Source organism: Parabacteroides sp. AF17-28, from assembly GCF_003479205.1.
GTDB lineage: Bacteria > Bacteroidota > Bacteroidia > Bacteroidales > Tannerellaceae > Parabacteroides > Parabacteroides acidifaciens.
Window position 1 is genome coordinate 1 of the sequence record NZ_QUGV01000004.1, and the last position, 115343, is coordinate 115343.

81 protein-coding genes, 2 tRNA genes and 1 riboswitch (1 of these 84 running past the window's edge) are annotated in these 115343 nt (G+C 46.8%); of the genes, 36 read left to right on the top strand and 47 right to left on the bottom strand.

Annotation, left to right across the window (positions count from 1 at the left end):
• Positions 1-128 precede the first annotated feature (128 nt).
• The 5 genes from DWW90_RS03585 to DWW90_RS03605 form a co-directional block, all read right to left on the bottom strand.
• A tRNA-Arg gene (locus tag DWW90_RS03585) sits at positions 129-202 on the bottom strand.
• A gap of 33 nt (positions 203-235) precedes the next feature.
• Positions 236-312, bottom strand: a tRNA-Arg gene (locus DWW90_RS03590).
• Between the two features lie 75 nt (positions 313-387).
• Positions 388-2703: a patatin-like phospholipase family protein gene (locus DWW90_RS03595; protein ID WP_122344030.1), complete on the bottom strand. Its 2316-nt coding sequence runs from the start codon at positions 2701-2703 to the stop codon at positions 388-390.
• Positions 2704-2826: 123 nt separating this feature from the next.
• Positions 2827-3585 (bottom strand): LytTR family DNA-binding domain-containing protein, encoded by a 759-nt coding sequence (locus DWW90_RS03600; RefSeq protein WP_233547642.1) that lies wholly within the window; start codon positions 3583-3585, stop codon positions 2827-2829.
• Complete coding sequence (locus DWW90_RS03605) at positions 3582-5282, bottom strand: histidine kinase (RefSeq protein WP_122344031.1); 1701 nt, start codon at positions 5280-5282, stop codon at positions 3582-3584. Before DWW90_RS03605 ends, DWW90_RS03600 begins: the two co-directional genes overlap by 4 nt.
• Before the next feature lie 148 nt (positions 5283-5430).
• Between DWW90_RS03605 and DWW90_RS03610 the strand changes: the two genes are divergently transcribed.
• A complete protein-coding gene (locus DWW90_RS03610; RefSeq protein WP_122344032.1) occupies positions 5431-6564 on the top strand; it encodes a VWA domain-containing protein in 1134 nt (377 codons plus the stop codon).
• A gap of 65 nt (positions 6565-6629) precedes the next feature.
• On the opposite strand, the gene htpG is transcribed toward DWW90_RS03610, so the two are convergent.
• Positions 6630-8681, bottom strand: a complete 2052-nt coding sequence (gene htpG / locus DWW90_RS03615) for a molecular chaperone HtpG (protein WP_122344033.1) — start codon at positions 8679-8681, stop codon at positions 6630-6632.
• 405 nt (positions 8682-9086) lie between these two features.
• Positions 9087-11702 carry an ATP-dependent Clp protease ATP-binding subunit gene (locus tag DWW90_RS03620; RefSeq protein WP_122344034.1) on the bottom strand — a complete coding sequence of 872 codons (2616 nt, stop codon included), beginning with the start codon at positions 11700-11702 and terminating at the stop codon, positions 9087-9089.
• A gap of 204 nt (positions 11703-11906) precedes the next feature.
• Here DWW90_RS03620 and gyrA point away from each other — a divergent pair, with 204 nt between their 5' ends.
• The 3 genes from gyrA to aldA all read left to right on the top strand — a co-directional run bounded on the left by gyrA (position 11907) and on the right by aldA (position 17724).
• Positions 11907-14513, top strand: a complete 2607-nt coding sequence (gyrA, locus tag DWW90_RS03625; protein WP_115497657.1) for a DNA gyrase subunit A — start codon at positions 11907-11909, stop codon at positions 14511-14513.
• 41 nt (positions 14514-14554) lie between these two features.
• Positions 14555-15778, top strand: coding sequence for a lipopolysaccharide assembly protein LapB (locus DWW90_RS03630; RefSeq protein WP_122333404.1), 1224 nt, complete (start codon positions 14555-14557; stop codon positions 15776-15778).
• 509 nt (positions 15779-16287) lie between these two features.
• Positions 16288-17724 carry an aldehyde dehydrogenase gene (aldA, locus tag DWW90_RS03635; protein ID WP_122344035.1) on the top strand — a complete coding sequence of 479 codons (1437 nt, stop codon included), beginning with the start codon at positions 16288-16290 and terminating at the stop codon, positions 17722-17724.
• A 108-nt stretch (positions 17725-17832) separates the two neighbouring features.
• Here the strand turns inward: aldA and DWW90_RS03640 are convergent, their stop codons facing one another.
• The 18 genes from DWW90_RS03640 to hypF all read right to left on the bottom strand — a co-directional run bounded on the left by DWW90_RS03640 (position 17833) and on the right by hypF (position 39929).
• Positions 17833-18324 carry an NAD(P)H-dependent oxidoreductase subunit E gene (locus tag DWW90_RS03640; RefSeq protein ID WP_115497660.1) on the bottom strand — a complete coding sequence of 164 codons (492 nt, stop codon included), beginning with the start codon at positions 18322-18324 and terminating at the stop codon, positions 17833-17835.
• A 3-nt stretch (positions 18325-18327) separates the two neighbouring features.
• The gene (locus DWW90_RS03645) at positions 18328-20118 is read right to left on the bottom strand and encodes an NADH-dependent [FeFe] hydrogenase, group A6 (protein WP_122344036.1); all 1791 of its coding nucleotides are present in this window, start codon (positions 20116-20118) and stop codon (positions 18328-18330) included.
• A 21-nt stretch (positions 20119-20139) separates the two neighbouring features.
• On the bottom strand, positions 20140-21933 hold the full coding sequence (locus DWW90_RS03650; RefSeq protein ID WP_122344037.1) for an NADH-ubiquinone oxidoreductase-F iron-sulfur binding region domain-containing protein: 1794 nt from the start codon (positions 21931-21933) through the stop codon (positions 20140-20142).
• A gap of 31 nt (positions 21934-21964) precedes the next feature.
• Positions 21965-22363, bottom strand: a complete 399-nt coding sequence (locus tag DWW90_RS03655) for a ferredoxin (RefSeq protein WP_115497663.1) — start codon at positions 22361-22363, stop codon at positions 21965-21967.
• A gap of 84 nt (positions 22364-22447) precedes the next feature.
• Positions 22448-23335, bottom strand: coding sequence for a serine O-acetyltransferase (locus tag DWW90_RS03660; RefSeq protein ID WP_122344038.1), 888 nt, complete (start codon positions 23333-23335; stop codon positions 22448-22450).
• Positions 23336-23342: 7 nt separating this feature from the next.
• Positions 23343-25541 carry a kelch repeat-containing protein gene (locus tag DWW90_RS03665; protein WP_122344039.1) on the bottom strand — a complete coding sequence of 733 codons (2199 nt, stop codon included), beginning with the start codon at positions 25539-25541 and terminating at the stop codon, positions 23343-23345.
• Positions 25542-25552: 11 nt separating this feature from the next.
• Positions 25553-26500 carry a hypothetical protein gene (locus tag DWW90_RS03670; RefSeq protein ID WP_122344175.1) on the bottom strand — a complete coding sequence of 316 codons (948 nt, stop codon included), beginning with the start codon at positions 26498-26500 and terminating at the stop codon, positions 25553-25555.
• Positions 26501-26507: 7 nt separating this feature from the next.
• The gene (locus DWW90_RS03675; RefSeq protein WP_122344040.1) at positions 26508-28325 is read right to left on the bottom strand and encodes a serine/threonine-protein kinase; all 1818 of its coding nucleotides are present in this window, start codon (positions 28323-28325) and stop codon (positions 26508-26510) included.
• Between the two features lie 43 nt (positions 28326-28368).
• Positions 28369-29172 (bottom strand): PP2C family serine/threonine-protein phosphatase, encoded by an 804-nt coding sequence (locus DWW90_RS03680; protein WP_122344041.1) that lies wholly within the window; start codon positions 29170-29172, stop codon positions 28369-28371.
• Between the two features lie 14 nt (positions 29173-29186).
• The gene (locus tag DWW90_RS03685) at positions 29187-29702 is read right to left on the bottom strand and encodes an FHA domain-containing protein (protein WP_115497669.1); all 516 of its coding nucleotides are present in this window, start codon (positions 29700-29702) and stop codon (positions 29187-29189) included.
• Positions 29699-29938, bottom strand: coding sequence for a hypothetical protein (locus DWW90_RS03690; RefSeq protein WP_115497670.1), 240 nt, complete (start codon positions 29936-29938; stop codon positions 29699-29701). Before DWW90_RS03690 ends, DWW90_RS03685 begins: the two co-directional genes overlap by 4 nt.
• Positions 29939-30070: 132 nt before the next feature.
• A complete protein-coding gene (locus tag DWW90_RS03695; RefSeq protein WP_122344042.1) occupies positions 30071-30727 on the bottom strand; it encodes an FHA domain-containing protein in 657 nt (218 codons plus the stop codon).
• Entirely contained in the window at positions 30724-31116 is a 393-nt protein-coding gene (locus DWW90_RS03700) for a LytTR family DNA-binding domain-containing protein (protein ID WP_115497672.1), read from the bottom strand. Before DWW90_RS03700 ends, DWW90_RS03695 begins: the two co-directional genes overlap by 4 nt.
• Before the next feature lie 249 nt (positions 31117-31365).
• Positions 31366-34086, bottom strand: coding sequence for a pyruvate, phosphate dikinase (gene ppdK, locus DWW90_RS03705; RefSeq protein ID WP_115497673.1), 2721 nt, complete (start codon positions 34084-34086; stop codon positions 31366-31368).
• Positions 34087-34351: 265 nt separating this feature from the next.
• Entirely contained in the window at positions 34352-36412 is a 2061-nt protein-coding gene (locus DWW90_RS03710; protein ID WP_122344043.1) for an acetate--CoA ligase family protein, read from the bottom strand.
• A gap of 79 nt (positions 36413-36491) precedes the next feature.
• Entirely contained in the window at positions 36492-37259 is a 768-nt protein-coding gene (hypB, locus tag DWW90_RS03715; protein ID WP_122344044.1) for a hydrogenase nickel incorporation protein HypB, read from the bottom strand.
• Between the two features lie 11 nt (positions 37260-37270).
• Entirely contained in the window at positions 37271-37612 is a 342-nt protein-coding gene (gene hypA / locus DWW90_RS03720; RefSeq protein ID WP_115497802.1) for a hydrogenase maturation nickel metallochaperone HypA, read from the bottom strand.
• A gap of 34 nt (positions 37613-37646) precedes the next feature.
• Entirely contained in the window at positions 37647-39929 is a 2283-nt protein-coding gene (gene hypF, locus DWW90_RS03725; protein WP_122344045.1) for a carbamoyltransferase HypF, read from the bottom strand.
• A 192-nt stretch (positions 39930-40121) separates the two neighbouring features.
• Here hypF and DWW90_RS03730 point away from each other — a divergent pair, with 192 nt between their 5' ends.
• Genes DWW90_RS03730 through DWW90_RS03760 form a run of 7 tightly spaced genes read left to right on the top strand, consistent with a single transcriptional unit; the run spans position 40122 to position 46597 of the window.
• Positions 40122-40349, top strand: coding sequence for a HypC/HybG/HupF family hydrogenase formation chaperone (locus DWW90_RS03730; RefSeq protein WP_122344046.1), 228 nt, complete (start codon positions 40122-40124; stop codon positions 40347-40349).
• Positions 40346-41449: a hydrogenase formation protein HypD gene (gene hypD / locus DWW90_RS03735; protein WP_122344047.1), complete on the top strand. Its 1104-nt coding sequence runs from the start codon at positions 40346-40348 to the stop codon at positions 41447-41449. The genes DWW90_RS03730 and hypD overlap by 4 nt, the downstream gene beginning before the upstream one ends.
• Before the next feature lie 11 nt (positions 41450-41460).
• A complete protein-coding gene (gene hypE / locus DWW90_RS03740) occupies positions 41461-42501 on the top strand; it encodes a hydrogenase expression/formation protein HypE (protein ID WP_122344048.1) in 1041 nt (346 codons plus the stop codon).
• A 35-nt stretch (positions 42502-42536) separates the two neighbouring features.
• On the top strand, positions 42537-43634 hold the full coding sequence (locus tag DWW90_RS03745) for a hydrogenase small subunit (protein WP_122344049.1): 1098 nt from the start codon (positions 42537-42539) through the stop codon (positions 43632-43634).
• Between the two features lie 40 nt (positions 43635-43674).
• Positions 43675-45396 (top strand): nickel-dependent hydrogenase large subunit, encoded by a 1722-nt coding sequence (locus DWW90_RS03750; RefSeq protein ID WP_122344050.1) that lies wholly within the window; start codon positions 43675-43677, stop codon positions 45394-45396.
• 12 nt (positions 45397-45408) lie between these two features.
• Positions 45409-46149: a Ni/Fe-hydrogenase, b-type cytochrome subunit gene (cybH, locus tag DWW90_RS03755; protein ID WP_122344051.1), complete on the top strand. Its 741-nt coding sequence runs from the start codon at positions 45409-45411 to the stop codon at positions 46147-46149.
• Positions 46142-46597 (top strand): HyaD/HybD family hydrogenase maturation endopeptidase, encoded by a 456-nt coding sequence (locus DWW90_RS03760; protein ID WP_122344052.1) that lies wholly within the window; start codon positions 46142-46144, stop codon positions 46595-46597. Before cybH ends, DWW90_RS03760 begins: the two co-directional genes overlap by 8 nt.
• Here DWW90_RS03760 and DWW90_RS03765 read toward each other — a convergent pair.
• From DWW90_RS03765 to DWW90_RS03775, 3 genes are all read right to left on the bottom strand, one after another.
• Positions 46569-47807: a serpin family protein gene (locus DWW90_RS03765; RefSeq protein ID WP_122344053.1), complete on the bottom strand. Its 1239-nt coding sequence runs from the start codon at positions 47805-47807 to the stop codon at positions 46569-46571. The two genes, DWW90_RS03760 and DWW90_RS03765, sit on opposite strands and share 29 nt — an antisense overlap.
• 227 nt (positions 47808-48034) lie before the next feature.
• Positions 48035-49285 (bottom strand): efflux RND transporter periplasmic adaptor subunit, encoded by a 1251-nt coding sequence (locus tag DWW90_RS03770; protein WP_122333544.1) that lies wholly within the window; start codon positions 49283-49285, stop codon positions 48035-48037.
• Positions 49286-49325: 40 nt separating this feature from the next.
• Positions 49326-50663: a TolC family protein gene (locus tag DWW90_RS03775; RefSeq protein WP_115497685.1), complete on the bottom strand. Its 1338-nt coding sequence runs from the start codon at positions 50661-50663 to the stop codon at positions 49326-49328.
• A gap of 954 nt (positions 50664-51617) precedes the next feature.
• Here DWW90_RS03775 and DWW90_RS03780 point away from each other — a divergent pair.
• From DWW90_RS03780 to DWW90_RS03815, 7 genes are all read left to right on the top strand, one after another.
• A complete protein-coding gene (locus tag DWW90_RS03780; protein ID WP_122344054.1) occupies positions 51618-52208 on the top strand; it encodes a nitroreductase family protein in 591 nt (196 codons plus the stop codon).
• Between the two features lie 39 nt (positions 52209-52247).
• Positions 52248-53603, top strand: a complete 1356-nt coding sequence (locus tag DWW90_RS03785; protein ID WP_115497689.1) for a sigma-54 dependent transcriptional regulator — start codon at positions 52248-52250, stop codon at positions 53601-53603.
• A complete protein-coding gene (locus DWW90_RS03790) occupies positions 53603-54919 on the top strand; it encodes a PAS domain-containing sensor histidine kinase (protein WP_122344055.1) in 1317 nt (438 codons plus the stop codon). Before DWW90_RS03785 ends, DWW90_RS03790 begins: the two co-directional genes overlap by 1 nt.
• An 80-nt stretch (positions 54920-54999) precedes the next feature.
• On the top strand, positions 55000-56253 hold the full coding sequence (locus DWW90_RS03795; protein ID WP_122344056.1) for an Nramp family divalent metal transporter: 1254 nt from the start codon (positions 55000-55002) through the stop codon (positions 56251-56253).
• 718 nt (positions 56254-56971) lie between these two features.
• Complete coding sequence (locus DWW90_RS03805; protein WP_122344058.1) at positions 56972-58714, top strand: glutamine--tRNA ligase/YqeY domain fusion protein; 1743 nt, start codon at positions 56972-56974, stop codon at positions 58712-58714.
• Between the two features lie 31 nt (positions 58715-58745).
• Complete coding sequence (locus tag DWW90_RS03810) at positions 58746-60191, top strand: tetratricopeptide repeat protein (RefSeq protein ID WP_122344059.1); 1446 nt, start codon at positions 58746-58748, stop codon at positions 60189-60191.
• Positions 60192-60193: 2 nt separating this feature from the next.
• Positions 60194-61102, top strand: coding sequence for a DUF368 domain-containing protein (locus DWW90_RS03815; protein ID WP_122344060.1), 909 nt, complete (start codon positions 60194-60196; stop codon positions 61100-61102).
• A 23-nt stretch (positions 61103-61125) separates the two neighbouring features.
• Here the strand turns inward: DWW90_RS03815 and pgl are convergent, their stop codons facing one another.
• The 6 genes from pgl to DWW90_RS03845 all read right to left on the bottom strand — a co-directional run bounded on the left by pgl (position 61126) and on the right by DWW90_RS03845 (position 68217).
• Entirely contained in the window at positions 61126-61830 is a 705-nt protein-coding gene (gene pgl, locus DWW90_RS03820; protein WP_122344061.1) for a 6-phosphogluconolactonase, read from the bottom strand.
• 109 nt (positions 61831-61939) lie between these two features.
• Positions 61940-63409 carry a glucose-6-phosphate dehydrogenase gene (zwf, locus tag DWW90_RS03825; protein ID WP_122344176.1) on the bottom strand — a complete coding sequence of 490 codons (1470 nt, stop codon included), beginning with the start codon at positions 63407-63409 and terminating at the stop codon, positions 61940-61942.
• A gap of 85 nt (positions 63410-63494) precedes the next feature.
• Positions 63495-64985 carry a decarboxylating NADP(+)-dependent phosphogluconate dehydrogenase gene (gene gnd / locus DWW90_RS03830; RefSeq protein ID WP_122344062.1) on the bottom strand — a complete coding sequence of 497 codons (1491 nt, stop codon included), beginning with the start codon at positions 64983-64985 and terminating at the stop codon, positions 63495-63497.
• Between the two features lie 12 nt (positions 64986-64997).
• The gene (locus DWW90_RS03835) at positions 64998-66374 is read right to left on the bottom strand and encodes an FAD-dependent oxidoreductase (protein ID WP_122344063.1); all 1377 of its coding nucleotides are present in this window, start codon (positions 66372-66374) and stop codon (positions 64998-65000) included.
• 168 nt (positions 66375-66542) lie between these two features.
• Positions 66543-67388 carry an AraC family transcriptional regulator gene (locus tag DWW90_RS03840; protein WP_122344064.1) on the bottom strand — a complete coding sequence of 282 codons (846 nt, stop codon included), beginning with the start codon at positions 67386-67388 and terminating at the stop codon, positions 66543-66545.
• Between the two features lie 22 nt (positions 67389-67410).
• Positions 67411-68217, bottom strand: a complete 807-nt coding sequence (locus DWW90_RS03845) for a helix-turn-helix domain-containing protein (RefSeq protein WP_115497704.1) — start codon at positions 68215-68217, stop codon at positions 67411-67413.
• Between the two features lie 213 nt (positions 68218-68430).
• Here DWW90_RS03845 and DWW90_RS03850 point away from each other — a divergent pair, with 213 nt between their 5' ends.
• Positions 68431-69339: a DUF2156 domain-containing protein gene (locus DWW90_RS03850; RefSeq protein ID WP_122344065.1), complete on the top strand. Its 909-nt coding sequence runs from the start codon at positions 68431-68433 to the stop codon at positions 69337-69339.
• Positions 69340-69347: 8 nt separating this feature from the next.
• Positions 69348-70292 (top strand): GNAT family N-acetyltransferase, encoded by a 945-nt coding sequence (locus DWW90_RS03855; RefSeq protein ID WP_122344066.1) that lies wholly within the window; start codon positions 69348-69350, stop codon positions 70290-70292.
• Positions 70293-70309: 17 nt separating this feature from the next.
• On the opposite strand, the gene DWW90_RS03860 is transcribed toward DWW90_RS03855, so the two are convergent.
• The 4 genes from DWW90_RS03860 to DWW90_RS03875 form a co-directional block, all read right to left on the bottom strand.
• The gene (locus tag DWW90_RS03860; protein WP_122344067.1) at positions 70310-70657 is read right to left on the bottom strand and encodes an MGMT family protein; all 348 of its coding nucleotides are present in this window, start codon (positions 70655-70657) and stop codon (positions 70310-70312) included.
• A gap of 8 nt (positions 70658-70665) precedes the next feature.
• Positions 70666-72783 carry a M3 family metallopeptidase gene (locus tag DWW90_RS03865; RefSeq protein ID WP_122344068.1) on the bottom strand — a complete coding sequence of 706 codons (2118 nt, stop codon included), beginning with the start codon at positions 72781-72783 and terminating at the stop codon, positions 70666-70668.
• 120 nt (positions 72784-72903) lie between these two features.
• Positions 72904-75024 (bottom strand): M3 family metallopeptidase, encoded by a 2121-nt coding sequence (locus tag DWW90_RS03870; protein WP_122344069.1) that lies wholly within the window; start codon positions 75022-75024, stop codon positions 72904-72906.
• Positions 75025-75069: 45 nt separating this feature from the next.
• On the bottom strand, positions 75070-76584 hold the full coding sequence (locus DWW90_RS03875; protein ID WP_115497709.1) for an arylsulfatase: 1515 nt from the start codon (positions 76582-76584) through the stop codon (positions 75070-75072).
• 143 nt (positions 76585-76727) lie between these two features.
• On the opposite strand from DWW90_RS03875, the gene DWW90_RS03880 reads away from it, so the two are divergent.
• From DWW90_RS03880 to DWW90_RS03890, 3 genes are all read left to right on the top strand, one after another.
• On the top strand, positions 76728-77666 hold the full coding sequence (locus DWW90_RS03880; protein WP_122344177.1) for a nitronate monooxygenase family protein: 939 nt from the start codon (positions 76728-76730) through the stop codon (positions 77664-77666).
• A gap of 64 nt (positions 77667-77730) precedes the next feature.
• Complete coding sequence (locus DWW90_RS03885; protein WP_222940330.1) at positions 77731-79302, top strand: ATP-binding protein; 1572 nt, start codon at positions 77731-77733, stop codon at positions 79300-79302.
• Between the two features lie 51 nt (positions 79303-79353).
• Positions 79354-80601 (top strand): BamA/TamA family outer membrane protein, encoded by a 1248-nt coding sequence (locus DWW90_RS03890; RefSeq protein WP_122344070.1) that lies wholly within the window; start codon positions 79354-79356, stop codon positions 80599-80601.
• Here the strand turns inward: DWW90_RS03890 and DWW90_RS03895 are convergent, their stop codons facing one another.
• Positions 80602-83157 (bottom strand): DUF5686 and carboxypeptidase-like regulatory domain-containing protein, encoded by a 2556-nt coding sequence (locus tag DWW90_RS03895; RefSeq protein WP_122344071.1) that lies wholly within the window; start codon positions 83155-83157, stop codon positions 80602-80604.
• 130 nt (positions 83158-83287) lie between these two features.
• Positions 83288-83385: riboswitch (TPP riboswitch) on the top strand.
• Between the two features lie 21 nt (positions 83386-83406).
• Between DWW90_RS03895 and thiD the strand changes: the two genes are divergently transcribed.
• From thiD to DWW90_RS03940, 8 genes are all read left to right on the top strand, one after another.
• Positions 83407-84246, top strand: coding sequence for a bifunctional hydroxymethylpyrimidine kinase/phosphomethylpyrimidine kinase (gene thiD / locus DWW90_RS03900; protein ID WP_122344072.1), 840 nt, complete (start codon positions 83407-83409; stop codon positions 84244-84246).
• A complete protein-coding gene (locus DWW90_RS03905) occupies positions 84243-84842 on the top strand; it encodes a thiamine phosphate synthase (protein WP_122344073.1) in 600 nt (199 codons plus the stop codon). Before thiD ends, DWW90_RS03905 begins: the two co-directional genes overlap by 4 nt.
• Positions 84833-85570, top strand: coding sequence for a thiamine phosphate synthase (locus tag DWW90_RS03910; RefSeq protein WP_122333363.1), 738 nt, complete (start codon positions 84833-84835; stop codon positions 85568-85570). Before DWW90_RS03905 ends, DWW90_RS03910 begins: the two co-directional genes overlap by 10 nt.
• A gap of 15 nt (positions 85571-85585) precedes the next feature.
• Positions 85586-87292 (top strand): phosphomethylpyrimidine synthase ThiC, encoded by a 1707-nt coding sequence (gene thiC, locus DWW90_RS03915; RefSeq protein WP_122333362.1) that lies wholly within the window; start codon positions 85586-85588, stop codon positions 87290-87292.
• Positions 87293-88814: 1522 nt separating this feature from the next.
• Positions 88815-89876, top strand: coding sequence for a Gfo/Idh/MocA family oxidoreductase (locus tag DWW90_RS03925; protein WP_122344075.1), 1062 nt, complete (start codon positions 88815-88817; stop codon positions 89874-89876).
• 92 nt (positions 89877-89968) lie between these two features.
• Positions 89969-90223 (top strand): hypothetical protein, encoded by a 255-nt coding sequence (locus tag DWW90_RS03930; RefSeq protein ID WP_122344076.1) that lies wholly within the window; start codon positions 89969-89971, stop codon positions 90221-90223.
• A 229-nt stretch (positions 90224-90452) separates the two neighbouring features.
• The gene (gene glyA, locus DWW90_RS03935; RefSeq protein ID WP_115497719.1) at positions 90453-91733 is read left to right on the top strand and encodes a serine hydroxymethyltransferase; all 1281 of its coding nucleotides are present in this window, start codon (positions 90453-90455) and stop codon (positions 91731-91733) included.
• A gap of 182 nt (positions 91734-91915) precedes the next feature.
• On the top strand, positions 91916-94264 hold the full coding sequence (locus DWW90_RS03940; RefSeq protein WP_122344077.1) for a family 20 glycosylhydrolase: 2349 nt from the start codon (positions 91916-91918) through the stop codon (positions 94262-94264).
• Positions 94265-94454: 190 nt separating this feature from the next.
• Here the strand turns inward: DWW90_RS03940 and DWW90_RS03950 are convergent, their stop codons facing one another.
• The gene (locus tag DWW90_RS03950) at positions 94455-96905 is read right to left on the bottom strand and encodes an alpha-L-arabinofuranosidase C-terminal domain-containing protein (protein WP_122344079.1); all 2451 of its coding nucleotides are present in this window, start codon (positions 96903-96905) and stop codon (positions 94455-94457) included.
• A gap of 116 nt (positions 96906-97021) precedes the next feature.
• Between DWW90_RS03950 and DWW90_RS03955 the strand changes: the two genes are divergently transcribed.
• Together DWW90_RS03955 and DWW90_RS03960 are read left to right on the top strand one after the other, a co-directional pair.
• The gene (locus DWW90_RS03955) at positions 97022-97384 is read left to right on the top strand and encodes a PleD family two-component system response regulator (protein ID WP_115497722.1); all 363 of its coding nucleotides are present in this window, start codon (positions 97022-97024) and stop codon (positions 97382-97384) included.
• Between the two features lie 95 nt (positions 97385-97479).
• A complete protein-coding gene (locus tag DWW90_RS03960; RefSeq protein ID WP_115497723.1) occupies positions 97480-98598 on the top strand; it encodes a hybrid sensor histidine kinase/response regulator in 1119 nt (372 codons plus the stop codon).
• A 74-nt stretch (positions 98599-98672) separates the two neighbouring features.
• Here the strand turns inward: DWW90_RS03960 and DWW90_RS03965 are convergent, their stop codons facing one another.
• On the bottom strand, positions 98673-99431 hold the full coding sequence (locus DWW90_RS03965) for a polyprenol monophosphomannose synthase (RefSeq protein ID WP_115497724.1): 759 nt from the start codon (positions 99429-99431) through the stop codon (positions 98673-98675).
• A 107-nt stretch (positions 99432-99538) separates the two neighbouring features.
• On the opposite strand from DWW90_RS03965, the gene mfd reads away from it, so the two are divergent.
• Genes mfd through DWW90_RS03980 form a run of 3 tightly spaced genes read left to right on the top strand, consistent with a single transcriptional unit; the run spans position 99539 to position 107520 of the window.
• Positions 99539-102895 (top strand): transcription-repair coupling factor, encoded by a 3357-nt coding sequence (mfd, locus tag DWW90_RS03970; protein ID WP_122344080.1) that lies wholly within the window; start codon positions 99539-99541, stop codon positions 102893-102895.
• Between the two features lie 29 nt (positions 102896-102924).
• Positions 102925-104829: a long-chain fatty acid--CoA ligase gene (locus DWW90_RS03975; protein ID WP_122333520.1), complete on the top strand. Its 1905-nt coding sequence runs from the start codon at positions 102925-102927 to the stop codon at positions 104827-104829.
• 57 nt (positions 104830-104886) lie between these two features.
• Positions 104887-107520: a glycoside hydrolase family 2 protein gene (locus tag DWW90_RS03980; protein WP_122344081.1), complete on the top strand. Its 2634-nt coding sequence runs from the start codon at positions 104887-104889 to the stop codon at positions 107518-107520.
• Here DWW90_RS03980 and DWW90_RS03985 read toward each other — a convergent pair.
• The 6 genes from DWW90_RS03985 to DWW90_RS04010 all read right to left on the bottom strand — a co-directional run.
• Positions 107483-109873, bottom strand: coding sequence for a response regulator (locus DWW90_RS03985; RefSeq protein ID WP_122344082.1), 2391 nt, complete (start codon positions 109871-109873; stop codon positions 107483-107485). The two genes, DWW90_RS03980 and DWW90_RS03985, sit on opposite strands and share 38 nt — an antisense overlap.
• A gap of 23 nt (positions 109874-109896) precedes the next feature.
• A complete protein-coding gene (locus DWW90_RS03990) occupies positions 109897-110253 on the bottom strand; it encodes an Hpt domain-containing protein (protein WP_122333521.1) in 357 nt (118 codons plus the stop codon).
• Positions 110254-110460: 207 nt separating this feature from the next.
• Positions 110461-110970: an energy transducer TonB gene (locus DWW90_RS03995; protein WP_122344083.1), complete on the bottom strand. Its 510-nt coding sequence runs from the start codon at positions 110968-110970 to the stop codon at positions 110461-110463.
• A gap of 35 nt (positions 110971-111005) precedes the next feature.
• Positions 111006-112556 (bottom strand): MBOAT family protein, encoded by a 1551-nt coding sequence (locus DWW90_RS04000; protein ID WP_122344178.1) that lies wholly within the window; start codon positions 112554-112556, stop codon positions 111006-111008.
• Entirely contained in the window at positions 112546-113928 is a 1383-nt protein-coding gene (locus DWW90_RS04005; protein ID WP_233547643.1) for a GDSL-type esterase/lipase family protein, read from the bottom strand. The genes DWW90_RS04000 and DWW90_RS04005 overlap by 11 nt, the downstream gene beginning before the upstream one ends.
• On the bottom strand, positions 113900-115343 hold the 3' portion of the coding sequence (locus DWW90_RS04010) for a hypothetical protein (protein ID WP_122344085.1). The gene runs 5 nt beyond the window's last position; 1444 of the gene's 1449 nt are visible here — the last part of the coding sequence; its start codon lies off the right edge, out of view; it ends in the stop codon at positions 113900-113902. Before DWW90_RS04010 ends, DWW90_RS04005 begins: the two co-directional genes overlap by 29 nt.

Consider the following 115343-nt stretch of genomic DNA (forward strand, 5'->3'; position numbering starts at 1 on the left):
TATTTAGACTCAAAAATATATATGCATAGCTCCACAATTTTTCGGGGTGATCCCTTTTGCCAAATAATGAACTCCTAATTTTCCACAAAAAAAAGAGAATACTAATTAGATAGTATTCTCTTTTTTTGTGACCGCGACAGGATTCAAACCTGTAACCGGCTGATCCGTAGTCAGCTACTCTATTCAGTTGAGCTACGCGGCCAATATTCATTTTTGTTTAAACTTCATCTTGAAATGGTGACCGCGACAGGATTCAAACCTGTAACCGGCTGATCCGTAGTCAGCTACTCTATTCAGTTGAGCTACGCGGCCATTATTTCTTGATTGCGAGTGCAAAGGTAGTATTTTCTTTTTTATATGCAAACCTTTCCGTTGTCTTTTTTTTAACTAATCCAGCATCTTCGGGTTAAATATCAGATAACCAATATTCAAACCGAAATTGAAATTTTTCGATGGATAGCTATAGCCATTCGCATACAGGCTGATGTTGGCAAATGGCAGTTGCAAAACAAGGGCTGCCTCTCCCATATATTTGAACGAATGGAGAAATTTACCATAATAAGGGATAGCGGAATAAGTATTGTCATTCCATATCTCTTCCTTCTTAATTTCATACAACGGGGCAAAACCATACATATCCAGACGAAAATGGAGCAATTTGCTAAACTTCCAGATAGGAGAGAGCCCGAACGCCACATACTGGTTGGCCCGGAAAGCCTCGTTAAAGACTATCTGGCTATGAGGAGTCGGTGTAAACGCCGGTGCCTGCAAAACAGAAGCCGTATAGTTGTTCATCAAATTCTTGCTGGAAATGACAAGCTCACTTGTAAAACCAAGATTAAAGTGTGAACTAAGTGTCTTATATTGTTCCCATTCGCCTTTCATCTGTAACCAGCTGTGTATTTTCCTGTCAAAAGCTCCCATATCGGTGAGAGGAGAAGGGCGGTAATTTTCCTTGCCTGTCACATATTGCGCAACAAGAAACTGCTTCCGGCCGGAAATAGGATATTGTTTGTAATCCAACGAGTTTCGTTCGATGCTAAGGGAACCGGCAAACAAATCATACCAACTGTGATCAGATGTTGCATTCGGGAAGGTCATATTGGATGTCTGGAAATAGTAATCATTGAGCCGCCCGTAGGCAAAACCGATCTCCGCCTTGGCACGGTTCAGGAATGGGAATCCAAGTTTGACTTTCGTATATAACTCTTTCTGGCGGATAAAAGCCGGCAGAACATCTTCGTAGAACAATGACTGGCTTTCCGAATATTTTTTCTCCGAGAATACACCTTGCCAGTTCAGATAGGTCGGTATCCTTGTCTGTAAATAAATACGCCCGCTCAGCATCACTCCGCTAAAGGAGTTACCCACTTGGAAATTGGAGTTAACATCAGCGGCAAACCGTCCCAAGTATTGGTATCCCAACCCTAAGAATAACTGGTTAGCCTGATAGGAAGATACGTTTCCTCCGAACCCGACTGTGATCTCTTCCTTCATCTTGACATCCAGATAAAGGTCAAACTTTTTCTCCTTCCGGTTATAAACGGCATGCGGCAATATTTCCTTAATTTTGGAGTAAGTCAGCATCTTGAAGTATGCACGTTTAAATTCTTCCATCGAAAACTCGTGGTTGATGTCGCGATGCAGTTGGGCTTCGATATATTTCCGTTGCGATTCGCTCACGCCTGTAACATATATATTCTGGAAGATTAAAGGAGGCAGACTTTGCTTGTAGGCCTCACGGCGTTTGTTGACTTCGTCCAGGTCAACCCGCCGGGAGACACGTGCCTTGATCGAATCCATCATCGCCATCGTCCGTTTATAGCCGATATCCATCAATTCCCGTGATTTCTGGAAATCAAGAAGAGACACGGTCGGGAAGCTGAATTTGATCATCATGCCTTCTTCCTCGGGTACGTCGTATTCCGTTTTCTGCATAATCATCGTCTCGAGCTGGTTATAAGGATTGGAAGAAGGCTTGTTATTGCTGCCTACCACTGTCGAGCCAAAGATAAATTCCGGATGAAAAGCCTCTTTCATCGGGCCAACCGGGAAGTTATCGTATATACCGCCGTCGAAAATAGGCACACTGTCTTTCCATATCGGCTGGAAAAAGAACGGGAAAGTCATGGAAGCCCGGACAGCATCGCCCAAGTCCCCGTTTTTGAAGATAATAGCTTTTTTGCTGTAGATATCCGATGCTACGCAGCGGAAAGGCACAAAAAGGTTGTCAAAATTCCATCCGGCTTTAGCGGTCGCCTGCGAAAACAAAGCCATAAAAGCCTGGTTCATCTGGATCGGATTGATCAGGCTTTGAGGGAAAAAGTTGGCTTTAACTTGTAATGAATCAGTCATGTCGATCGAGAAATGACCGAATTCAGGTGTCGGGTCCGGACGTTTGAAATAGTATTTATATTCGTTTTCCACTGTCCCGGTCTGCCAGTAACTGAACTCTTCGGACAACATTAGATTAACCATCTCTTCCGGCGTATATCCCATTGCATAAAGGCTGCCGACAATTGCGCCGGCGGATGTTCCCGTTATATAATCGATCGGTATTCCATTTTCTTCCAGTGCCTTGATGACTCCGATGTGGGCAGCTCCTTTCGCACCGCCACCACTCAGAACCAATCCCACCTTTTGGGCGTATCCCATCTGTAAGGCCATAAATAACAAGGCTGTCAGTACAGCTATCTTTTTCATACTTGTAACTTCTCTGCTTAATGATTTCAAAAGTAGTCGTTATTTCCCAGACTGCAAGAATTTGAGATGCATAAAATACAACATAAAATTGGTCTGTTTTGTTAATTGGTTACGCAAATAAGATCATTTGAACAGCTGTAGAAAGTTCTCCTTATAGCTGGGAGAGACTTCTATTTCCGTTTCATCTTCCAGTACGACATATCCTCCCGAACCTTTATGGTAAGACTTGATACAATTAAAATTTATAATATGCGACTTATGTATGCGAACAAAAGGGAACGGCAATATTTCACTGAAATGTTTCAGGAAACGGCAGACCATCTTTTTACTTTTGTCCGTGAGATAGATATCTGTAAAATTGCCATTTCCCTGCAAACGAACGATCTGCTCCATCTTGACAACCTCGAAACCTTCCAAAGTCGGCAGAATGACTTGCTGCTTTTCCGGTTTGGATTCCCGTAAGTTTTCTACCAGAATTTTATTGCGGTTGAAGACTTCGCGATTGGAGATGTGTTGCTGGACTTTGTTGACCGCCAATATAAGTTCCTCTATACTGACCGGTTTAAGCAGATAATAAGCCGCACTTTGATTCAACGCACGCAGTGAATATTCGGAATAAGCCGTAACGAAGATCGTCTCAAAATATATATCCCGGCATCCTTCCAGTACATCGAATGCATTTCCAAAAGGCATTTCGACATCCAGGAAAACCAATTGCGGCTCCAGTTGATGTAGCAGAGGAATGGCCGACTTACAGTCAATGGCTTCTCCGACTACTTCCACGGAAGGACAATATTTAGCCAAATAATTTTTCAAAGCCTCGCGTGCGGCTTGTTCGTCTTCTACGATCACGCTCTTTATCTTAGATAATGTCTCCATCATTTTTTATGTTGTATGGGAAAGTGAAAGGTGACGATTACTCCGCTTTCATTCCCGGTTTTTTCTGTTATGTCTATTGTTATGTGGCAATTATACAAACTGTTCAGTAAATGGATGCGTTCGTATGTATTGGTTAGGCCACGCGAATGGTGCTCCCGCTGATGTTTGGTTTTCAACTCCCGGCTTTTGGTCAGCCCGATGCCGTTATCTTCTATGACAACGGATAGGGAAGAAGCCTTCTTTCGGATTGTTAAAGTGAGCAGTCCGGAATTTTCCTTGTAACGGAGTCCGTGCCAGATCGCATTTTCCAATTGTGGCTGGATAAGCATATTGGGAATAAGGATTGCCTCCATGTCGAGCGATTCGTCAATCCGAATCTGATAGGTGAATTTATCCTGGAAACGCATATGTTCCAGTTCTAAATACTCCTTTAGTTGCTCAAGCTCGGTTGCAAGCGGAGTAAAGTCCTTGTTGGAGTTTTCCAATGTGTTGCGCATCAGGCGGGAATAGGAAGAGAGGTATTTATTGGCTGCCAGTTCGTCATTCCGGGCAATAAACTGATTCACGCTGTTCAGACTGTTAAATATGAAATGCGGATTCATCTCACGCCGTAACGACTGTAATGCGATCTTTTTATTCTTGCGCCTGATAGAATACCAGGCCCGAAGAATAAAAGCCATGAATATCAGGATCAAAACGATCGAGCCCAAAAGGAAGCTATTGAATTTATTCTGTTTCCGGATCAGTTCATCCTTCAATACGCGCTCTTTTTCCAACTGGGCAATGCGTTTCTCGTGCACTTCAAAAAAACGGGAATCGATCAAAGTACTGTCTGCCTTAACCATCGGTTCAAGTTGACTCATAAAGTCTTTATATAGATCCAGGGCTTTCTGGGGCTTGTTCATTTTCTGGTATTGTGCGGCAAGCTGTTCCAGGCTTTTCTTCGCTTCAATCGTGTGTCCTTCCTTCAATGCCAATTCGTATGACTGGAGAAGCGACGCGGCAGCAGCTTCCATTTTCTTGTCGGCGGCATAAGCAGTGGCGATTTCCCGTTTGACTTTAATCGTTTCGACCGGCTTGTCTTTTACATCTTCCAATGCGGATTCCAAATTGGAAATGGCGGCTTGCTGATTATTCATCTTCATATTCACTTCCGCCATCTGCTGATAGGCGACAGCCCGTTCCTCCTTGTCTTCGTCAGCATTCAGGATATCGATATTCCGTTGTATATAAGTTGCCTGTACGACAAGGTTCGATTTATTCTTCAGACGTTTAACGTCATTTATATTCAGTTCTTGCACTTGTTTGTTCTGTGACAGCTTTACTGCTTCACTATAATTCGAGATAGCGTCACGCAGTTTGTTTTGTGCTTCCTGCACTTTGGCAAGTTCCCGGTTTACGTAGGCCAATTGTTCTTTGTCGTTCAGCTTCTGATAGAGTTTAGAGGCATTGTTCAGATACAGTTCAGCTTTTACATATTCGCCTTGTTTCATTAACTCCTTCGCCAAGACAAGGTAATCGAGTGCTATTTTCCTGTCGGAACTGTCTTTCTCTAAAGAGGTCGACAGTTTCATGGCTGCGTTCCGGGTATTGCTGGAATACTTTATAGTCGGAATCGTATCTTCCTGCGACCAGGCAATTGTCGCCGGCAGTAACATGAATATAAGAAGGGACAAGTATTTCATCGCTTTTTTCGTCATCTGTTTTTTACATGTGTAAAGTAAATGCTTCTAATACATTTATCTGTTATGTTTCACCAAGTCAAATTCCCCGTTCACCCATTCTGGCAAAAACTTTAATATTTAACATTCTATATTTGAACCATAAACCTATAAAAAATATCCGAATATGAAAAGAATTATCCTATTTAGCTTTCTGTTTGCAGCCATCTTTGCTACTGCAATGGGCAACATGGTGTCTGAAACGGCAAAGAAAGAGAACCAGACGAAAATACAAGTCGCCATCCTTCTCGATACATCGGGCAGCATGCAGGGATTGATCGAACAGGCAAAATCCCGGCTTTGGAATATAGTCAATACGCTGACAACGCTCAAATATAACGGAAAAACGCCGAAAATAGAGATTTCTCTCTATGAATACGGCAGTTATTATCGTTATAAGGGAGATTATATCCGGCAGATTACTCCTCTGACCACCGACCTGGACCGAATCTCGCAGGAACTTTTCGCCCTGACAACCGGAGGCAGCGAAGAGTATTGCGGAACCGTTATCCACAAAGCAGCCGACGAGCTGGAATGGGGAAACAACGAAGCAGATATGAAGTTGATTTACATTGCCGGAAACGAGATATTCGACCAAGGGGAAATCCGGTACAAAGATGCCATTGCGGATGCTGTCAAAAAAGGGATTTCCGTCAATACCATCCATTGCGGCGACAGGGCAACAGGAATACATGATTACTGGCAAGATGCGGCAGTAAGGGGAAACGGCAAGTTTTTCAATATCGACTCGGACGAACGTATCCGTTATATCGAAACACCTTTCGACGCCCAAATCATTCTTTGTAATGACCGGTTGAACAGAACATATGTCGGTTATGGACATGCCGGCACTGCACGCAAAGCCAATCAGGTAATGCAGGATCAGAACGCCATGTCCATTTCTTCTGCCAACTATGCAGAACGGGCTGTCAGTAAGACAAAGGAAGTCTATGACAACACCTCATGGGACTTGGTAGATCGCCTGAAACAAGATAAAGATGCACTCGCCAAAATCTCCCGGGATGATTTGCCGGCCGATTTGCAACAATTATCCCATGACCGATTACAGGCATATGCAGACAGTCTGGCCAAAGAGCGGGCCGCCATTCAAAGAGAAATAGCCCGGCTGGATGCTAAACGCAAACAATATATGGAGGAACAGGCCAAAGAAGGAACAGGAGAGAAGAAAGAGGATTTGGGAAAAGCCATAACTTCCTCTATCCTGGAATTTGCAAAAGCAAAAGGGTACACGGTTGAATAAATAAAAAAGGCTTTAGTCAAACCTCCTTGACTAAAGCCTTTTCAATATATTATTTATCTGCCTTATTATCCGATCATCTGAACACTGCGCTTGATGAACTGGCTCAACGCTTCACCTTTCAGCATACCGTTTGCCAGCAGTGCGAGGTCGATCAGCTGGCTGACCAGCTTGTTGCCGGCTGCGTATTCGGACAAAATGCCGTTGCGCTGTGCAACCAGTTCGTCGATCTTTTTATTCGTGTTCGTCATATCTTCTTTTTCTTCGGAAGTGATTTCTTCTTCCTTCTTTTTGTTTTGGGCTTCACGCAAATCGCTTTGACGCGCCTGCCAGCCTTTCAGGTCGGCAAAGATCGGATTCAGCTTATCCGCGCAGGCCGTTTCTTCATCGGAAAGAACTTTCTTTACCAATTCGTGGTCTGTGTTCAACACCAGGTTGTAGCTGTCGGGCAATTCGCCGTAGAACGACATACCGGGCTGCATGGCAGACATTTCACGCATACGGCGCATATACTCGCTCTGTGTCAGCATGACCGGATTGGAGTTTTCACCCAATGCTTCGAAAGTAACGATGAAATCGGTCTTTTCGATCTTCGGAAGCTGGCTCTTGAACATCTCCTGCAAAGCGTTCTTCTGGTTTTCATCCAGCGTAACTTTGCCGGCGTCTTCCTTGCGGATCAAGTTATCGACCGTATCGCTGTCCACACGGACGAAACGAGTCTTCTCGAACTTCTGTTCCAACTGGCTGATCGCGTGTACATCCAACTGGCCATCCATAATCAACACACTGTATGCCTTGTCCTTAGCAGCCTGTATATAGCTGTACTGGTCATTGACATTGGTCGTGTAGAGATAGATCAGGTTGCCCTCCTTGTCTGTCTGGTTAGCTTCTGTCAGAGCCTTGTATTCTTCAAACGTATAATATTTGCCGTCCACATCCTTCAGCAGGGCGAATTTAGCCGCACGGTCGTAGAACTTCTCTTCGCTCAGCATACCGTATTGGATGAAGAGTTTCAGGCTGTCCCACTTTTCCTCGAACTGAGGGCGGTCGTTCTTGAACATTTCTTCCAGGCGGTCTGCCACCTTCTTGGTGATATGGTTGGAGATCTTCTTTACATTCTGGTCGCTCTGCAGATAAGAACGGGAAACGTTCAACGGGATATCCGGTGAATCCAGCACGCCATGCAACAATGTCAGGAATTCGGGCACGATACCTTCAACCGAGTCGGTAACGAATACCTGGTTGCTATACAGCTGTATCTTGTTGCGATGCAGGTCGATATTGCTCTTGATGCGGGGGAAATACAAGATACCTGTCAGGTGGAACGGATAATCCACGTTCAGATGAATCCAGAACAAAGGTTCGTCCGACATCGGATACAAGTCCTGATAGAACTTCTTGTAGTCTTCGTCCGTCATATCGCTCGGCTTGCGGACCCACGCCGGCTGAATGTCATTGATAACATTGTCCTGGTCCGTATCGACATACTTCCCGTCTTTCCATTCCTGCTTTTTACCGAAAGCGATAGGCACCGGTAAGTAGCGGCAATATTTGGTCAACAGGCTGTTGATCTTATCTTTATTCAGGAAATCTTTGTTTTCATCGTCGATATACAGGATAATATCCGTACCGCGATCCTCTTTTTCTGTTTCTTCCAGTGTGTATTCGGGCGTGCCGTCGCAGCTCCATTTCATAGGAACGGCTCCTTCCTTATACGATTTGGTTACGATTTCCACCTTCTTGGAAACCATGAAGGAAGAGTAGAAACCAAGTCCGAAATGACCGATGATGGCGGCTGCGTCGTTCTTATATTTTTCAACAAACTCTTCAGCTCCGGAGAATGCGATCTGGTTGATGTATTTGTCAATCTCTTCGGCCGTCATACCGATACCGCGATCGGATATCTTGATCGTATCGTTGTCGAAGCTGACATGGATCGTCAAGTCACCCAGTTCACCCTTAAACTCGCCGACTGAAGCCAGCGTTTTCAACTTCTGCGTCGCATCAACCGCGTTAGACACTAACTCACGAAGGAAGATTTCGTGGTCACTATACAAAAACTTCTTGATGATAGGGAAGATGTTCTCACTTGTAACACCTATGTTTCCTTGTTTTGCCATAATACGATATATATTTTAATATTATACTTATTGTTTCTGCTTTATAACCATAATTGCTTACGTGATGTTTATTAACAAAAACAATGCCAATGTACAAAATGGCATTTCGGACTGACAAGTTATCAGAGATGGCAAGCGACAGGAGTTTCCAAGTAGTGAAACTTTTGTTCCATGCCGAGGAAACTTTTGTTTCTTGCAGGAGAAACTTTTGTTCCATGGGCATGAAACTTTAGTTTCAAGCATTGAAACAGGTGAAACTATTTAAGACTTTTTAAAGAAATAGGAGGGGAAAGGTGAAATAGTGGTAGCAGCGGTGCCACTAAAAGATGCTGCCACCACTTCTATAGAACTTATAAATCAAAGCACTATAGCCAGTGGTGGCAGCAATATGAAATAAAACAATTATCAGATAGATGTCTCAGGAAGAGACTCGCCTGTTGTCGGCTCGCTCTTTTTTACGCTTGTAACGATCTCCTGTTTGTCTTTGTCGAAGTCGACCACAATCGTGTCGCCTTCGCCGACAGAAGCACGGATAATCATTTCTGCCATCTCGTCTTCCAGATATTTCTGTATAGCACGTTTCAATGGACGGGCGCCAAACTGCACATCGTAACCTTTACCTGCGATAAAGTCTTTGGCGGCATCTGTCAGTTCCAGGGAATAACCTAAGCTGGCAACTCGTTTGTAAAGACCTTGCAGTTCGATGTCGATGATCTTGTGGATCGCTTCTTTATCCAACTGGTCGAACATGATGATGTCGTCCACACGGTTCAGGAATTCCGGAGCAAACGCTTTATTCAGCGCTTTCTGAATGACGCTGCGGGAGAAATCCTTGTCCGGTTCACCGGCTGCTTGCGTATTGAAACCGACGCCACGGCCGAAGTCCTTCAATTGGCGCGTACCGATGTTGGATGTCATGATCAGAATCGTGTTCTTAAAGTCAATCCGTCTGCCAAGACTATCCGTCAGGCGGCCTTCATCTAAGACCTGCAACAAAAGGTTGAATACGTCCGGATGCGCTTTCTCGATCTCATCTAACAGGACAACGGAGTAGGGCTTACGGCGAACCTTTTCCGTCAACTGACCGCCTTCTTCATAACCGACGTATCCCGGAGGCGCACCGATCAGGCGGGACACCGCAAACTTCTCGAGATATTCACTCATATCGATGCGAACCAGTGAATCAGCCGAGTCGAACAGATATTCCGCCAACTTCTTAGCTAAATGGGTTTTACCTACACCTGTCGGACCGAGGAACATAAATGTTCCGATCGGCTTATTCGGGTCTTTCAGACCGACGCGATTACGTTGGATTGCTTTTACAATCTTCTGGACGGCGTCGTCCTGGCCAACAACTTTCTTCTTCAGATTCTCTGCCATTTCGAGCAGTTTCAGATTCTCTGCCTTGGCAATACGCTGAACGGGGACACCGGACATCATGGCAACAACTTCTGCCACTTTATCTTCGTCTACCGTTTCACGATGTTCCTGTAACTCCTGTTCCCACTTGGCTTTAGCAGCTTCCAGTTGGAGCAGGTACTGACGTTCTTTGTCACGGAAGCTGGCAGCTAACTCGAAATTCTGTGACTTAACGGCAGCCAGTTTCTCAGCTTTAGTCGCCTCGATTTTGGCTTCCAACTCTTCGATGCTCTTCGGGACAGTGATGTTAGATATATGTACGCGAGAGCCGGCTTCGTCCAATGCGTCGATTGCTTTATCCGGGAAGTTACGGTCGCTGATATAACGTTCTGTCAGTTTTACGCAGGCTTGCAATGCTTCCGGCGTATAAATGACATTGTGATGTTCCTCGTAGCGGGCCTTGATGTTTTGCAGGATCTGCAAAGTCTCTTCGGCTGTCGTCGGATCGACGATCACTTTCTGGAAACGGCGTTCCAAGGCTCCGTCTTTCTCGATATTCTTACGATATTCGTCGAGCGTCGTAGCACCGATACATTGTATCTCGCCACGTGCCAAAGCCGGTTTCAACATATTGGCCGCATCCATCGATCCGGAGGCCGAACCTGCACCGACGATCGTATGGATCTCATCGATAAACAGGATGATATTCGGGTTCTTCGACAACTCGTTCAGAATCGCTTTGATACGTTCCTCAAACTGGCCGCGGTATTTTGTCCCGGCCACAATGGAAGCCATGTCCAGGCTGATCACACGTTTGTCAAACAGGATACGGGATACTTTACGCTGGATGATACGAAGGGCCAGACCTTCCACGATCGCTGATTTACCGACACCCGGTTCACCGATCAGGACAGGATTGTTCTTCTTACGACGGCTCAGGATCTGTGCCAGGCGTTCGATCTCTTTTTCACGTCCTACGATCGGATCGAGGCGGTTCTCGGCTGCCGCACGTGTCATGTCCGTACCGAAATTATCCAATACGGGAGTGTCGTTCGGTGACTTCGGCTGTGCTGAACCGGTTCCTGAACCGGAGGAGCGGGGAGATTCCCTGCGAGAAGAGAAATCGTCTTCATCGTCTTCGTCATCGTCGGTATAACCGTCGCTGATTTCATCGAAATGTTCGAGGTCGTCTTCTGCATCGGCAAAATCATCCATGCGTTTCAAGCCTGTTCCGCTTACCAGATAATTGTACACGCTACGGTAGGTTATACCTGCCTCGTTCAGCACTTTAGCGGCCACGTTAAACTCCTCTTTCAGAATAGCCAGGAGCAGATGTTCCGTACCTGTTTCTTCTTTCTTGAACAGACGCGATTCGAGCATACTCATACGCAGTACGCGTTCGGTTGTTTTACTGATGGCGATGTCATGCTGGACAGTTTCTTCGGCGTCAAATGTATTCTTGATTTCTTGTTCGATCTTCTTCTTAATACCCCATTCGTCGACATTCAGTTCGCGCAGTGCCTGCACGGCCTTCCCTTCGCCGTCACGGATAATACCAAGCATTAAGTGTTCCGGCCCGATATAACTGTTCTGAAGCCTTGTCGCCTCTTCACGGCTATATTCAATAATGTCCATTAATCTCTTTGAATAGTTATTTTTCATATTATAATAATGTACTGTGACAATGCAAAAATAATAAACTCTCTCCATATACCTAACAAATTCCATGCCATTATTCCTTAATAAAAAAGGAAAAGGACAAAGACTTAAAATTTCGGGCTAAAAACTTTCGTGATAAACGGAAAAGCCTTACCTTAGTGCACTTTTTGAAAGGTGAGATATTGAGTGTAATAAATATAAAACTAAATGGTTGATCAAGACAGAATTATTAAGATTAACATCGAGGAGGAAATGAAATCGGCATACATTGATTATTCAATGTCTGTCATTGTTTCGCGTGCCCTTCCGGATGTTAGGGATGGTTTTAAACCGGTTCATCGCCGTATTTTATTTGGAATGAATGAATTGGGAAATACATCCGACAAACCTTATAAAAAATCTGCGAGAATTGTTGGTGAAGTTTTAGGTAAATATCATCCACACGGCGACTCGTCCGTTTATTTCGCAATGGTTCGTATGGCACAGACATGGTCTATGCGTTATACGTTAGTGGATGGACAGGGAAACTTCGGTTCGGTGGACGGCGACAGTCCTGCCGCAATGCGTTATACGGAAGCAAGGTTAAGCAAGCTTGCCGAAGAAATGCTTCGCGATATCGATAAAGATACAGTTGATTTCCAACTGAACTTTGACGATACGTTGAAAGAACCGACTGTATTGCCGACTCGTATTCCGAATTTGCTGGTTAACGGAGGTTCCGGTATTGCTGTAGGTATGGCTACCAACATGCCGACTCATAACCTGAGCGAGGTATTGGATGGCTGTATGGCTTTCATCGATGCCCGCGGCGAGATGGAAGTAGCAGATTTAATGCAATATATCAAAGCTCCGGATTTCCCGACCGGCGCCACTATCTACGGATATGCCGGCGTGAAAGATGCTTTTGAAACGGGTAGGGGACGTATTATCCTACGCGGTAAGGCGGAAATCGAAACGGACAGCAACCACGAGAAGATTATCATCACGGAAATTCCTTACCTTGTTAATAAGGCGGAATTGATTAAGTATATCGCTGACCTGGTTAATGAAAAACGTATTGACGGTATATCTAATGTAAACGATGAGTCCGACCGTAGCGGTATGCGTATCGTTGTTGATGTCAAGAGAGATGCCAATTCGAGCGTCGTGCTGAACAAGCTGTATAAACTGACCGCTCTGCAGTCTTCTTTCAGTGTCAACAATATTGCATTGGTAAACGGACGCCCGCGTCAGCTTAACCTGAAAGACCTGATCAAGGCATTCGTCGATCACCGCCATGAAGTGGTGATCCGCCGTACAAAATACGATCTGCGCAAAGCAGAAGAACGTGCCCATATCCTGGAAGGCTTGATTATTGCTTCCGACAACATCGACGAAGTAATCGCTATCATCAAATCATCCAAGAGCCCGAATGAGGCAATCGAGCGTTTGATGGAGCGTTTCTCTCTGTCTGATGTACAGGCTCGTGCTATTGTCGAGATGAGACTTCGCCAGTTGACAGGACTGGAGCAGGATAAACTCCGTGCAGAGTATGAAGAAATCGAAAAATTAATCGCATATTTGAAGGAAATTCTGGAAAATGACGATCTTTGCATGAAAGTAATCAAAGACGAGCTGCAGGAGATTAAGGACAAGTACGGAGACGAACGTAAAACAGATATCGTTTATGCTTCCGAAGAACTTAATCCTGAAGACTTCTATGCAGACGACGAGATGATTATCACGATCTCGCACATGGGTTACATCAAACGTACTCCGTTGAGCGAATTCCGTGCGCAGGGACGTGGTGGAGTAGGAGCTAAAGGTTCTGAAACACGTGATGAAGACTTTGTGGAATATATCTATCCGGCTTCCATGCATGCCACCTTGCTGATATTTACGGCTAAAGGTAAGTGCTACTGGCTGAAAGTGTTCGAAATTCCGGAAGGAGCGAAGAACTCGAAGGGTAGAGCAATCCAGAATTTGCTGAACATCGAGCCGGATGATAAGGTAAACGCTTTTATCCGTGTGAAGAAACTGACAACAGATACGGAATTTATCAATTCTCATTACCTGTTGTTCTGTACGAAGAAAGGTGTGATCAAGAAGACGTTGCTGGAAGCTTATTCCCGTCCTCGCCAGAATGGTGTGAATGCGATTACGCTGCGTGAAGACGATGGTCTGATCGAAGTTTGTATGACAAATGGTAATAATGAAGTCCTGATTGCAAACCGTAACGGGCGTGCGATACGTTTCCATGAAAGTGCCGTGCGTGTTATGGGTCGTACCGCTTCCGGCGTTAGAGGTATGACACTTGACGGCGATAACGACGAAGTAGTCGGAATGGTTTGCATAAAAGACAAAGAAAAGGAAACAGTACTGGTTGTGTCCGAACAAGGCTACGGTAAACGTTCTGATATTGAAGATTACCGTATTACGAATCGTGGAGGTAAAGGTGTCAAAACCATCAACATTACGGAGAAGACCGGTAAATTGGTTGCTATCAAGAATGTTACGGAAGAAAATGATATCATGATCATCAATAAATCTGGTATCACGATCCGTATGAAGGTATCTGATCTGAATGTCATCGGACGTGCAACGCAAGGCGTACGCTTGATTAATTTGGAGAAACGTAATGACGAAATCGCCTCTGTATGTAAAGTTCTGTCACAGACTGAAGAAGAGATTGCTGAAGAAAAAGCTCAGCGCGAAGCTTTGGAAGGTGCTGCTGTTCATGAACATCCAATAGAGAATACCGATTTCGAAGATGTCTCTGATGATGTCGAAAACAAGGAAAATGTGGACGACACTGAAGAAACAACTGAGGAATAATTTAAACAAATAGAAATATTAATCTCAAATCACTATCACAAATGAAACGAGTATTATTTACAGTTGCACTATGTGTTGCAGCATCTACCTCTTTCGCACAGAAAAAAGCTGTGGGAGAGGCACAAAGTATTGCGAAAAGCAATAATGCAGATTTTGGAGAGGCCAGAACCTTGATCAAAGGTGCATTGGAAAATCCGGAAACTAAGGATGACGCTAAAACTTGGTATGTAGCAGGTTTTATTGAAGATCAGCAGTTTAACGCTGAAAGAACAAAGCAGATTCTGGGACAGCAGCCGAACGAACCGGTTATGTATGAAGCTCTGTATGGTATTTTACCTTATTTCCAGAAAGCATACGAACTGGATCAACAGCCGAACGAAAAAGGTAAAGTGAAACCTCGGTTCACAAAAGATATTAAGAGCATCCTGAGTGCAAATCATATCTATCTTTTCAATGGCGGTGCATACTATTTCGACCAGAAAGATTATAAAAAAGCATATGATTTCTTCAATCAATACGTTGAAATCTCTGAACTGCCGATGTTTGCAGGAACTCAGACTGCAGAGAAGGACTCTACATTCATGACTGTACAGTTCTATGCAGCTGTTGCAGCGACTCAATTAGGCGACTCTAAAATAGCAATTGCTGCTTTAGATCGTGCTAAGAACACTGAATATCGTCAGAGTGACATTTATCAGTATCTCTGCTATGAATATGGAGAAGTTCTTAGAGATTCTGTTAATCTGGAAAAGACATTGGAAGAAGGACTTGTTAAATTCCCGGAAGATCCATATTACCTGATGAGCTTGATCAATATTTATATTTATTCTAACAGAAACGAAAAAGCATTGGAATATTTGAATATTGCTATCCAGAAAAATCCGGATGATGCAACCCTTTACAATGCAATAGGTCGTGTATACGAAACAGGCTTTAAGGATTATGACAACGCAGAAAAATACCTTAAGCTGGCTTTGGAAAAAGATCCGAATCTGACAGACGCTCTTTCCAGCTTAGGTCGTTTATATTACAATCAGGCTGTAAACAAACAGAGTGAAGCAAACATGATCAATGATAGCAAGAAATATCAGGATGAATTGAATATCGCTAAAGAATTATTCAAGAAAGCTCTTCCGTATTTCAAGAAAGCCCATGAAGCAGAACCTGCTAAAATGGATAATATGATCGGATTGAGAGGTATTTACTACAATCTGAACATGGGTCCGGAATTGGAAGCCATCGAAGCAGAAATGAATCAGCAATAAGAATCAAATAATATTTAGAAAAGGAGTTTTCGGTAACGAGAACTCCTTTTTTTGTTTTTATGAAACGGAAAAAGGGTGCAACGTGTGGAGGATTTAAGAGAGTCAAATAATCCTATTAAACATAATCGTCATTATCTAATAAACATATAACAACCAAAATCGGTTACTATAAAAGCATAAAAAAAGCCCGTATCCAACTTCACAGTTACATACGGACCAAACAAATAACAAACTCTACTTATATGAAAAAACAAATACTACTAACTTAATCATTTTAGGAATATCTTTATGGATATAATTCCTAATTCATTTTATCATATAACAGCACAAAAAACAATTTGGTTCAGAATTTGCAAAAAAAATATTCCAGACTTTTCATATTATAGTTATATCAGCCTGTATTCCAGAAATATATCATTTATGAAATAACTAATATCATTTTTAAAACATCATCATATATTCTTTCTCGTACATTTAAATTCAAATTTCAACCTAAAAAGATAATTACCATGAAGGAATTGAAAATGTTTATTAATGGCAGATTCATAGAGAATGAATCTGGGAAATGGATTAAAGTATTAAATCCTTCTACTGAAGAAGTTATCTCACTTATGCCGGACGGTACAGTAGACGATGCGAAAAAAGCGATCGATGCTGCGGAAAAGGCTCAGGATCAATGGGAAAAAACTCCTTCTATAGAAAGAGCAGCCTATTTGACTAAAATTGCAGCAGGCATTCGTAAAAGAGAGAAAGAACTGACCGACATAATCGTACGCGAAGGTGGTAAAACACAGGGACTTGCAAATGTAGAAGTACTATTTACTGCTGATTATATCGATTATATGGCAGGATGGGCACGTCGATATGAAGGTGAGATTATTCCCAGTGATCGTCCACGAGAAAGTATCTTCCTGTTTAAGAAGGCAATTGGTGTTACAACAGGTATTCTTCCCTGGAATTTTCCGTTCTTCCTTGTTGCTCGTAAGGCTGCTCCTGCTTTGATTACTGGAAACACGATAGTTGTAAAACCAAGTCAGCTGACACCTGAAAACGCATATGTTTTTGCACAAATCGTAGAAGAAGTTGGTTTGCCTGCCGGAGTATTCAATTTGGTGAATGGACGCGGTTCGGTTATTGGCCATGAATTAGCGGCCAATCCCAAAGTCGGTATGGTTAGTCTGACAGGAAGTGTTGGTGCCGGACAACAGACAATGGCTGCTGCGGCTCCTAATATCACGAAAGTTTCATTGGAATTGGGTGGAAAAGCCCCTGCTATTGTGATGGCTGATGCGGATATTGATCTGGCTGTTAAATCGATTATCGCTTCACGTGTGATTAATACGGGACAGGTCTGTAACTGCGCGGAACGGGTTTATGTAGATAAAAAGGTTAAAAATGTCTTCATGGAAAAACTTGTTGCCGGCATGCAACAGGTGAAAGTTGGTGATCCGAATGAAATTGCTGATCTGGATATGGGACCGCTGATCGAAGCTAATGCGTTGGCTGCGATGGAGAAAAAAGTGGCAAGAGCAATTGAACAAGGCGCTAAACTATTGTGCGGTGGTCACCGGATCGGAACAAAGGGATATTTCTTTGAGCCAACGGTATTGGATTGTGCCACTCAGAAAATGGATATAATACAGGAAGAAACCTTTGGTCCTATCCTACCCGTTGTCGAATACACTGATATCAATGATGCCATAGCTTGGGCGAATGATTGTGAATACGGACTGACTTCTTCCGTCTATACACAAAATTTAGATAATGCATTCAAGTTGATGCGCTCCCTGAAATTTGGCGAAACTTATATCAATCGTGAAAATTTTGAAGCAATGCAAGGTTTCCATGCCGGCTGGCGTAAGTCTGGAATTGGCGGAGCTGACGGCAAACACGGGCTTGAGGAATATTTACAGACACACGTTGTTTATATAGAGACAAAGGAGTAAAAGCCTTGTGCCATCAGGTTGGCACAGTTATGCCACTTAGATGGCACAGCTGTGCCAAGGCGATGGCAAAACTGTGCCAACTAAGTGGCATAAGAAATATAATACGAACTATACTTGTTCCAATAGGTAGTATTCGGAAAGAATGTCCCGCACCTTTTCCGGAGACAAACGTCCATAAACTTTTCCGGCAATGGTGACAACCGGAGCAAGTCCGCAAGCGCCTACACAGCGCAGGCAGTCTAATGAAAACAGACCGTCAGGAGTAGTCTCCCCGACTTTTATCTCCAACTGACGCTGGAACTCATCCAATACTTTTTCAGCTCCACGGACATAGCAAGCAGTACCCAGGCAGACAGAAATAGGATATTTCCCTTTCGGAGTCATTGTAAAGAAAGAATAGAAGGTGACAACACCATATACTCGCGAGACAGGAATATTTAATCGGTCTGCAATAACTTCCTGTACTTCGCGGGGCAAATAGCCGAATATTCCCTGCGCTGCGTGTAAGATATTGATCAGTTCTCCCGCATCGTTGTGGTGTTCATTGCAAACAGCTTCCAACTCCTTTAGTTTTATCTTAAGCAAATGTATCTTTTCCATACTCTATTTCTTCTGATTTTCTTGAATAAACATATTAACGGCTTCCTTCCGGTCAAAATAGTGCGTGTGCAGCAACTTATGGGCTCGCGGTCCGCAGGGTTCTCCCAGATAATTGGCATAAAGTTCCTGTATATAAGGATTCTCATGACTTTTACGAAGCGTCTTGTTTTTATCCTCCTGATAGAGAGCGGCGGCACGTTTGCGCAGAACCTCCATCCTACCCTGATGGAACGGTTGACCACCTCCACCGATGCATCCTCCCGGACATGCCATTATTTCAATAGCATGATAAGGCGATGTTCCATTCTTTACTTCTTCCACCAACTTGCGGGCGTTTCCCAAACCATGGGCAATACCGATCTTAACAGGCGTTCCATCAAAATCGATCGTTGCACTACGGATTCCTTCCAGTCCGCGAAGTTCTTCAAACTCAAGTTTAGGAAGTGGCTTCTTTGTATAAAGTTCGTAGGCTGTACGACAAGCTGCTTCTATTACTCCTCCGGTAGTACCGAAGATTACACCGGCGCCGGTAGATTCACCCAATGGACGATCGAAATCGCTGTCCGGCAAGTCTGTAAAGTTGATATTGGCATAACGAATCAAACGTGCCAACTCACGTGTATAAATCGAAATATCGACATCCGGATTGCCTTCGACGGCAAACTCCGGCCGGCTGGCTTCGTACTTCTTTGCCAGGCAAGGCATAATAGAGACGACTACGATCCGTTTCCGGTCCACTCCTAACCTTTCGGCAAAATAGCTTTTAGCGATTGCGCCGAACATTTGTTGCGGACTTTTTGCGGTAGAAAGATTATCCCTCAGTTCCGGGAAATGCTGTTCGACAAAGCTAACCCAACCAGGACAGCAGCTGGTCATCAACGGCATTTTTACCTTTTTATCTCCATTGAGATATTTACCGATTCGTTGCAACAGCTCTGTACCTTCCTCCATGATAGTCAGGTCAGCTGCAAAATCGGTGTCAAATACATAATCGAAGCCTAATTGGCGTAAAGCCGATACCATTTTTCCTGTTACCAATGTGCCCGGTTCGAAACCGAAGTCACGGCCAAGTGCTGTACGGACAGCCGGCGCAGTTTGGGCTATTACGATCTTGTCCGGATCGGCAATTGCATCCAGAACGGGCTGTTGTGTGTTTCTTCCGCTCAAGGCATTTACCGGACAAACGGATACGCATTGACCGCAATAGGAACAGGTACTGCCTGCTATATCCCGTTCAAATGCGGTAGAGACGGCTGCATTAAAACCGCGATTGACAGCTGTCAATGCACCAACGGTTTGGATATTGTTACACATCGTTTCGCAACGGCGACACATGATGCATTTATTCATATTCCGTACGATAGACGGTGAACGGTCTATCTGGAACGTAGACATTTCACCTTTATAACGAATTTCGCGTATGCCAAGATCATGAGCGATTGTCTGCAGTTCGCAATATCCGTTACTGCTGCAAGTCAAGCATTCTGCCGGATGGTTGGATAGAATCAATTCCATCACAGTCTTGCGGGCATTCATCACCCGGGGACTATGTGTCCGTACAACCATACCTTCGGTACATTCGGTCTTGCACGATGGAGCCAGGTTACGGCGACCTTCTATTTCAACCACGCAGATACGACAGGCTCCCGGATTGTTTTCATAATGCAGATCTTCTAACTTCATGTAGCAAAGAGTCGGGATACGTATGCCCATTCCTTTTGCAGCGTCCAAGATAGTAGTCCCTTTGGGAACTTCTACCGGTCTTCTATCTATAATAAGTTTTACTGTTTCCATTTTTTGTCTGTTATCCATTTATTAATGTACATAAATAGCTCCGAACTTACACTTCTCAATACAAGAACCGCAGCGGATACAAGTTTGCGGGTCAATAACATGCGGAACTTTCCGATCTCCTGTAATTGCGTTCACCGGACATATCCGGGCACAAAGTGTACAGCCTTTACATTTTTCCGGATTTATAAAGTATTGTGTCAATTCTCGGCACTGATGAGACGGACAGCGTTGTTCTTCTACATGAGCCAGATATTCATCATAAAAGTTATCCATTGTAGATAGAACTGGGTTTGGAGAGGTCTGTCCCAATCCACATAGAGCTGTATCTTTAATGACTCCGGCCAGATTACGCAGCATATTCAGGTCTTCAATTGTACCGTTACCGGAAGTTATCTTTTGCAGAATCTCATGCAACCGCTTATTGCCAATCCGGCAAGGGGCACATTTGCCGCATGATTCTTCTACAGTAAAGTCCAGGTAAAATTTAGCCATTGCAACCATGCAATCGTCTTCATCCATTACAATCATACCGCCAGAGCCCATCATAGAACCGGCAGCCAACAGATTATCATAATCAATCGGCAGATCCAGATGCTTTGCAGTCAGGCAGCCTCCGGAAGGTCCTCCTGTCTGTACGGCCTTGAACTTCTTGCCATCTTTAATACCGCCTCCGATACCGAAAATAACTTCACGCAATGTTGTTCCCATCGGAACTTCTATCAGCCCGACATTATTCACTTTTCCCGCCAAGGCAAAAACCTTTGTCCCTTTGCTTTTCTCTGTTCCTATGCTACTAAACCACTTTGCTCCTCTCAGAAGGATAACCGGTACATTAGCATAGGTTTCCACATTATTCACATTCGTAGGACAACCTTTGTAGCCATGCTCGCTGGGAAAAGGCGGCTTTACAGTTGCCTCTCCGCGGAGTCCTTCCATACTGTGGATCAATGCGGTTTCTTCACCACAGACAAAAGCTCCGGCACCATAACGTATATCGATATCAAAAGAGAAATCTGTTCCAAAGATATTCTCTCCTAACAAACCGTATTCTTTTGCCTGCCGGATTGCAATTCTCAATCGTTCTACAGCCAAAGGATATTCAGCGCGAATATATACCAAGCCTTTATTGGCTCCTGTACAATATCCGTTAATTGCCATCGCCTCTACTATAGAATGTGGATCACCTTCCAATATGGAACGGTCCATAAATGCTCCCGGATCACCTTCGTCTGCATTACAAACCACATATTTCTGAGGAGCCTGGACCTTGCGTGTAATCTGCCATTTCAACCCGGTCGGGAATCCGCCACCTCCTCTGCCGCGCAAGCCACTATCCATGATTTCCTTAATCACTGACTCCGGTGTCATTTCCGTCAGTGCTTTACCTAAGGCTACATAACCGTCACGGGCAATATATTCATCAATATTTTCAGGATTGATAAAACCGCAATTCCGCAAGGCTATACGAAGTTGCTTTTTATAGAAGTCAATGTGTTTTGAGTCCGGAACCTGCTCATTCGTCTCGGGGTCGACATAAAGCAAACGTTCCACCTTCCTTCCTTTGATCAAATGTTCCAGAACTATCTCTTCGGCATCTGATGGTTTTACCTGTACGTAGAAGGTATTATCAGGAACCATCTTTACAACCGGTCCTTTCTCGCAAAAGCCAAAACAGCCTGTACGGATCACTTGGACTGTTTCCTGTAATCCGTGTTGTTCTACGGCCTCTTTCAGATTTTCAAGTATAAGTTCACTCTGTGATGCACGGCAGCCGGTACCACCACACACCAGTATATAACTACTGTATTGTGCCATTATGTAAGTATTTATTGTTTAAGGAAGTTCGTTACTCTGGTTTAATCGCAGTGTAAGTGACAGGGATAATATCATCCAATAGTTCTCCCTGCCGGATATAACGATTGATTATTTCATCCACCTTTTCTTTATTGACATGACCGAATACAATAGGTTCTTTACCGGGCACAGCCACTTCGATAGTCGGTTCAGCATAGCAATAGCCCATGCAGCCGGTCTGTGTCACTAATGCATCAACTTTCTCACGGTCCAGTGCTTCTATGAAATAATTCATAATCTCTTTGGCTCCGGCTGCAATACCGCAGGTTGCCATCGAAACCCGAATCTGCACCATTTGTTCGGGATGATTGCTTTTTTCTCTTATATCCAAGGTCGTGCGTAAGGTTTCACGCATCTTTCGGAGGTCATCCAATGTTTTCACTTTATTCATGGTTCACACTATTTTAAGGTATAATACGCTCTAAGAGGTATGTCACAAACATACGTATTTTTCTTTAAAATAGCATCTCTTTTTCTATTTATCTTCAACAGCGCGCGTCTGTAAGATTTTCGAATTAGGAGGAACACTATGTGTAAGCCAAATATTACCTCCTATAATCGAACCTTTACCTATTGTGATTCTTCCGAGAATCGAAGCATTTGAATAAATAGTGACATAATCTTCTATAATCGGATGACGGGGAACATCCAACGGCAAACCATCTTCATCCAAAGTGAAATTTTTAGCACCCAATGTTACTCCCTGGTATAATCGGACATGATTCCCAATAATGGTTGTCTGGCCAATAACGACACCTGTTCCATGATCGATACTGAAGTATTCTCCTATCTGTGCTCCCGGATGAATATCTATCCCCGTATCCGAATGGGCCATTTCTGTTATAATCCTGGGTATTACGGGAACATCGAGTTTTAATAGCTCATGTGCTACTCGCTGATAGAGAATCGCCTGGATTGCAGGATAGCAGAAAATAATTTCGCTGGGACTTTTTGCCGCCGGATCGCCATCCAAAATAGCTTTTACATCAGTAGACAGCAAATATTTAATATGGGGAATCTTATTAATAAAAGCAATCGCTATTCTGGAAGCACGGTCTTTGGAATCACAACAACGTTCTACTTCAAAACACAAACCGTTATAAATCTGTTCCTGCAATAAGTCATAGATATGTTCTAAATATACTCCTGTATAATATTGTATAGAATCAGTTTGTGCCTCCTGTTCCGTACCGAAGAAACCCGGAAAGATCACTTTACGGAGTAAACACATGACTTCCTGCAACGCTGTTACTGACGGCGACGGCTTTTGATGCAGCGGAATATACTTATACTCCGGCAAATCCGGTGTCGACAATATTTCTACATTCTTTTGAATCTCTTCTAATATGCTTGCTCTATTCATTATTTAATCATTTTCCGGGATCCCAGACCGGATCATACATCACAAAGAAGTTATTTTCAAAGCGATCTTGTCCCAAAATGTAAATCTTATCATTCAGTATAAACATATGATAGTTATTCATACGTTGAAGAGTTGTAGGATGTTCAATCCACTTACCGGACAAATTATATTCCCATATTTTACCATTGTTGTCAACCATAAAGAAACTGTCCCATTGATCGTTCTTGTAATATACAGCAGAAGAAACGACTCCAATATTACTTGGTAAAGATCCCGGAGCATTTACCCATGCTGTTAAACTGTCGGAAGCCATCCAGAAACCTCTTTTTAAGCCGATGCTACTACCCAAACCGGCATAAACCTTATCATTGGCAACCAAGGCTATACCTTTTTGCTGAGAAATAGGAAATTGATCTGTTTTCATCACCCAAGTATCTCCGGTAAATTTCCAGAGTTCCTGTGAGTTTTCATTATCATTCACTCCACCTAAGACATAGATTGAATCCCGATAAACAAAACTAACCGCATCATAGCGTCCTTCTCCATCTGGTAACGAAGGCATTGTCGCCCAAGTGTTGGAAGATGGCATATAAATCTGGACATCTGTAGCAAATATAGAATTGTCAGTTCCTCCTATAATATATGCATTACCATCTTTGATACAGGCCGTCATTTGTGAATAGGCATTACTATATGGGGCAGACGGACTCCATTCATCCATCTCTGCTTTATAATTATATGACTCATTCGTTCGTTCATTACCTAAATCACCTCCAACAATAAAGGCCTGTCCATCAGCTGCAAAAGCTGCAGAGAAAGAGCGTTTAGCTCCTTGGTAAATACTTTTGGGTGTCAGAATGAGAGGAGTCGTAAACGATTGGACTTCTCCATATTGAATACCATTTTCATTGGCTGCATAAGCATTCACATAATACGTAGTTGCTCCTGTCAGATTAGTCAATGCATACGTAAATACATTATTCTCATCTAATTCTTCCAACGGGATTTCTTTATAGAAACAATTCTTTTCCGATATCCTCGGATTCTTATTTGTAGTTGACCAACAGAGACCTATTGTTGTAACAGCGGACATTCCTTCGTTCTGCAATTCTCCACTTACAATTGCAGAACCATTCACGATCGTTTCCCCTGCAACAGGTATGCTAACAACTGTCGGCAATTGGCTTTTCGGGAAGAAATCTTTTATGTTGGTACTATATACTGTTCCAAATGCATTTGTAGCATAAGCCCGGACATAGTATTTCCTATTTGATTCCAGGCTATGTATTCTTCCGCTAAACTTACCTTCTATTATTTCTGAACAAAGAATCGTATCTGCATTTTCGATAGTAGGTTCCTCCATCGCTCCCCAGCAAAAACCAAATTTAGTTAGGGATGAATCACCTTCGTCAATAAGCTGAGCCGACAGATCAGCTGTTGTAAAACTTGTGCTATCCAAAGATAGAACTCCCAATTTGGGTTTACCATCTGTAGTTTTAAATGAATCTACATTAAAAGAAAATTCCCCAAAGGAGTTGGTTGCAAATGCACGTACATAATACAGCGTGCTCGGTTTCAGATTTGTAATAGAACAACTAAAAGAATCTGTCGACATATAATCTCCCGTATAGGCAATGACCGAATCATTTTTTGACGGCGGATTGTTTTTATCCGACAAATAGAAACCTATATTCTCTATGCCTTCTCCCCGACTTTTAATCTTGCCGCTAACCAGTACAGAAGTCGCTTTCACGTTAACACTATCTATAGCTACTGTCTTTACTTCACCAACACCGATTTCTGTTGTATAGGTTCCCGACGAAGAAAAAGCGGTATCGGTCTCATTAATCGCATAAGCATAAATATAATAGTTGGTTTTATCATGAAGGTCTGATATCGTCACTTCAAACTCTCCATTCTCCATTTTTGATGCTTTCTTATATCTCCCTTCATACATATTGGTCTTGGGGGAGTTTTCAAATATATCACTCCAACATACGCCGCATTCAAGTATTTGCGAACCGTTCTCTTTCAAAATACTTGCTTTCAATGTCATTGTCGAAGCCGAAATATCTACTCTCGATGTTTCGGAAACTTCTGGGGCAATTCCATTCTGAAGATGAGTATCCATTTCCGGATCATCTACACAACCGACAAGTAAACATAAAGATGCAAAGAATGATAATAACAGATATATATGTTTCATAATATCAACGATTAGAAAAATACACCAAGACCTGCATTCAGATCTATATATTTAAAGTTTAATGTATTACATCCGGCACTGACAAAGACAGGACCAAACTTCACCATAAAATCCAAATCGGCAGCCAGACCATTATAAGAATGGTCAAGATTTTTACTCCAATATAATTTCTCGATCCTGTGGTCTGTAGCATCAATGGTTTTATATTCGCACAGCAATTCGCGACTTCCATATCCTAAACCGACAGAAGTATAGAGCCAAGACGTACATTTTACGACAATACCAGCAGTTCCGGCATAAGAGTTTACTTTTTGATTATTGGTAAAACGAATAAAAGGACCGCCAGGAACAGAACCGACCATCTGCCCATTTCCCCTGCACTCGCTGTCATTATCCTTAAAACTAAAATTCGTTCTGAAGCGTGCAAACCAACCCAGGCGGGATTTTATCCCTCCGACAGTTAAGCCATAAGGCGCTTCTACAGAATAAGCATAACCGACAAAAAACTTCATTGGCTCTTTGGGCTTATCTGGTTTTGTTTGGTTGGAAGTATAATGGACAGGTTCTACAGGTTTACGAAGCGTCTCCAGACGTTCCTGCCAAGATTTTGCCAATGTCTCATTCTTGGGTGTTCCTATGCCCTCGGTATAATAAGTAATCAACTGCGATATGGCGGTTGTATCTTTATTATTTGCCATCACTTCCAGGCAATTCCGGCATTTATTCATCAAACTATGCATGGATGGACGCATCCGCTGGTTAACCAACCAAATCGAAGTAAGTTGTCCAATACTATAGGGGTCACATTGTACAACTCCTTCTTCATACCACATCCTTGCATCACTGTAATCAAGGCGTTTCATCGCCTCGTCCCCTTTTCTGTTATATTCAGTTTTTTGTTGAGCGGCCAAACACATTGGCAGAACAACAAAGAAAATCAAAATCCAAAGTCTTTTCATAAACACGTTAATAATACGTTGATCCTTCATTTACCAATACACCATTAGCATCATAAATGTCAAACAAACCATCTTTACGCTCGAAAGCACGACCATTTTCAGCAATTCCAACATTCAGATATTTACATGGAATACGTTCATTCGCATTTACATCGATTGCGCCATATAATTTCGTCGATTTCTTTCGTACGATAGTATAATTTCCGAAAGTCTTCTTTACCTCATATTGGTCCTTTTTATCAGCCAGAAGTTTTGCCGCTTCCTTTTCATCACAAGAGATCAGGAGGCGTACGACTTCTTCCGTTAACTTGGTTTCTTTCGCTTTAGTAAAGTCTTTTTTTGCATTTGTAAAATCAGCTTTTCCCATTTTATCCTTACCGGAAGCAATCAAAGCGTCGTATTCCGCATTAATTTCTTCAACAGAAGGTTGTACTGGTTGTATTGTTATTTTTTTCTCTTCAGCTAAGACCTGTTTTGTCTCCGGTTGCTTTTCCGGTACAACTGTTGTTGGTGTGAGCTTTTCAGATTGTTGCTTTACGATTTCTGTTTCCTTTTTTTCAACGGAAGGAAGTGCATCTTTTTCTACGTCTGGCTTTGTCTCCTGAATCGCTTGAGTTGAATCTTCCTTTTCTTCGATCGGATTAATCAATTCCGTTGTACCCGGATTTATCGTCGCTTTATTTCCTTGAACCAAAAGAGCAACAGCAGATCCTATGCAGGCAAATATAGCAATAATCACGGATATTAGTACCCCTTTTCTTCTTTTCTTATGCTTCTGAGGACTAATTTCTTCTTCATTTAGAATCGTACGATCTTCGTCATTCTCGTTCAGCAATTGTTGGTCATTGTGGCTCAGAACAGTTGTTTCTTCATTATCTTCTTGTCCGTCAGTCTCCTGAAGGCCATTCGTCTGTTCTTCCTCTTCCGGGGGAAAATCCAATGCAGCCATCATCTCGGACACTGTCTGAAAACGATCAGCCGGAATAATCTGCATAGCTTTGATTATAGCCGCTTCTGTTTTGGGAGATATATCTTTATTCAACTCCGAAGGGTTTTGTAAAGAACGTGTCGCACGCAAAATAGATTCCGTCGGAATCTTTCCGGTCAGTAGATTATACATCGTCGCTCCCAACGAATAAATATCCGGACATGGGGAAAAGCTCTGTGTGCCTTCGTTATCATATTGTTCGATCGAAGCAAAACCTTTTGATAAAGTCAGCATGGTCGTACTGGTTTCCTGCTGCTCGATATCATATCTCTTACTCACACCAAAGTCTATCAGGCGGGCTTTTCCCGATGAATCGATCAGAATATTGCTGGGTTTTATATCCAAGTGGAGAATATTCTTTTCGTGGACAAACTGAAGGGCTTCTCCTATTTCATGAACATATCTGAGGACTTTTGCCTCCGGCAACACACCTTCTCTGTCCATCATATATTTGAGGGAACAACCGGAAATGTATTCCATAGCGATATAGGCCGTGTCGTTTTCTTCGAAAACTTCCAGCACATTCACAATATGAGGGTGATGAACCTCAGATAGTATTTTAGCTTCTTTAATAAGCTTCTCCTTGAATTTATCGAAAAGCACTCTTCCTGTCTCAGAATGAACTCTGACAGCAAAAGATGCTGTATCTCTGTAACAATAGTCTTTAAAGAAGTATTCTTTAATACAAATAGGAACTTCTGTTTGCACTGTACCTAACGCACCCTTTACTTCCGTATACCAGACGCCTTTATAAGTTATACCAAAGCCGCCCTGACCAATTACATGAGTGATCCGATATTTTCTATTCTGAAGAACATGTCCGTTTGGCAAATTCATAACTACTATGCGCAATTCTATTAATCTGCCAAAATTACGTTATTTATATAAAAGAATAAAGGAAAGAAAGAATATTTTGCTTAATTCCTGTAGAATCTAACACATTTTGTATAGGTATGATGTAAAAAGAGAAGTTATCACGCGTTTTACCACTGCAAGCAGACATAATTGCATTTTTAATTCCTTCCGGACCTCCGGATTGCTTAAATATTAAAGAGAGATCTTCATCGGTAAGACGTTCAAGCACGCCATCCGAACACATAAACAGATAATCGCCTGCCTGAATATCGTTTAGGAGGACAACATCTGCCTCTGTCGGGCGACTTGTTCCCTGGATTGCCCGCACAATCACATTCCGCTGCGGATGATTTACGGCTTCCTCACGGCTGATCTTTCCTAATTTCACCAGTGAATTTACCAGCGAATGATCTTCGGTTTGGTATAAAATATTCCCTTGTCTGAAATGATAAATCCGGCTATCACCAACATGAGCCAGTGTTATGCCAGCTGTTCCGACAAAGGCCATAGTCAAAGTGGTTGCCATCCCTTTGGCTTCCGGATGAATTGCGGTATAGTCGTCAAAGCGTGCTTCTGTATAGCGAATTGCTTTATTAATGAAATCAGAGCTTGGCTCACCTTCCCGGAAGGTTGAAAAGAAAGTTTGGAAAGAATCACAGGCCAGCGAACTGGCGATCTCTCCTTTTTCAGCTCCACCGACACCATCACACACCAAAAATAACTTCTGATTGGATTTAGCCGCTTCCGGCAGAGGATAGATGGAATCTTCATTATTCAATCTGCCTCCTTTTTCACTGACTGCCCAAGGTTTGCCGATCGTTATATTCATAGCATAGACTATTTTTATTCATTAAAACGGAGTACTGTGTGTCCAATAATGATCTCATCATTATTCTTCAGTACAACAATCTCTCCATCTTCTAAGTAATTGCTATTATATAACGTATGATTTTTACTATTATTGTCAGAAAGATAATGTTTATATCCACCTTTTGCATCTTTTTTTACTTCTATCCGGATATGTTCACGACTCATAGATTTATCAGTCGTTACAATACCGATAGTAGCGTTCGAGGCATTGGATTTTCTTCCGATCGTATATGAGCCTTCTTGAAGAGGAAAGGTCTGTTCCGGCGTATCGTCATTTGCAATTACAGAAAGATGTCCGGTTGTCATACGAAGCGGCTGTATCAGAACCGTTTCCGATTCGGATGTACGATCTCCTTTCTTCTGGGACAGTAAAGAAACAGGAATCAGTTGTTTACATTTCGGGCATTTAAAAGAGGTGATATCGAGGGGAATTTTCCCCTCGTCTACCTTTAACCCTACATGGCAATGTGGACATTTAACGGAAATCATAAAATAAATGATATGTCAGCCCCGTCAATATCGGTTGAATATGTATCCAGCATATCTGCATCGGACAACATAATTGTATCATCAGACAAGGTAATAAAATCAGAAGCATCGATACTTTCATCAATCATTACAGCATCCGACAAGTCGTTTCCACCGTCCACATCCACGATAACAGCGTCAGCCAACATAAAGTCGTCGCTGTCTAAAGTCACGAATGTGTAATCCTCTTCTTGCATAATGTTATAATTAAATTTTCTGGAAACAAAAGTAAGGAAACGAATTGACATCCAAATACAAAATAGTTCCTTATAATCAAATGTTTGGGTTTACTGTACGAAAGTATTACTTTTAGTATATAAAACGGAAAACTATTCACCCACCCATTTTGCTTTACAGGAAGATACCGGACACTGTTTTCTGTTGCGCAATGACTCCCAGGGTATTTCACCTAAAAACGTTCCACATTTGGGGCAAACATAATCTATTTTGAACTGATTGGTCAAATCCTGCAACAACTGTGGTGTCTTTGCCGATTGTTTCGCACCTAAATATATACCGACAGTCGGAGCACAAACCGTAATAAACAGACTCACTACAAACAATTCCGGACTTCCCTTTCCTAAGAAACCTATCACAACACCGACCACACCGGGTATTGCAAAAGGTAAAGATTGGAACAGTCTGGTTTTAAATTGATTAGACGACTGAATCTTAACTTTTGCTTGAATATAATTATCATATACTTGCTTCAAAGTCGCAAACTCTTCGCTATAATCATTATTAAATTTTAGCGCTTCTGAAATGTTCAGAACATAATTATCTCCTAATTTGATAGTATCGCTGGGTGTCACACGCTTTTTGACGATCTGAGCACCATTCACAAACGTTCCGTTTGTCGAGTCCAAATCTTCAAGTAGCCAACATCCTCCCTCTTCTTCACGTATCAGTCTCGCATGATACCGGCTGACATGAGGATCGTCTACTACAAAGTCATTATCATTCGCTTTTCCGATTTTTATAATCATTCTGTAACAGCTTTTGGTTCTTCAGGCTTCCCCATTTCCTTCTCAAGCGTATCTTTCAACACTTTTAATGGATCTTTGGATATCACCAGTTCCCTTGGTTTCCCATCTTGTGTCAGCAACAACAATTTCTGTTTGGGAAGATTTATCTGCAGGATATGATTTTTATTGATGATATGGCTTTTGCCTACACGCATTAAGATTGCATTACAGCCAGCCACCTGTTTTTCCAATATTTCTTCTATTTTCCCTATATTAATTGCAAATGTGAATTGGATCCCGTTAGATAATAGTAATTTGGTGTAATTTCTATCAGCTTCAAAATAGAGGATCTGCCCTATCTTAATACGCAACAATTCATCTCTCGTCTTAATTATTAAATACCGCTCCATACGTAGATATTGTTTATTCGTTCATCATCAGGAAACAAATATACATGATTTTATCTTTATTCCTGCACTTTTTGTCAATAAAAAGTTTTCTACGGAACGCCAACTCGCAACACCTTAGGATAAAAAAATTCATCCGCACGAAAAAATAGTTCCATGCGGATGAAAATTTAGTTCCATGCGGATGAAAATTTAGTTTCATGCCCATGAAACTAAATTTTCATGGGCATCGAACTTTCATCGACTGTTGTTTTATTCTTCTATAGCTGCCTGAGCTGCCGCAATACGTGCGATCGGCACGCGGAACGGAGAGCAGGAAACATAGTTCAAGCCAACCTTATGACAGAACTTGACAGAAGAGGGTTCGCCGCCATGTTCGCCACAGATACCGCATTTCAGGTCCGGACGGATAGCGCGACCTTTTTCTGTAGCCATACGAACCAGCTGTCCTACTCCATTCTGGTCAAGAACCTGGAACGGATCGACTTTCAGAATCTTCTTTTCCAGGTAAACCGGAAGGAAGGAAGCGATATCGTCACGAGAGTAACCGAAGGTCATCTGTGTCAGGTCGTTTGTTCCGAACGAGAAGAATTCGGCAGAAGAAGCGATACGGTCAGCTGTCAATGCTGCACGCGGGATCTCGATCATTGTACCGACTTTGAAGTCGATGCTGTCTCCCACTTCCTTAAACAGTTGTGCGGCAGCTTCACGAATAACCTTCTCCTGTTCCTTGAATTCGTATAAAATACCAGTCAGCGGAACCATGATTTCCGGTTTAGCCTCGATACCTTCTTTTTTCAGTTCCAAAGCAGCTCCCAAGATTGCGCGCGTCTGCATTTCCGTAATTTCGGGATACGTATTTCCTAAACGACAGCCACGATGTCCAAGCATCGGGTTATGTTCACAAAGTGATTCTACGCGCTTCTGGATTTCTTTTACCGACACACCCATCGCTGTTGCCATTTCTTCCTGTCCCTTCAGATCGTGAGGAACAAATTCGTGCAAAGGAGGATCGAGCAGACGAACAGTAACCGGACAACCGGCCATTGCCTTGAAGATGCCTTTGAAGTCTTCTTTTTGGTAAGGCAGAATCTTAGCCAGTGCATTCTTACGGCCTTCAGCATCTTCCGCCAAAATCATTTCACGCATAGCCTTGATCTTTTCACCATCGAAGAACATATGTTCCGTGCGGCACAGACCAATACCAACGGCACCGAAATTACGGGCAATAATAGCATCATGCGGAGTATCGGCATTTGTACGAACCTGTAATTTCGTATATTTATCTGCCAATGTCATTAATTCGGCAAAATCACCGGACAGTTCGGCTGCTTTCGTCTCAACCTTCCCGACATAAACAGTTCCGGTCGTACCGTTGATAGATATATAATCTCCTTCTTTCAACTTAACGCCGTCTACTTCAACTGTTTTATTCTTATAATCGATTTCCAAAGCGCCAGCGCCGGATACGCAACATTTACCCATACCACGAGCCACAACAGCTGCGTGAGAAGTCATACCACCGCGAGCCGTCAGGATACCTTCGGCAACAGCCATACCAGCTAAGTCTTCAGGAGATGTTTCGATACGGACCATTACGACTTTCTTTCCATCGGCATGCCATTTGGCAGCATCGTCAGCAAAGAAAACGATCTGTCCGGTAGCTGCACCCGGCGATGCAGGCAAACCTTTCACCCATACTTTAGCTTGTTTTTCAGCCACTTTATCGAATACCGGGTGAAGCAATTCATCCAGTTTATTCGGTTCGATACGGGCCAAAGCCGTCTTTTCGTCAATCATTCCCTGATGCAACAAGTCGATTGCGATCTTGACCATTGCAGCACCGGTACGTTTGCCGTTACGAGTTTGCAAGAACCACAGTTTGCCTTCCTGTACAGTGAATTCCATGTCTTGCATGTCACGATAATGGTTTTCCAACTTTGTCTGCAACTCATCCAACTGTTTATAGATTTCCGGCATTGCTTCTTCCATAGAAGGATATTTAGCTATGCGGTCTTCTTCTGAAATGCCGGCACGTTCAGCCCAACGCTGTGAACCGATCTTCGTGATCTGCTGTGGCGTACGGATACCGGCTACCACGTCTTCGCCCTGAGCATTAATCAGATATTCACCATTGAATAGATCTTCGCCATTTCCGGCATCACGGGAGAAACATACGCCTGTTGCAGAAGTTTCGCCCATATTACCAAACACCATTGCCTGTACGCTGACAGCAGTTCCCCATTCAGCAGGAATACCTTCCATCTTACGATACAGGATAGCGCGTTCATTCATCCAGCTGTCAAATACAGCACAGATAGCACCCCAAAGCTGTTCATACGCAGAAGTCGGGAAATCTTTGCCTGTCTGAGCTTTAACTGCAGCCTTGAATTTAGCAACCAGTGTTTTCAGGTCTTCTACATCCAGCTCGTTGTCCAGCTTAACACCTTTTGCTTCTTTCACTTCTTCGATGATTGCTTCAAACGGGTCGATATCTTCCTTATTAGTCGGTTTCATCCCCAATACGACGTCACCGTACATCTGAACGAAACGGCGGTATGAATCCCAGGCGAAACGAGGATTGTTCGTTTTACGGCTCATACCTTCCACCACTTCGTCATTCAAACCCAGATTCAGGATCGTGTCCATCATACCCGGCATAGATGCGCGTGCACCGGAACGTACGGATACCAACAACGGATTGGCAACATCACCAAACTTTGAATTCATCAGCGTCTCGATGTTAGCAATAGCCTTCTCAACGTCTGCTTTCAACAGTTCGACCACTTTATCCTTGCCTAAATCATAATATTCAGAACAAACATCCGTGGTAATAGTAAATCCCGGAGGAACCGGAACACCAATCAGATTCATTTCGGCAAGGTTAGCACCTTTGCCCCCAAGCAGATTTCTCATGTCTGCTTTACCTTCGGCTTTTCCATTTCCGAATGTGTAAACTCTTTTTCTTTCCATATTCGACAGTATATTAATTTAGATTTTAGTTTTGCTATCTCCAGATTGCAATGATGCAAATATATGCTATTTAAAGGTTGCACAGCTATAAATAGTTAATTAATTTTAGATGTTTTACAACTATTTTTTACTATCCATATCTGGTAAATAACTACATTTGCGTGCGGGAATTTTTAAAGCCTAAAAGAAATAACCTGTATTCCAAAAGTTTCAAATCCAACTTTCGAAATACAGGTTGTTTAATTTCAAGACTTTAACAATGTATTTATTTCTCAATCCGTATGCGCGCATCCACAGCAAACAGCCCGCGTTCCGTCGCTACAAGCGGATTAATATCCATTTCCTTGATCTCGGAAGCAAAGCGGAGCAGTGTAGACAGGCGGACGATGATATCGGCATATTGCTGTTCGTCGATGCCACGCTGACCTCTCGTACCTTTTATAATAGGATAACCTCGTAAGGAACGTATCATTGAATACGTCTCATCGTACGACAAAGGAGCCAAACCATACGATACGTCTTTCAATACTTCTACAAAGATTCCTCCCAGGCCGCACAATACGACATGCCCGAAACGATCTTCATATTTGGCTCCTAAGAACAGCTCCTGCCCTTTCAGCATCGGTTGCACCATAATGGCGGTCACATCCGGCAGACGCATCATACGTTCATATTCGAATATCAGATGTTCCTCACTGCGGATATTCAAAGCGACGCCACCGATATCGCTCTTATGCACAGGACCGACTACTTTGGCGACAACCGGGAATTTCACTTTCTTGGCAAAAGCAACCAGTTCGTCGCGGTCGGTCGACGTAAACTCTTCCACTACCGGGATCTGGGCTGCTTTCAACAGCGTACGGACTTCTTCAGGACTCAGATAACCGCTGCCTGGCAAACGATCTATAATACGGCGAACTTCAGGAACATCGACTCCATATAGCTGGATATCCGTGCTCATCGGCTTTGGTGTGTTGATCACGCGTGAAAGAGCCGTACCAAGCGTTACCTCGTCGGAGAAGTTTACATGTCCCTTCTTTACGAAACTTTTCACTTCCGGACCAGCCGTCACGATAGAAGGCAATACAGGGAAGATCGGTTTCTTGCATTCTTCCATTTTCTTATGGAGAACTTCGTAGGTATCATAGAGCTTAACCAAGCCCGGACTGCCGAATATAACCATCATCAGGTCGATGTCCTCAAAACGGTTTTCACAGAAATCAATGGCTGTAGCCAGATGTTCAGGCGTGCCCGTCCCGATTATGTCGATCGGATTGCCTACGGCTGCACCCGGATATAGTTTGGATTTCAATTCCGCTGCAACCGGACCATCCAGTTTCGGGACATTCAGGCGTCCTTTCTCCAATGCATCTGCCAACATAACGGCCGGACCGCCGGCATGCGTGATAATCGCACAGTTCTTCCCTCTAACTTCTTTCAATGTAAAGATGCTGGCAACAGTTGTCAACTCCTCACGGCTGAAACAACGCACGATACCTGCTTTACGGAACAAGGCTTCTACGGCAGAGTCCGAATTGGCTATCGCTCCGGTATGGGAAGAAGCTGCACGCTTGCCCACATCGGTGCTTCCCGCCTTAATAGCTGCAATATGGCAGCCTTTGCGAATTAAAGAAGCAGCATGGTACAGGAGTTTATCGGGATTCTTAATTTGTTCGATATAAAGCATCTTTATCTTAGAGTCGAGGACAGGATCGAAGTTTCGGTCCATATATTCAATGACATCTTCCACACCGATCTGCTTGGAATTGCCGACAGACCAAACGGAAGAGAAACGAAGTCCTTTTGTCAGTGCCGATTCGATGATGAAGAGTGCTGTACCGCCGGAACTGGAAACGAAGTCCACACCGTCCGCATGAAACTCCGGAATCGGTTGGGTAAAGACACCGTGATAATTCATATTCATCAGACCGATACAGTTCGGACCGATCATCGAAGCCCCGGCATCATTAATGCTCTTCAGCATCTGGTCTTCCAAAATGCCGCCTTCATGCGTTTCCTCTCCGAAACCGGCAGACACGACGATAAAAGCCTTGACATTTTTCTCCTTGGCAAGCACTTCCACAGCTTCCGGACACGACGGGCCTGGTATAGAGATGATTGCCAATTCCGTATCCGGAATATCGTGCACGGAGTGATACGATTTTACTCCCTGCACATCGTCTTCCTTTGCATTTACGACATACAGTTCGCCTTTGTACTTTCCGTCCAGCAAGTTCCGCACCAAGCGGCCGCCCGGTTTATGTACATTATTGGATCCTCCCACCACTACGATGCTTTGAGGATTAATTAATTCTCGGTTAATCATAACATTTTGATCAATTTGGTTCAATGAATGGGAACAAATATAGTCTTTTTATCCGTTTATTCATTAAATCAAAGGTAATTTATTTACATTTTGTACATTCAGCCACTAACCAGTCGCACCAAACATCCATTCCTGTCCCTTTGGTGGCCGATACTTCGAACAACTGCAGGTGGTGATTCACCTTCAGGGCGTTGCTGCGCAATGTTTCCACATCTGTCTCCAGATAAGGAGCCAAGTCGATCTTGTTGATGATACAGATATCTGCTTCCAGGAAGATATGAGGATATTTCAGAGGCTTGTCGTCTCCTTCGGTAGTGCTGACGATAACCACTTTCTTCGCCTCTCCGAGATCGAACATAGCGGGGCAAACCAAATTGCCGACATTCTCCACAAACAAGATAGAGCCGTCGGAAGGATTCAGATGCTTGACGGCATGATTGACCATATCGGCTTCCAGATGACAGCCAGTTCCGGTATTAACCTGGAAAACAGGAACGTTAAGTGCAGCTATACGGTCGGCATCGTTCGAAGTTTGCTGGTCGCCTTCGATCACATATATCTGTGAAGACTGTCCGGAAGCAGCTCCGGCGGTCAAACGCCGTATCGTCTCTTCCAACAGGGTCGTTTTACCGGATCCCGGCGAACTCATCAAGTTCAGGCAGAAAATATGCTTGGCTTCAAAATAGCCTCGATTACGTTCTGCCAACAGATTATTACGCTGAAGGATATCTTGTTCGAGTGTTATGACTTTCCCTTCATCGTGATGATGAAGGTGATGATGTTCATGTCCGTGTTCATGATCATGATCGTGATGATGATGCTCTCCGCATCCGCAAGTTCCACACATAAGCGTTTGTTTTATTTTATAACAATTGATTTGATTCTTAGTTCCCGCCCTTTTGTGATATTAACCAGATAAGAACCGCAATTCGGGCAGGGTGAAAATAAGTTTCCGACCGGAAAGACCGTCTCGCAATCGGAACACTGTCCTTCCCCGTCTATATAATGACGAATGATCTTTGCCTTCTCGAGCAAAGTTCCCTTCACTGCACTTTCCATCGCAAACTCGAGCGTCTGCAATTCGACTCCTGCAAGCCTGCCGATCTCGAGTTCCACCTCTTCTATCTGTGAAGAATGGTGTTCACGGGCTTGTTGCTCGGATAATTGAACGATGCTTTGAGCAATTGATAATTCGTGCATGGCAACGATAGATGTTTTCTGTTTTAAATCAATACTACTTTCCTTCATACAGAGAAGCAGCAATTGCCAGTTGTCCGACCGCTATTCCTCCGTCATTGCAGGGAATACGTCCCGGAACATATAAAGGAATGCTTTCCTTGACAAACATACGCTGCAACTGCTCCGTCAAACGTTTGTTCTGAAAGCAACCGCCGGAAATCACAACCTTCTCCACTCCCGTTTGCAACCTGTACAGCTTCGCTTTCTCCAACAACAACCATGACAGCGTATTATGGAAGCGGGAGGACAGATCACCTGCCGGAACGCCTGCATTCAGATCCTCTAAGATTCCTTTCAGCACCGGACGCATGGAAATAACCTCTTCTTCTATTAGAACAGAATAACGGCTTTGATGTTCATCCGATGCTAATTGTTCCAACTTGACAGGTGCTTCTGCTTGATGCGTAGAAACATCGCAAACACCCAATAACGAGGCGACAGCATCGAACAGTCTGCCTGCACTGGACGTATAAGGCGTATTAATGCCTTTCTCCATCATCTTCAGAAGCATTTGTATTTTAGCCTCTCCGATTCGCTGCACAAAGCCGGAAGGAAAAGGTAGTTCATCCCCGAAATAATGCCACAGGCAGGCAACCGCCATGCGCCAAGGCTCCGTCGAAGCTTTGTCACCTCCCGGAAGCGGCACATATTCCAGATGCGAAAGCCGCTTATAGCTCCTGCGATCGCAAAGGAAAATCTCACCGCCCCACGCCTTGCCGTCATCGCCTAAGCCCGTACCGTCCAGCACGAGTGCGATCACCGGCTCATCGAGGCCATATTCCAACATACAAGCTGCCGCATGTGCATGATGATGCTGTACGTGCAGCAAAGGGAGATGCAGGTCCGAAGAGAGACGTTCCGCTTCGCGAGACGAAAGATAGTCAGGATGTAAATCGCACACCAAGCGGGACGGCCGGAAACGGAAAAGATGCCGGAAACGTTCGAGCGACTCTGTGTAAAACCGGTATGTTTCCCAATTCTTCAGATCGCCGATATACTGGCTTTGCAGGATCGTCTCCCCTTTTCCCAATGCAAAAGTGTTCACCTTTTCAGCACCGAAAGCCAAAATTCCTTCCACCGGCATATCGGCAAAGAAAGGCTCTGGCACATATCCACGCGAGCGGCGCATCAGGCAAGGCTGTCCACCGCAAACCTGCAGGACGGAATCATCCACCCGGTTATGGATATCCCGATTATGATGAAGCAAAAGCGGCACTTTCCCCGCCAGTTGCCTTTCGGCTTCTCCAGGCGTAATGGCAATCGGGCAATCGCTGAGATTACCGCTCGTCATTACTAACACAGGCGTATCCAACCGTTCGAACCAATCTTCATGGATCGGCATATAAGGAAGCATACACCCTAAAGTTTGCATCCCCGGATTGACAGAGGCGGCCAGCGGACGGCGTTGTTTCAGCAACACGATCGGACGGCGCCACGAAAGGAGACATTCCTCTTCGACCCCGTTCAACCATGCAAACTGCCGGACCTGTTCCGGATTGCGGAACATCACGGCAAAAGGCTTCCCGTCGCGCTGTTTGATCTCCCGAAGGCGGGCGACAGCCTGCTCGTTCGTCGCGTCGCAGACCAGATGATAACCGCCGATCCCTTTTGCCGCGATCACCTCTCCTTCCCCAAGCAAGCGGGATGAGAGGGCGAGCAGCTCCGGATAGTCCGTCAGTGTTTCTCTGTTATATAATGTGTAGTAAGAAGGCCCGCAATGGTTACAGGCAACCGGTTCGGCATGAAAGCGGCGATCGCTGACGGTCGTATATTCCTTCCGGCATTCGGAGCACATCGGAAAAGCCGACATAGTCGTCTGCCGCCTGTCGTAAGGCAGATCGCAGATAATGGAAAAGCGCGGCCCGCAAAGGGTACAGTTGATAAAAGGATATTGCAGGCGGTGCGGTTGCGCCTTCCTGTCGCGCAGACATTCAGGACAGACGGCAATATCGGGAGCTACCTGCGTCACTTCGTCCGAATCCGAACGACTGGGAGTAATACGAAAATCCGTATAGGGGTTTTCTGCCATCACTATTTCCGAAACCGAGATACGATGGATGGAAGCCACGACCGGATGTTCGCGCCGGATGCGCCCGATAAGCTGTTCACGCTGCAAGGCTGTCAAGGCGGCACGGATGCAGACCCCGTTGTTCCGGTTGTCCACCTCTCCGCTAATTCCCATCTCACTGGCTATGCGATAAATAAACGGGCGGAAGCCTACTCCCTGTACTAAACCCTGAATGGTCAGAACTGATATGACAACACCCGTCTTTTTCATCTTTTCAATTTACGTTTTGACAAATGTAACCCCTTTCCTAAGAATAAACAAACATGCCGAATGGCTATTTTCTATAACCCTTATAAATTATATCTATCCGGGAGATAAACAGAAATGTGTGATATGATACATTTCTTCTGAACATATTGCCTACTTTTGGAGTTAGATAAATATAACAAAGATTATACTACTATGTGTCTTGCTATACCTGGAAAAATACTGAGCGTCGACGATTCTATTCCTGAGCTTAAAATGGCTAAAGTAGATTTTAGCGGGATTGTGAAAAACATCTGCATCCAATGGGTCAATGCAGGTGAAGGTGATTATGTCCTGGCACATGCCGGGATGGCGATTGCCGTTGTCGATGCCGAACAGGCTTGCGAAACGCTGGAAGATCTGAAGAAACTGACAATCGAATGAAATATATCGACGAATACCGGGATACGGAACAGGTCCGGTCACTTGTGCGGGCTATCCGGAAGGTGGTGACGAAACCCTGGCATATCATGGAGATATGCGGAGGACAGACGCATGCCATTGCCCGATATCGCCTGGAAGAGATGCTGCCGGAAAAGGTCAGGCTGCTTCATGGACCGGGCTGCCCGGTCTGTGTGACACCTGTCGGGATTATCGACCGGGCGCTCGGACTGGCGAAACGGCCGGATGTCATATTGGCCTCTTTCGGCGATATGATGCGCGTGCCGGGAAGCCGGGAAGACCTGCTCCGGGTGAAGGCACACGGGGCGGATGTCCGAATGTTGTACTCGCCGTTGGACGCCGTAGACCTGGCTGTCCGCTATCCGGATAAGCAAATTGTATTTTTCGCGATAGGGTTTGAGACGACTGCCCCTGTGCACATGATGGCCCTGAAAGAAGCGATACGCCGGAAACTGGATAACTTCTCTTTACTCACCTCCCTGTTCATGGTTCCACCGGCCATAGAGGCGATCTTGACAGACGCCGGGTCACGCGTGGACGGTTTCCTGACAGCTGGTCATGTCTGTGCTATAACCGGGAACGAAGCCTATCACCACCTGGCTGCCCGCTATAAAACACCGATGGTCGTCACCGGGTTCGAACCGGCCGACCTGCTCTATGGTATTTACCGCTGCCTGCTTCAGTTGGAAGCGGGTATATATAAGGTTGAAAATGCCTATAAACGGGCTGTTCCCGAAGAGGGAAATCCGGCAGCCCGCGCCCTGATGGCGGAGATGCTTGAAAGCTGTGACCAGGAATGGCGTGGAATTGGGATAATTCCGCAAAGCGGGATGCGTCTGCAAGAAGCGTTTGCACGATACGATGCCGCCCGACGTTTCCCCTTGTCGGCTGACGAGCAGTCTCTTTGCGATTCCGCGCCGAGCGTGGGAAGGGAGCGGTGCATCGCCGGCGACATCATGCGGGGAATCAAACAAACCAAAGACTGCCCCTTCTTTGGGACCCGCTGTACTCCGGAACATCCGGTCGGTGCACCGATGGTTTCATCGGAAGGTGTATGTGCAGCTTATTATAAATACAAATAAGACAACGAGATATGATAACAACCAATTGTCCCCTCCCTTTTACCGACTCCGACTGCGTGCTACTGGCACATGGCGGCGGGGGACGGCTGACGCACGAACTGATCAGCGGCATTTTCTACCCTGCCTTCCGCAACCCGTTGTTGGAACAGGACCACGACGGATGCGTCTTTCCAGTGGAAGCCGGGCGGATGGCCTGCTCGACCGATTCCTTCGTAGTAGACCCGATCTTCTTTCCCGGCGGTGATATCGGCGATCTGGCCGTGAACGGGACAGTGAATGACCTTGCCTGCTGTGGCGCCCGTCCGCTTTACCTGACAGCTGGGTTTATACTGGAAGAAGGGCTTCCGCTGTCTGACCTCCGACGCATTGTCAAGTCGATGAAAGCGGCTGCCGAACGGGCTGGCGTGCAGATCGTGGCTGGCGATACGAAAGTGGTGGAACGGGGCAAATGCGACAAACTGTTCATCAATACAAGCGGCATCGGTGTCGTACGCGAAGGTGTCCGCATCTCCCCCGACAGGGCACAACCCGGCGACGTGGTGATATGCAGCGGACCGATCGGCCCTCACGGCATCACCATCCTCTCCGCCCGCGAAAGCCTCGGATTCGAGACAAACCTGAAAAGCGACACGGTTTCGCTGAACAATATGATTGCCGGCTTGTTGGATTCTATAGAGGACGTCCATGTCCTGCGCGACCCCACGCGGGGAGGCGTGAGCGGGACACTGAACGAGATCGCACAGGCTGCCGGCGTGGAGATCATCCTGGACGAGGCTTCGCTGCCCATCCCGGATGCTGTGCGTGGAGCTTCGGAGATATTGGGCCTCGATCCGCTTTATGTGGCCAACGAGGGCCTGGTGCTGGCAATCCTGCCGGAAGAGAAGGCGGACAAAGCGCTCGCCATCATGCGAAACTGTCCCGAAGGGAAAGGTGCTGCCGTTATTGGCCATATCGGCATGAAAGGCAAACCGTTGGTGAAGATGAAGACCTTGTATGGCAACTACCGGATCGTCGATATGCTCAGCGGGGAACAGTTGCCGAGGATATGCTGATTTAGGGAGAAGAAAGAAACACAAATGACTAAGATATGGATAATAAAAGACCGTCTATCTACGAAGAATGCCTGGAGAAAGGCATCTCGCGCCGGGATTTCCTGAAATTCTGTACCACCGTTGCCGCCCTGATCGGACTCGAATCGAGCGGTGTGGCACAAGTAGTAAAAGCACTCGAAACGAAGCCCCGACTACCTGTCATCTGGCTCCACCTGCAGGAATGCACCTGCTGTAGCGAATCGTTCATCCGCTCCTATCATCCTACGGTGGGTAACCTGCTGTTCGATAACATCTCGCTCGACTACACCGAGACGCTGATGGCTGCCTCCGGTTTCCAGGCTGAAGCCTGCAAAGAGGAGACCATGAAGAAATATTGGGGAGAATATCTCCTGATGATTGAAGGCTCCATCCCTACCCGCGATGAAGCCTACTGCTGTGTCGGCGGAAAGAGCGCGATGCAGATCGTCGAAGAATGTGCCGAAGGGGCAAAAGCGATCATCGCATGGGGCAACTGCGCATCGGCCGGCTGCGTACAAGCCGCCAACCCTAATCCGACAGGAGCGAAAGCCATCCACAAACTGATCAAAGGCAAACCGCTGATGAACGTGCAGGGTTGCCCTCCTATCGCCGACGTAATGACAGGCGTTATCGTCTATATGCTGACCTACGACCGCATGCCGCAGCTCGACGCATTAGGACGTCCGAAGATGTTCTACAACCGCCGCGTACACGACACCTGCTACCGCCGTGCCAACTTCGATGCCGGCCTCTTTGTCGAAAGTTTCGACGACGAGAATGCCAAACGCGGTTACTGCCTTTACAAGGTTGGCTGCAAAGGGCCGAACACCTATAATTCCTGCGGTATAATCAAATGGAACGAGAGCACCAGCTACCCGATCCAGAGCGGGCATCCTTGCTTAGGGTGCAGCGAAGCGGGGTTCTGGGATATGAGCCCCTTCTATAAACGACTGCCCGACGTGCATGGCTTCGGTATTGAGGCAACTGCCGACCAGATCGGCCTGGCAGTCGGCGCCGCGACAGTTGCCGGCATTGCCGTACACGCCGTAGCCACTAACATACGCAAGAAGGAACTGATCGACAACGACGAGCCTGAAAGCAAATCCACAATCTAATCTCCATTTCTTAATTATCAATTATTAATTCAAAAGAGTCATGTCAGAAAGAATAGTAGTAGACCCGCTTACCCGCATAGAAGGCCATCTTCGTGTAGAGGCTGAAATAGAGAACGGTAAGATCAAGGACGCATATAGCTCCGGCACAATGGTGCGCGGAATCGAGACAATCGTGAAAGACCGCGACCCGCGCGATGCCTGGGTATTCGTAGGACGTGTCTGCGGGGTTTGTACCTCCATCCACTCCCTTTGTTCTGTCAGGGCGGTTGAGAATGCGTTCGATATCGTGATACCTCCCAATGCCCAACTGGTGCGCAACATCATGGAGGCAGTTTTATATATGCACGACCATGTCGTCCATTTTTACCAGTTGCATGCGCTCGACTGGGTAGACGTCGTCTCCGCCCTCAAAGCCGATCCCGCCCAGGCTTCTGTCCTTGCCCAACAACTCTCGCCCTGGCCGAAAAGTTCTGTCGGCTATTTCACAGCACTGAAAGAACGGCTCACGAAGTTTGTCGGCAGCGGACAGCTCGGCATCTTCGCCAACGGCTACTGGGGACATCCGGCCTATAAACTGACACCCGAACAGAACCTGATTGCCGTAGCCCACTATCTCGAAGCCCTCGAATGGCAGAAGGAAGTGGTTAAAGTGCATGCCGTTTTCGGCGGTAAGAACCCGCATCCGAACTACTTAGTAGGCGGTATGCCGTGCAGCATCGACCTGAACGAGGCAAACGCCGTCAACACCGAGCGTCTGGACCTGGTCAAACAAAAGTTACAAGAAGCAAAGACCTTTATCGACCAAGTTTATGTGCCCGACCTGCTGATGATCGCGAATGTCTACAAGGACGAATGGAGCAAAATCGGCGGCGGCGTCAGGAACTATCTCTCCTACGGTGATTTCCCGATGTTCGAATATGGGGATACGGACAGCTACAAGATGCCGCGCGGGACCGTCCTGGATCGCGACCTGAGCCGAGTACATCCCGTCGATGCCAACTCATCCGAAGAGATCAAAGAATATATCTACCACTCCTGGTACACCTATACGCAAGGCGACAAAGCCGGCCTGCACCCGTACGAAGGCGAAACGAACCTGAACTACACCGGCCCCCGTCCGCCCTATACACATCTGGATGTAAAAGACAAATACAGCTGGATCAAGACGCCGCGCTGGAAGGAAGAACCGATGGAAGTCGGTCCGCTGGCCCGTATGATCGTAGCATATGCCGCCGGCAAGGAACCGCAAAAGACCCTGATCGACGACACCCTGAAACAGCTCGACCTGCCGGCCGAAGCCCTCTTCTCGACCCTCGGACGCACGGCTGCCCGCGGACTGGAAAGCAAGTTGGCTGCTGACTGGGCATTGGAGTTCTACGACCGCCTGATCAAGAACTTAGAGAACGGCGATTCCCGCATGGTCAACCATTATATGTGGGAAAAGGAAACCTGGCCCAAACAGGCGCAAGGTGTCGGCCTGACCGAAGCGCCGCGCGGGGCCCTCGCCCACTTCATTGTGATCGAGGACAAGAAGATAAAGAACTACCAGATGGTCGTGCCAACAACCTGGAACGCCTCCCCGCGTGACGAAAAGGGCATCCTTTCCGCTTACGAATCGGCCCTGATCGGTACTCCGGTGTACGATCCGAAACAGCCGTTGGAGATTCTCCGTACCATCCACTCGTTCGACCCCTGCTTAGCTTGTGCCGTGCACCTGTACGACGAAGAGGGGAAATATGTGCATCAAATGGATATGTTTTAATCATGCAGTTCAATGAAAAGTCGTAAGAAACGTTTAAGAGAAGTATATGTGTGGGAGCTTCCCGTGCGCATCTATCACTGGCTGAATGCACTCTGTATCGTGATACTCTGCATCACCGGTTTCATCATAGCCGATCCGCCCGCCATCATGACAGAAACGGAGGCTAACTTCAGTTATTGGTTCGGGACGGTGCGCTTTATCCATTTTGTGGCGGCGTTCGTGTTCTTCTTCAACTTCGTTTTCCGCCTGTATTGGGGATTCGTCGGGAACCGGTATGCGCGCTGGAACAACTTCATCCCGCTGAAGAAGTCGCAATGGAAAGAGATTGTCGAAGTGATAAAAGTGGATATCCTGATGATCAAGAACAAGCCGGTAGACAGTATCGGGCATAACGCGTTGGCGAGTGTGATCTATTTCGGCATCTTCTGGGCGTTCCTGCTGCAATCCATAACCGGATTCGGCCTGTATGCCAAGATGAGCGAATCTATATTTCCGCAACTCTTCGCCTGGACAGTCCCGTTAATAGGCGGCGATCTGGTGGCACGCGAGATTCATCATTTCCTGATGTGGTTCTTCATCCTTTTCGCGATCGTGCACATTTACCTGGTGTTCTACCACGATTATATCGAGCAACGCGGCGAAACGTCTTCCATCATCGGCGGTTGGAAGTTTATCGAAGAAGAGATTGCCGATAAGGAAGAAGTTACGGAGACAGCCGAAACAATCACCAAATCAGCCCGTAAAAATGAATGAAAAGATATTGATCCTGGGTGTCGGCAACCTGCTGTTGAAAGACGAAGGTGTCGGCATCCACGTAATCCGCGCCTTAGAAAATGAGGAACTGCCTCCCAACGTCTCCCTGATGGACGGCGGGACAGGCGGATTGCACCTGATCGCCTGGATACAGGATTACGACCGCATTATCATGGTCGACGCCACACTCGACGATAATCCGCCGGGCACCATCCGCCTGATCCGTCCGCGCTATGCAACAGACTTCCCTCCGCTTATGAGTGCGCACGAGATCGGTCTCCGGGACATGATCGAGGCAATGATACTGACAGGAAAATTGCCGGATATCCAGCTGATCGTTATCTCCGCAGCGGATATCAGCGAGGTGGGAATGGAACTGACGCCTGTTGTGGAAGCGGCAGTTCCGAAGGTGGTGGAGCTTATTCGATCCTGTTTATCTCACCAATGAAATAGATCGCGCCCGTGCTGTATTCGCTGATCAGATAAATAAACGGGCGGTTCACGAAGAAATCCATCTTCTGTATCTCCGGTCTCGGGCCCGGCGAAGAAACCCAGCCCTCGCCCATTGTGACGGCTTCAGCTTTCGTCCCTTCTTCGTCTACCTCTATGCGGGCTTTCTGCAAGGCGCGCGACAGGAAAATCCGTTCCCGGCTTAGTTTGGAGAAGTCTGCATCCGCGGCGGAAAATGCCGATGTGATGCCTAACGCCTGCAAAACATCATTCAGTTCAATATCGTATGAAGTCGAGAAACGGGGCAGCTTCAAATGAATCTGATAACCGTTACGGTTCCCGGGAAGCAGCCTCCACGACTCACCCGTCAATGAGGCGATCACTTCGGCATTCGTCACTCCTTCGTCCGGCAATAGGATCGACATGGAAAACGCGCCGTTGCCGTACGAGCGTGACAACATACGGAACTTCTCATGCTCGCAAACAACGCCGGAAAAAGAGGCATTCATCATCTGCACCTCCTGTTCACGTCCCTGTGCATCGGTAAAGAGATCCTTTTTCGTATTGCTTATCTCGAAAGGCGTGCTCCATTCGCCCCGGAAAGCAATTGCATTCAATAAATAGATGCTGGCATTCGGATTGATCTCATCCAATATCTTCGGAATCCGGCCATCCGTATTCTTGGAAGTCCAGTCGTTGATCTGCTTCAAGGCATCCGGTTTGGAGAAATCCAGGTTACGCACAATGGCTTTATAATAGGACTCATTCGCCTCCCGGAAAGCCGGCAACACGTTAAGTCCGTTTCTTACCCAAATGGAGTTTGCCGTATGAACCGTTACCTGCGGGTCGATGTCGGCAGAGGCGACAAGCATCTTCTGGTTATACGCATTTATCTCATCAGGCTGCGCTCCCTCAAATCCCAATGTCCGGGCGATCTCTTCCGCTGTCTTTCCGGCCGCTCCGTTATTAAGCATGGACATCATGTAGTTGACACTGATCGGCGACAGGATTATATTAGTCGGCTGTGCATGGCTGCTGCTGACCTGGCGGAACAGGGAAAAGGCGAAATCGTTGCCTGCATCGGCAAGGGCTTGTTCGGACTTGGTCAACGGAATATCCGTGCGGTCTTTTTTAGGCACAACATCATCGCCATTATCACAAGAGGCGAACGCACAAAGTACAAATAAGGCAAAAACAAGTTTCTTCATGATTCTTTTCGTTTTATAATTAGTTTATATACAATAAATGCAAGGCGAAAAGAAACCTTGCATCATCTTCAGATAAAATTTTGAAGTGTGTCAAAACTGCCCTGTTCCCGCGCTTGACGCGGGATCGCATTAAAACCGACCGTATAAACAATTGATTGATAAGGCCTGTTCTATTGCGGCCCCGCGTCAAGCGCGGGGACAAGGGGATTTTGACACACTCACCAATATTATTCCAATACTAAAACCTCGTTGTCCTTATAGCTTTCGTAGCTGGAAACGATAACTTTCTCGCCTGCTTCCAGACCGTCGATCACTTCATAGTACTGCGGGTTCTGACGGCCGATCTTGATCTTGCGGCGATAAGCCTTCTTGCCGTCTTTGTCGAGTACGAAAATCCAGCTGCCGCCCGTACTCTGGAAGAATGTTCCACGCGGGATGATGATGCTTTCTGTCGGCTTACCAAGTTCCAGACTGATATAATAAGTCTGTCCGCTGCGGATATTATCGGGACGTTCGCCTGTGAAAACGAAATCCGTACGGAACTTGCCGTCACGCACTTCCGGATAAACCTTGCGTACGCTCAATGCGAAGTTAGCACCCTGGCGTTCGAAAGTTGCAGATAATCCCTGCTTTACGCGGTCGATATAATGTTCGTCGATCATGACTTCGATCTTATAATCCGAGAGGTCGTTGATCTGTCCGATCTTCTGTCCGGCAGAAACATTCTGGCCTAAAACTACATCCAGCAAACCCAACTCTCCGTCGATCTGTGAACGGACATTCAGGTGTTCTTTCCGTTCGTGTACCAATGCGATATTTTTACGCATATTAGCCAAACTGGTCTCCATTTCTTCCATCTGGATTGTACGGGAGATGGAATCCTGACGCAAACGTTCTACAACCAAATTATATTTCTTGCTTGCCAGTTCATAGTCTTCTTGCGCTTTCAGAAACTCTTCCTTGGCAATCAGGTTTTCTTCATACAGCTTCTTCTGTTGGTTGTACGCACGGCGAAAGCGTGTGATATCCACATCTAATTGAGCCTTTTCCAACTGGTTGTTCAGCTTATCCTGCTCCATTGCCACCTGTGTGTTACGCAGGAAGTTCTGCTTTTCCGCCAACTGAGCTTCCGCATCCAGAATCTGCAGGTCGAGGCCGGAATTGGAAAGACGGACAATAACATCCCCTTTCTTCACCTGTGCGCCTTCTTCCACTACTTTTTCCTGCACGATACCGCCTTCTTCGGGGCTAAGCTGCACAACCGTGATCGGCTGCACCTGTCCGTCCACGCGAACAAAGTCGTTGAACTGTTCCTTTGTCACATTCCCGATGTTAATACCGCGGGCATCCACCTTCAATGTCGAAGCATGATCACCGAAAATGATCCATCCTACCAAAACCAGGAAAAAAGCACCACCTGCTACATAAGGAATATGCTTCTTCTGAAGACCTTTCTTTTTTTCTAACTGTATATCCATGATTGTATGTTTTTATTTCTTATTTTTCAGTTCTAAATTCTCAATTCTCATTTATAAGCGGCTGGCCCTTATAGTAATCGACTTGCCTGCATTTCATCAGATATAATAGACGCCTCTGTAAAAGATCGGCTTTTGAGTTCAGTAAAGTCGTTGCATTTGTCTGTACATCGAGCGGGCTCATCAATCCCTCTTCAAATTTACGAAGTGTAACCTGATATGCCAAATCATCAGCTTTTACTTTCTTTTCCATCTGAATCGTTTCCTTTGCATAACCTTCTCTGTCGAGAACAGCCAATTCTACATCTTTCTGCAGCTGGCGAAGTGTCTCCGTTTGCTTTTCGTAAGCGATCCGGACATTATTGCGGGCCCGGCGCAGATTAGTTATACGTGATAAGCCATCGAACAATGGAAAACTAAAACTGAAATAAATATATTCCCCGCGGTTATTCTTAAACTGGCTTTTGAAAGAAGATGCAGCAGTTTCAGATTTTAAATTTTCAAAATAGCTGGTCGAAATACCGGCTTCGACAGACAGAGACGGAAGCAACTTCCCTTTTGTTATTAAATAGTTCATTTTACTGGTTTTCAACTGAAATTCGGCCTGCAAGGCGGTCGGGTTATTTGCCATGGCATAATCCTGTATCGCACTGATAGACTCTTCGGCCCGTATGCTTTCTACCTGTGGTACAGCCGTATCGACTTCCAGTTCCAAATCGGAAGGATAGTTCATCGCATTCTTCAACGTCATCATCGCCGTATTGTAGAGATTCTGCTGATGCGTCAGATTATAGTCGTCACCGGCAGCCTGCGACTCGATCTGGGCAACATCCGCCTTACCTTTAAGCCCTAATTCTTCCTGACGTTGGGTTTTATATAAAAGGCGCTTACTATCTTCCAACTTATCGGCACACATTTTTACCAGTCCCTGGTAATACACAACAGTAATATAGGCATCCATAATACTGATTGCCAAATCATCTTTCTGTTTCTGCAAATCATTTCTACCCATGTGACGGTTCACATTGGCCAGACGCCATTGGTTAATCAACTGTCCTCCTCTGAAAAGCGGCAATGAAGCATAAGCTCCATAGCCATTATTAAAGGTTGACGTATTTACATAAGTATTAGTTCCCGGGTCAACAGAACGACCGAACCTGTATTGAGCATCGACCTGCGTACTGATAGTAGGTAAAAAAGAGGCTACAGCCGACTGTTGCTCGGCTTGATATGTATTATTTGTATAGGCCTGTTGTTTCACCTTCGGACTGTTTTCCACCGCATACCGCATGCAATCGTCCAAACTCCAGATTTTATCCTGCGCCAACATCGGGGCAAGCAGGCTAAACGAAAGAACTGTTGTAATTATTATCTTTTTCATTGCTGTATTATTTTCTACCTGATAAAATGCAAAGAGCGTGCCAAAATAGTCAATCCATTATAATACAAAGCATTAATAATATATTCATTTTGAACGAGTGTCAAAAAATTGGACAGTGCTGTAAAAGAATTAGACAATGGCAAAAGCCTTTTTTATTCAGGGATTCATTTTTTTTGCAGAACTGAACTATCCCGTTCCCGCGCTCCGACGCGGGATCGCAAAGGAACAGGTTTTGTCCTAAACTGGTAAATGATGATTCAGGATGCGGCAGGCTATTTTGCGATCCCGCGTCGGGGCGCGGGAACGAGGTAGTTCACTTTTTCTTAAATTCGATCCCCTCTAACTTTCAACTCTTAACTTTCAACTTTCAACTACTTAGGGGGGCTTATTGTATAAAACGCATTTTTCAGGTTTAAGAGAGACTCGAAATCTAATAAATGTTAATCCGCTTTTTGGGCGTCAAAATGGGACTTTTTCCTCTTTTTTGAGTGTTTTCCGCCATTACGACCGTCCTAATCTCTATTACGACCGTGCTAATAGGTAGTGCACTCGGCACCTCGCGAAGATTAGGACGGTCGTAATGGCGATTTGAACGGTCATAATTGGAAAAAGGACCGTTTTAAGGGCAAAAAAGCACCTGAATTTCCTTGGGATATTAGGGACGCCGTCCGTTTTATTTTCAAATATTCGATTCTCCGGGAGTTAAGCTTTATCACATTGTCGGCGTTTCCATCTTTCAGTAATCAAATTGCACGCTTTTTGGAATGGGCTCGGCACCTCATTTTCTCTGTTGTCATCCGCAAAGGCTAAAACCATGAAAAGAGTCAATCCAAAACCGATCAGAATTTCGGACGAAATAGAAAAACGGACAAAAAGAGGGTTATTGTAAATTTTGTCGAATAATTGGTTATATTCGCACAATCATAAACGAGTTACATCATATATTATAGAAATATGAAATGGATATACTTTTTTGCCGTATCATCACTCATGATGATTGCCTGTAATGATAGCAAGACAACAAAAGAGAACGAAAGTGTCAACCAGACATTGCAAACTATTTTCAACCGCAAAAGCGTACGGAAATATACGGAACGACCAGTTGAAAAAGAAAAATTAGAAATGCTTGTCCGTGCAGGCATGGCTGCGCCTTCTTCGCGCGACCGCCGCCCCTGGGAGTTTGTGATTGTGACGGACCGCGATCTTTTGGACACAATGGGAGACGGCTTGCCTTTGGCACGTATGCTGAAAGATACCAAACAGGCTATTATCGTATGCGGAGATACGCTTAAGTCGAATAATGCCTGGATGCTCGACTGTTCGACGGCCGCCCAAAACATACTGCTTGCCGCCGAATCAATGGGCCTGGGAGCCGTATGGACAGCCGCCTATCCTTATCCCGAACGGATGCAGGTCGTGCGGGACGCCTTGCAACTTCCGGAACATATCATTCCCCTGACCGTAATTCCGCTCGGCTATCCGACAGGTCAGGAAAAGCCTAAAAATAAATTCAACGAACAGCAGATACATTATAACAAATGGTGAGAATAAATTATCTTTGCATCTCAAATACAAGAAAAATACATGACAAAACAAGGCACCATACTGGTTGTAGACGATAACAAAGGAATCCTTACCGCAGTACAGATGCTGTTGGGCACTTGCTTCGAGAAGGTGATTACCATTTCTACTCCGAATAAGATAAAATCCACATTGCACGATGAGAATATAGATGTTGTTCTGTTGGATATGAATTTCAGCGCCGGCATCAATACCGGCAACGAAGGGCTGTTCTGGCTCTCGGAAATAAAGAAGGAAGATGCATCGATACAGGTCGTTCTTTTTACGGCATACGCGGATATCGACCTTGCCGTACGGGGAATCAAGGAAGGAGCGACCGATTTTGTCGTCAAGCCCTGGGACAACGCCAAGCTGCTGGAAACGTTGCGGACTGCCTATAACATACGGATAGCCAACCGCAAAGGCATCGCACTTGCCGACAACAAGCTGGTCGTCTCCAAAGAAAGCGGCATGTTCTGGGGAGAAAGTAGCGCCATGCAACAACTCCGCTCCCTGATCGAAAAGGTCGCCCGGACGGATGCCAACATCCTGGTCACCGGTGAGAACGGAACAGGTAAGGAAATGCTTGCCCGCGAAATACATATGCTTTCCAACCGGAAGAAAGAGACATTGGTCCCGGTCGATATGGGAGCCATCACGGAAACGCTTTTTGAAAGCGAACTGTTCGGCCACGTCAAAGGAGCTTTTACCGATGCGCGAGCAGACCGACCGGGAAAATTCGAGGTGGCCAACAACGGTACGCTCTTCTTAGATGAGATCGGGAACCTCTCCTATCACCTGCAAGCCAAGCTGTTGACCGTCCTGCAACGCCGCAGCATCGTCCGCGTGGGAAGCAACACGCCCATTCCGGTCAATATCCGACTGATCTGCGCGACAAACCGCGACTTGCAGGAAATGGTTGAGAAAGGCGATTTTCGCGAAGACTTGCTCTATCGCATCAATACGATTCATGTAGAGATTCCGCCCCTTCGCGAACGGCCGGAAGACATCGTTCCCCTCACCGAAATATTCCTGTCCAAATATGCCAATATCTATGGAAAAACAACCATGCACCTCAGTCCGGATGCCAAAGAGAAACTGAGCGCACAGCCCTGGTTCGGAAACATCCGGGAACTGGAACACACCATCGAAAAGGCGGTTATCATTGCCGAAGGAAACGTGTTGGAGGGAAACGATTTCGATTTTCCGCGTGCCAAAAAGGAATCGGCGACAAAAGAAGCGACGACTTTGGAAGAAATGGAATACAACATGATAAAGAGCGCCATGGACAAATACAGCGGTAACCTGTCGCTCGTCGCCAGCCAGTTGGGAATCTCCCGGCAGACGCTGTATAACAAGATCAAACGATACGAACTGTAATGCTGAAAGGGATTTTCCATAATTTCTATCTCCGTCTGGCAGTATTTATCATACTGACGGTAGCAGAGACCTGGTTTGCTCTCCAAAAGGAGTGGATATGGTTCATCCCGCTTATGGCCGTATGGATTTTTCTGCTCCGGCAAATCCTGTTGTCGGACAAACGGAATGCCCAGAAAGTCGCGTTTATGTTCGATGCGATCGACAACAGCGACTATGCATTCCAATATGCGACACGCGGCCGTTCGTCCAACGATAAGCTGGTCAGCGAGTCGTTAAACCGTATTACCCAGATTCTTTTCCAGGCAAAGGCAGACGCTGCGCAGAAAGAGAAATATTACGAGCTGATCATGAACTCGGTCAACACCGGTATCATCGTGCTCGACGACAATGGTGTGATCTTCCAGACCAACAACGAAGCCTTGCGGCTGTTGGGAATGTCGGTCTTCACCAATGTCCGCCAACTCGGGCGTATCGACGAAAATCTGGAAAACACCGTGCGGAACATCCAGCCGGGCGACAAACATCAGATATCGTTTACCAACGAACGCGGCAACGTACACTTGTCTATCCGTGTTTCCGAAATGACCTTGCAGGAAAAGCACGTGCGCATCCTGGCGATCAACGATATCAACAGCGAGCTGGATGAGAAGGAAATCGACTCCTGGATACGCCTGACACGCGTCCTGACGCACGAGATCATGAACTCCGTCACGCCTATCACTTCACTCAGCGACACGCTCCTCTCCCTCCATGAAAATGCGGACGACGATATACGCAGCGGCCTGGAAGTGATCAGCACGACCGGAAAAAGTCTGATTTCGTTTGTGGAGTCTTATCGGAAATTCACGCATATCCCGACGCCTGAACCTTCCCTGTTCTATGTCCAAAAGTTCGTAGAACGCATGGTGAAACTCGCCCGTCATCACAACAACTTCCCGAACATCACGATCAACGTCAGCGTCGAGCCGTCCGACCTGATCGTCTATGCGGACGAGAACCTGATTTCGCAGGTTGTCCTGAATCTGCTGAAAAACGCCATGCAGGCAATCGGAAGCGAGCAGGAAGACGGCCTGATCGAAGTAAAAGCCTATTGTAACGAAGAGGAAGCCGTCCTGATAGAAGTCAGCAACAACGGCCCCGTCATTCCGCAGGAAGAGGCCGAACATATTTTCGTACCATTCTTCACGACCAAAGAGGGCGGCAGCGGCATCGGGCTGTCCATCTCCCGCCAGATCATGCGCCTGTCCGGAGGAAGCATCGCCCTCAAGAGCGCTCCGGCAGCCAAACGGACAACGTTTATTCTGACGTTCCCTTGATGAAGGGATAAAAATTATCAATTATCATAAACATTTCAAACGCCAAATGTTTTATATCTTTGAGCCGTAAATAAAGATTTATGAACATATTAGACAAACTCAAAATCAATCACCGTCCAAGCGCGGGAGCTTTGGATCTTCTGAAATATATCGGTCCGGGACTGTTAGTTACTGTGGGGTTTATCGATCCGGGGAACTGGGCGACTAATTTGGCGGCGGGTTCGGAATTCGGATATGCGCTGCTTTGGGTGGTTACGTTTTCTTCTATCATGCTGATTATTATCCAACATAACGTTGCGCACTTAGGAATTGTAACCGGGCTTTGCCTGTCGGAAGCGACCAATAAATATATGCCGCGTACATTGAGCCGCCCGATCCTGATTTCGGCGATGCTCGCCAGTGTTTCCACTTCATTAGCGGAGATTTTAGGTGGAGCCATTGCCCTTCGGATGCTGTTCGGGATGCCGATTAAGGTCGGGGCTGTGATCGTGACCATTGCCTGCTTAGGCATGTTGATGACCAACACATACAGTAAGATCGAACGCTGGATCATCATGTTCGTTTCGATCATCGGACTGTCTTTCCTCTATGAACTGGCGCTGGTCGACGTGCAGTGGGGAGCCGCCATCGAAGGCTGGATAAAACCGACTTTCCCGGAAAACTCCATGCTGATAATCATGAGTGTATTGGGTGCTGTCGTGATGCCGCACAACCTGTTCCTGCACTCGGAAGTCATTCAGAGCCGCGAATGGAACCTGGAAGATGAGCCGGTTATCAAAAAGCAGTTGAAATATGAGTTCTACGACACATTGCTGTCAATGGTTATCGGTTGGGCAATCAATTCGGCGATGATTATCCTGGCTGCATCGGCTTTCTATAAACACAATATAGCAGTGGATGAACTGGACCAGGCGCAACAACTGTTGGTCCCATTGGTAGGAAGCAATGCGGGAGCTATCTTTGCCGGGGCGCTTCTGCTGGCAGGTATTTCATCCACGATCACATCCGGAATTGCCGGAGCCTCAATTTTTGCCGGCTTCTATGGCGAGGCATACAATCATAAAGACCTCCATTCCAAATTGGGAGTCCTGCTGTCGTTTGTCCCTGCCCTGCTCATTATCTTCATTGTCGGCGATCCGTTCAAGGGGCTGATCTATTCGCAGATGTTGTTAAGCGTGCAGCTCCCGATCACTGTTTTTACACAAGTCTACCTGACATCCAGTAAAAAAGTCATGGGCAAATTCGTTAATACACGTTCCACGACGATCCTGTTGATTGCTTTAGGGACGCTTGTAACGGTTTTGAACGTCGCACTTCTGATAAGTCTGATTTAATACAATAACCCCCTGTTAAAATCCGGGCGGATATGGGGATGTGTCAAAAGTAAGTTCTAACGCTTTAGCGTGTCATTGCGGGCTTGACCCGCAACCTTATACTAAACTGATTTACAGTGATTAGAATGAGATGGCGGGTCAAGCCCGCCAGGACACAGATGCTATAAATAGGACTTTTGACACATCCCCTTCCGCGTCCGCCTGAAATCTTGTCTGCAGGCGTCTTTATTTTCATGCAAGTGTAACCGAAGTTCCATGGGCATGAAATCGAAATTCCATGCCCATGAAAATAAAATTTCATGCAGACTGATTAAAAAAGACATTTTGACAGAATTTGGAAGAGGTAAATATTCTTTGAAAAAACACAGATAAATGCCTTGAAGTTTTACAAGAAATATACAATAAGCCTCAGATTCGGATTGGAATTAATGGTGCAATAACTCCCATTAATGAGGTGAAAACCCCAATTAAAGAGGTAAAAACCCCCATTAATGGGACAATAACTCCCCAAAAAAGCATGTTAAGTACACAAAGTAAAGTAAAGGAAAGAAAAGGAAAATAAAGGAAAGGAAAATAAATCTTATTATTATCATCATCATCGTGTGTGCGCGAGAGAGGTCGTGATCGTGGATGAAAAGATTTTTCGATTATCAGTTGCATTCCGCCCTTTATTTTTGTATCTTTGCAAACTTTGAATAGAAAACATTTAACTACAAAGATGAGCGATATCAAAACGAACGAAGAAGAAGGCAAAAAGAGCTTGAACTTCATTGAAGCAATGGTTGAAAAAGACTTGGCGGAAGGTAAAAACGGCAAACGCGTACAGACCCGTTTCCCGCCCGAACCAAACGGATACCTGCATATCGGACATGCCAAAGCCATCTGCCTGGATTTCGGTATTGCCGAACAGTATGGCGGCGTCTGCAACCTGCGCTTCGACGACACAAACCCCGTAAAAGAAGATTTGGAATACGTGGATGCCATCAAGGAAGACATTGAATGGCTGGGTTACCACTGGAATAATATATATTACGCATCCGATTACTTCCAGCAACTCTGGGACTTTGCAGTCCAGCTGATCAAAGAAGGAAAAGCATACGTCGACGAGCAGACTTCCGAACAAATTGCGGCCCAGAAAGGGACGCCGACGCAACCGGGAACAAACAGCCCGTACCGCGACCGGCCGATCGAAGAGAGCCTGGAACTGTTCAACAAGATGAACAGCGGCGAGCTGGAAGAAGGCTCGATGGTGTTGCGCGCCAAGATCGACATGGCCAATTCAAACATGCACTTCCGCGACCCGATCATCTACCGCATCGTCAAGACTCCGCACCACCGCACAGGCGACAAGTGGAAAGCCTATCCGATGTACGACTTTGCACACGGACAGAGCGACTTCTTCGAAGGCGTCACCCATTCGCTGTGCACACTCGAATTTGTGGTACACCGCCCGCTGTATGATCTCTTCATCGACTGGCTGAAAGAGGGCAAAGACCTGAACGACAACCGTCCGCGTCAGACCGAGTTCAACAAACTGAACCTGAGCTACACGCTGATGAGCAAGCGTAACCTGTTGACGTTGGTGAAGGAAGGACTGGTTAACGATTGGGACGATCCGCGTATGCCGACGATCTGCGGTTTCCGCCGTCGCGGTTATTCACCGGAATCCATTCACAAGTTTATCGACAAGATCGGTTACACGACTTACGATGCGTTGAACGAATTTGCCTTGTTGGAAAGCGCTGTTCGCGAAGATCTTAACACCCGTGCCACCCGCGTGTCGGCCGTTCTGAATCCGGTCAAGCTGATTATCACCAACTATCCCGAGGGACAGGTTGAAGAGATGGAAGCGATCAATAATCCGGAAGATCCGTCGGCAGGAAGCCATACGATCGAATTCAGCCGCGAGCTGTGGATAGAACGCGAAGACTTCATGGAAGATGCTCCGAAAAAGTTCTTCCGCATGACGCCGGGACAGGAAGTGCGTCTGAAAAACGCCTACATCGTGAAATGTACAGGCTGCAAGAAAGACGCTGACGGCAATATCGAAGAAATCTATTGCGAATACGACCCGAACACGAAGAGCGGTATGCCGGACAGTAACCGGAAGGTGAAAGGCACGCTCCACTGGTTGAGCTGCGCACACTGCCTGCCTGCCGAAGTACGCCTGTACGACCGCTTGTGGAACGTGGAGAATCCGCGCGACGAATTGGCTGCCATTCGCGAAGCCAAGAACTGTTCGCCGTTGGAAGCAATGAAAGAGATCATCAACCCCGACTCGCTGAAAATACTGGAAAACTGCTATGTCGAAAAGTTCCTGGCAAATGCCAAACCGCTCGATTACCTGCAGTTTCAACGTATCGGTTATTTCAATGTGGATAAAGATTCCACAGCCGGTAAATTAGTCTTTAACCGTACCGTATCCCTGAAAGATACCTGGAGTAAGGTGAAAGATAAATAATGTGCCAATATTTCAATATGCCAATGTGCCAATGAGAAAAAAAGAAGGTATCTCACGTCTGTTACAGCGCTATCTGTCCGGTCACCAGGAAGGCAGGGACGCCTATTTTGATGCCGATGAGATAGATAGCCTGTTGGACAGTTTTGAAGAATCGGACGATTATACTTACTACGATGAAGTCTTGGCCTTAGGTCTGAGGCTTCATCCCGGTAATACCGATTTGCAGGTCAGGCAATGCAAGTCGTTCGTCTATAACGAAGACTATGAAAGTGCACTTGCCCTGATCGAGACAATCGCCGAAACGGACAATCAGGATCTCGACATGCTGCGTCTGGAATGTTACGTCATGCAAGATTCCTATGACAAAGTGATCGGATATACGGAAAAACTCATTGCCGATAAATGCGAATATCTGGAAACTATATTCGAATATATCGCTCCTATCCTGGGCGATGCGGAGATGAATAAAGAGGCACACGATTACATCAATCGCGGGCTGATGCTCTTCCCCGACAATATGATCTTGAAAGACGAGCTTTGCTATAATCTGGAAATTGAAGGCGATATCGAAAAAGCGATCGGGATCTGTAACGAACTGATCGACAAGAATCCTTATTCCAACGATTACTGGTTTACACTCGGCCGCCTCTATTCGATCAGCGGGGATTATGAGAAAGCAATCGAAGCGTTCGACTTTGCCCTTACCTGTGACGATTCGGATGAAGAGTTGAAAATACTGAAGGCCTATTGCCTTTACATGAATGAGAATTATGAAAAGGCAATCGAGGTGTATAACGAAATCGCAACAACTGATGAGATACGCTCCCGTATCACACCGTTGCTTGCCGAATGTTATGTAAAGTTGGAAGATTACGAAAAGGCTTATGACCTATTGAAAGAACAACTTAGCCGGAACGGTTTGCAGGAAGATTCCAGCACTTACATTAATTATATCCGTTGTTGTGTCGAGACAGGACGTGAAAAAGAGGCTTCCGAGAATCTGATGAAAGCCTCCAGGCTGTTTCCTAAAAACGTCCGGATCCTCTCTCTGTTAGCTTTGACGTATCTGGAAAACGGAGAGGAAAAGAAGGCTGTGGAGGTGACAGACCGCCTGTTTAATGTCCTCGACAAGTCGGACGACAAAAATCAGGAAGATTTCGAAAGCCTGTTCCATGCCGGTCAATATCTGTATATGAAAGGGGATATAGACAAGGCTTTGCAATATTATAAGAAAGTCTTCGATGCCAATCCGAAAATGCCTCAGATGCATCTCCACTTAGCAATGGCTTATCTGGCAAAAGGAGATCTGAAACATTTCGGGGAGCATTTCCGGCAGACTTCTCCCAATGAAGTGTTCGAATATCTGAAAAATTCCGGTCTCGATTTTGATAAAATTACCGACGAGACAAACTACAAACATATTGCTCCGGAAGATCTGGTGAAAGAATTCCTCAATAATAAGGATAATAACAACTAAACATGAAAAGAAATCTAAAAGACTACGGCCTCTTAGTTTTAAAAGGCATGGGTATGGGTGCGGCGGATGTCGTGCCCGGCGTATCGGGCGGAACCATCGCCTTCATTGTTGGGATCTATGAAGAGTTGATCGACTCGATCAAAAGTATTAACGCATCCAGCTTGAAACTGCTCTTTACCGGAAAGATTGCGGCTTTCTGGAATGCGATAAATGCAAATTTCCTGTTGTCCATTGTTGCCGGGATCGGGATCAGTATCTTTTCATTAGCCAAGATTATTACCTGGTTGCTGACGGATCATCCGATTCTCGTCTGGTCTTTCTTCTTCGGCCTGGTGCTGGCTTCAACCTGGTTTGTATCCAAAGATATCCGGAAATGGGATTGGAAAACGATCCTGAGCTATATTATCGGAATCGTAGTCGCTTTCTATATAACGGTTGCCACTCCGGCTGAAACGCCGTCCAATCTGCTCTTCATCTTCCTTTGCGGGGCAATTGCCATCTGTGCGATGATCCTGCCGGGGATATCGGGCAGTTTTATTCTGGTGCTTTTAGGTAAATATTTCTACATCATGGAGGCGGTGAAGACATTCAACATACCTGTGATGTTGGTGTTTATCGGTGGTGCAGCGATCGGTATTACGAGTTTCTCACGCATATTGTCATTTGCTCTCCGCCGGTTCCACGACATTACGATTGCCGTACTGGCCGGTTTTATGTTAGGATCGCTGAATAAGGTGTGGCCCTGGAAAGAGACAATCGAGACTTATACGGACAGCCATGGCCTCGTGAAACCTCTCGTAGAGGCGAACATCCTGCCGAACCAGTTTATCGTAGAGGCTGTCGGCCTGATGATCTTAGGCTTTGCACTTGTTTACTTCCTCGAAAAGTTATCGATGAAGACTGCAAAATAAAAACATTCCTATTCGTACGCCCCTTATACAGTCGTGGTATAAACGACCGCCTCCACCGCATGCGTCAGGATATAGGCGGCAGGCGTTGGATTTGTAGGGGAATAGCCTTTTTTCAGTTCCTCCAGCATCTCCTGCTTTCCGGCGCCCAGGACAGGAACCAGCAAAGGCGAATCGTTCAGGATCAGCGGGCCGGTCATCGTGATACGGAACTGGCTCGTTCCCGGATGCTGCGACACGGCATAATTGCGGCTATCGGTCAGAAGCGGCAATGTGTCCGGGAAAATGGATGCCGTATGCGCATCTCCGCCGATTCCCAAGATAATGCAATCGAAATAGGGCAACTGTCCGTGACGGGGCAGATATTCCTTTACAATGCGCGAATAGCGCATCGCTTCCGTCCCCGGCTCCACTTCGCCGTGAATGCGGTGCACATGATCTTCGGGGATATGCAGCGGCTTAAACAAAAGCTCGTTCGCATGGCCATAATTGCTGTCCGGATCAGTCGGCGGCACACAGCGTTCATCCACCCAGAAGAAACGGATATTATCCCAATCGATCTTCTCTTTATATTCTTCCACCCAAAAGGTGAACATCTTCTTGGCCGTCTCTCCCCCCGACAGGGCGAGGTTGAAAGGATGGCCGTCCGTCTTCCGTTCCATATACCCGATCAGGCAGGATGTCATGGCCAGAAGGGCTTCTTTATCGGTTTTAAAATTCTCTATTTTCATAATGAATAATGTGTTAATGTGATAATGTGCCAATATGCCAATGTAAGCAATACAATACACTCTCATTGGCACATTTAGCGAAGCGCCATATTTGCACATTGGCAAATTATTACCCGCAAGTCTGGCAAGGGCAATCCTTCGGCACCATGCCCAAGCGGGCTTTTTCGAGCGGACCATCTTCGCCAGGGGCGTAGAAGAAGAGGTTCTTTGCTCCTTCTTCTTTCCAGTGGTGAAGGATCGGGTCGATCAGGCGCCAGCTGGCTTCCAAGGCATCGCTGCGGGCGTACAAAGTCGAGTCGCCCAGCATGGCGTCCAACAAGAGGCGTTCGTAGGCGTCCGGCAGATAGCTCTTCGAGAGCGAGTCGTAGCGGAAGTCCATTCCCACCTGCTTCACCGTAAAACCGGCGCCCGGCATCTTCAGGCCGAACTTCAGCGTGATGCTCTCGTCCGGCTGGATGCGGATGATCAGCTTGTTGCACGAGCCTCCCGAACACTGCCCGGCGAACAGTTGGTGAGGCGTCGACTTGAAGTTCACCACGATCTCCGAACTCTTTTCCGGCAACTTTTTGCCCGTAAAGATATAGAAGGGGACGTCGCTCCAACGCCAGTTGTCGATGAACATCTTCATGGCGACATATGTCTCCGTCGTCGAGTCGGGGGCGACATTCTTCTCCGTCCGGTATCCGTCGTACTGGCCACGGACAATCAGGTGGTCCATATCGTGCGTCTTATAAGGACGCAGGGCGCGGAAGACCTTCACGATCTCGTCGCGGATCGGCTCAGGATCGAAGACCGAAGGCGACTCCATAGCCGTAAACGCCATAAGTTGCATCAAATGGTTCTGGATCATGTCGCGCAGGGCGCCTGCTCCGTCATAATACTTTCCCCGGTTCTCCACGCCTAATGTTTCGGAAGCGCTGATCTCGATCGAGTCGATATAGTTGCGGTTCCACAGCGGCTCGAATATGCCGTTGGAAAAGCGGAGTACCAGTATGTTCTGCACCGTCTCTTTTCCCAGATAATGGTCGATACGGTAGATTTCTTCTTCGTCAAAGATGTGACAAAGATGTTTGTTCAGTTTCTGTGCCGATTCGAGGCTCGTGCCGAAAGGCTTCTCCACGATCACCCGGCGCCAACCGTCCGCTTTCTCCGGAACGTTTAGCCCGCTTTCTTTCAGGCAGGCCGGGATCAGTTCGTACATCAGTGGCGGCGTGGCAAGATAGTAGATGATCTTGTCCGGCAACTGCTCCTCATGCTGTAGCTGGTGGATACGGTCCTTCAGTTTGCCGTATTCGGCGGCGTTGGTCGAATCGAACGAGAGGTAAAAGACGCGGCGAAGGAAGTTGTCCAGTTCGGCTTCATCCACCTCTTTCTTTTTCAGGGCTTCCCGGATGTGTGCCTTCTCGAGGACACGGTATTCGTCGTCTGAATAATCCGTGCGGGCTGCACCTAAGATGCAAAAACGCTCCGGCAATAATCCCCGCACATGCAGTTCATAAAGCGAAGGCAGGAGCTTCCGTCCCGTCAGGTCGCCGGAGGCTCCGAATATAACTAATAATTGATCGCTTGCTGTTTTCATTTGTTTCTTTAATTTAATAGTTTCGGGAACTCCGGAAAGCTCCGCGCAACGTTTTTGAAGGTTTCCGGAATCCCGGAAAGTCATTTTAAACGCTATACGTTCCGGAAACCGTGTTGCCTCCCTCGCCAGTCCAGTTGGTGTGGAAGAAATGTCCCCGCTCGCGGTCGGTCCGTTCGTAAGTATGTGCACCGAAATAATCGCGCTGCGCCTGGATCAGGTTGGCCGCAGAGTGCAATGTGCGCAACCCGTCGAAGTAATTCAGGGCGGAACTCATGGCAGGCAAAGCCACGCCGCCGAGTGCGCCTTCCGCCACCACCTGGCGCCAAGCGGGAAGAGCCGTCCGGATCTTGTCGCTGAAAAAGTCGTCAAACAACAGGTTTTCCAGTTCCGGATTCTTCCTGTAAGCCTCCGTAATCTTTTGCAGGAAGACGGAACGGATGATGCATCCTTTGCGCCAGATACGGGCAATCGTCCCGTAATCCAATTCCCATCCATAATGTTCGGAAGCCCGGCGAAGCAGGGAAAAACCTTGTGCATAGGAGATCAGCTTGGAGGCATACAATGCTTGACGCACGTTTTCAGTTGAAAGTTGAAAGTTGAAAGTTGAAAGTTGAGTATCTGACAACTTTCCACTTTCCACTTTCCACTCTTCACTGTAAAGTCTCGCCGCCTTTACCCGTTCCGGATAGAGGGCGGAAAGCAGACGGGCGTAAACGGCTTCTGTGATCAGCGTAAGCGGATCGTTCTCGTCCATTGCCGCAATTGCACTCCATTTGCCTGTGCCTTTTTGTCCGGCGACGTCCAGAATCTTATCGAGCAGCGGCTTTCCGTCTTCATCGCGAAAACGCAGGATATTGGCTGTAATCTCGATCAGGAAACTATCCAGCTCGCCTCCGTTCCATTCGTCAAAAACGACAGCCAACGCGTCATTGTCCAAGCCCTTGCGGTGTTTCAGCAATGCGTATGCTTCGGAAATAAGCTGCATGTCGCCATACTCGATTCCGTTGTGCACCATCTTTACGAAATGGCCGGCTCCGCCCGCTCCGATCCATTCGCAACAGGGCGTTCCGTCGTCCAGCTTGGCCGCAATGCCCTGCAGGATGTCTTTCACTAACGGCCAGGCTTGGGCCGAACCTCCGGGCATCACGGACGGCCCGTGCAAAGCGCCTTCTTCGCCACCCGATATGCCGGTTCCGACGAAGTACATGCCTTTTTCCTCCACTTCTTTCACACGACGTTCGGTGTCGTGAAAGTCCGAATTCCCTCCGTCGATAATCACATCGCCAGGCGACAGAAACGGCGTCAATTGTGCAATCAGTTCGTCCACCGGACGGCCTGCTTTGACCATCATCATGATCTTACGCGGACGCTTGACTGCCTCGACCAACTGCTCGATGGAATGTGTCCCGATGAAATGTTTTCCTTTTCCGCGACCGCCTGTAAAACGATCCACGACGCCCTCTTCCCCGGGGGCGCTACGGTTATATACGGCTACGGTAAAGCCTTTGCTTTCCATATTCAGCGCCAGGTTCTCGCCCATCACGGCAAGCCCGATCAATCCTATATCTGCTTTCATTTCTTATTTGTTTTATTTTATGTTGAATAAATCATTCAGTGACTCGCTCATGGAAGGATGAGTAAAAATATTGTCACGAAGGAGGACATAATCGTTATCCGTACGCATCGTTAGCGCAACCAGATTGATGATCTCGCTCGACTCGGCGCAGAACAGCGTACAGCCCAGAATCTGGTTCGTATCGACGTCGATCACCGCTTTCAGCAGGCCTTCCGTCTGCCCGACCGTCCGGGTCCGGGGCATGGTGGCGGCAATCACTTTGGATACTTTTATATGCCGTCCCGTCCGGCGCGCCTGCTCTTCGTTCAGGCCGACGTGCGACAGGGGCGGATCGATAAAGACCGAATAAGCGACGGCTTCCCGATCACCGGTATTGCGTTTCCCGTCGCCAAAAAGTTCGTCCCGGATAATCCGGTAGTCGTCCAGCGAAAGATAGGTGAACTGCAGGCCGCCGCGCACATCCCCGATTGCCCATATATTGTTGACAGTCGTATGCAAGCGGTCGTCCACATCGATAGCCCCGCGTTCCGTCAGCTTCACTCCGGCTGCTTCCAGGTTCAGACCTTCGGTGTTCGGACGGCGTCCGGTGGCCAGCAGGATCGCATCGGCTTCCACGCGGATCGTTTCGCCGCTCAAGGCATCTCGGTAAACGACAGTTGCCTTGTCCGAATCCTGTTCGATCTCCTGCACGACGGCATTCAGCCGGATCGACATGCCTTTCTTTTCCAGAACAGTTTTCACCGCTTCAGCGATATCGCGGTCTTCACGCGGAATAAACTTATCGCCGCCTTCCAGCACTGTGACCTCCGAACCAAAGTTAGCAAAGATCGAAGCAAACTCGAGCCCGATATAACCGCCTCCGACTATCGCTAAGCGGCGAGGCAACTTGTCAAGCTCCATAATGGAAGTGCTGGTATAAACGAACGGATTATTTTCGATTCCTTTTATTGAAGGGATAACAGTCGAGGCTCCGGTATTGATGAATATCTTCTCCCCCTGCAACACGAGCGTTTCGCCCTCAGTTTTCACTTCTATTTCGTATGGAGAACGAAATGAAGCGGTGCCGGTATAAACAGTCACGGAATCTTTACTGTCCAGGTTATCGAAATTCTTCTGCCTGAGGTCGGCCGTGATCTTTCTTTTTTCCACGATCGCCTTGTGGAAGGCTTCGGCGCGTTGTTCGAAAGTTGTATAATGATTATACTGGGCAACTTTGGAAAGATGAACCAGGACCTTTGTCGGAATACATCCGATATTGATACATGTCCCGCCATACATTTCTTTCGAGCGTTCAACAACAGCGACACTCCATCCGCGATTGCCTAAATCCGCAGCCAGTGTTTTTCCGCCTTTTCCAAAACCAATGATAATTGCATCATACTTTTTCATTTTTCGTGTCCTCCTTTGTTTTCTACTTAAGAAACATTTCATTAAACCTGATTGTTCCCGGTAAGCATCTATTAATTGATCTGTTTTTTCTATGATGCAAAAATACAGATCCCTTATATTTCAGAGGATAGTGATTTTACCCTTAGATTTGGCAATATTCCCTGTTTTCTACACAGTCTCCTTTTTGTACTGCCGCCGGTACTCGGTCGTGCTCAACCCTGTTGCATTCTTAAAAAAACGGCTGAATGTCGCCTGATCCTCAAAACCAAGCATCTGGGCAATCTCCTTCGAGCTTTTGGTAGTGTAGAGCAGCAGGCGTTCGGCTTCCGCCTGGATACGGTTGTGGATAATGCGAATGGCGGACGGCTGGTGATAGGATGAAAGGATATTCGCTAATGTCTTCGGCGACTTGTTGAGCATATCCGCATATTCCTGTACCTGCTTCTTCTCCTTGAAATAAGTATCGACCAGGACATGGAACTTGCGGATCGTCTCGAACTGGAAACTGTTTTCCCGGACAACACCTTGCCTGTCTTCCGCTATGCGCGTACATAAAATGATAAAGCGTTTCAACAAAACCCGGAGCATCTCATCCTGCAAGTGGTCGGAACTCTGAAATTCCTCCTGCATGATCCCTGTCAGCGTGTCGATCTTCCGCCGTTCCTCTTCCGAAAGAACAAAAGTCAGCACATGCGACGAGCCATGAAACAGCAATCCGTTACAAGAAACCTCATGGTCATTCCCGTGTATGCAATAGAAGTTACTGTTGAACATCAACGTATAACAAACGCCCTCCACACGCACAAATTCCAGATGATGCAAATGGGAAAGCGGCACCAACTGTCCTTCCTTCAGGATGATTTGTTGATGATCGATATCCAGTTCAACCTCTCCGGAGCTTACCCAAATAAACTTATACAGGGTTTTATCTTTCAGAAGGCTTATGTCTTCATGAAGCGAATCTGTCAGAATGATCCGCCCTTTTATTTTAGCGTTTTCAAATGTCCATTTCATGGTATTAATCTTTAATTTTCAATTACCTCCAGTTTCCCGGCAATTCCCCGGTATGGCGTCTGAACCAACGTGCAAAGGTATCATAATTTGAGAAATTCAGCATCACAGCGATACGGGAAGGTCGCAGGCGGGTCTTGATCAGCAGGTCTTTTGCTTCAAGCAAGACATACTGGCTGATCCATTCTGCCGCCGATACGCCGGAATATGATTTACATTTACTATTCAGTTCCATAGAAGTCATGCCCAATTTCTCTGCATAATAATAGACCGGATAATGATGATAGCGACTTATCAACAATGCGAAATCGTAAAACATAGGCGGAATCCGGCTATCCCGATCGTCTGCAACATGGCCGCCCTGCTGAAGATAGAAAATCAGGGCACGCAATAACGATTCTACCACTTTAACGCGGACATCGCTCATCCGTTCGATCTGAGACTGTATCAACCGGATGTAAAGATCGGTTTCCTCCATCTCATCCGGCGTAATATCCCGGTACATCAGCCTCTGCCGATTGATCAGCAGATCACTGCTGGCATAAATAACAACCCCTTCAAAGCCTGTTTCCGAGAAGCGGGATATTTCCTTGATATCATCTGTTGCCGCCAAAAGAACCTGTCCGGCTGTTATAGAAAACTCCTGGTCGAGGGCTTTAGAAACAAACCTTCCACCCCGGCAAATCACGGCAAGAGTCCCTGCGTCCATCGGAAACAGATCATAATCCTGTCCGGCTTCGACGTGAATGATTTTTAAAGAACTTTCCAATGTCAGATTTGCAGTCGACACGGCATGATAGAGATCAATCGGTAATATTTTTTCTGTGCTCATATTCTTTTTACTTTAAAATAAAACATTGCACTTCGAACATTTAAAGATAGAAGTAAGTTTAATAAGTACAATCATTTTTATATTTACTTAAAGCCCTATTAATAACATTTATAGAGTTTATCCGGCGATATACAGAATTGATTGAATTTCTTTCTCTGAAAACATTCATACATATTAATTAGTTCTATATTTGTACCTCAAAAAAAGAAAAAGATGAAGATACCGTTTAAACCGATCGAAATCGAAGATAAAGACATTATAACCTCTTTTACAATACCGAGCAATTACAAGAATTGCGATTATTCATTTTCTAATATCTGTAGTTGGCGGTTCTTGTATGACAGCGAATATGCTGTCGTAGACGGTTGCCTGCTGATCCGTTTCTGGATCGAAAATAAGACAAGAGTTGCCTATATGACGCCTACCGGACAGGGAAACCTGCAAAAGGCGATCGAATTGTTAGAAGCCGATTCTCTCGAACAAGGGCATCCGCTTTGTATGTTAGGCGTCACATCCGATGCCAAAGAAGAACTGGAAAAGGCAATCCCCGGCGGATTCTTTTATATCCCCGAACGGGACTATTTCGATTATATCTACCTGCGCGAAGACCTGGCAACCCTGAAAGGGAAAAAGTACCAGTCGAAACGCAATCACATCAATAACTTCAATAAGAACTACGAATATAAATATATTCCTATCACGCCGGAACTGGTTCCCGAATGCCTCCAACTCGAATGTAAGTGGTATAAGGCGAACCGGATAGACAATGACGAAGAGGATCTGAACGACGAACGCCGTTCCATGAACTACGCCCTGAATCATTTCAATGAATTGGGGCTGATAGGTGGCGCCATCTGCGTAGATCATCAGATCGTCGCTTTCTCCTTCGGTGCTCCGATCAATCATAACACATTCGGCGTACATGTCGAAAAGGCGGATGTGAACTATGAGGGCGCTTATGCTGTTATCAACAAAGAATTTGCCTCTCACCTGCCGGAAAAGTATATCTATGTGAACCGGGAGGAAGACTTGGGTATTCCGGGTCTGCGTAAGGCTAAACTTTCGTATAACCCGTTCATTCTATTGGAAAAATCCGCAGCAATAAAGAAACCTGCAAAATAAAATGAACAATGGATAACAACAAGCCTCAATTGATCGATCTATGGCGTACCTCTTTCGACGACAGCGAAGAATTTATCAGCCTGTTCTTCGACCGCGTCTATAAAAAGGAGAACGCTTTGTTTATAGAAAAAGACGGGAAGATCGTTTCCGCCCTTCAAATGCTTCCGTATGTCATGACCTATTACGGAACGGAGATATCCGTAAATTACATCTATGGAGCTTGTACGCTTCCTTCCGAACGCGGCCAGGGACTTATGCGCCAATTGATAGCGGAAGCCTTCGAAGTGATGAAAAGCCGGAAAGTGGCCCTGGCGGTTATCATACCGGCCGATCCCTGGCTGTTCGATTACTATCGTGACTTAGGCTATACGGAAGCTTTCGACTACTCGGAAGAGACTTATATCCGCCCTTACGAGATCGCTTGGGAACAAGGCATATTGATTGTCCCGCCCGAAGTTCCTTCCATGGAAACCCTTTATAAATTCTTCGATAAGAAACAGCGTGAACGCACTTGCTATGTGTTGCACGGCTATGACGACTTCGTCACAATCCTGCGCGACCTGCAACAGTCCGGCGGACAGATGCTGACTGCCCTGAATGTCCGGGAAGAGCCGATCGGGATGATCTTTTTCTATCCTGCCGGCGACCATATTTATGTCAGGGAGTTAATGTACGACAATGATCATATTAAGAATCTGCTCCTTCAGGAAGCAACGACGCAAAACAAAGTAGAAAAGGCTATTTACCGGACTTCTTTCACCGGGCCGGGCACTTTCCCGTTAGGAATGGCACGTGTGCTCGATCGTGACCGCCTCATACATCATTGGGCATCCACCCATGAAAACTCCGTGCTGAACATCGGGGAACTGAAAGAGATGGAAACGCAATCGTTGACGCGTCTGTTGCTCGGCTATCAAAGCCGGGAAGCCTATATGAGCCTGATGCTCGATTAGTCCATAGACAAGGCTGGCTATTCCAGGACAACTTCTTTCAACGGATTCCAGAAGACTGATTTCCAGTTTTGAATCCGGTCATTAATGACTGTTACGCCTTCCGCTTCCAAGAGTTTCTGCATCCGGTCCGGAGTGCCGAACGCATCTTTCCCCGAAAGGATTCCCTGGCTGTTCACGACGCGATGGGCAGGAATGTCTGACTCGGAAAAAGGAATATGCCCCAACACACGCCCGACAAGGCGGGACATATTGGGATATCCGATGGCCCGGGCAATCGCGCCATAACTGGTGACGCGACCTTTCGGAACATACCGGACCATCTGATAAACAGCTTGCTTGAAATCTTCTTTATCCAAGTCAGACATATTACAAGTTATTTAAGACCTCTGTTCTTCAATAAAGGCTCCGTATTCGGTTCCTTTCCGCGGAAGTTCTTGTACATATCCATTGCATCGTCAATTCCGCCCGGTGTCAGGATGTAAGTACGGAATTTGGCCGCCACTTCAGGATTGAAGATATCGCCGGTTTCTTTGTAGGCTTCGTAAGCATCGGCATCCAAGACTTCCGCCCAGATATAACTGTAATAACCGGCCGTATAACCACCGCCCATCGTGTGGTTGAAATAAGTCGTACGATAGCGGGACGGAATCTGACGGATCAGGCCGCGTTTGCCCAACGTCTCATTTTCAAACTTCATCACATCCAGATCGGCAGGGATTTCTTTTAATACATGATAATCCATATCCAACAGAGAAGCCGCCAAATATTCGGTAGTTGCAAATCCTTGTCCGTATTTGCCGCTCTTATCCAACTTCTCGATCAGAGCTGCCGGAATCACTTCGCCCGTCTGGTAATGTTTGGCATATACTTTCAAAACTTCCGGTTCGAACACCCAATGTTCCATCACCTGTGAAGGCAATTCCACAAAGTCGCGGGGAACGCCCGACACGCCATAATAGTGCACATCCTTGAAGAGATTATGCAAGCCATGACCAAATTCATGGAACAACGTTTCCGCTTCATCGGCACTTAACAGAGCAGGCTGCCCTTCCGCCGGCTGGCTGAAGTTGCAAACGATCGTGACAATCGGGCCAAGGCGTTTGCCATCCTGGTAAGTTTGCGAACGATAGGTTCCGCACCAGGCTCCGCCTCTCTTGCTTGCACGCGGGAAGAAGTCGAAATAGAGGATTCCTAAATAGCTCCCATCTTTATCCTTGCACTCGAAAGCCTGCGCTTCGGGATGAGGAAGCGGAATATTGTTAACCGGAGTAAATGTGATGCCATACAGCTTGTTCGCCACATAGAAAGCGCCATCGCGCACATTATCCAATTTCAGGTAAGGACGCACCTGGTTTTCATCCAGATCGAACTTCGCCTTCTTGGCTTTCTCGAAATAATAGCGCCAGTCCCAGCCTTCCGCTTCGAAATTGCCGCCTTCTTTCTTGATTTCGGCATTGATGTCGGCCAGTTCCTCCTTGGCTTTAGCTAAGGCCGGTGTCCAAACTTCATCCAGCAAAGCATACACCTTAGCAGAAGTCTTTGCCATGCGGTCTTCCAGGACAAAAGAGGCATAATCGTCATATCCCATCAACTTGGCCTTTTCCAGACGCAGCGTGATCAGATCGCGAACGACTTTATTATTATCGGCATCATTTCCGTTATTTCCCCGATTGATATAGCCTTTAAAGATTTTCTCACGCAGAGCACGGTTGTCGGCATATTGCAGGAACGGCATTACACTCGGATTATGCAGCGTGAAAAGCCATTTGCCGTCCATCCCGGCAGCTTTAGCCGCTTTGGCGGCATTCGCAATCAAGCTTTCGGGCAGGCCGGAAAGGTCTTCCTTCTTATCGATCACCAACTGGAAATCGTTTGTTTCCTTCAACATATTCTGTCCGAAAGTGAGCTGGAGCATGGAGATACCGCTGTTCAGTTCACGCAACTTCTCCTGCTTGTCGGCCGGCAGATTAGCACCGCCCCGCACAAAGTCCTTATATGTTTCTTCCAGTAATTTCTTCTGTTCCTTATCCAGATTGAATTTAGCCTGGTTGTCATAAACCTCTTTCACGCGGGCAAAGAGCGCCGGATTAAGGCTAATGTCGTCATTATGTTTAGACAGTAGCGGAGAAAGTTCCCGGCTCAGCGCCTGCATTTCATCATTTGTATTCACGCTATTTTGTCCATAAAACACGGAACTGACCCGTTTCAGCAGGCGACCGCTTTGGTCGAGCGCAACGATCGTGTTTTCAAAGTCCGGCACGGACCGCTGTTTTACGATGGCGTCAATTTCCTGTTTCTGCTCTTCCATTCCTTGCAGGAATGCCGGTTTGTAATCGGCCAAAGTGATCTTATCGAACGGAGGGACACCAAACGGTGTGGTAAACTCTGTCAGGAAAGGGTTTCCCTCCTGGGCTGCATCTGTACCTTTTTCAGGTGAACCGCATGCGCTCAACACGACGGCTAAGCCGGCTGCCATAAATGTTCTCTTCATTCTTTTCTCTTGTTTTTTTTATGTGAATAATAAAAAATTGCATAGGCATGTATTTTAAATTCCATGCCCATGCATTTTCTGTTCCATGGGCATGAAACTAAAATTCCATGCCCATCCGTTTTATTTCAGACCTCTGTTCCGCAACAACGGATCGATGCTCGGTTCTTTGCCCCGGAAGTTTCTGTACATAACCATACCTTCGTCAATACCGCCCGGAGACAGTACATACGTACGGAATTTGGCAGCCACTTCGGGATTGAAGATATCGCCGGTTTCCTTGAATGCCTCGAAAGCATCGCAATCCAGGACTTCCGCCCAGATATAACTGTAATAACCGGCTGTGTAACCGCCTTCCATCGTATGACCGAAATAAGTTCCCCAATAACGGGGAGCAATCTGTTTCAACAACCCGCGACCATACATTGCATTTGCTTCAAACTTCTCTATATCCAAATCAGCAGGAATCTCTTTCAAAATATGATAATCCATATCCAATAAAGAAGATGCCACATATTCGGTTGTTGCAAAACCCTGTCCGTATTTTCCACTCTTAACGATTTTATCGACAATTGCTTGCGGGATCACTTCGCCTGTATTATGATGTTTGGCATAAACTTTCAGCACTTCCGGTTCGAACACCCAATGCTCCATCACCTGTGAAGGAAGTTCCACAAAATCGCGGGGGACACCGGATACGCCGTTGTAATGCACATCGGCGAACAGTCCGTTCAGAGCATGTCCGAATTCATGGAATACGGTTCCGGCTTCGTCGGCGCTTAATAATGCAGGCTGTCCTTCTGCCGGTTTGCTGAAGTTGAATACGGTGGTTACAATCGGAGCGACACGTTTACCGTCTTTATAAGTCTGATCCCGATAGCCGCCACACCAAGCGCCGCCGCTCTTTCCGGGACGGGTAAAGAAGTCCATATAGAGCACGCCCAATGAAGAGCCGTCTTTGTCCTTGCATTCAAAAACCTGTGCATCCGGATCAGGAAGCGGCATATTCTGCAACGCGGTAAAAGTGATGCCATACAGCTTATTTGCCACATAGAAAGCACCTTCACGGACATTGTTCAGCTCCAGATACGGACGAACTTCGTTCTCATCCAGATCAAACTTTGCGATCTTGGCTTTCTCGAAATAATAACGCCAGTCCCAGCCTTCAGCCTCGAAGTTACCGCCTTCTTTCTTGATTTCGGCATTGATATCGGCCAGCTCTTCTTTTGCCTTTGCCAATGCCGGTGTCCAAATCTTGTTCAACAGGTCGTAGACGTTCTTTTCGTTCTTTGCCATGTTTTCTTCCAGGACATAAGCGGCAAAGTCTTCGTAACCTAATAACTTAGCCTTTTCCAAACGGGCGGTAACCAGTTTTTTGATTACATCCTTATTGTCGTTTGCATTGTTGTTATTGCCACGGCTGATGTAGGCATTATAGATTTTCTCACGCAAAGCGCGGTTGTCTGCATATTGCAGGAACGGCATCACACTCGGATTATGCAGCGTGAACACCCATTTGCCCTCCATTCCGGCCTCTTTGGCTGCGGCAGCTGCTGCGGCCACCAATGTTTCGGGCAGGCCGGAAAGGTCTTCCTTCTTATCGACAACCAGTTGGAAAGCATTTGTTTCTTTCAGCGTATTCTGTCCGAAAGTAAGCTCCAACAAGGAAATCTGCTCGTTCAGCTTACGAAGCTGGGCCTGCTTGTCTGCATCCAGATTGGCGCCGCCACGTACAAACCCTTTGTATGTTTCTTCCAGCAACTTCTTCTGTTCCTTGTTCAGATCGAATTTAGCCTGGTTCTCATATACGGATTTTACACGGGCAAAGAGTTTAGGATTCAGACTGATATCATCCGAATGTTTGGAAAGCAACGGTGAAAGTTCCTGTTCAAGCGCCTGGATTTCATCATTCGTATTAACACTGGCTTGTCCGCTGAAAGCATAGGCGACTTTCGTCAACAACTCTCCGCTCTGATCCAGTGCAACAATCGTATTTTCAAAAGTAGCCTCGTCCGGGTTATTGACGATAGCGTCTACTTCTGCAACTTGTTCCTCCATGCCTTTCAGGAAGGCAGGCTTGTAGTGTTCGACCTTGATCTGATCAAAAGGAGGAACACCAAACGGCGTCGTGTACTCGGTAAAGAAAGGATTTGCAACCGCTGTATCTGCGACATCGCCTTTCTTCGTGGAGTTACATGCCCCTAAAACAACTGCCAGACCGGCAGCCATAAGTGTTTTGTTCATGTCTGTACTATTAATTTATTCTAATGGCAAAGGTAGCCAATTCTACTAAAAATTGGTCTTTTTACCGGTTTCTCTTTTTAATTGTTCAAAACGCATCATCATCTGCCGCAGGCGGCGCGGTTCTTTTGTTGCCAGATTATTCTGCTGCCCCGGGTCCTCTTTGACGTTATACAATTGGTAGCAATCGCTAAAGCCTGCAAATTCAGCTTCTTCCTTGTCGCCATAATAATCCGGATAAGGCGGGATCATCACCCAGTCTCCCTGACGGAAAGCATAATTATAATAACCTTCAATCACCAGTTCACGACGTCCCTGATCACTATTGCCCAAAAAGACCGGCAACGTGTTCTGGCTATCCGTCTTATCCGGATAAGCCTGTCCCGTGAGTGCTGCCAACGAGGCCAAAAGATCCATCTGGCAAACCAAAGCATCCGATACGCCCGGTTTAACCACCGCCGGCCAGCGGAGCAGGAAAGGAATACAAGTTCCTCCGTCATACAAACTCGTCTTGCCACCCCGGTAAGGCCCGGCAATCTTATGGTTACCGACCAACTCGACCGCTTGATCCTGATAGCCGTCGTCCAGAACAGGACCGTTATCGCTTGAGAAAATAACCAACGTATTCTCCGTCAGTCCGAGCCGGTCCATCTCTTTCAGAAACTCCGTCACACACCAATCCGCTTCCAGAATCACGTCTCCACGCGGTCCCATACCGGATTTACCGGCAAACTTCTGATTCGGCACGCGGGGCACATGCGGCTGATGCAATCCGTAATACAGGAAAAACGGCTTGTCCTTATTTTCCTTCATGAAAGTCTTGGCTTTTTCAAGGAAAAGTTCTGCCATATCTTCGTCTTTCCATTGAGCCGCCTTTCCGCCTTTCTGGAAACCGATACGGGGAACGCCGTTCACAATCGCTCCGGCATGCCCTACGCTCGGATGCATACGCAACAGCTCCGGATTATCCTTACCGGTCGGTTCGCCGGGGAAGTTTTCCCGATAGCTGACATACAAAGGATCGTCCGGCTGCAAACCGACACCTTTGCCGTTTTCAATAAAGATACAGGGAACCCGGTCATTGGTTGCCGCCTGGATAAACGAATAGTCATAACCGATTTCTTTCGCTCCCGGATAGACCGTTTTATTCCAGTCTACCGCTCCGTCGCCCAATCCCAAATGCCATTTGCCGACCGAACCGGTCACATAACCGGCCTGCTTCAGGACTTTCGGCAATGTCACCTGCTGCGTATTGATAATCAATGCTGCATTTCCCGGAAGAATCTTGGCTTCCGTGTTTGTCCAGGGATAAAGACCGGTCAACAGGGAATAGCGGCTCGGCGTAGAAGTCGCCGCCGTACAATAGCCTTGTGTAAAGCGCAGTCCTTCATTGGCGATCCGGTCCATGCCGGGAGTACTGATGGCTGTCGCGCCGTAACAACTGAGGTCTCCATATCCCAAATCGTCGGCAACAATTACGACGATATTCGGCTTCTGCGGCGAAGTCTGTGCCAGAAGCGGTAAAGAGAAAGCACCCATCAAGGGGAGTAAACAGTGTTTCATTTGCTTATTTTGTATTTGAGCGTTAGATTATAACAGTCTTAACTTAAAACATGTAATAATCCACAAATATAATGATAGTAGTGAAATGCTGTTACACATTTTTCGCTAATATTGCACTTGTACAAATAAAATTATTGATGAAAATGAACAGAATTTGCGAACTTTTCGATATTCAATATCCGATTATACAGGGTGGAATGGTTTGGTGCAGTGGTTGGAGGCTTGCTTCCGCAGTCAGTAATGCAGGCGGTTTAGGTCTGATCGGCGCCGGTTCCATGCACCCGGACGTGTTGCGTGACCATATCCGCAAATGCCAGGCTGCGACCGACAAGCCTTTCGGGGTAAATGTGCCTTTGATGTATCCGGAAATCGACGCATTAATGAATATATTGGTAGAGGAAAATGTAAAGATCGTTTTCACCTCTGCCGGAAATCCCAAAACATGGACCGGATTTCTGAAGGAACACGGAATGAAAGTCGCCCACGTAGTCAGCAGTTCCAAGTTTGCCGCCAAATGCGAACAGGCCGGTGTCGACGCCATAGTTGCCGAAGGCTTTGAAGCCGGCGGACATAACGGGCGTGAAGAGACAACCACGCTATGCCTGATTCCGGCGGTACGTCGCGCGACCACTCTCCCGCTAATGGCTGCCGGAGGCATCGGAACAGGCGATGCGATGCTGGCAACTTTCGCCTTAGGGGCCGAAGGTGTACAAATCGGAACCCGTTTTGCCCTGACGAAGGAAAGCTCGGCACACGAAAACTTCAAGAACCTCTGTCTGAACCTGAATGAAGGCGACACGAAGCTCCTGTTGAAGAAACTCTCTCCCACCCGTCTGGTCAAAGGTGATTTTACGACAGCTGTCGAAGAAGCCGAGGCCCGTGGCGCTTCCGTCGAGGAAATGAAAGAGCTGTTAGGAAAAGGACGTGCTAAAAAAGGTATTTTCGAAGGGAACCTCCAAGAAGGCGAACTCGAAATCGGTCAAGTAGCATCCTTATTCCGGGAATCGCAAACTGTAGCAGAGGTCATGAAAGAGATTTTGGATGATTTTCAAGCAGGAGTGGAAAAATTGAATCATTTTTAATATTATCTTTGCAAGCAAGAATTAAGGGATTCAAACAAATAATTAACGTACTTAAATTAACGCTATGAGTATTATTGTTCTAATACTGATTGTTGAAACAGCACTTTGTATCATACTTCTGTTATCCTGGATCAGAAACAAGAAAAAGCAAGCGGCATATAAAGCCAGAGAAGCCGAAATTACGGACTTTCAGTTATTCTGCCTGAATATATTGGACAATATGCCTTTCCCTGTACTTGTCAAAGATATCAACGATGATTTCAAATATAAGTTTTGGAACAAAGAAGCTGAACTTCAATCCGGCAAAAAGCAAAGTGAAGTATTGGGGCATTCCGATATCGATATCTTTGGTGAAGAGCGTGGTTTGAGATACCGGAAAATAGACGAGCAATTGGTAAAAGATAAAAAAGAATATCGCTCGGAAGAGGATTATCTTACTCCTGATGGGGTTTTACACAAAACAATTGTGAGCAAATCGGTTGTATCGTTAGGGAATGACCATTGGCTTCTCATTGCCCGTTGGGACATTACCAAGATAAAAGAATACGAACAAGAATTAATTCAGGCAAAAGAGAAACTGGAAAATGTCATCAAGACACAGGATCTGGTGCTCAACAGCATTAATTTCGGACTTGTTTATGTAGACAAAAACTATGTTGTGCAATGGGAATCAACAGCCAGCCTGAATAATATAGCTAAAGGACGGAGGTATATAGCAGGAAAAGTGTGTTACGAAACTGTGATGGGACGTCAGAGTCCTTGCCCCCATTGCGCATTAAGTGATACGGTTGAGAAAGGCAAACCTGTTCGTCACGAGATAACCGAAGGGGATACGACTATCGAGATCAGCGCCATACCGGTCTACTCAAACGACGGAAGCGAAATGTTGGGCGGCTTGATGAAGCTCGAAGATATTTCGGATAAGAAACGGATCGAACATTTGCTCTATGAAGTAAAGAAAGCGGATGAAGCAAACCAACTGAAATCAGCTTTCTTAGCAAATATGAGCCACGAAATCCGTACGCCATTGAATGCAATTGTCGGCTTCTCCAATCTTCTGGCCGAAACCGACGATCCCGAAGAGAAGAAAGAATTTGTTCATATCATTACATCAAATAACGAGTTATTGCTCCAGCTGATCAATGACATCATCGATATGTCCAAGATAGAAGCGGGAACACTTGATTTTAACTATTCCGACACGGATATTAACCTGTTGATGGAAGACCTCTGCCAGCAAATGCAGCTGAAAAATCAAAGGCCGGACAGTGTTAAGATCGAATTTGTACAAAAGCAGCCGGAATGTATTATCCATACGGACCAAAACCGTGTTATGCAGGTAATGATTAACTTTATGACCAATGCCATGAAATTCACAGAACAGGGCAGCATTACCTTCGGTTATGAAAAATCCGAAAAAGACATCTATTTTTTTGTTAAAGATACCGGAATCGGAATCCCTGCCGAAAAGAAAGACAAAGTATTCGAACGCTTTGTCAAGCTGAACACTTTCGTCCAGGGAACAGGGCTTGGGCTTCCTATTTGTGCCATGATCATCGAGAAATTCGGAGGAATAATAGGTGTGGATTCCAAGGAAGGCGAAGGGTCCACTTTCTGGTTCCGGTTGCCAATCTGATTTTGAACTGATTTTTTTTGTACTTTTGCTACGTACAAACTAAAAAAGTCAATGCTTAAACGTCTATTTGTATCTGCAGGAATTCCCTTTTTTGTTCTGTCTTTATCTGTTAAAGCTCAAGAACAAGGTCATGTTATTACGACAGATAGCACAGCCCGGAAAGAGGTTATCACCGTTGACGGTGTGGAACTGAACGAAAGGCAATTAAAACGCTACTACCGTCAACAGCGTAAAGACTCCATTCGTGCACATAAAAATATATGGTGGTCCGTTCTCGGAGGGCCATCTTATACACCGGAAGCTTCATTCGGTGTTGGAGGTGCAGTCTTAGCCAGTTTCCGGATAAACAAACAAGATACTGTTTCACAACGGTCCTTTCTGCCTGCCGGTCTGAATCTGTCGCTGAACGGAACAATCGTTGTTGCCGGTGCGGGAACATTTTTCTTCAATGAAAACCGTTTTCGCATTTACGTAAGTTATGGTTACAGGAATGAACCTTCGCATTACTATGGCAAAGGATTTGAAAAGGCTAAAAATCTGGAACGGAGCGATTCGACGACCAAATTCCACCGAAACTATTTCCAACTGTATCCGCGTTTTGTATGGGAAGTACGGCCCCATTTCTATTTAGGCGGCCTGTTCGATCTGAATTATACACGGGCATCGGATATAAATCCGGTAATGGAAGAAGATCCTTATTTCCGGAAATTTAAAAGCAAATATTTCAATGTCGGTATCGGCGGGCTCATCCAATATGATACCCGTGATGATGTTGCAACTCCTACACGAGGGATGTTGTTAGGTACAAACGTCAAATTGTTTGGAAAATATCTCGGAGGTGCTTATAATTATGAAATCATCGAACTCGAATATCGCCAATTCAAGAACGTATTCCGTCCGCGCAGTACGCTCGCCTGGATCGCCAAAAGCCAAATCGGCATGGGAGATATTCCTTTTACGGAGTTGCCGACATTCGGTTCTCCCTTCGACCTTCGCGGCTATTATATGGGCAAATACCGGGATAAATCGATGGCTTACGGAATTGTCGAATATCGCCATATGTTCGGTTCACCGGCAAAGTACAAAAGCGGCAACTTCTGGGCGAAATGCGGTTTTGTAGCCTGGGCCGGAACCGGGACGATCGGAGAAACTCCTTTTGACTGGAACAAGTGGAAATTCAATTTCGGAGCCGGACTCCGTTTCCAGATGCAGCCGGGAAAGAATTTCAGGCTGGATATCGGCAAAGAGCCCGGACAACCGGGTATGCAGGTCTATATGAATATGACGGAAGCATTCTGATCAGAACGACAGTCGCATCATAAAACGAACGCCCTTCGTCTGGATACCCGGATTATCACGATAGTTCAGACGCCAGACATAATCCAGACGAAGGAACTTTAAGATGTTTTCCACACCGACACTGGCTTCCATATAAGGCGCTTTTCCCAATGTATAAGTATCGTCGGGGAAGAGATATAAGCCGTCTCCACCATTCATCGGATTATTCTTTTCAGTCAGATGTCCCCACAAGCCGCGGAAACAGAAAACTTCCCTCCATTTCAACTTCTTTATCATCGGTATGCGGTTCAACAGGTTACCATTCATGTAATAAGTTAAATCCCAGGAAGCATATTCATCGTTGATAAACTCCATCGCGTTCATATTCGTATATGACTCCGGCTGGATCGTATAAGAAAGGTTGGCATTCGGCAAGATCAACAATGGATAAGGTACTTTGTTCCAGACTTTTCCCGCTTTGGTTATAATATCGATATAACCGAAAGCCGAGAACCAGAAACGTTTCTGAATGCCGATATCCGTACGCTGGTAATCGTACGACGACCCCAACAGGTTTTTCTTCGCCATCACATGGCTGAAATTGAAGATCAGCGCATCGAAAGTAATCGGGTAACGAAGGTTACGCGTCTGATAGAACTTCTCATCCTTTGCATAACGGAATTTCAGTTCCAACTCCGTCATGTCATAACTCTTAGTGGGTGTTATAATCCCATCCGGACCAATACGGTCGAATACAGCATACTCGGTAGCATATTCACGGCGGTTACGGACAACAGCCCCATAAGCCAAACCATTATAATGCTCATGATAGTAAGTCAACTCGGCCTGCCGCAAATAAGTGGCACGCGTATCTTTCTGACGTTTCCACGCCAGGAACATATTATCTTTGCTGGCATACATATATTGCTGTCCCAACTGGTTGATGTCGTACATGTATTCCAGACGGATCGAGTTCAACGGGAACTCCTTACGATATTCCTTACGGTCGTTGAACGAATATTCGACAAGAGCGTCATATTTCAGTTTTTCATCTTTTGTCCCATACGCCATATAGCCGTCAAAGAACAAGTTTTTACTGAATGCCGTCGTCGTTGTTCCTCCCACACGGAAGCGGGCTCCTTCGATCGCATTACCACTGATCGCCGTATTCATCGGACCAAACTCGAATTTACTTTTCAACGGGTCCTTATTGGTCGGGATATAACCGGAAACGAGGATCGATACGACCTGTTCCGTTATGTAAAAGATCGGAACGGAGCGGAATTTTGCCATCAGCTTCTCGACGGAATTGGGATTCTTCTTAATCCCCTCTTCCGGACGGTTGCTTATCCAGAATTCATCCGTCTGCCGATACGCTTCTTTCAGCGTAATAACAGGCGCACTCTCCTTGAACACCTGGGCCTGTTCGGCATCCGGCTCCTCAAACGACTGGTTGCTGTAAACATTCAGGCGCCGCGCATACATTCCTTTAGACTTTTCGCTTAACTTGAAATTGACATTGATATCGTCTTTCGTAATGATACGGGTACTGTCCGGCGTACGTTCGAACGTCTGTTCGATTGTCATTCCGGATACGAAGTTCAAGTTGATATCTTTGGGAACGTTAAGGATCGCTTTCTGCACAAAGAACGTGGAGTCGAGCGTGACAAACAGATGCCCGGTAAAACCGAATGTCTCCGAATTGAAGGGGACAAACCCCAGATCAACGCAGTTCCGCCCGTTCACCTCCAACGTGTCGAGCAGATAATATTTGTAATAGTTCGGTCCGATTGTGGAAAGCGGGCTTACAAACCGTTGCAGAAACAAAGGAATATCGTTTTTAAAGATATCGACTTCCCGGAAAACCTCGTTCAGGAACTGCTGGATACCGTCGCGGGAGAATATTTCATCCACACCGGATGCTTTGCTGCCTTTGACAACCCGTTTTTCCGACTTCGGCTCTTTGCGATAATATACCGTTTCGACCTTTTCCCTTTCCGAAACCGGTAGAATAGTCGTACCGACATCAAGTGTATCGACAAAATCAACCAGGAAATCAAACTTGCCCGGCTTTCCGTCTTTTTTAGGTTTAGGATGGAAATCGTTCATCGCAAAGACCATCTTCTCATACTGATCGTATTGAAAATAGTCATGATTACGAGGGTCATTGCTTTCACGTGAAGCAATCACCTGTTTTACAAAGGTCACAGCCGGATTCTCCTTTTTGCTGTATTTCTCCTTTTTCGGCTTGACAACGACCTCATTCAACGCGATTCCGTTCGGCGCTAATTGTATTTTCAGATTATTGGTCCTGCCCGGAGTGACTCCCACTTCTTTTGTATCATATCCCAGATAGGAAACAACCAAGGTTCTGTTGGCATTCGGAGTAGAGAATGTGAAATTCCCGTCCCCGTCAGTTGCCGTTCCTATCGTCGTTCCTTTGAATATAAGAGATACATAAGGTAATCCTTCCCCAGTAATCGAGTCGGTCACTATTCCTTTTATTATCGTATTCTGTCCATTTGCTATCCATACCACAAATAAGGATGCCAGCAAAAAAACAATCTTTTTCCCCATCACAATTTTCTATCCTTAGATTTTTACTTTATCCCTAATTAAACGCTGCAAAAGTATAACAGTTTATTTTTACAGAGTGTTCCAAAACGTGCACATAATCTTCCAATTGAAAAAAATTCTTTCTACCTTTGCCTGTTGAAAGGGGTGCCATACTGTAAACGGGCTGAGATTATACCCTGTGAACCTGATGCGGGTAATGCCGCCGTAGGAAAAAACAGACAAGGCTTTTCCCTCCTTTTTTATATATAAATGAAAACAAACACAATGTTTCGCTATCCGGTAGCACTCACAATTGCCGGCTCAGACAGCGGCGGCGGTGCAGGAATACAGGCGGACCTGAAGACATTTTCAGCATTAGGCGTATTCGGAGCTTCTGTAATAACATCCATTACCGCCCAGAATACAACGGGTGTAAGGGGGATACAGGCTGTTTCGCCGGAAATAGTGGAAGGACAGATAAATGCCGTATTCGAGGATATAACGGTCGATGCCGTAAAAATCGGGATGTTGCATAACCGGGAAGCTGCCAGGATTGTAGCCTGTGCGATCGACCGTTTTTCGCTTTCAAAAGTAATTCTCGACCCTGTCATGATTTCGACAAGCGGCAGCAAGCTGATGGAAGACGAGACGATCGAAGTCATTGTAAACGAATTGTTCCCTAAGGTCATGTTAGTGACTCCGAATATAGACGAAGCTGCTTTCCTGTCAGGCATGCCGATACGGAATGAAGAAGAGATGGAAAAAGCCGCTCAAGAGCTTTTAGCCCGGGGATGCCGTTCCGTCCTGATGAAAGGCGGCCATCTGGAGGGAAGCGAAAGGGCCGATATCCTGTTCACGAAGGATGCAGCCCCTCTCCGACTGGTTGTCCCGGCTGTTCAGACACAAAACACGCATGGCACGGGATGCACACTGTCTTCCGCAATTGCTGCTTATATGGCTTTGGGAAAAGAATTGCCGGATGCCGTAAGCTTGGCAAAAGAGTACGTAACAGCCGCTCTCGAGGCCGGTGCCGATGTGCAAACCGGACACGGGCATGGACCTATGAACCATCTGTTCGCTCCCGTTCCGTTGATAAAAATAAAAGCATGAAAAAGCTGATTGTAATCACGACACCGGGCTTCTTTCCGGGAGAAAACATCATTCTCACCCGGCTTTTTGAAGAAGGAATGCAATCTCTCCACCTGCGTAAGCCGGAAGGAAAGATTGACGAACTGCGCCGACTGCTGGATAAGATACCGACCGTCCACTATCCGAAAATCGTGCTCCACGACTGCTTTTCGCTGGCAACAGATTACGGCTTGGGGGGCGTGCACCTGAACCGGCGTAACAGCCTGGCGCCATCCGGCTTCAAGGGGACGGTCAGCCGTTCCTGCCATTCCATCGAGGAAATCCGACACTACCAGTCGCTCGACTATCTCTTCCTGAGCCCTATCTTCCGGAGCATCTCGAAAGAAGGATACGGAAGCGGTTTTGCAATGGAAACCTTACAACAGGCCTCCGATGCCGGAATCATAAACGAAAAGGTTTTCGCCCTTGGCGGCATAGACCTCGCCACTCTCCCGTTGCTCCGCCCTTTCCGTTTCGGAGGAGCGGCCGTGTTGGGCGCGCTTTGGGGAGAACGTCCGTCGACAGACAAACAGGATATTATTATCACACAATATAAAAAACTACAAGCATGGAATTAGACAATTATTTAGAGAGCTGCGCCGGCAGAGGCCGGTATGCTTGTTTCACCGGCCAAAACCGACTTATGTTCATCACGCATCGTACAAACAAATATACAGAGCTGGATGAGATCAAGATGGTAATCAAAGGCGGTTGCAACTGGGTTCAGCTCCGCATGAAAGACAATCTGAACCTTGAAGTCGCCAAAGAAGTTTCGCACTTCACCCTGTTCAAAGGCGGTTTAGATTGTGTCTGCTGCCTGGACGACAACCTGGAAATGGCAATCAAAGCCGGTATCCATTGCGTCCATTTAGGGAAAAACGACATGCCGGTATCAGAAGCCTGGCGGATCATCATCGAAAAAGGCTTGGACGACCTTTTCCTTGTCGGCGCAACGGCAAACACCTTCGAGGATATTTTGAAGGCGGACCGGGAAGGCGCTTCTTACATCGGCCTGGGGCCGTACCGTTTTACCGAGACGAAAAAGAACCTGAGCCCCGTGTTAGGATTGGAAGGATATCAAAAAATCATGGAACAATATAGGGAAGCCGGTCTCGAAATTCCTATCTTTGCCATCGGAGGCATTCAGTTTGAAGATATTGCCCCCTTGATGGAAACAGGGATAGAAGGTATCGCCGTCTCCGGAGCGATCATCAATGCCGATGATCCGGTGGAAGAAACACGCCGTTTCATCAGGGAGATCAACAAACACAAGCCGGACCCTTGCAGGGACGATTCAGAAATATAAAAAACATACAATACAATGGCAAGTAAAAACAGAATACGCATTACCTATCCTTCATCGGAAAAGATCTATGTTCCCGGCAGCATCCACAAGATAAATGTGGGCATGCGCAAGATCAAGATACTGGATACCGTCACGCGTGGTGAAGACGGAGAACTGATCCACAAAAAGAACAATCCCGTAATCGTTTACGACACCAGCGGTCCGTTCTCGGACGCTAAAATCACAGTCAATACGCAGAACGGCATTCCCCGCATCCGCGAATCCTGGTATGCAGGGCGCAAGGATCTGGTACAATTGGAAGAATTGACTTCCGACTACGGCCGCCAGCGTTTGGCAGACCCGTCGCTGGACGCCATCCGTTTCCCGAAACACCATCTGCCTTACCGGGCGAAGCCGGGCAAGAACATCACCCAGATGTATTATGCAAAAAAGCGTGTGATCACACCCGAAATGGAATACGTGGCAATCCGCGAGAACCAACAAATCGAAGCCCTCGGCCTGAAATCCTATATCACACCGGAATTTGTGCGCAAGGAGATTGCCGCCGGACGCGCCATCATCCCGGCAAACATCAACCACCCGGAAGCCGAACCGATGATCATTGGCCGGAAGTTCCTGGTCAAGATCAACACGAACATCGGAAACTCCGCCCTTTCGTCCGGCATCAACGAAGAGATCGAAAAGGCCGTATGGAGTTGCAAATGGGGAGGCGACACGCTGATGGACCTTTCCACCGGCAACAACATCCACGAGACGCGCGAATGGATCATCCGCAATTGCCCTGTGCCGATGGGAACAGTCCCTATCTACCAGGCTTTGGAGAAAGTGGACGGAAAAATCGAAGACCTGAGTTGGGAGATTTACCGCGACACGCTGATCGAACAGGCCGAACAAGGCGTCGACTACTTCACCATCCACGCCGGCCTGCTGAAGAAACACGTCGAACTGACGCAGACGCGTCTGACCGGTATCGTTTCACGCGGAGGCTCGATCATGGCCAAATGGATGCAGATTCATAATGAAGAGAACTTCCTTTATACCCATTTCGCCGAAATCTGCGAAATCCTGAAGATGTATGATATTGCCGTCTCGATCGGCGACGGTCTCCGTCCGGGTTCCATCTATGATGCCAATGATGCCGCCCAGTTTGCCGAACTGCATACGATGGGCGAGTTGACACAGATCGCCTGGGACCAGTTCGTACAGGTCATCATCGAGGGACCGGGCCACGTCCCCATGAACAAGATACAGGAGAATATGAAAGAACAGCAATATGCCTGCCACAACGCTCCGTTCTACACATTAGGCCCGTTGACAACCGATATCGCACCGGGTTACGACCATATCACATCCGCAATCGGAGCCGCCCAGATCGCTTGGCACGGGACGGCGATGATCTGCTACGTCACCCCGAAAGAACATCTCGGGCTGCCGGACAAGGAAGACGTCCGTACAGGTGTTGTCGCCTATAAGATTGCCGCCCATGCCGCCGACCTGGCCAAAGGGCATCCCGGCGCACAAGTGCGCGACAATGCCTTGAGCAAAGCCCGCTTCGAGTTCCGTTGGAAAGACCAGTTCAACCTGTCGCTCGATCCGGAACGCGCCCTCCAATACTACAAGGACAGCGCCGTGACGGATGGCGAATACTGTACGATGTGCGGCCCGAACTTCTGTGCCATGCGCCTGAGTAAGGACTTGCATAAAGAAGATTGCGGGAAGTAGATAGCCCGCCTTTGGATACGGTAAATGATGATTTAACGGTGTGTTTGCTCGTATTTACCGGACGCAGACGGGCGCAGATTACACAGAGGAACGCAGACTTATTTTCTTTTAAAGCAATAAATGATCTGCGTTCCTCTGCGTCGTCTGCGAAATCTGCGTCCGGTAATACAAACATAGCGTCTTACCGATAAATCATCATTTATTGTTTCAAATCTGGCAAGTTTTGAACCTCCTGCAAACCTGATGAAAATATACAATATCCCCCCTTTCCTGCCGTTTTTCTATTTCATCCGAAATCTTGATCGATTTTGGATTGACTCTTTTCACGTTTTAAACTCCCCTTTCTGACAATAGGAAAAACGAGGTGCGCAGTCCGTTCCGGAAAGCGTGCAATTTGATTGCTGAAAATCAGAAACACCGACAATGTGATAAACCTTAACTCCCGGAGAATCGAATATTTGAAAATAAAACGGACGGCGTCCCAAATATCTCAAGGAAATTCAGGTGCTTTTTTGCCCTAAAGACGGTCCTCTTTTCAATTACGACCGTCCTAATCGCCATTACGACCGTGCTAATCTTCGCGAGGTGCCGAGTGCACTACACATTAGCACGGTCGTAATGGCAAAGAGGACGGTCGTAATTGCTGGAAACGCTCAAAAAAGAGGAAAAAGTTCCTTTTTAAGGTCTAAAAAGCGGATTAACATTTGTTTTGTTTCGGATGTCTTTTGAACCTAAAAAATGCGTTTTTTACAATAAGACCCCCTGCCGCAGGCTCTCTTTTGCCATTGATTTCAATCAATGGGTTGACGCTTTAGCGTGTCATTGCGGGCTTGACCCGCAACCTTATACTACACTGATTTACAATGATTAGTATGAGATGGCGGGTCAAGCCCGCCAGGACACAGACGCTATAAATAGGACTTTTGGCACATCCCCAAGCTCTAAAACCGTTTGGCAAAAGAGAGTCTGCGGTGGGGGCTTATTGTATAAAACGTGTTTTTCAGGTCCAAAAAGAGGTCCTAATTCAAAAAATGTCAACCCAATTTTCAGCTGTCAAAAAGGGGCTTTTTCCTGTGATTCGGCACCTTATCGCCATAAAGAGGGACTTTATCGCTCTGATCCGGAACTTTGTTGCCTTGAAGTCAGACTTCATATAGTACGAAGTCAACCTTCAGAGCGATGAAGCGTTACTTCACGGCAATTTTCTGCGCACCTCACGGCAACAAGTCCCCAAAATTTCCTTGGGATATTTGGAACGCCGTCCGCATTTGTTCGCAAATATTCGATTCTCCGGGAGTTAAGCTTTATCACATTGTCGGCGTTTCCACCTTTCGGTAATCAAATTGTACGCTTTTCGAAACGGGCTGCGCAACTCATTTTTCCTATTGTCATTCGATCTGATTAAAACCGTGAAAAGAGTCAATCCAAAATCGACCAAGATTTCGGACGAAATAGAAAAACGGCTGAAAAGGGGGGTTATTGTTTAATATAATATTTATATCTTCGCAAAAAAAGCATCATTATGGATAAGATCAAAACAGGTTTGGCAGCCTTCGGTATGTCCGGGCAAATATTTCATGCTCCGTTTATCAGCACGAACCCGGCTTTCTGTCTGACGGCAATCACAGAGCGCAGTAAGGAACTCTCGAAAGAACGCTATCCGTCGGCACGCATCGTGCGCAGCTTTGACGAATTGATTGCGATGGACGAACTGGAACTGATTGTCGTCAACACGCCCGACAGCACGCATTATGACTATGCCCGCCGTGCGCTGGAAGCCGGAAAGAACGTGATTGTGGAAAAGCCTTTCACGGCGACAGTCCGACAGGGGGAAGAACTCATTGCGCTTGCCCGCTCCAAAGGGTTGGCCCTAAGTGTGTATCAGAACAGGCGCTGGGATTCGGATTTCCTGACGGTCAAAGAGATTTTAGACAAAGGAGTGTTGGGACGCCTCGTCGAGTTCGAATCGACCTTTCCGCGCTATCGTAACTTTATCAAGCCCGGAACGTGGAAAGAGACCGGCGAGATGGGCGGCGGCCTGACCTATAACCTCGGGGCGCATGTCATCGACCAGGCTGTCCAGTTGTTCGGCGTGCCGGAAGCTATTTTTGCAGACATAGATATTATCCGTACCGGCGGACTGGTGGACGATTACTTTGTGATACACCTACTTCGCCCCTCCAAAGCGCCACATGTGAAGGTGACGCTGAAATCGAGTTACCTGATGTGTGAACCGGAACCCCGTTTTGTGCTGCACGGCACGGAAGGTTCGTTTGTCAAATACGGTCTGGACCGGCAGGAAGCCGATCTGAACGAAGGCCTGATGCCCGGCACTGCTAATTGGGGAGTGGAAGACGAAAGCATCTGGGGCCTCCTTCATACGGAAAAAGACGGCAACATCGTCCGCCACAAATATCCCAGTCTTGCCGGAGACTACGCCGGCTTCTACGACAACATCCACCGTCACCTCCGCCTCTCCGAACCGCTCCTGACGGACGCCGCCGGCGTATTGCCCGTCATCCGCCTGATCGAAGCGGCATGGGAAAGCAGCAAGGAGGGGAAAGTTGTTAAAATCGGAAAATAAGAGAAGCTTAAGAAATAGTCCGGTTTTATACGGACTATTTCATTTGATATACTTATATTTGCAACTGTATCAACATATAATATAACTACAATATGACAACTATGGAATTAAATGCAATGAAGCAGCTCTTGATCGAAGATATTCTGGATATAGATAATCCGGAGTTGATTCCTTATCTGAGAAGGGCTTTAGATAAATTCAAAAACATGAATGTTATCCCAAGAAAACGTCCTTGTGTCTACACGCACGAAGAACAGCTGGAAATACTTCGTCAATCATTGGAAGATGATAAAAATGGGTTAGGAATTTCAACAGAAGAGCTTGAAGAAGAAATGAAAACATGGTAAAACCCCTAAACCCGACGTGGTTACCCCAAGCCAAGAAACAACTAAAAGATATTATAAAAATCGCTGCCATTTTCGATTGTCGGCAAAATCCATCCAACCTGAATAAGATGTTGAAGTTATAAGTATATTTCAAGACTATTTTATCCCTGTATACAATTTTTTATCGTAAATTTGCCAACGGTCCCATTAAAAGAAAAGGGATTCATTGCAATAACCAATTTTACATGTAATGAAAAGAGACAATATCATTTTCGACATCATTGAGAAGGAACATCAGCGCCAGGCTAAAGGCATAGAACTGATTGCTTCCGAAAACTTTGTAAGCGACCAGGTGATGCAAGCCATGGGTAGCTGCCTGACCAACAAATACGCCGAAGGGTATCCCGGCAAGCGCTATTATGGAGGTTGCGAAGTAGTAGACCAGAGCGAAACCATCGCTATCGAACGGTTGAAACAGATTTTCAATGCAGAATGGGCGAACGTACAGCCTCATTCAGGTGCACAAGCGAATGCAGCCGTATTTCTGGCAGTGTTGAACCCGGGCGATACATTCCTCGGTTTAAACCTGGCACACGGCGGCCACCTTTCTCACGGTTCTCCAGTAAACAGTTCAGGTATCTTATACCATGCGACAGAATATAACGTAAAAGAAGAAACCGGCCGTGTCGACTACGACCAGATGGAAGAAGTCGCCTTGCGTGAAAAACCGAAATTGATCGTCGGTGGCGGTTCCGCTTATTCCCGCGAATGGGACTACAAGCGCATGCGTGAAATCGCTGACAAGGTTGGCGCTCTGTTGATGATCGACATGGCTCACCCTGCAGGTCTGATTGCTGCCGGTTTGCTGAACAATCCGTTGGAATATGCCCACATCGTAACTTCTACGACACACAAAACATTGCGTGGTCCGCGCGGAGGTATCATCCTGTTAGGTAAAGACTTCGAAAACCCCTGGGGTAAGAAGACTCCGAAGGGCGAAATCAAGAAGATGTCCCAGTTGCTGGATTCAGCCGTATTCCCGGGTATTCAGGGAGGTCCGCTGGAACATGTGATCGCTGCAAAAGCTGTCGCTTTCGGCGAAGCATTGGAACCGGAATACAAGACCTACCAGGCACAGGTGAAGGCGAATGCTGCCGCTATGGCAAAAGCATTTATCGATAAAGGTTACAAGATCATCTCCGATGGTACGGATAACCATAGCATGCTGATCGACCTGCGCAAGAAGTTCCCTGATCTGACCGGTAAGGTGGCTGAAAAAGCATTGGTCGCTGCCGATATCACGGTGAACAAGAACATGGTTCCGTTCGACAGCCGTTCGGCTTTCCAGACTTCCGGTATCCGCGTCGGAACTCCGGCTATCACCACTCGCGGCGCTAAAGAACCGCTGATGGCTGAAATCGTAGAAATGATCGACACTGTACTGGCCTCGCCTGAATGCGACAAGACTATCACTGCTGTTCGCGAAAAAGTAAACGGCATTATGAAGGAATATCCTATCTTCGCTTGGTAAAATTAATACAGAGAGGGTGTGGCAAAACCCCTTGTCCCCGCGCTTGACGCGGGGCCGCAAAAGGACAGGCTTTATCAATAAGCGATTTATATCGTTCAGTTCTAATGCGATCCCGCGTCAAGCGCGGGAACAAGTAGTTTTGTCACATACTTCTTTCATTCATACAAAAAACACCAAAAAACATGATGAAACTCATTTCGATGTGTGTCGGCGCTGCACTTTGTATTCTTGCGTCGTGCAGCGAAGGGCCTACAAAACAGATGTCTTACAACCAGGGCATCAATGTAATCCCGACTCCTGTAAGCCTCGTCCAGAACGAGGGCAGTTTTAAACTAAACAAGAACACCGCTTTCTCCGCTTCCACACCGGAAGCTAAAACAGTTGCCGAATATTTCGCAGCCCAGATGAATCTGGCTACCGGCTATCAGATAACTGTCAGCGACAAAGCCGCATCAAACGGCATCGCACTGACAATCGACGAAACACTGGATGTAAACGATGAAGGCTATACGCTGGACGTTACACCGAACGGCGTTACTGTCAAAGCAAAGAATCCGCAGGGTTTATTCTACGGTATGCAGACATTCATGCAACTGCTTCCGGCTGAGATCGAAAGCCAGGCTGTTGTTAACGGCATTGCCTGGACGGCTCCTTGCGTGACCGTGAAAGACGAACCGCGTTTCGGATATCGCGGCATCATGCTCGACCCTTGCCGCCATTTCATCCCGGTAGAGAATGTAAAGAAGCATCTCGACGTGTTAGCTTTGTTCAAGATCAACCGTATGCACTGGCACCTGACAGACGACCAGGGCTGGCGTATCGAGATCAAGAAATACCCGAAGCTGACGGAAATCGGCTCCAAACGTATCGACGGTGAAGGTACCGAATACGGAGGTTTCTATACACAAGACCAGATCAAGGAAATCGTTCAATATGCCGCCGACCGTTTTATCACGATCGTGCCGGAAATCGAACTTCCGGGACATGAACTGGCTGCCATCGCCGCCTATCCCGAACTTTCTTGCAAGGGCGAGCCGACCACTCCGCGTATTATCTGGGGTGTGGAAGACATCGTCATGTGTGCCGGAAAAGAAGAACCGTTCGAGTTCATGCAGGGCGTATTCGATGAAGTCGCCCCTCTTTTCCCCGGCGAATATATCCATATCGGAGGTGACGAATGTCCGAAAATCAGCTGGAAAAACTGTCCGCTTTGCCAGAAACGTATCCGCGAAGAAGGTTTGAAAGCAGACAAGGAACACTCCGCCGAAGAAAAGCTGCAGAGCTATTTCGTTCAGCGTATGGAAAAATACCTGGCTGAAAAGCATGGAAAGAAGATCATCGGCTGGGATGAAATCCTGGAAGGCGGCCTTGCTCCTACTGCAACCGTCATGTCATGGCGTGGTGAGGAAGGCGGTATCGCTGCTGCCAATCTGGGACACGAAGCGATCATGACTCCGAGCAGCAACGGTATGTATATCGACCAGTTCCAGGGCGATCCCAAGATCGAACCGGTTTCTATCGGCGGTTACGACCCGTTGGAAAGAGTATATGCCTACAACCCGACGCCGGACACATTGGTGGCTGCCGGAAAAGACCATTTCATCAAAGGCGTACAGAGCAATTTGTGGTCTGAATATATGTATAACACGGATCTTCTGGAATACCGCGCTTACCCGCGTGTCCTGGCTGTTGCCGAAATAGGTTGGACACCGCTGGCACGTAAAGATTATAAGGATTTCGAACGTCGCCTGGACAATGCACTGGTTCGTTTGGATGCGTTAAATATCAACTACCATATCCCGCAACCTGAACAACCGAACGGTTCCTGCAACTTCGTAGCCTTCACAGACAAGGCTTCTCTGGAATTTAAAACAAGCCGCCCGATCAAGGTTGTTTATACGATCGACGGAACAGAACCGACTCCCGAATCGACGGTTTACTCCGCTCCTATCGAGTTTACGGAATCCGGCGTGCTGAAGATCCGCTCCGTATTGCCTTCCGGCAAGATGAGCAAGACGCGTACGATCACAGTTGAAAAACAGGCGTTGGCACCTGCCAAGGAAGTAGCTAAGACAACTCCGGGCCTGGAAATGCAGGTGACGGACGGAATGTACTTGAACACCTCCAAATTGGTTGACGCAAAGGAATGGAAGAAATCCGTGATCAAAGATTTGCGTGAAATCACCAGCGTTGTCAAGACAAGCGAATCGATGCGCGGCGTTAAGCAATATGCGGCCATCGCAACCGGTTATGTAAACATTCCGGAAGACGGCGTTTACTATATTTCTTCCGATAACGAAGAAGTCTGGATCGACGGCAAATTGTTAGTGAACAACGGCGGCGAAGTAAAACGTTTCTCCCGTCACGACAGTTCTGCTGCGTTGTCAAAAGGTTTGCACGAAATCAAGGTTGTATTCTTAGGACATATCATCGGCGGCTGGCCTTCCAATTGGAATGACGGCAGTGTGAAGCTGCGCAAAGCCGACACCGACAAGTTCGTTAAGATCACTCCCGAGATGTTGGTTCATTGATTGTTCCCGCGCTTGACGCGGGATCGCATTAGAACCGGCAGTATAAAATAACTGATTGATAAAGCCTGCTCTTTTGCGGCCCCGCGTCAAGCGCAGGGACAAGGATTTTGACAGCATTGAATAAAAAAGGGACAGGCATCGGATCATAAACCGATGCCTGTCCCTTTTTTATCCGATGCCTATCCAAATATCAATCGACTTTGAGCTTCATAATCGTAATCGAGTTCGGAGGGAAATTATACACTTTAGGACCACTCATAGAGAATGTAATCTCTTTCGTTTCCGGCACGATTGCATCCGGTTTACCGAAAGTATTGCGTGCATCGGGATCACCTGTCAGCTGGATGATTTCTGCCGTATTTTTGACATTGAGACCTTGCAGGTCGAGCTCTGTCCTTTCTTCATGCTGAGTCGTGTTGACCACTTTCAGGATAACCGTATTGTTTTCCTTATCCAGCGTTGCGGTTGAAACCAACGACGGAATGGAAGGGATGATAACATCATGAACCAATGTATCATCAACAAAGCAACTGATATGCTCATCTTTGCAGCTTATCCTTACATTATACCAGCGATTGCTCTGGAACGGATAGGATACGGGAGCGCATAACGTATCCCTCACTCCACCGGCCTGGCGGTAAAGCTCGGCAAAGCCCCCTCCGATTGTCATCCCGATATAGTCGTTCTGTTCGCCGGGCAACCCGTTGTCACGCACACGGAACTGGATTTGCCCGCTCCCTTTTGTCCTTCTGATGTCGGCAGAGAAGGTGCAATTATATGCGGTGGAATCACCCAACAAGAGGTAGTTCCAGCGGTTCGGTACGGGGATCAAAGTTCCCTGGTCGACTTTCCAGCTTCCCGTCATAACCGTTCCTTCCGTAACCGGCGAATTATTTATTTTCACTTCCTTAAAGTCATAACTATTGTCGAACATCTCGATGCCGGCACGCCCGAACGTAACCTGCGGTTTCTGATACGTTCGCACTTCCGTCTTCAAGACTTCGTCACCCCTGTTGTTGCCGAACATTTGCAGCAGGTGGTAAGAGGGAGAAACGGCAATCTGCCCGCCGTCAAAGGAAATAGCCGGATAGCGTTCCATCTCGTATTTCGTGTTTCCGACGATCGGGGCATAAGCCAAACGCCTTACGATATCCTGCCCGTTCTCCACGCCGACAAGGAAACAGGCCTCTGCGATAGCTGCCCGCAAGCTTCCGGGCTGTGTTCCGCCGGATAAGCCGAACTCGCCGATAAACACAGGTGGCATACGACGCGAATACCGTCCGGCTGTATATCTGTTGTAATTGGAGATCAGGAAGGATTCACTTGCGTAAAGATGCGTGTCCGACCATTCGTTCCGGTTCTTTCCTTTTATGTAGGAACTGCTTACCACCGTAACATCCGGATAAACTTCATTGATCGCCTTCTTAAACAGGGCGAAACGTTTCGTGTACTCCTGCCCGTAGTTCTCGCTCCCTATCTCTACATATTTCAATCCGAAGGATTCCGGATGTCCATGCTTAGCACGCAATGCACCCATGATGGAATCGGCAGGCTCGTTGGCATAGGCTATAGCATCCAAAGCATCCTGTACCAGTTTGTCCATCGCCGTAATATCTTCGTAACGCGGACGGCGGCTCTGGCTGGTCACACCACTGTTAATGACATAGACAGGCTCGGCGTTCAGGTCCTCGCACATCTGCAGGTATTCATGATAGCCGACTCCGTTTGTCGTGCCATACGCCCAGACATTCCAGAAATGCTTACGTTCGGCAATATCGCCTATCGTTTCACGCCAGACGGGATAGGTTCCGGCCGTGTATCCTTCCACAAAGCTGCCTCCCGGAAAACGGATAAACTTAGGTTGCAAAGCGGCAATTAACTCCATCAGCTCCGGCCGTAATCCGTTCGGCCGCTCCTTCCAAGTCTTTTGCGGAAAGAGGGATACGACATCCAGCCAGAAGACAGCCGAACTGTCTGTCGTGACGGTTAACACCGCTTTACCGGTAGTCGATGTCGCCGTAAAAGTATGTTTATATTTCTTCCACTCATAAGCCGGAGCAACACGGAATACTTCACTGAAAGCCGTATTTCCCGTTGAATCGGCCAATGTAAAGCTTACGGTTTTCGGAACCATAGAGACGCCTTTTATATAGAAAGACAAATCATATTTCTCGCCTTCACGGATAGGAATCCCCTGATATCCATCCGCTATTACGCCGCCTTTCCCGATTTCGGCCGATGCGGAAACAGAGACCAACAGGGAACGGCGGTTTTTGTCATTAATCAGCTCTTTCGTGTCCGGATACATATAGGAAGTAGGCGAAAAACGGCGCCATCCGGGAACCGAATCAGGGCGCAAAAAAGGGATAGTCCAACCATTCGGCGTCGTCAGAACACGGCGGACAGGATCAAAGGGGCAGTTCAAAGGCGGCACTCCGTCCTCAAAACTCCGGTTTTGTATAAGTTCGGCATAAATGCCGCCATCCACCGCATGATTAATCTCTTCTATTGTCAAGCCATACAGTTCTTTATTCACCGGGACCGTCAATCCTTCCCCATCCACCAGGATAGAAGATGTGACAGGCATTTCCGGCTGGCAGCTTACCAGTAAAAGCGCTAAAAGAAGTGAATTCGATTTCATGGTGCAAACTTAAAGAATAATTTCTATAAAAAGCCACTGACTAAAGAAGGTTATTTCGGACAAATGATTATATTTGTAAAATAAATACATAAATAAAACCCAAGAACGACAGCCTTATGAATAAATCTATCCTTTTAGTAGATGATAAACCGGAAATTGCGAAAATTATAACACTTTATTTATCCGGATACAATGTAAAGTATGTGGAGAATCCGATTATTGCTCTTAATTGGCTGAAGGAGGGAAACATGCCGGATGCCATTATTTCGGATCTGATGATGCCGGAAATGAACGGGGAAGAATTTGTTACAGCTTTAAAAGAGAACGAAAATCTTTCACATATTCCGATACTCATTCTGACGAGTGTTGAAAGCGACTCCGACAGGACACGGCTCTTTGAAAAGGGCGCTAACGATTTTATTCTTAAGCCATTTAACCCCGAAGAACTAAAAACGAGGATAAAAGTTTTATTGAAATAATATTTATTTTCAGAGAAAAAAGCAATTATATCAGCAGAATTAAATACATTTGTATCATTGATAGTATTTGAATATCAAGAAAAGTGCAGAATCAAATGGAAAACTTAGCATCACAATATACTGTATTAGTAGTAGATGACGTACCTACTAACGTAATGCTTGTTCAAGCGATATTGAAAAAAGAAGGCTACACACTACTGACAACAGACAGTGGAGCAAAAGCATTGCGTATCGCCCAGGAAAAGCATCCCAATCTTATTTTGCTTGATATCATGATGCCGGAAATGGATGGTTATGAAGTGTTGCAACACCTGAAGAGCAATCCTGAAACCAATAATATCCCCGTAATCATCATGTCTGCTTTGAGTGACATGCAGAGTATTGTAAAAGGCTATCAGCTGGGGGCTACGGAATATGTAACAAAACCGTTCCAACGGGAAGAGTTGGTGAAACGTGTTGCCCACCGTTACGAACTGTTCAGCATCAAACGTATCAAACAGGAGCTTGAAAACACAATCGAATCACGCGATACACTCTATTCTGTCATTGCGCATGACTTGCGCTCTCCGCTTGGCTCCCTTAAAATGATGAATAACGCCATCCTGATGATGGTCGATAAGAGTCAGGTCAGCGACGAAGTGTATGAGATGCTCCAGATGATGAACAAGACATCGGAAGAAATATTCCAATTGCTCGACAACTTGCTGAAGTGGGCCAAAAACCGGCTGAACAAACAAAGCATTTACAAGCAACAAGTAGACATTAACAGTATTGTAAGCAGTACTGCCGATATATTTATCCCGATGGCTGCCCAGAAAGGCATATCTATCGTTATTGACGGTTTGGACAAAGAGCTGATGGGATCGGTGGACATCGACATGGTAAAGACCATTGTCCGCAATTTAGTATCAAATGCAGTTAAGTTCAGCTACGAAAAGGGAACGATTACGATATCGACCAAGACGGATGGCAACTTTGTCATTGTCAGTGTCAAGGATTCCGGCAAGGGGATCAAAGCCGAGGACCAGGGTAAACTGCTCAAACAAAATACGCATTTTACCTCTTACGGAACGAATAATGAAAAAGGCTCCGGCTTAGGCTTGATGCTCTGTAAGGACTTTGTGGAACAAATGGGCGGTAAGCTGTGGTTTGACTCGGAAGAAGGAAAGGGCACTACGTTCCATTTCTCTCTAAATGCACTGAATCAGGAATAAGAACAAAAGATATATAAATGAAAAAAGCTGCATCCCGAAAGGTGCAGCTTTTTTCATTTATTATCTGTAGTATATTATCCGGCAATTGCCTTCCGGTTTCCTTTCTGCGGATACTTTTTGAATAAGCTCCACCACTTTAGCTTTAACACGCCGAACAGGGCTTCTCCGAAAATAGAAGAATTCATCTTTGACGTTCCCAATATACGGTTGATGAAGATGATGGGGACCTCTACGATCTTAAAGCCGCATTTATACGCCGTAAACTTCATTTCTATCTGAAAGGCGTATCCCTTGAAGTGGATATGGTCCAGATCGATCGTCTCGAGCACTTCCCGGCGGTAACACTTGAAACCGGCTGTCGTATCCTGCACCTTCATACCTGTTACAAAGCGGACATATACGGAAGCATAGTAAGACATCAGCACACGTCCCAGCGGCCAGTTCACGACATTCACGCCATTGCAGTAACGGGAACCGACTGCCACATCGCCACCCTGTTCCGTACAGGCTGCATATAGTTTGGGAAGATCATTCGGATTATGACTGAAGTCTGCATCCATTTCGAATACAAAATCGTACTTGTGTTCTATCGCCCACTTAAATCCGCAGATATAAGCCGTACCCAATCCCAATTTGCCTTTACGTTCCACCATGAAAAGGCTTTCAGGAAACTCTTTTTGTAATCGTTTTACAATATCCGCCGTACCATCGGGCGATCCGTCATCTATAATCAAAATATGAAATTCTTTCTCCAACCCAAATACAGCCCGAATAATATTTTCGATATTCTCCTTCTCGTTGTAAGTGGGAATAATAACAATACTGTCTGACATAATCCTTCTAATTTGTAGGGCGAAGGTACATATTTTAATTGATTTAATACTATGCCTGTCTACTATTTTGAACAAAAAGCCTACCTTTGCGAAAAGAACATATCACATTGGAGGTACAAGATTTACTGAAACAATATGCCGCCCATCCGCAAGTGGCGGCATTAAATACCCTGCTAAAAAGCGAAACGTCCCGCAATATATTTCTGAAAGGACTGAACGGTTCAGGGGCCGCAATGACAATAGCTTCTCTTTTTTCAAAAAGAAGGGGGAGCTATGTGTGTGTGTTAAACGATCTGGAAGAAGCCGGCTATTTTTACCATGATCTGGTTCAACTTACCGGAGGCGACGGAATCTACTTCTTCCCTTCCGCCTACAGGCGTGCGATCAAATACGGGCATGTGGATCCGGCTAACGAAATCCTGCGTACCGAAGTGCTCAGCACTTTGCAGGATCCGGACATCCCTTTTGTCATCGTCACCTATCCGGACGCGTTGGCCGAGAAAGTGATCTCCCGCGAAGTCTTGAAGGAAAACACGCTGAAGATTAGTGTCGGCGAGAAATTAGACAATATGTTTGTCTCGGATGTACTGGACGAATATGGATTCGAGCAAGTGGATTATGTCTATGAACCAGGACAATATGCCCTGCGCGGCAGTATCCTGGACGTATTCTCGTTCTCGTACGAATTTCCGTACCGTATCGACTTTTTCGGCAACGAAGTGGAGACGATACGCTCGTTTGACGTAGAGACACAGTTATCCAAGGAGAAGTTAGACAGCATTTATATCGTGCCGGAGATGACACGAGGCAACCGTACGAACTCATCTCTGCTGGACTCGTTGCCTCCCGCCACCCTGCTCGCCTTCAAAGACCTGGCATGGGTAAAGGAACGGATCGGCAGCATCTGGAACGAAGAGCCGGTCGTAGGAGACGAAGACTCTTTTGCAGACGCCGAACAAATGCGGGCAAAGTTAGTGACAGGTGAAGATTTCCTGCATGCCGCCCTCGGTTTCCGCCGCCTCCACTTCGGTGCACGCCCGACAGGAACAGCAGATGCAACACTAACTTTTGCCACAGAGGTGCAACCGATTTACCACAAGAACTTCGATCTGGTAAGCGAATCTTTCCACAAATACATAGAAGACGGCTATACATTATATATACTGAGCGACGTAGAGAAGCAGGCCGCCCGCATCCGCGCGATCTTCGAGGACCGGGGAGACGACCTCCCCTTCACCTCCGTCAACAAGACGATACACGAAGGTTTCGCCGACGAGACGCTGCGCATCTGCCTCTTCACAGACCATCAGCTGTTCGACCGCTTCCACAAATTCAACCTCAAAAGCGACAAGGCACGGAGCGGCAAGCTCTCCCTCTCGCTGAAAGAGCTGAACCAATTCACGACCGGCGACTACATCGTCCACATCGACCACGGTGTCGGACAGTTCGGCGGACTGGTACGCACCGAGGTGAACGGGAAGATGCAGGAAGCGATCAAGCTGATCTACCAGAACAACGACATCATCTTCGTCAGCATCCATTCCCTCCACAAACTGTCCAAATACAAAGGTAAAGACAGTGGTGAGCCGCCCAAGCTGAGTAAGCTCGGGACCGGAGCTTGGGAGAAGATGAAGGAACGGACCAAGTCGAAAGTCAAAGACATCGCCCGCGACCTGATCCTCCTCTACTCCAAGCGGAAACAGGAAAAGGGATTTGCCTACAGCCCGGACAGCTTCATGCAGCACGAGTTGGAGGCCAGCTTCATTTACGAAGATACGCCGGACCAGATGAAGGCAACCGCTGACGTGAAAACAGATATGGAGAACGACCGCCCGATGGACCGTCTGATCTGCGGCGACGTAGGTTTCGGAAAGACTGAAGTCGCCATCCGCGCCGCCTTCAAGGCTGTGGCTGACAACAAACAGGTGGCGGTGTTAGTCCCGACCACCGTTCTCGCTTTCCAGCACTACCAGACTTTCTCCGAACGTCTGAAGGATTTCCCCTGTCGGATCGAATATATCAGCCGGGCACGTACGGCTAAAGACATAAAAGAGATCCTGAAAGACCTGAAAGAGGGACAAGTCAACATCATCATCGGGACACACCGTATTGTCGGCAAGGACGTCAAGTTTAAAGACCTCGGCTTGCTAATCATCGATGAAGAGCAGAAGTTCGGCGTTTCTGTCAAAGAGAAGCTACGCCAGTTGAAAGCTAACGTGGATACGCTCACGATGACTGCGACGCCTATCCCCCGCACGCTCCAGTTCTCACTCATGGGAGCACGCGACCTGTCGAGCATCACGACGCCTCCGCCTAACCGCTATCCGGTACAGACTGAGGTGGAACGCTTCAATCCGGACATCATCCGCGAAGCGATCAACTTCGAGATGAGCCGCAACGGGCAGGTGTTCTTCATCAATAACCGCATCCAGAACATCTACGAGATGGAAGCGCTGGTCAGACGCGAAGTGCCGGATGCCCGTATAGCCGTCGGCCACGGGCAGATGGAACCGGAGAAGTTGGAAAAGATCATCCTCGACTTCGTCAATTACGAATACGACGTGCTGATTGCGACCAGCATCGTCGAGAGCGGTATCGACGTGCCGAATGCCAATACGATCATCATTAACAATGCCCAGCAGTTCGGCCTCTCCGACCTGCACCAGCTGCGCGGACGCGTCGGGCGGAGCAACCGGAAAGCCTTCTGCTACCTCCTCTCCCCGCCTCTATCGAGCCTTACGCAGGAGGCACGCCGCCGCTTGCAGGCAATCGAGAACTTCTCCGAGTTAGGCAGCGGCATCCATATCGCCATGCAGGACCTCGACATCCGGGGAGCCGGCAACATGTTGGGGGCCGAACAGAGCGGCTTCATCGCCGACCTCGGCTACGAAACCTATCAGAAGATATTGGAGGAAGCCGTAGACGAGTTGAAAGCCGAAGAGTTTGCCGACCTCTATTCCGACGCGACCGAGAAGCGCCCTGACACAGGCAGCGAATATGTCCGTGAAACCTATATCGAAAGCGATCTGGAACTGATGTTCCCGCCGACTTATATACCGAACGACTCCGAACGCGTCTCCCTCTACCGCGAGTTGGACAAGATGGAGGAAGAGCGCGACATACTTGCCTTTACCGAACGCCTGAAGGACCGTTTCGGTAAGGTGCCGAAGGAAGGAAAAGAACTGATCCGCATCGTCCGCCTGCGCCGTATGGCAAAGCAGTTGGGGATGGAGAAGGTCGTGCTGAAAAAGGGGCAGATGAATATCTTCCTCGTCGCCAACCCCGACAGCCCCTACTACCAGAGCGAGGCGTTCGACAAACTGCTCGGCTTTATCCAGAAGCATCCGCGCGAATGTAACCTCCGGGAGCAGAACGGGAAACGCAGTATCGTGATCAAGAACGTTCCGACGGTCGAGGCGGCTTGCGGATATATGGAAGAGATAGAGAAGGTTCCTGCTCTTTAGTGAATAAAACAATTAAACAGATATCAGACATGAAGAAGACAATTATTGACCTTTTCGAGAGCTCGGTGCAGCAATATCCCGACAACCCTTTCCTGTGGGAGAAGACGAAGGACAAGTTCGAGCCGACGACCTATAAGGAAGTCCAGCAGCAAGTCTATACGGCAGGTGCCGGATTGATGGCTCTCGGAGTGAAGAAGGGAGACAACATGGCGCTCCTTTCCGAAGGCCGTAATGCCTGGATCATCGGTGAACTGGCCATGTTCTACGCCGGTGCGACCAACGTCCCGCTTTCCATTAAACTGGAAGAAGCGAACGACCTGCTGTTCCGCCTCGTGCATGCCGACGTGAAATATATCCTCGTTTCCGGTAACCAGCTGAAGAAGATACGGGCTATCATGGACCGCCTTCCCCTTGTCGAGAAAGTGATCGTGATGGACGAGCAGACAGAATATAAGGAGAAAGAAATCCCCCTCTCCGAAGTTCTTCGGATGGGAGAAGCGTATCTGGAAGCGCATCCGCTGGATGAGTTCCTGACTATCGGCAAGTCGTTGCAGGATGGCGATTACGCGACTATCACCTATACCTCCGGAACGACAGCAGACCCGAAAGGCGTCATCCTTACGCACCGCAACTATACGGCCAACGTGGAGCAGGCGCTCTCCTGCGTCGACATCGACGACACCTGGCGTACGTTAGTGATCCTTCCGCTCGATCATTGTTTCGCGCATGTGGTCGGCTTCTACATCTTCATGTCGAAGGGGGCATCGGTCGCGACCGTACAGGTGGGACGTACCGGGTTGGAGACGTTGAAGAACATCCCGGTCAATATCAAAGAGTTCAAACCCTACCTGATCCTGAGCGTCCCGGCGTTAGCAAAGAATTTCAAGAAGAACATCGAGCAAGGCATCCGGGCACAGGGTAAACAGGTGACCCGCCTGTTCAACTTCGCCCTCAAGGTCGCCTACCTCTATAATGGCGACGGCGGGGAGGATAAGGGACGTGGCGCCCGCTGCCTGCTGAAACCGCTTGTCAGCCTGTTCGACAAACTGCTTTTCACCAAGGTACGTGAGAATTTCGGCGGTCAGCTCCGGTTCTTCATCGGCGGAGGCGCCCTGTTGGACAAAGACCTGCAGAAGTTCTATTACGCAATCGGCCTGCCGATGTACCAGGGTTACGGCTTGAGTGAAGCCACTCCGGTAATTTCGACCAACGGCCCGCGCCGGCATACGTTCGGAAGCAGCGGCGTACTGGTTCGTCCGCTCGACCTGAAAATATGTGATGCCGATGGAAAAGAACTTCCGACAGGTGAGAAGGGCGAGATCGTCATACGAGGCGAGAATGTGATGGCGGGCTATTGGAAGAATCCGGTATCGACGGCCGAGACCGTACGCGACGGCTGGCTCTATACCGGAGATATGGGTTATATGGGACATGACGGCCTGTTGTATGTGCTCGGTCGTTTCAAAAGCTTGTTGATTGGTAGCGACGGCGAGAAGTACAGTCCCGAAGGGATCGAGGAGGCGCTGGTCGAACATTCTTCCTGCATCGACCAGTTGATCCTGTATAACAACCAGAGTCCGTACACCGTCGCCCTCGTCGTGCCGAACAAAGAACGTCTGAAGAAACACTTAGCGCACCAGCATCTCGATCTTTCATCCGATAAAGGATGCGAGGAAGCGATCCGGATCATCCAGTCGCAGATAGACCGTTTCCGCAAAGGGGGCGACCTGTCGACCCTCTTCCCCGACCGCTGGCTGCCTGCTGCCTTTGCCGTCTTGCCGGAACCATTCACGGAGCAGAACGGCATGGTCAACAGCACGATGAAGATCGTCCGCGGCAAAGTGGAAAAAGCCTATGCCGCCCGCATCGACCAGCTCTACACTCCGGAAGGGAAGAACCCGGTCAATGAGACGAACAAAAAGGCGTTGGGGTAAGCCAGAACTAAACACAACGCGATCTGTTATTGTTTAGTAGAAACAAAAAACATGATTATGCGTTACAAAACTATCGCCTCCACCTTTGCCCTTGCCTCTGCCCTTATGGTAGCGGTTCCGGCAATGGCGGATGGAGTGTCTGAACAAAACATCGACAGTGGCTGGACCTTCAAACAGGTTCGTGGCAATAATTGGTATCCGGCCACCGTACCGGGGGTTGTCCATACGGATCTGATGAACAATGGGATCATCGAAGATCCCTTCTATCGCCTGAACGAACGGGGTGTGCAGTGGGTTGACAAAGAGGATTGGGAATATAAGACGACCCTCGACGTCGCCCCCGATGTGTTCGACAAGGACAACATCGACCTGGATTTCAAAGGGCTCGACACCTATGCCGATGTCTACCTGAACGACTCCTGCATCCTGAAAGCCAATAATATGTTCCGCGAGTGGCTCATTCCCGTCAAAGGTCTGTTGAAGAGGGACGGCAACGAACTCCGCATCTACTTCCACTCTCCTATCAAAATGGATATACCGAACTTCGACGCCCTGCAACATCCGATCGAAGCCGGCAACGACCAGTCCGAGAACGGCGGTGTGTTCGATAAGAAGGTTAGCGTCTTCGCCCGCAAGGCAGGCTACCATTACGGCTGGGACTGGGGGCCTCGTCTTGTCACAAGCGGTATCTGGCGTCCAGCCTACCTGATCGGCTGGAATGATGCCCGCATCGACAATGTCCAATATATCCAGGAGAAAGTCAATGCCAAACGAGCAGAGATCAAAACCCGTGTCGAAGTCATCGCCGACAAGGAGGGAGAAGCCACGCTCACCCTCAAAGCCGGAGGCATCAGGGAGACTTGGACGAAGACCGCCCATGTGAAGAAGGGCAAGAACCTGATCGAGACTGACCTCGTCGTCCGTAATCCCAAACTCTGGTGGTCGAACGGTCTGGGGGAAGCCCACCTCTATCCTTTCACAGCCACCGTCACAATGGACGGCAAGGTGGCCGACGCGGATACCACCAACATCGGCATCCGTAGCCTTCGCGTCGTTCGCGACAAAGACAAGGACGGCACGACCTTCTATTTCGAACTGAACGGTAAACCGGTCTTTGCCAAGGGGGCCAACTACATCCCACAGGATAACTTCCTGCCGCGTGTCACGCCCGAGCGCTACGAAAAAACGATTCTCGATGCCGTAAATGCCAATATGAATATGCTCCGTGTCTGGGGCGGCGGTATCTACGAGAACGATCTCTTCTATGACCTTTGCGACCGGTACGGCATTCTGGTCTGGCAGGATTTCATGTTTGCATGCAGTACCTACCCGATGACGCCGGAACGCTTAGAGAACATCCGGCAGGAAGCGATCGACAATGTCGTCCGCCTGCGCAACCACCCCTGCATTGCGATCTGGTGCGGTAACAACGAAAACCATACAGCCTGGTTCAACTGGGGTTGGATGCAGAAATACGAGAAGCTGGGCGTGCTGGAAGAAATGCGAAAAGACGACAAGGAGCTTTTCCATAAACTACTGCCCGAAGTCGTAAAGGAATATGACCCGACCGCCTTCTACCTGCCTTCTTCCCCATACGGCGGCGATCCGGATGCCAAATGCGAAAGCGGTAAAGAGAACTGGAACCCGAATGGCGACGCCCACTACTGGGGAGTATGGCATGCCAAGGACAGCATTGCGAACTACAACAAGATACGTGCCCGTTTCTTCTCGGAGTACGGTTTCCAGTCGTTCCCGGAGTACCAGTCCGTCCTGAAATATGCACCGGAAGAACGCGACCATGATATCTACTCGGAAGTGATGATGGCACATCAGCGTGCCGGTAGCCATGCCAACGGCCTGATCGAATGGTACTTGCTGAACGAATACCGGAAACCCAAAGACTTCCCGAATTTCCTTTACATGGGGCAGCTGCTCCAGGGCGATGCGATTAAGACAGCAATCGAGGCGCACCGGCGCATGATGCCTTACAATATGGGAACCCTGTTCTGGCAGCATAATGATTGCTGGCCGGTCGCTTCCTGGTCGAGCCGCGACTATTACGGACGTTGGAAAGCCCAGCATTATTTCGCAAAGAAAGCGTTTCGGGACATCCTCGTCTCTCCGATCGCAGAAGACGGCATACTGAATATCTACATCGTATCCGACCGCTTACAGGCAACGAAAGGCCTGCTCGACGTCCGCGTCATGGACCTGAAAGGTAATGTCCTGTTTGAACAGAAAAAGAATGTAACGCTGCCTGCAAACACAAGCAAGATACAGTTCTCCGCTCCGGTAGAAAGCGTCTTGGGAGGAAAGAAAACAAATGAAGTCGTTGTAAACGCCCGCTTCACCGAGAACGGAAAAGACGGTGAAGTAATCACAAACAATTACTTCTTCGATCGTTATAAAGATATCGACTTTCCGAAAGCCGATATTCAAATGACATCGGTCCCGGCCGGAGACGGCTACGACGTGACAGTCAGCAGTGACGTATTTGCCCGGGGTGTGTTCCTGAGTATCGACGGCATCGACAATTTCTTCTCCGACAACTATTTCGATCTCTTGCCGGGCGAACCGGTAACCATCCATGTTACGACCCGGCTGGATAAAGCCTCTTTTGACAAGCAACTGAGAAGCGAAAGTATCGTAGATGCTATAAGTATTTATCCAAAACAGCCATCAGAGCAATAATATCGATCGGTTTTGCCAGATGATAATTCATTCCGGCTTCAAGCGCATTCGTTACATCTTCGGAAAAAGCATTGGCAGTCATGGCTATAATCGGCATACCGGAAACATCAGCACGTCCGAGGGCGCGAATCCGGCGGGTTGCCTCGTAACCATCCATCACCGGCATCTGAACATCCATCAATATCATCTGGTAGAACCCTTCGGGAGATTGTGACACCTTGTTGACTGCCTCCAAGCCGTTCACAGCCGTATCGATGGAAACGCCGGTGCTTCCTATAATTTCGACAGCAATTTCAAGATTCAATTCATTGTCTTCCACCAACAGGATACGCTTACCCGAAAAATCAGCATCAGACAGTTTTGTCGGAGTGATATGTCCCCGGACATTCTCCTTGTCTATAAACCTTTTCAGGACCTGGATCAATTTAGATTTGAATAAAGGCTTCGTAATAAATCCATTCGCACCAGCCTTTTTGGCATCCGATTCATACTCTTCCACATCGTATGCGGATAAAATAATAATCGGGATATCGGGACCCACTGCCGCTCTAAGTAATTGGGTAGTTTCGATACCATTCAGCCCGGGCATCTTCAGGTCCATTATAATAGCAAAATATGCATTATTCTTTTCGCTTCTTTCCCTGGCAATCTCTACAGCTTCCTCACCGGAACAAACCCAGTCGCATCGTACCCCGATTTCCTCCAGGCAATTGCAAGTACCCTGACAGGCAATCCGGTCATCATCGACAACAAGGATAGACATTCCAGGGACACCTATCGCTTCCGGGACATCCTGCTCACGAAGCCGTAACGGCATATTTATGGTAAAACGGGAACCTTTGCCGTATTCGCTTTCGATCAGTATGTCACCTCCCATCATCTGTACGATCTTATGGCTGATCGACATGCCGAGCCCCGTCCCCTGTATGCCTGCAATATCTTGATCGTCCGCCCGTTCGAACGGCTGGCATATCCTTGAAAGGAATTCGGGTTTCATCCCTCTTCCGTTATCTTCAAAAACAAATTCATAATACCCGATACCGTCCCGGGAGGACTTTTCATTGATCCGGATCAGAATCCGTCCGTTGTCCGGCGTATATTTTATTGCATTGGACAGGATATTCATTAAAACCTGTTTAATCCGCTGCATATCTCCAATTACATTTTCATGTTGCATTCCCATGAGATGGATATCCAATTGATGCTGTTTACTCCGGATCTCCGGTTGCATCATAATGATCAGATCCTGCAACAATTCACCAATATTCAGTTCATCATCGGAGAGCTTGAGTCGTCCGCTTTCAATTTTTGACATATCCAGCACCTCGTTAATCAAGCTGAGCAGCAATTTGGAAGCACCGGTGATCTTGTTCAGGCAGTCAAGGACCCGTTCTTTGTCATCCACATGGGCACCGGCAATGGCGGTCATTCCGACAATGGCATTCATAGGCGTACGGATATCATGGCTCATACGGGCCAGGAAATCAGATTTGGCCTGATTTGCTTTTTCTGCAAAATCAAGCGCTTCTTTTAATTGCTCGGATTGTTCTTCCAGCTTTTTCTGCAATTCGCGCTGCTCGGTAATATCAGTTATGTCGATGAAAACAACAAGGTAGACAGGCTCTTTACCCTCCCAGCCGATACATTCGCCGTTCAGTTGCAACCAGGCATCCGTACCGTTTTTATCTTTGGATCGAATCACAAAATGCACAGATTCGCCCTTCTGCATCAAAGGAATATATTCATTCAGTACACTCCGGCTCTTATCGTCCAGTCGGGAAAAAGGGCAGAATGCGGAAATCATATCTTTTTCGATACCTGCAAAATCCAAATATTTATCATTCGCTTCAATCATGATAAAACGGCCATCCTGCTTTACCTTATATTTAGCAACAAAACCGGGCAGGTTATCATAAGCGACTGTTTGTTCGAGACGCACTTGCATGATGTCTTCAACGTCAGTCATCACTGTATATGAAATAGGGATACCGTTTTGTAGCTGATCAGTAAATGTCGCATTCAGTTTAATCCATCTCATTCCACCCTTCACCGGCATTTTGGTAATGAGCTCATAACCGTTTGCTTTGTTCTCAATTGCCTCGTAGACTTTCTGGCCTAAAGCTTCCCAGAGCTCCGGATATTGCTTATAATACAGATCCGGTCGATTGTGGAAAAGGGTTTCGTAATCATCTTTAGGATAACCAATCATATCATAGTAGAAATCATTTGCCCACAACAGGGTGAAATGTTCATCCAACAAATGTTTGCTGACACTAACACCCATTTGTCCCATTAACCCCACCAACAGCCTATACTCAAGATCTGTTCCTGATTGTGAAAAATGATCATCCATGATATATCCCTCCTATTTTCTGCCTAATGATTTTCTTTTATGACAGCATACAGTTTTTCATAGCGCAGTTTTAATTCCTCTTGTTCTTCCTTTATCATTGTCATATCCCCTCTTCTTAGCTGTTCAGTCATAGGCACCAGGACTTCCAGCAAAGACTCGAATTCCAGGTTTCCTGCAATGCCTTTCATGGTATGGGCCTGCATAAAAGCCTCGGTAGCATTACCCGTTTTTATGCAATCTTCCAGTTGCTTATAACATGTGTCCTGAATGAATTTCAGAAGAAACTTATCATACAATGCCTCACTTCCCATAAAGCGGTCTAATGCTTTATCCACATTAGTCCCAGCATCAAGCAGCTGTTGTTTATACACACTTTCCATATAAAATAAATGAATGTATTGGGATATTCGCTCGTAATATCTTAAAATCCTGATAATATGTATCAATTCACAAAGTAAGGATTATCAGAGGAGATATCCAAATTTATTTTCAATTTATAAACAACGACAATGTTATTATTCTCGTTTTTGATGCATTTTCGACAGTATTTTTTCGAAATTAGAAAAGTCAGGCTGCATTCCCGGCAATCATTTTTGTTGTTTTCTTAAAATGAAAAGAAAAGCGGCAACGAGCAAAGCGACGATTATATATTTGACGAGTTCCCTGTTACCGGCATTTGTCCCTACTTCGGGCATTTGTGTCTTATCCAGTCGAAAAGAAACCGGAACAAACTTCTGTCCGGCAATATTCCGGCCATTGCGTTTAGCCGGAATCCATTGGCCTGCGGTATTCTCCACAAACCGTACGGCTTCATCTTCAAAGCGGGAGTCAGGGCTATTGGACACCTTCACTTCCGTTACCTTTCCATCCGCCTCTATCGTGCAGGAAACCAAAACAACACCTTCCAATCCCTCTTCATATGCCTTCACCGGATATTTCAAATGTTCTTTCTGATACCGGGCAAAAGCGGCACTGCCACCTTTAAATTCAGGCGAAGTGATACCCGAACCATCCGGAGGCCCGACCGGACGGTACACATCTGTATCTCCCAATAAAAAGAGACCTATCAATATAAGCAACAATAAATTTTTCCCCATAAAAGTAGTGTTGTTTTTACTTATTCTCAGTTATCTTAGAACTGGAAATAGATAAAAGGCTGCACTCCAGCACTTTTAAACTGTACAACGACAAAGATGGCCACTGCCAGCATCACCGCTTGCACAAGTAAAGGAGAACGAGTCACAACTGCCTGCAACCCGTTTTCTGCCGATTTAGGCATGAAATGCATGACATAACCGATCACCATCAGGATAAATACCCCTTTATAGCCCATGACAAACTGCATGAACACTTCCGGATGGAAGTTTGTAAAAATCTGTGTCAACACCTCGCCTACCGTCTGCATCGAATCGGCACGGAACAAGATCCAGCCGAAACAAACCAGATGAAAAGTAATCAATATTCCTAAAACTCTTCTCCAGGGCTTCATATCCGAGCCTAACGGTTTGAAACTGCTGAAATGGCCCATCACAAACTTATGAATAGCCAAAGCGACTCCATGTAAAGCTCCCCAAAGGATAAAACTGATGGAAGCCCCATGCCATAAACCGCCCAACAGCATTGTAATCAACAGGTTTATATACGTTCGTATTTTACCTTTTCTATTTCCGCCGAGCGAAATATACAAATAATCTTTCAACCACGAAGAAAGAGAGATGTGCCAACGTCGCCAAAATTCCGTAATTGTTGCAGACTGATAAGGCGAATCGAAGTTTACATTGAAACGGAAACCCAGCAGCAGGGCTATACCGATCGCCATATCCGAATAGCCCGAAAAGTCACAATATATCTGCAAAGCATAGCCATATACCCCCATCAGGTTCTCCACTCCCGTATAGAGTAAAGGAGCATCGAAAATACGGTCTACAAAGTTAAGGCTGATATAATCGGATATAACCGTTTTCTTGAAAAGACCGCACAAGATCAGGAACAGGCCTTCGCCGAACTGTGCCCGTGTGACGGCAGGCACTTTATAAATCTGCGGAAGGAAGTCGCGTGCCCGGACAATAGGGCCAGCCACCAGCTGCGGAAAGAAAGAGACATAAAAGACATAGTCGATCCAACGGTGAAGCGGCTCTATCCTCCCCCGGTACACATCGATCACATAGCTGATCGTCTGGAAGGTAAAGAATGAAATACCGACCGGCAAGAAGATATCCAACGGCTGGTAAGTGATACTTTGTAAAGAGGTATTACCCAACTGATAGCCTAACTCGTGGCCAATCGTCGCAACGATTTCCCGCAAGAAATTAAAATACTTGAAATATCCCAATAATCCGAGATCGATGCACAAACTCAGGATTACCCAAGCCTTGCGTCCCCATTTGGGTACAGTCCGGACAATACGTTGCGCAATAAAAAAGTCGGACGTCGCAACAAACAACAGCAGGAAAAAGAAGAACCCGCTGCTTTTATAATAGAAATAGATAGAAAACAGTGTGACATAAATAATACGTGCCAACAAATGTCTCCTTAATGACATATAAATAATCAGGAAACCGATAAAAAGGAAAAAGAACAGTCCGCTACTGAATAATATCGGTGCGTTATGATGGTAAAGAAAAAGCTCCCCAAGCTTCTCAATCGAAAATCCTCCTATATTATTTAAAATATCACCTGTCATCATCTTTCTTATTTTTCGTTTGCATCAAGGCCCGGTACAACAGTGTTCCCTGTTCCCGGTAGCCCTCTTTCGTAAAGTGGATACGGTCGCGCCCCATTAACCGTTCTTTATGCCATTTGGTACAAGAGCTTTTACCTCCCGTAGCCGTAAATAAATCCCAACAGGCAAGCCCCTCTTCATGAGCGACTTTTACGAGCGTCTTTGCCGCAAGCTGGGTATTTGCATTACGGACATAAGTACGTTTCTTGTCTACATAGGTCCGTTTGTAACATTCCGGCGGTGTAGTAAGCAGGATGGCCGTATCCGGCATATATTTCTTAACGAGCGAAATAAACGCCCGTACCTGTCCGCTAAATTCTTCGCTGTTGAAACGGCGGCCGAACGTCTCGTTCGTGCCCAGCGAAACAATCAGCAAAGAAGGTTTCAACAAGGCTAACTGCCGCACATAGGATTCGTCCGTATAATTGACAAACATAGCCCCGTTTACCCCAATCGAGTGGTATAAAACACCCGGATTCCCGTTTGTCAGGCTAAAACCATAATAAACATTCCTAAACGAAGAAGCCGGAAGCAACTGGTCCGTTCCCTGTTTCCTCCGGGTACTGTGGAGTTGCAGCGTATCGACAGGATAAGCGATACGGAATGTATCAGCCATAACACCTGCCACAGCCGGAGCCATAGCCAAAGAAGTCTGTACGGAATCTTTCAATGGCCCGGTAGGCAGCATCGGCATGGATTTCTCCCCCCGATAAAAAATAGCCTGGCTAAAAGCATAACCGGCCCCGTTGTTCGGGGCAATCCGCACATCCAGATTAATCGAAGGAGAGACGGATTGAATGCCGATTCCTCCGATCCCGACCGGACATTTTTTGTTTGCTTGGATACAGCGTCCGGCCACCCATTCCCGGATGGCGGAAGAGATAAAATAATCGTCCGGCTCGTTCGTCCGGCTCAACTTGAAGGGAGCGATCCATCCGCGTCCGGCATTTCCGAACTGCGCCTGTAAAAGACGCATCATCTGTCCGGAATAATACCCGGCCTGTATATGGGAATCTCCCAGATGGACAACCGTCAGAACGGTATCTTTCCCTGCCCGCAATGAATCCAACCCGGCAAAGAAGGGCTGCAAAGAGGAAGGCGACAAAATAGAATCCACCTCTTTCCCGATCGAATAGGAAAGTGAAGGGAGAGGGATTGTATCCGGACAGAGCACAGAAAGGCTGTCTTTTTCCTGATACGGCCAAGGCTTCTGCGATCCCGCGTTAAGCGCGGGAACAGGGACCGGTAATTTTCCTTTGGCTCCGACAGCACTTATTGCCATCAGCGCCAGACAAACCATCAGACTAACGAGCCACTTTGTCTGCTTCATCATAAAACTCTTTTTCTAATAATATTGCTTTTAACAAGGCAGAAGCGATCTCTTTTCCTCCCCTGAAACTTAAATGCGTATAATCCTTGCTGGCCCAATTGTTCTCCACAAAACGAACCATGCTGTTCTCGCCTCCCATCGCTCCGAACACATTCCAGAATGTGACACCCGAACGGCGGGCAGCCTGGCGTTGTGCATGGAGCAACGCCAACACGGCAGGCATCGTCTCAAACGTTCCGTCCACTTGCCGGCTTCTGTCCGACACACCCAGCATCAGCACATCGGCGTCCGGAAAACAAGTCCGTACATGGCGCACGGCCTCTTCCATCCGCTTCGCATACCAGCCATACTGGAGAATGCTGTCACTGACAATGTTCAACCCATATTGCAGGATTACCAGATCATACGGGCGCAGGGCATTCAGCTCCCGGCAACGGGCACTGTCCAGACGTGTCAGGATCATACCCGAATTTCCGCGCAAGGAATAATTGTCGACAATCACTCCCGAATTATCTTCCAACGCGACTCCGAGTGCACGGAAACCGGCTGTATCGGCAAAAGCAAAGGAGGCTTCCGTAAAAGTCCCCGTACGTTCATATTGGGTAATAACGGAAGTCGGCTTCAGCATCTCGCGGATCGTATCCTGTGTCCCGTTGCAGATCAGTGTCATCCGGGTGCGGGTATTTTTCTCATACAAGAACTTGAGGGAAGATACGGTCTTTAGCTCCGGATAGCGGTCTGTTGTTTTAACAGAGACAGAGGGATGATCGCTTTCCGGCTCGAACGTCATCCCGGAAAGTGTGTACCGGTGGTGATGATCGGTCAGCATCGACCAGGTGTTCCATCCTTCAGCCTCCTGCTCGATAGTCGGACGGAATTGTGCGGCAACAGATGTAATAGGAACAAAACCGACTCCCCGTCCGCCAAACTCCTTCTGCATCCCGGAACGGAAATCAGCGACCACAATATCTCCTTCGATAAACGAGTCTCCCAAAAACGCCACACGAACCGGGCGCTCCTGCTTCCGACTGTCCCTCAAAGCAGCAAAGAAGCGTTTGAGGCCGATATGCCCTACTGAATAATCTTCAATATGCGTTCCCAACGAATCGGCTCCCCGGTCTGCATACATGACTTTATAAAGTGAATCGCGTAAAGCCAATGCCACAGAATCGATACCTGTCGTTTTCAGAATAGAATCGCGCACAGCAGCCGAATCTATCCGGACCGTATCCGGTTGTTCAAGCTGCATACGCAAAGAATCCATCGAAAGGGATTCCTGCTTTATCCTGATATCGGAAAGCAAATCAACCTTTTTTATTTTCATCCCGAACAACCGGTCCGGTAAGTAATATAGTCCTAAACAGATTCCTAATGCAATAAGTAACAGGAGCAAAAGCCTGCCGAAATTATCATCTTTA

Excerpts from the sequence above, each read along its gene's own strand:
- DWW90_RS03595 (WP_122344030.1), bottom strand. The coding sequence starts at position 2,703 with ATGAAAAAGATAGCTGTACTGACAGCCTTGTTATTTATGGCCTTACAG.
- DWW90_RS03600 (WP_233547642.1), bottom strand. The coding sequence starts at position 3,585 with ATGATGGAGACATTATCTAAGATAAAGAGCGTGATCGTAGAAGACGAA.
- DWW90_RS03605 (WP_122344031.1), bottom strand. The coding sequence starts at position 5,282 with ATGACGAAAAAAGCGATGAAATACTTGTCCCTTCTTATATTCATGTTA.
- DWW90_RS03610 (WP_122344032.1), top strand. The coding sequence starts at position 5,431 with ATGAAAAGAATTATCCTATTTAGCTTTCTGTTTGCAGCCATCTTTGCT.
- htpG (WP_122344033.1), bottom strand. The coding sequence starts at position 8,681 with ATGGCAAAACAAGGAAACATAGGTGTTACAAGTGAGAACATCTTCCCT.
- DWW90_RS03620 (WP_122344034.1), bottom strand. The coding sequence starts at position 11,702 with ATGAAAAATAACTATTCAAAGAGATTAATGGACATTATTGAATATAGC.
- gyrA (WP_115497657.1), top strand. The coding sequence starts at position 11,907 with ATGGTTGATCAAGACAGAATTATTAAGATTAACATCGAGGAGGAAATG.
- DWW90_RS03630 (WP_122333404.1), top strand. The coding sequence starts at position 14,555 with ATGAAACGAGTATTATTTACAGTTGCACTATGTGTTGCAGCATCTACC.
- aldA (WP_122344035.1), top strand. The coding sequence starts at position 16,288 with ATGAAGGAATTGAAAATGTTTATTAATGGCAGATTCATAGAGAATGAA.
- DWW90_RS03640 (WP_115497660.1), bottom strand. The coding sequence starts at position 18,324 with ATGGAAAAGATACATTTGCTTAAGATAAAACTAAAGGAGTTGGAAGCT.
- DWW90_RS03645 (WP_122344036.1), bottom strand. The coding sequence starts at position 20,118 with ATGGAAACAGTAAAACTTATTATAGATAGAAGACCGGTAGAAGTTCCC.
- DWW90_RS03650 (WP_122344037.1), bottom strand. The coding sequence starts at position 21,933 with ATGGCACAATACAGTAGTTATATACTGGTGTGTGGTGGTACCGGCTGC.
- DWW90_RS03655 (WP_115497663.1), bottom strand. The coding sequence starts at position 22,363 with ATGAATAAAGTGAAAACATTGGATGACCTCCGAAAGATGCGTGAAACC.
- DWW90_RS03660 (WP_122344038.1), bottom strand. The coding sequence starts at position 23,335 with ATGAATAGAGCAAGCATATTAGAAGAGATTCAAAAGAATGTAGAAATA.
- DWW90_RS03665 (WP_122344039.1), bottom strand. The coding sequence starts at position 25,541 with ATGAAACATATATATCTGTTATTATCATTCTTTGCATCTTTATGTTTA.
- DWW90_RS03670 (WP_122344175.1), bottom strand. The coding sequence starts at position 26,500 with ATGAAAAGACTTTGGATTTTGATTTTCTTTGTTGTTCTGCCAATGTGT.
- DWW90_RS03675 (WP_122344040.1), bottom strand. The coding sequence starts at position 28,325 with ATGAATTTGCCAAACGGACATGTTCTTCAGAATAGAAAATATCGGATC.
- DWW90_RS03680 (WP_122344041.1), bottom strand. The coding sequence starts at position 29,172 with ATGAATATAACGATCGGCAAACCTTGGGCAGTCAGTGAAAAAGGAGGC.
- DWW90_RS03685 (WP_115497669.1), bottom strand. The coding sequence starts at position 29,702 with ATGATTTCCGTTAAATGTCCACATTGCCATGTAGGGTTAAAGGTAGAC.
- DWW90_RS03690 (WP_115497670.1), bottom strand. The coding sequence starts at position 29,938 with ATGCAAGAAGAGGATTACACATTCGTGACTTTAGACAGCGACGACTTT.
- DWW90_RS03695 (WP_122344042.1), bottom strand. The coding sequence starts at position 30,727 with ATGATTATAAAAATCGGAAAAGCGAATGATAATGACTTTGTAGTAGAC.
- DWW90_RS03700 (WP_115497672.1), bottom strand. The coding sequence starts at position 31,116 with ATGGAGCGGTATTTAATAATTAAGACGAGAGATGAATTGTTGCGTATT.
- ppdK (WP_115497673.1), bottom strand. The coding sequence starts at position 34,086 with ATGGAAAGAAAAAGAGTTTACACATTCGGAAATGGAAAAGCCGAAGGT.
- DWW90_RS03710 (WP_122344043.1), bottom strand. The coding sequence starts at position 36,412 with ATGATTAACCGAGAATTAATTAATCCTCAAAGCATCGTAGTGGTGGGA.
- hypB (WP_122344044.1), bottom strand. The coding sequence starts at position 37,259 with ATGTGTGGAACTTGCGGATGCGGAGAGCATCATCATCACGATCATGAT.
- hypA (WP_115497802.1), bottom strand. The coding sequence starts at position 37,612 with ATGCACGAATTATCAATTGCTCAAAGCATCGTTCAATTATCCGAGCAA.
- hypF (WP_122344045.1), bottom strand. The coding sequence starts at position 39,929 with ATGAAAAAGACGGGTGTTGTCATATCAGTTCTGACCATTCAGGGTTTA.
- DWW90_RS03730 (WP_122344046.1), top strand. The coding sequence starts at position 40,122 with ATGTGTCTTGCTATACCTGGAAAAATACTGAGCGTCGACGATTCTATT.
- hypD (WP_122344047.1), top strand. The coding sequence starts at position 40,346 with ATGAAATATATCGACGAATACCGGGATACGGAACAGGTCCGGTCACTT.
- hypE (WP_122344048.1), top strand. The coding sequence starts at position 41,461 with ATGATAACAACCAATTGTCCCCTCCCTTTTACCGACTCCGACTGCGTG.
- DWW90_RS03745 (WP_122344049.1), top strand. The coding sequence starts at position 42,537 with ATGGATAATAAAAGACCGTCTATCTACGAAGAATGCCTGGAGAAAGGC.
- DWW90_RS03750 (WP_122344050.1), top strand. The coding sequence starts at position 43,675 with ATGTCAGAAAGAATAGTAGTAGACCCGCTTACCCGCATAGAAGGCCAT.
- cybH (WP_122344051.1), top strand. The coding sequence starts at position 45,409 with ATGAAAAGTCGTAAGAAACGTTTAAGAGAAGTATATGTGTGGGAGCTT.
- DWW90_RS03760 (WP_122344052.1), top strand. The coding sequence starts at position 46,142 with ATGAATGAAAAGATATTGATCCTGGGTGTCGGCAACCTGCTGTTGAAA.
- DWW90_RS03765 (WP_122344053.1), bottom strand. The coding sequence starts at position 47,807 with ATGAAGAAACTTGTTTTTGCCTTATTTGTACTTTGTGCGTTCGCCTCT.
- DWW90_RS03770 (WP_122333544.1), bottom strand. The coding sequence starts at position 49,285 with ATGGATATACAGTTAGAAAAAAAGAAAGGTCTTCAGAAGAAGCATATT.
- DWW90_RS03775 (WP_115497685.1), bottom strand. The coding sequence starts at position 50,663 with ATGAAAAAGATAATAATTACAACAGTTCTTTCGTTTAGCCTGCTTGCC.
- DWW90_RS03780 (WP_122344054.1), top strand. The coding sequence starts at position 51,618 with ATGAAATGGATATACTTTTTTGCCGTATCATCACTCATGATGATTGCC.
- DWW90_RS03785 (WP_115497689.1), top strand. The coding sequence starts at position 52,248 with ATGACAAAACAAGGCACCATACTGGTTGTAGACGATAACAAAGGAATC.
- DWW90_RS03790 (WP_122344055.1), top strand. The coding sequence starts at position 53,603 with ATGCTGAAAGGGATTTTCCATAATTTCTATCTCCGTCTGGCAGTATTT.
- DWW90_RS03795 (WP_122344056.1), top strand. The coding sequence starts at position 55,000 with ATGAACATATTAGACAAACTCAAAATCAATCACCGTCCAAGCGCGGGA.
- DWW90_RS03805 (WP_122344058.1), top strand. The coding sequence starts at position 56,972 with ATGAGCGATATCAAAACGAACGAAGAAGAAGGCAAAAAGAGCTTGAAC.
- DWW90_RS03810 (WP_122344059.1), top strand. The coding sequence starts at position 58,746 with ATGAGAAAAAAAGAAGGTATCTCACGTCTGTTACAGCGCTATCTGTCC.
- DWW90_RS03815 (WP_122344060.1), top strand. The coding sequence starts at position 60,194 with ATGAAAAGAAATCTAAAAGACTACGGCCTCTTAGTTTTAAAAGGCATG.
- pgl (WP_122344061.1), bottom strand. The coding sequence starts at position 61,830 with ATGAAAATAGAGAATTTTAAAACCGATAAAGAAGCCCTTCTGGCCATG.
- zwf (WP_122344176.1), bottom strand. The coding sequence starts at position 63,409 with ATGAAAACAGCAAGCGATCAATTATTAGTTATATTCGGAGCCTCCGGC.
- gnd (WP_122344062.1), bottom strand. The coding sequence starts at position 64,985 with ATGAAAGCAGATATAGGATTGATCGGGCTTGCCGTGATGGGCGAGAAC.
- DWW90_RS03835 (WP_122344063.1), bottom strand. The coding sequence starts at position 66,374 with ATGAAAAAGTATGATGCAATTATCATTGGTTTTGGAAAAGGCGGAAAA.
- DWW90_RS03840 (WP_122344064.1), bottom strand. The coding sequence starts at position 67,388 with ATGAAATGGACATTTGAAAACGCTAAAATAAAAGGGCGGATCATTCTG.
- DWW90_RS03845 (WP_115497704.1), bottom strand. The coding sequence starts at position 68,217 with ATGAGCACAGAAAAAATATTACCGATTGATCTCTATCATGCCGTGTCG.
- DWW90_RS03850 (WP_122344065.1), top strand. The coding sequence starts at position 68,431 with ATGAAGATACCGTTTAAACCGATCGAAATCGAAGATAAAGACATTATA.
- DWW90_RS03855 (WP_122344066.1), top strand. The coding sequence starts at position 69,348 with ATGGATAACAACAAGCCTCAATTGATCGATCTATGGCGTACCTCTTTC.
- DWW90_RS03860 (WP_122344067.1), bottom strand. The coding sequence starts at position 70,657 with ATGTCTGACTTGGATAAAGAAGATTTCAAGCAAGCTGTTTATCAGATG.
- DWW90_RS03865 (WP_122344068.1), bottom strand. The coding sequence starts at position 72,783 with ATGAAGAGAACATTTATGGCAGCCGGCTTAGCCGTCGTGTTGAGCGCA.
- DWW90_RS03870 (WP_122344069.1), bottom strand. The coding sequence starts at position 75,024 with ATGAACAAAACACTTATGGCTGCCGGTCTGGCAGTTGTTTTAGGGGCA.
- DWW90_RS03875 (WP_115497709.1), bottom strand. The coding sequence starts at position 76,584 with ATGAAACACTGTTTACTCCCCTTGATGGGTGCTTTCTCTTTACCGCTT.
- DWW90_RS03880 (WP_122344177.1), top strand. The coding sequence starts at position 76,728 with ATGAACAGAATTTGCGAACTTTTCGATATTCAATATCCGATTATACAG.
- DWW90_RS03885 (WP_222940330.1), top strand. The coding sequence starts at position 77,731 with ATGAGTATTATTGTTCTAATACTGATTGTTGAAACAGCACTTTGTATC.
- DWW90_RS03890 (WP_122344070.1), top strand. The coding sequence starts at position 79,354 with ATGCTTAAACGTCTATTTGTATCTGCAGGAATTCCCTTTTTTGTTCTG.
- DWW90_RS03895 (WP_122344071.1), bottom strand. The coding sequence starts at position 83,157 with ATGGGGAAAAAGATTGTTTTTTTGCTGGCATCCTTATTTGTGGTATGG.
- thiD (WP_122344072.1), top strand. The coding sequence starts at position 83,407 with ATGAAAACAAACACAATGTTTCGCTATCCGGTAGCACTCACAATTGCC.
- DWW90_RS03905 (WP_122344073.1), top strand. The coding sequence starts at position 84,243 with ATGAAAAAGCTGATTGTAATCACGACACCGGGCTTCTTTCCGGGAGAA.
- DWW90_RS03910 (WP_122333363.1), top strand. The coding sequence starts at position 84,833 with ATGGAATTAGACAATTATTTAGAGAGCTGCGCCGGCAGAGGCCGGTAT.
- thiC (WP_122333362.1), top strand. The coding sequence starts at position 85,586 with ATGGCAAGTAAAAACAGAATACGCATTACCTATCCTTCATCGGAAAAG.
- DWW90_RS03925 (WP_122344075.1), top strand. The coding sequence starts at position 88,815 with ATGGATAAGATCAAAACAGGTTTGGCAGCCTTCGGTATGTCCGGGCAA.
- DWW90_RS03930 (WP_122344076.1), top strand. The coding sequence starts at position 89,969 with ATGACAACTATGGAATTAAATGCAATGAAGCAGCTCTTGATCGAAGAT.
- glyA (WP_115497719.1), top strand. The coding sequence starts at position 90,453 with ATGAAAAGAGACAATATCATTTTCGACATCATTGAGAAGGAACATCAG.
- DWW90_RS03940 (WP_122344077.1), top strand. The coding sequence starts at position 91,916 with ATGATGAAACTCATTTCGATGTGTGTCGGCGCTGCACTTTGTATTCTT.
- DWW90_RS03950 (WP_122344079.1), bottom strand. The coding sequence starts at position 96,905 with ATGAAATCGAATTCACTTCTTTTAGCGCTTTTACTGGTAAGCTGCCAG.
- DWW90_RS03955 (WP_115497722.1), top strand. The coding sequence starts at position 97,022 with ATGAATAAATCTATCCTTTTAGTAGATGATAAACCGGAAATTGCGAAA.
- DWW90_RS03960 (WP_115497723.1), top strand. The coding sequence starts at position 97,480 with ATGGAAAACTTAGCATCACAATATACTGTATTAGTAGTAGATGACGTA.
- DWW90_RS03965 (WP_115497724.1), bottom strand. The coding sequence starts at position 99,431 with ATGTCAGACAGTATTGTTATTATTCCCACTTACAACGAGAAGGAGAAT.
- DWW90_RS03975 (WP_122333520.1), top strand. The coding sequence starts at position 102,925 with ATGAAGAAGACAATTATTGACCTTTTCGAGAGCTCGGTGCAGCAATAT.
- DWW90_RS03980 (WP_122344081.1), top strand. The coding sequence starts at position 104,887 with ATGCGTTACAAAACTATCGCCTCCACCTTTGCCCTTGCCTCTGCCCTT.
- DWW90_RS03985 (WP_122344082.1), bottom strand. The coding sequence starts at position 109,873 with ATGGATGATCATTTTTCACAATCAGGAACAGATCTTGAGTATAGGCTG.
- DWW90_RS03990 (WP_122333521.1), bottom strand. The coding sequence starts at position 110,253 with ATGGAAAGTGTGTATAAACAACAGCTGCTTGATGCTGGGACTAATGTG.
- DWW90_RS03995 (WP_122344083.1), bottom strand. The coding sequence starts at position 110,970 with ATGGGGAAAAATTTATTGTTGCTTATATTGATAGGTCTCTTTTTATTG.
- DWW90_RS04000 (WP_122344178.1), bottom strand. The coding sequence starts at position 112,556 with ATGACAGGTGATATTTTAAATAATATAGGAGGATTTTCGATTGAGAAG.
- DWW90_RS04005 (WP_233547643.1), bottom strand. The coding sequence starts at position 113,928 with ATGATGAAGCAGACAAAGTGGCTCGTTAGTCTGATGGTTTGTCTGGCG.